The organism is Arthrobacter sp. G119Y2 (assembly GCF_038069765.1).
In the GTDB taxonomy this organism is placed as follows: Bacteria; Actinomycetota; Actinomycetes; order Actinomycetales; family Micrococcaceae; genus Arthrobacter_B.
Genome location: NZ_JBBPFS010000010.1, coordinates 1 through 100,721 on the forward strand (window position 1 = coordinate 1; position 100,721 = coordinate 100,721).

The 100,721-nt window shown below is 65.4% G+C and carries 83 protein-coding genes; 47 read left to right on the forward strand and 36 right to left on the reverse strand.

The genetic code is table 11. From position 1 onward, the window contains the following. The 4 genes from WKB88_RS17030 to WKB88_RS17045 form a co-directional block, all read right to left on the reverse strand. Nucleotides 1-408, reverse strand: a 408-nt coding sequence (locus WKB88_RS17030) for a hypothetical protein (protein ID WP_341395754.1), incomplete at its 3' end; no start/stop codon positions are given. A gap of 599 nt (nucleotides 409-1,007) precedes the next feature. Beyond that, nucleotides 1,008-1,319: a putative quinol monooxygenase gene (locus WKB88_RS17035; RefSeq protein ID WP_341395755.1), complete on the reverse strand. Its 312-nt coding sequence runs from the start codon at nucleotides 1,317-1,319 to the stop codon at nucleotides 1,008-1,010. After that, complete coding sequence (locus tag WKB88_RS17040; RefSeq protein ID WP_341395756.1) at nucleotides 1,316-1,981, reverse strand: SDR family oxidoreductase; 666 nt, start codon at nucleotides 1,979-1,981, stop codon at nucleotides 1,316-1,318. Before WKB88_RS17040 ends, WKB88_RS17035 begins: the two co-directional genes overlap by 4 nt. A 268-nt stretch (nucleotides 1,982-2,249) precedes the next feature. Further along, nucleotides 2,250-3,143, reverse strand: a complete 894-nt coding sequence (locus tag WKB88_RS17045) for an arginase family protein (RefSeq protein WP_341395757.1) — start codon at nucleotides 3,141-3,143, stop codon at nucleotides 2,250-2,252. 314 nt (nucleotides 3,144-3,457) lie between these two features. Between WKB88_RS17045 and WKB88_RS17050 the strand changes: the two genes are divergently transcribed. The 6 genes from WKB88_RS17050 to WKB88_RS17075 all read left to right on the forward strand — a co-directional run bounded on the left by WKB88_RS17050 (nucleotide 3,458) and on the right by WKB88_RS17075 (nucleotide 11,972). Further along, nucleotides 3,458-5,095 (forward strand): ABC-F family ATP-binding cassette domain-containing protein, encoded by a 1,638-nt coding sequence (locus WKB88_RS17050; protein WP_341395758.1) that lies wholly within the window; start codon nucleotides 3,458-3,460, stop codon nucleotides 5,093-5,095. A 161-nt stretch (nucleotides 5,096-5,256) separates the two neighbouring features. After that, nucleotides 5,257-5,484 carry a hypothetical protein gene (locus WKB88_RS17055; protein ID WP_341395759.1) on the forward strand — a complete coding sequence of 76 codons (228 nt, stop codon included), beginning with the start codon at nucleotides 5,257-5,259 and terminating at the stop codon, nucleotides 5,482-5,484. Nucleotides 5,485-5,575: 91 nt separating this feature from the next. Beyond that, the gene (locus WKB88_RS17060) at nucleotides 5,576-6,745 is read left to right on the forward strand and encodes a N(5)-(carboxyethyl)ornithine synthase (protein WP_341395760.1); all 1,170 of its coding nucleotides are present in this window, start codon (nucleotides 5,576-5,578) and stop codon (nucleotides 6,743-6,745) included. A 220-nt stretch (nucleotides 6,746-6,965) separates the two neighbouring features. Continuing rightward, nucleotides 6,966-8,483, forward strand: coding sequence for a carboxylesterase/lipase family protein (locus WKB88_RS17065; protein WP_341395761.1), 1,518 nt, complete (start codon nucleotides 6,966-6,968; stop codon nucleotides 8,481-8,483). Between the two features lie 114 nt (nucleotides 8,484-8,597). Beyond that, entirely contained in the window at nucleotides 8,598-9,998 is a 1,401-nt protein-coding gene (lpdA, locus tag WKB88_RS17070) for a dihydrolipoyl dehydrogenase (protein WP_341395762.1), read from the forward strand. Between the two features lie 147 nt (nucleotides 9,999-10,145). Beyond that, nucleotides 10,146-11,972, forward strand: coding sequence for a DUF4389 domain-containing protein (locus tag WKB88_RS17075; RefSeq protein WP_341395763.1), 1,827 nt, complete (start codon nucleotides 10,146-10,148; stop codon nucleotides 11,970-11,972). Between the two features lie 58 nt (nucleotides 11,973-12,030). On the opposite strand, the gene WKB88_RS17080 is transcribed toward WKB88_RS17075, so the two are convergent. After that, nucleotides 12,031-12,411, reverse strand: a complete 381-nt coding sequence (locus WKB88_RS17080) for a VOC family protein (RefSeq protein WP_341395764.1) — start codon at nucleotides 12,409-12,411, stop codon at nucleotides 12,031-12,033. 152 nt (nucleotides 12,412-12,563) lie between these two features. Here WKB88_RS17080 and WKB88_RS17085 point away from each other — a divergent pair, with 152 nt between their 5' ends. From WKB88_RS17085 to WKB88_RS17100, 4 genes are all read left to right on the forward strand, one after another. Continuing rightward, nucleotides 12,564-14,021, forward strand: a complete 1,458-nt coding sequence (locus WKB88_RS17085) for an MFS transporter (protein WP_341395765.1) — start codon at nucleotides 12,564-12,566, stop codon at nucleotides 14,019-14,021. Beyond that, entirely contained in the window at nucleotides 14,018-14,233 is a 216-nt protein-coding gene (locus WKB88_RS17090) for a hypothetical protein (protein ID WP_341395766.1), read from the forward strand. The genes WKB88_RS17085 and WKB88_RS17090 overlap by 4 nt, the downstream gene beginning before the upstream one ends. A gap of 165 nt (nucleotides 14,234-14,398) precedes the next feature. Beyond that, nucleotides 14,399-14,833 carry an acyl-CoA thioesterase gene (locus WKB88_RS17095; protein ID WP_341395767.1) on the forward strand — a complete coding sequence of 145 codons (435 nt, stop codon included), beginning with the start codon at nucleotides 14,399-14,401 and terminating at the stop codon, nucleotides 14,831-14,833. A 255-nt stretch (nucleotides 14,834-15,088) separates the two neighbouring features. Then, nucleotides 15,089-16,141 carry an SDR family NAD(P)-dependent oxidoreductase gene (locus WKB88_RS17100; protein WP_341395768.1) on the forward strand — a complete coding sequence of 351 codons (1,053 nt, stop codon included), beginning with the start codon at nucleotides 15,089-15,091 and terminating at the stop codon, nucleotides 16,139-16,141. Between the two features lie 27 nt (nucleotides 16,142-16,168). On the opposite strand, the gene WKB88_RS17105 is transcribed toward WKB88_RS17100, so the two are convergent. Next, the gene (locus WKB88_RS17105) at nucleotides 16,169-18,535 is read right to left on the reverse strand and encodes a glycoside hydrolase family 3 C-terminal domain-containing protein (protein ID WP_341395769.1); all 2,367 of its coding nucleotides are present in this window, start codon (nucleotides 18,533-18,535) and stop codon (nucleotides 16,169-16,171) included. A gap of 149 nt (nucleotides 18,536-18,684) precedes the next feature. On the opposite strand from WKB88_RS17105, the gene WKB88_RS17110 reads away from it, so the two are divergent. Both WKB88_RS17110 and WKB88_RS17115 read left to right on the forward strand, forming a co-directional pair. Then, complete coding sequence (locus WKB88_RS17110) at nucleotides 18,685-20,346, forward strand: ABC1 kinase family protein (protein WP_341395770.1); 1,662 nt, start codon at nucleotides 18,685-18,687, stop codon at nucleotides 20,344-20,346. After that, nucleotides 20,346-21,107: an SDR family NAD(P)-dependent oxidoreductase gene (locus tag WKB88_RS17115; RefSeq protein ID WP_341395771.1), complete on the forward strand. Its 762-nt coding sequence runs from the start codon at nucleotides 20,346-20,348 to the stop codon at nucleotides 21,105-21,107. Before WKB88_RS17110 ends, WKB88_RS17115 begins: the two co-directional genes overlap by 1 nt. 175 nt (nucleotides 21,108-21,282) lie before the next feature. Here WKB88_RS17115 and glsA read toward each other — a convergent pair whose 3' ends face one another. From glsA to WKB88_RS17130, 3 genes are read right to left on the reverse strand one after another with little or no spacing between them, the layout of a single operon-like run. After that, nucleotides 21,283-22,176: a glutaminase A gene (gene glsA, locus WKB88_RS17120; RefSeq protein ID WP_341395772.1), complete on the reverse strand. Its 894-nt coding sequence runs from the start codon at nucleotides 22,174-22,176 to the stop codon at nucleotides 21,283-21,285. A gap of 53 nt (nucleotides 22,177-22,229) precedes the next feature. Continuing rightward, on the reverse strand, nucleotides 22,230-23,984 hold the full coding sequence (gene gadC, locus WKB88_RS17125; protein WP_341395773.1) for a putative glutamine/gamma-aminobutyrate antiporter GadC: 1,755 nt from the start codon (nucleotides 23,982-23,984) through the stop codon (nucleotides 22,230-22,232). 18 nt (nucleotides 23,985-24,002) lie between these two features. Further along, nucleotides 24,003-25,388 carry a glutamate decarboxylase gene (locus WKB88_RS17130; RefSeq protein ID WP_341395774.1) on the reverse strand — a complete coding sequence of 462 codons (1,386 nt, stop codon included), beginning with the start codon at nucleotides 25,386-25,388 and terminating at the stop codon, nucleotides 24,003-24,005. A 326-nt stretch (nucleotides 25,389-25,714) separates the two neighbouring features. Between WKB88_RS17130 and WKB88_RS17135 the strand changes: the two genes are divergently transcribed. From WKB88_RS17135 to WKB88_RS17155, 5 genes are all read left to right on the forward strand, one after another. Then, the gene (locus WKB88_RS17135) at nucleotides 25,715-26,125 is read left to right on the forward strand and encodes an Hsp20/alpha crystallin family protein (RefSeq protein WP_341395775.1); all 411 of its coding nucleotides are present in this window, start codon (nucleotides 25,715-25,717) and stop codon (nucleotides 26,123-26,125) included. Nucleotides 26,126-26,246: 121 nt separating this feature from the next. Next, on the forward strand, nucleotides 26,247-28,310 hold the full coding sequence (locus WKB88_RS17140) for an MFS transporter (protein WP_341395776.1): 2,064 nt from the start codon (nucleotides 26,247-26,249) through the stop codon (nucleotides 28,308-28,310). A gap of 260 nt (nucleotides 28,311-28,570) precedes the next feature. Next, nucleotides 28,571-29,797: an inorganic phosphate transporter gene (locus WKB88_RS17145; RefSeq protein ID WP_341395830.1), complete on the forward strand. Its 1,227-nt coding sequence runs from the start codon at nucleotides 28,571-28,573 to the stop codon at nucleotides 29,795-29,797. Continuing rightward, nucleotides 29,794-30,036, forward strand: coding sequence for a hypothetical protein (locus WKB88_RS17150; RefSeq protein ID WP_341395777.1), 243 nt, complete (start codon nucleotides 29,794-29,796; stop codon nucleotides 30,034-30,036). The genes WKB88_RS17145 and WKB88_RS17150 overlap by 4 nt, the downstream gene beginning before the upstream one ends. Before the next feature lie 51 nt (nucleotides 30,037-30,087). Beyond that, the gene (locus tag WKB88_RS17155; RefSeq protein ID WP_341395778.1) at nucleotides 30,088-30,906 is read left to right on the forward strand and encodes a histidine phosphatase family protein; all 819 of its coding nucleotides are present in this window, start codon (nucleotides 30,088-30,090) and stop codon (nucleotides 30,904-30,906) included. Between the two features lie 154 nt (nucleotides 30,907-31,060). On the opposite strand, the gene WKB88_RS17160 is transcribed toward WKB88_RS17155, so the two are convergent. Then, nucleotides 31,061-32,140, reverse strand: a complete 1,080-nt coding sequence (locus WKB88_RS17160; RefSeq protein ID WP_341395779.1) for an alkene reductase — start codon at nucleotides 32,138-32,140, stop codon at nucleotides 31,061-31,063. 376 nt (nucleotides 32,141-32,516) lie between these two features. On the opposite strand from WKB88_RS17160, the gene WKB88_RS17165 reads away from it, so the two are divergent. Continuing rightward, nucleotides 32,517-32,930 carry a dihydrofolate reductase family protein gene (locus tag WKB88_RS17165; RefSeq protein ID WP_341395780.1) on the forward strand — a complete coding sequence of 138 codons (414 nt, stop codon included), beginning with the start codon at nucleotides 32,517-32,519 and terminating at the stop codon, nucleotides 32,928-32,930. Here the strand turns inward: WKB88_RS17165 and WKB88_RS17170 are convergent. Continuing rightward, nucleotides 32,927-33,415, reverse strand: a complete 489-nt coding sequence (locus WKB88_RS17170) for a hotdog fold thioesterase (protein WP_341395781.1) — start codon at nucleotides 33,413-33,415, stop codon at nucleotides 32,927-32,929. The genes WKB88_RS17165 and WKB88_RS17170 overlap by 4 nt on opposite strands. Nucleotides 33,416-33,581: 166 nt before the next feature. Here WKB88_RS17170 and polA point away from each other — a divergent pair, with 166 nt between their 5' ends. The 3 genes from polA to rpsA all read left to right on the forward strand — a co-directional run bounded on the left by polA (nucleotide 33,582) and on the right by rpsA (nucleotide 39,323). Next, nucleotides 33,582-36,215 carry a DNA polymerase I gene (gene polA / locus WKB88_RS17175; RefSeq protein WP_445818951.1) on the forward strand — a complete coding sequence of 878 codons (2,634 nt, stop codon included), beginning with the start codon at nucleotides 33,582-33,584 and terminating at the stop codon, nucleotides 36,213-36,215. Nucleotides 36,216-36,307: 92 nt separating this feature from the next. Then, a complete protein-coding gene (locus WKB88_RS17180; protein ID WP_341395783.1) occupies nucleotides 36,308-37,642 on the forward strand; it encodes a GNAT family N-acetyltransferase in 1,335 nt (444 codons plus the stop codon). A 208-nt stretch (nucleotides 37,643-37,850) separates the two neighbouring features. Beyond that, on the forward strand, nucleotides 37,851-39,323 hold the full coding sequence (rpsA, locus tag WKB88_RS17185) for a 30S ribosomal protein S1 (protein WP_152218096.1): 1,473 nt from the start codon (nucleotides 37,851-37,853) through the stop codon (nucleotides 39,321-39,323). Between the two features lie 242 nt (nucleotides 39,324-39,565). Here the strand turns inward: rpsA and WKB88_RS17190 are convergent, their stop codons facing one another. The 8 genes from WKB88_RS17190 to WKB88_RS17225 all read right to left on the reverse strand — a co-directional run bounded on the left by WKB88_RS17190 (nucleotide 39,566) and on the right by WKB88_RS17225 (nucleotide 48,178). After that, nucleotides 39,566-40,654 carry a Gfo/Idh/MocA family protein gene (locus tag WKB88_RS17190; protein WP_341395784.1) on the reverse strand — a complete coding sequence of 363 codons (1,089 nt, stop codon included), beginning with the start codon at nucleotides 40,652-40,654 and terminating at the stop codon, nucleotides 39,566-39,568. Between the two features lie 47 nt (nucleotides 40,655-40,701). Then, nucleotides 40,702-41,676: a LacI family DNA-binding transcriptional regulator gene (locus WKB88_RS17195; RefSeq protein ID WP_445818952.1), complete on the reverse strand. Its 975-nt coding sequence runs from the start codon at nucleotides 41,674-41,676 to the stop codon at nucleotides 40,702-40,704. A 106-nt stretch (nucleotides 41,677-41,782) separates the two neighbouring features. Then, a complete protein-coding gene (locus tag WKB88_RS17200) occupies nucleotides 41,783-43,210 on the reverse strand; it encodes a GH1 family beta-glucosidase (protein ID WP_341395786.1) in 1,428 nt (475 codons plus the stop codon). After that, nucleotides 43,210-44,112, reverse strand: a complete 903-nt coding sequence (locus WKB88_RS17205; protein WP_341395787.1) for a carbohydrate ABC transporter permease — start codon at nucleotides 44,110-44,112, stop codon at nucleotides 43,210-43,212. The genes WKB88_RS17200 and WKB88_RS17205 overlap by 1 nt, the downstream gene beginning before the upstream one ends. Then, nucleotides 44,109-45,116 (reverse strand): carbohydrate ABC transporter permease, encoded by a 1,008-nt coding sequence (locus WKB88_RS17210; protein WP_341395788.1) that lies wholly within the window; start codon nucleotides 45,114-45,116, stop codon nucleotides 44,109-44,111. The genes WKB88_RS17205 and WKB88_RS17210 overlap by 4 nt, the downstream gene beginning before the upstream one ends. Before the next feature lie 64 nt (nucleotides 45,117-45,180). After that, the gene (locus WKB88_RS17215; RefSeq protein WP_341395789.1) at nucleotides 45,181-46,494 is read right to left on the reverse strand and encodes an ABC transporter substrate-binding protein; all 1,314 of its coding nucleotides are present in this window, start codon (nucleotides 46,492-46,494) and stop codon (nucleotides 45,181-45,183) included. 329 nt (nucleotides 46,495-46,823) lie between these two features. Further along, on the reverse strand, nucleotides 46,824-47,438 hold the full coding sequence (locus tag WKB88_RS17220; protein WP_341395790.1) for a hypothetical protein: 615 nt from the start codon (nucleotides 47,436-47,438) through the stop codon (nucleotides 46,824-46,826). A 104-nt stretch (nucleotides 47,439-47,542) separates the two neighbouring features. Continuing rightward, nucleotides 47,543-48,178 carry a hypothetical protein gene (locus WKB88_RS17225; RefSeq protein ID WP_341395791.1) on the reverse strand — a complete coding sequence of 212 codons (636 nt, stop codon included), beginning with the start codon at nucleotides 48,176-48,178 and terminating at the stop codon, nucleotides 47,543-47,545. 497 nt (nucleotides 48,179-48,675) lie between these two features. Here WKB88_RS17225 and WKB88_RS17230 point away from each other — a divergent pair, with 497 nt between their 5' ends. Then, the gene (locus WKB88_RS17230) at nucleotides 48,676-49,581 is read left to right on the forward strand and encodes a GNAT family N-acetyltransferase (protein WP_341395792.1); all 906 of its coding nucleotides are present in this window, start codon (nucleotides 48,676-48,678) and stop codon (nucleotides 49,579-49,581) included. 10 nt (nucleotides 49,582-49,591) lie between these two features. On the opposite strand, the gene WKB88_RS17235 is transcribed toward WKB88_RS17230, so the two are convergent. Both WKB88_RS17235 and WKB88_RS17240 read right to left on the reverse strand, forming a co-directional pair. Then, nucleotides 49,592-50,779 carry a class I SAM-dependent methyltransferase gene (locus tag WKB88_RS17235; RefSeq protein WP_341395793.1) on the reverse strand — a complete coding sequence of 396 codons (1,188 nt, stop codon included), beginning with the start codon at nucleotides 50,777-50,779 and terminating at the stop codon, nucleotides 49,592-49,594. After that, nucleotides 50,772-51,449: an IMPACT family protein gene (locus tag WKB88_RS17240; protein WP_341395794.1), complete on the reverse strand. Its 678-nt coding sequence runs from the start codon at nucleotides 51,447-51,449 to the stop codon at nucleotides 50,772-50,774. The genes WKB88_RS17235 and WKB88_RS17240 overlap by 8 nt, the downstream gene beginning before the upstream one ends. 99 nt (nucleotides 51,450-51,548) lie before the next feature. Between WKB88_RS17240 and coaE the strand changes: the two genes are divergently transcribed. The 5 genes from coaE (at nucleotide 51,549) to WKB88_RS17265 (ending at nucleotide 57,894) form a co-directional block, all read left to right on the forward strand. Further along, nucleotides 51,549-52,169 carry a dephospho-CoA kinase gene (gene coaE, locus WKB88_RS17245; RefSeq protein ID WP_341395795.1) on the forward strand — a complete coding sequence of 207 codons (621 nt, stop codon included), beginning with the start codon at nucleotides 51,549-51,551 and terminating at the stop codon, nucleotides 52,167-52,169. Nucleotides 52,170-52,251: 82 nt separating this feature from the next. Beyond that, the gene (gene uvrB / locus WKB88_RS17250; protein ID WP_341395796.1) at nucleotides 52,252-54,342 is read left to right on the forward strand and encodes an excinuclease ABC subunit UvrB; all 2,091 of its coding nucleotides are present in this window, start codon (nucleotides 52,252-52,254) and stop codon (nucleotides 54,340-54,342) included. 194 nt (nucleotides 54,343-54,536) lie between these two features. Then, nucleotides 54,537-55,889: a hypothetical protein gene (locus WKB88_RS17255; protein WP_341395797.1), complete on the forward strand. Its 1,353-nt coding sequence runs from the start codon at nucleotides 54,537-54,539 to the stop codon at nucleotides 55,887-55,889. A gap of 110 nt (nucleotides 55,890-55,999) precedes the next feature. After that, nucleotides 56,000-56,443, forward strand: coding sequence for an NUDIX hydrolase (locus WKB88_RS17260; RefSeq protein ID WP_341395798.1), 444 nt, complete (start codon nucleotides 56,000-56,002; stop codon nucleotides 56,441-56,443). A 230-nt stretch (nucleotides 56,444-56,673) separates the two neighbouring features. Next, nucleotides 56,674-57,894: a TerC family protein gene (locus tag WKB88_RS17265; RefSeq protein ID WP_445818950.1), complete on the forward strand. Its 1,221-nt coding sequence runs from the start codon at nucleotides 56,674-56,676 to the stop codon at nucleotides 57,892-57,894. A 103-nt stretch (nucleotides 57,895-57,997) separates the two neighbouring features. Here WKB88_RS17265 and WKB88_RS17270 read toward each other — a convergent pair whose 3' ends face one another. From WKB88_RS17270 to WKB88_RS17285, 4 genes are all read right to left on the reverse strand, one after another. Next, nucleotides 57,998-59,311 carry an alpha/beta fold hydrolase gene (locus WKB88_RS17270; protein WP_341395799.1) on the reverse strand — a complete coding sequence of 438 codons (1,314 nt, stop codon included), beginning with the start codon at nucleotides 59,309-59,311 and terminating at the stop codon, nucleotides 57,998-58,000. Beyond that, nucleotides 59,308-59,817 (reverse strand): GNAT family N-acetyltransferase, encoded by a 510-nt coding sequence (locus WKB88_RS17275; RefSeq protein WP_341395800.1) that lies wholly within the window; start codon nucleotides 59,815-59,817, stop codon nucleotides 59,308-59,310. Before WKB88_RS17275 ends, WKB88_RS17270 begins: the two co-directional genes overlap by 4 nt. Nucleotides 59,818-59,826: 9 nt before the next feature. Further along, nucleotides 59,827-62,367, reverse strand: coding sequence for a DEAD/DEAH box helicase (locus WKB88_RS17280; RefSeq protein ID WP_341395801.1), 2,541 nt, complete (start codon nucleotides 62,365-62,367; stop codon nucleotides 59,827-59,829). A gap of 175 nt (nucleotides 62,368-62,542) precedes the next feature. Further along, complete coding sequence (locus tag WKB88_RS17285) at nucleotides 62,543-63,316, reverse strand: hypothetical protein (RefSeq protein WP_341395802.1); 774 nt, start codon at nucleotides 63,314-63,316, stop codon at nucleotides 62,543-62,545. 396 nt (nucleotides 63,317-63,712) lie between these two features. Between WKB88_RS17285 and WKB88_RS17290 the strand changes: the two genes are divergently transcribed. Beyond that, the gene (locus tag WKB88_RS17290; protein WP_341395803.1) at nucleotides 63,713-64,492 is read left to right on the forward strand and encodes a trans-aconitate 2-methyltransferase; all 780 of its coding nucleotides are present in this window, start codon (nucleotides 63,713-63,715) and stop codon (nucleotides 64,490-64,492) included. 35 nt (nucleotides 64,493-64,527) lie between these two features. Here WKB88_RS17290 and WKB88_RS17295 read toward each other — a convergent pair whose 3' ends face one another. Next, on the reverse strand, nucleotides 64,528-65,931 hold the full coding sequence (locus tag WKB88_RS17295) for an APC family permease (protein WP_341395804.1): 1,404 nt from the start codon (nucleotides 65,929-65,931) through the stop codon (nucleotides 64,528-64,530). 92 nt (nucleotides 65,932-66,023) lie between these two features. Beyond that, nucleotides 66,024-66,662, reverse strand: coding sequence for an MBL fold metallo-hydrolase (locus WKB88_RS17300; RefSeq protein WP_341395805.1), 639 nt, complete (start codon nucleotides 66,660-66,662; stop codon nucleotides 66,024-66,026). Nucleotides 66,663-67,137: 475 nt separating this feature from the next. Between WKB88_RS17300 and WKB88_RS17305 the strand changes: the two genes are divergently transcribed. From WKB88_RS17305 to secG, 15 genes are all read left to right on the forward strand, one after another. Next, nucleotides 67,138-68,871, forward strand: a complete 1,734-nt coding sequence (locus tag WKB88_RS17305; protein WP_341395806.1) for an ABC transporter ATP-binding protein — start codon at nucleotides 67,138-67,140, stop codon at nucleotides 68,869-68,871. A gap of 32 nt (nucleotides 68,872-68,903) precedes the next feature. Continuing rightward, the gene (locus WKB88_RS17310; protein ID WP_341395831.1) at nucleotides 68,904-70,880 is read left to right on the forward strand and encodes an ABC transporter ATP-binding protein; all 1,977 of its coding nucleotides are present in this window, start codon (nucleotides 68,904-68,906) and stop codon (nucleotides 70,878-70,880) included. 126 nt (nucleotides 70,881-71,006) lie between these two features. Next, nucleotides 71,007-71,384 (forward strand): GntR family transcriptional regulator, encoded by a 378-nt coding sequence (locus WKB88_RS17315; protein WP_341395807.1) that lies wholly within the window; start codon nucleotides 71,007-71,009, stop codon nucleotides 71,382-71,384. A 75-nt stretch (nucleotides 71,385-71,459) separates the two neighbouring features. Beyond that, nucleotides 71,460-74,357 carry an excinuclease ABC subunit UvrA gene (gene uvrA, locus WKB88_RS17320; protein WP_341395832.1) on the forward strand — a complete coding sequence of 966 codons (2,898 nt, stop codon included), beginning with the start codon at nucleotides 71,460-71,462 and terminating at the stop codon, nucleotides 74,355-74,357. A gap of 110 nt (nucleotides 74,358-74,467) precedes the next feature. Continuing rightward, nucleotides 74,468-75,172 (forward strand): HAD hydrolase-like protein, encoded by a 705-nt coding sequence (locus tag WKB88_RS17325; protein ID WP_341395808.1) that lies wholly within the window; start codon nucleotides 74,468-74,470, stop codon nucleotides 75,170-75,172. Continuing rightward, entirely contained in the window at nucleotides 75,159-75,827 is a 669-nt protein-coding gene (locus WKB88_RS17330) for a lysophospholipid acyltransferase family protein (protein ID WP_341395809.1), read from the forward strand. The genes WKB88_RS17325 and WKB88_RS17330 overlap by 14 nt, the downstream gene beginning before the upstream one ends. A gap of 82 nt (nucleotides 75,828-75,909) precedes the next feature. After that, nucleotides 75,910-77,925, forward strand: coding sequence for an excinuclease ABC subunit UvrC (gene uvrC, locus WKB88_RS17335; RefSeq protein ID WP_341395810.1), 2,016 nt, complete (start codon nucleotides 75,910-75,912; stop codon nucleotides 77,923-77,925). A gap of 145 nt (nucleotides 77,926-78,070) precedes the next feature. Continuing rightward, complete coding sequence (gene rapZ, locus WKB88_RS17340) at nucleotides 78,071-78,970, forward strand: RNase adapter RapZ (protein ID WP_341395811.1); 900 nt, start codon at nucleotides 78,071-78,073, stop codon at nucleotides 78,968-78,970. Continuing rightward, complete coding sequence (locus WKB88_RS17345) at nucleotides 78,971-79,999, forward strand: gluconeogenesis factor YvcK family protein (RefSeq protein ID WP_341395812.1); 1,029 nt, start codon at nucleotides 78,971-78,973, stop codon at nucleotides 79,997-79,999. It abuts the gene before it with no gap. A 10-nt stretch (nucleotides 80,000-80,009) separates the two neighbouring features. Next, nucleotides 80,010-80,990, forward strand: a complete 981-nt coding sequence (whiA, locus tag WKB88_RS17350) for a DNA-binding protein WhiA (RefSeq protein ID WP_341395813.1) — start codon at nucleotides 80,010-80,012, stop codon at nucleotides 80,988-80,990. A 119-nt stretch (nucleotides 80,991-81,109) separates the two neighbouring features. After that, nucleotides 81,110-81,736, forward strand: coding sequence for a superoxide dismutase (locus WKB88_RS17355; protein ID WP_341395814.1), 627 nt, complete (start codon nucleotides 81,110-81,112; stop codon nucleotides 81,734-81,736). Between the two features lie 243 nt (nucleotides 81,737-81,979). After that, on the forward strand, nucleotides 81,980-82,984 hold the full coding sequence (gap, locus tag WKB88_RS17360) for a type I glyceraldehyde-3-phosphate dehydrogenase (protein ID WP_341395815.1): 1,005 nt from the start codon (nucleotides 81,980-81,982) through the stop codon (nucleotides 82,982-82,984). A gap of 88 nt (nucleotides 82,985-83,072) precedes the next feature. Then, on the forward strand, nucleotides 83,073-84,299 hold the full coding sequence (locus WKB88_RS17365; RefSeq protein ID WP_341395816.1) for a phosphoglycerate kinase: 1,227 nt from the start codon (nucleotides 83,073-83,075) through the stop codon (nucleotides 84,297-84,299). Between the two features lie 113 nt (nucleotides 84,300-84,412). Next, nucleotides 84,413-85,228: a triose-phosphate isomerase gene (tpiA, locus tag WKB88_RS17370; protein ID WP_341395833.1), complete on the forward strand. Its 816-nt coding sequence runs from the start codon at nucleotides 84,413-84,415 to the stop codon at nucleotides 85,226-85,228. A gap of 64 nt (nucleotides 85,229-85,292) precedes the next feature. Next, a complete protein-coding gene (gene secG, locus WKB88_RS17375) occupies nucleotides 85,293-85,544 on the forward strand; it encodes a preprotein translocase subunit SecG (RefSeq protein ID WP_341395817.1) in 252 nt (83 codons plus the stop codon). 153 nt (nucleotides 85,545-85,697) lie between these two features. On the opposite strand, the gene pgl is transcribed toward secG, so the two are convergent. The 6 genes from pgl to tkt are packed head-to-tail and all read right to left on the reverse strand — an operon-like array spanning nucleotide 85,698 to nucleotide 93,958. Then, nucleotides 85,698-86,522 (reverse strand): 6-phosphogluconolactonase, encoded by an 825-nt coding sequence (gene pgl / locus WKB88_RS17380; RefSeq protein WP_341395818.1) that lies wholly within the window; start codon nucleotides 86,520-86,522, stop codon nucleotides 85,698-85,700. Then, on the reverse strand, nucleotides 86,519-87,454 hold the full coding sequence (locus WKB88_RS17385; protein ID WP_341395819.1) for a glucose-6-phosphate dehydrogenase assembly protein OpcA: 936 nt from the start codon (nucleotides 87,452-87,454) through the stop codon (nucleotides 86,519-86,521). The genes pgl and WKB88_RS17385 overlap by 4 nt, the downstream gene beginning before the upstream one ends. After that, nucleotides 87,451-88,995 carry a glucose-6-phosphate dehydrogenase gene (zwf, locus tag WKB88_RS17390; RefSeq protein ID WP_341395820.1) on the reverse strand — a complete coding sequence of 515 codons (1,545 nt, stop codon included), beginning with the start codon at nucleotides 88,993-88,995 and terminating at the stop codon, nucleotides 87,451-87,453. Before zwf ends, WKB88_RS17385 begins: the two co-directional genes overlap by 4 nt. Beyond that, complete coding sequence (locus tag WKB88_RS17395) at nucleotides 88,996-90,624, reverse strand: glucose-6-phosphate isomerase (RefSeq protein ID WP_341395821.1); 1,629 nt, start codon at nucleotides 90,622-90,624, stop codon at nucleotides 88,996-88,998. It lies immediately after the preceding gene. A gap of 5 nt (nucleotides 90,625-90,629) precedes the next feature. Next, nucleotides 90,630-91,745: a transaldolase gene (gene tal / locus WKB88_RS17400; RefSeq protein ID WP_341395822.1), complete on the reverse strand. Its 1,116-nt coding sequence runs from the start codon at nucleotides 91,743-91,745 to the stop codon at nucleotides 90,630-90,632. 23 nt (nucleotides 91,746-91,768) lie between these two features. After that, nucleotides 91,769-93,958, reverse strand: a complete 2,190-nt coding sequence (tkt, locus tag WKB88_RS17405) for a transketolase (protein ID WP_341395823.1) — start codon at nucleotides 93,956-93,958, stop codon at nucleotides 91,769-91,771. A gap of 497 nt (nucleotides 93,959-94,455) precedes the next feature. Here tkt and WKB88_RS17410 point away from each other — a divergent pair, with 497 nt between their 5' ends. Then, a complete protein-coding gene (locus WKB88_RS17410; RefSeq protein ID WP_341395834.1) occupies nucleotides 94,456-95,352 on the forward strand; it encodes a heme o synthase in 897 nt (298 codons plus the stop codon). Nucleotides 95,353-95,493: 141 nt separating this feature from the next. Here the strand turns inward: WKB88_RS17410 and WKB88_RS17415 are convergent, their stop codons facing one another. Then, a complete protein-coding gene (locus WKB88_RS17415; RefSeq protein ID WP_341395824.1) occupies nucleotides 95,494-95,724 on the reverse strand; it encodes a hypothetical protein in 231 nt (76 codons plus the stop codon). Between the two features lie 106 nt (nucleotides 95,725-95,830). Between WKB88_RS17415 and WKB88_RS17420 the strand changes: the two genes are divergently transcribed. The 3 genes from WKB88_RS17420 to WKB88_RS17430 all read left to right on the forward strand — a co-directional run bounded on the left by WKB88_RS17420 (nucleotide 95,831) and on the right by WKB88_RS17430 (nucleotide 98,628). Next, entirely contained in the window at nucleotides 95,831-96,115 is a 285-nt protein-coding gene (locus WKB88_RS17420; RefSeq protein ID WP_341395825.1) for a hypothetical protein, read from the forward strand. A gap of 442 nt (nucleotides 96,116-96,557) precedes the next feature. Beyond that, a complete protein-coding gene (locus WKB88_RS17425; protein ID WP_341395826.1) occupies nucleotides 96,558-97,016 on the forward strand; it encodes a hypothetical protein in 459 nt (152 codons plus the stop codon). Between the two features lie 493 nt (nucleotides 97,017-97,509). Continuing rightward, entirely contained in the window at nucleotides 97,510-98,628 is a 1,119-nt protein-coding gene (locus WKB88_RS17430) for a GNAT family N-acetyltransferase (RefSeq protein WP_341395827.1), read from the forward strand. Between the two features lie 210 nt (nucleotides 98,629-98,838). Here the strand turns inward: WKB88_RS17430 and zapE are convergent, their stop codons facing one another. Continuing rightward, nucleotides 98,839-100,137, reverse strand: coding sequence for a cell division protein ZapE (gene zapE, locus WKB88_RS17435; protein WP_341395828.1), 1,299 nt, complete (start codon nucleotides 100,135-100,137; stop codon nucleotides 98,839-98,841). Nucleotides 100,138-100,281: 144 nt separating this feature from the next. Then, the coding region (locus tag WKB88_RS17440; RefSeq protein WP_341395829.1) for a transposase at nucleotides 100,282-100,721 on the reverse strand (440 nt) is incomplete at its 5' end.

The window sequence follows — 100,721 nt, forward strand, 5'->3', positions numbered from 1 at the left end:
GCTGAAGGCCATCGCGGGGTCCAGAGTGGCGGTGCCCTGGTGGTATTCGGTGCGGAACTGGGTGTGGATGCGGGTGAGGGTCTTGGCTTGCTGGGCCTGGGCCCAGCGGATGAGGTGATCGAGGCGGGAGAGGACGGTGGCGGCTTCGTCCTGGTTCAGGGACTGCAGGTTTTGCAGGGCCAGGGATCCGGTGAGCCCGTTTTGGGGCACGGGGCCGGAGCATTCAGGAGCGGTCGGGGCTGGAACGGTACCGGGAGCGGCAGCTCGAATTCTCTGGACAGCCGCCGTTGTGGAAGCGGGATCCGTACCGGGAGCGGCAGCGTAAACCGACAGGGTGCACTCTGCAGCGTTGCCGCTGACGTTGCCGTTGCCGGCAGTCTCACCGGGGGAAGATCCGTTCTGATCCATGTCTTCAGGCTTTCACCCGCCACTGACATTTCCGGCCCCAAAAGAGGGCAAAAAGGCCTTCAAAAGGCCCTTTTCAGGTACTCCAAATACCCGACTTTTTCATCCGACTACCTGCGAATAAGCCCGGCTACCTAGTGATGAGCCAAAAGCCGTCGGGAGCGGCAAGAAAGGCCGGAGAAAGGGGAGGGAGGCCGGTGGGAGGGGGAAGGGCGGGGGCCGGGGGGGAAGGAAGAAGGGAGGCAACCGGAGTGAAAGGAGAGAGCAGGGTGAAGGGGAGCGGGAGCGAAAAGGAATGAGTCAGGTTAAGGCAGGGCGGGGACAGCTAACGCCGCCAAGACACCGACTCGTCAAGCGTCCAGGGGCTGCCGGAAGGCTCCTGCTTGAACCAGGACTCCTGCTTGAACCAGTATTCCGGGGCCGCCGCCGTCGTCCGCGCAGACTGAAGGGCACGAGCCGTGACGTACTCATGGCTCGTGCCCTTCAGGCCGCGGCAGGGTAGCCGGGGCTGTCGACAGATTGTCGCAACTCGCCGCCGGGAGACCGCTTTACCAAGAGCCCCGGCTATGCAAGCTTGCAGCGGATCAGATAGCCGCCGCCAGTCAGACCTGTCCCTGCTGTGCAGTGCCGGCCGCATGGGGCTGCAGGACCTGAACATCCATTTCGGCGGACATCTTTCCATCCAGAGCTGCAGTCAGGGCTTGGAAGGCCGGGCTGACGGAGTGCGCCTGCAGGTCTTCGGGACTGGCCCACTTCTCAATCATGACAAGACGGTCACGGCCTTCATTGAGGCTGTACAACTCGCAGCCGGCATCTTCGGCGTGGACCCGCCCGATCACCTCTTCGAGAGTTGCAATGACCTCATCCCTGTACTCGGGCTTGGGAAACATGGTGGCTACGATGACAAGGCTCATGCGTTCTGCCCCTTCAGTGCCTCAAGGGCATCCTGAACGGGGACTGAACCGTTGTTGAATTCGATCGTCTGCCCGATCGTCTCCGGGCGGTCCAGCACTGCAGCAGCCACCAGAGCCACGTCTTCGCGCGAAACCTGGGTGCCTTCAATGCCGGGACCGGTTTCGATCTTGCCGGTACCGGGATCAAGAGTGAGCGCACTGGGGCCGAGAATGGTCCAGTCGAGGCCGCTGCGGCGCAGGTGTTCGTCAGCGGCAGCCTTGGCCTCGGCATAAGCGAAGAAGCCGTTGTCTTCAGGAACGCCGTGATCGGGACCTGCACCAAAGTACGAAACCATGACGTAGCGGCGTGCGCCCGCTTCCTTGGCGGCATCAATGGAACGGATTGCTGCATCACGATCCACGGAATAGGTGCGTTCGGGCGCACCGCCACCGGCTCCGGCAGACCAGACCACGGCATCCTGCCCGGCAAGCTTCTCGGCAATTTCTTCCGTGGACAGGTTTTCGACGTCGGCGACGACGGCGGCCGCTCCCGTGGCTTCGACGTCGGCGGTGTGTTCCGGGTTGCGGAACAGCGACGTGACCTGATGGCCGTTTGCGGTCAGGTCCTTGGCCAAGTGCAGGGCAACTTTACCGTGGCCGCCGATAATGGCTACGCGTGACATGGTGAGTCCTTTCGATGGGGATCAGTGTCCCTGCCACCCTAAGCACGCTGATGGTTCCTGTGCCTACTTGTTCCGCTGATGGCAGACCCCCGCACTTTTGTCTCTGCAGCGGGAATAAACCGGCAGGCCTTTGGGCGGCACGCCGGGGAGGGCCAGCGGGCGGCAGGCCTAAGGACGGCGCACCGGAGTGGGCGAGCCAAGGCAGAGCCCGGGCAGAGCGGTGGGGGACTCACCGGGGCGCGGAGGCGGGAGGAGCTGGCAGAGGAGTTCAGACTGGCAGGTCGTGCAGCATCCGGGAGAGTCGCATGAGCTCCAGTGGAAGGTGCTCGGTCAGGCTCAGGCCGACGATTTCCGCCGCGGCGGACAGGTCGCCGACGAGGGCCACCAGATCGGACACCCGCATCCCGTCCGACTGCCTTCCGGTGGAATTACTGAAGTCACGGGAATCAAGGACGTCCAGGTCAATGTGCACGGCCAGCCGCGTGGCCCCTGAGGCTTCGACCCAATCCAGTACCTTCCTGCTGTCTTCCGCCGTGTCCGTTATGCCCACACTTTGAATGCCCAGGCGTTCCTTTACCGCGATTCCCTCGTCATCCCAGTGGCGCAGCCCCACCTGCAGGATTTTCAACGGGGGCACAAGAGCCGGGAGCTCGGAGATGATGCCTGCGTCGCCTTCCCCGGCGAGCGTGGCCAGGGCCATGGAACGGAAGCCGGTATAAGACTGCCCCGGCACTCCGGTGTCCGGATGGGCGTCGATCCACAGAACAGCGAGATCGTCCCCGTAACGGTTGGCCAGGTAGCTGAAGGGCGCCACACTGACCGAACATTCCCCTCCAAAGGTGACCACCGAATCCGGTGCCGCGTCTTCCAGAATCCGCAGGGCTTCCGTGAGCTGACGGAGCACGGCTTCACGGGCATAGATCCCGTTGACGGTGGTCAGTGCCTCGTCTGCGGTGTCGGTGCTGACCGGAACGTAGGCGGTGGGTCCGTCGTGGTCCGGAGACATCAGGCCCAGCAGCGCCGGACCCAAATGATAGGAGAGCTGGCTGTCGTGGGCGTTCACACCCGGCAGCAGCTGGTGGGTTTGCGGACCGGCAGCCCCCTGCCACTGCGGAAAGAACAGGCGGAGTGCGCCGGGACCGGAGGGGTGAATCTGGCTCATGAGGCCAATTTACGCCGGGGCGCCGGCGCGGATAAGGGTACGGGCCCGGCGCCCGGGGCTGGATGGCAAAAAGGGCTGGACGGCAAAAAGGGGGAGAAGCCGGACGGCAGGAAGGCGAGACACAGCGGCCGACCCAGCAAATCCCGGGGATGAAACGTCCGCGCCCCGGCAACCCAACCTCCCGCGCCAGGCAACCGCGCCTGCCCCACGGACCCGCCCCACGGACCCGCCCCCCGGATCCGCCCCGCGCAGCGCCCACGCCCCATCCCAGTGCAAAGGACGAAAGCCGCACGCGCACAAAATAGGATGGAGGCATGACTGCAACACTCGTCGCCCGGGATCTTTCCGGCGGCTACGCCCACCGCACCCTTTTCTCCCATCTGAACCTGACTGTCGCCCCCGGCGACGTGGTGGGGGTCGTCGGCTCCAACGGGGCCGGAAAGTCGACTCTGCTGCGCCTGCTGGCAGGTGCGGACGAGCCGCTGGCCGGCTCCGTCTCCACAGCCCCGGCAGATGCGTTCATCGGTTGGCTGCCGCAGGAACACGAGCGGATTGACGGGGAAACGGTGGCGGCCTACATCGCCCGCCGCACCGGCGCAGCCGAGGCAACCGTGGCGATGGAAGCCACGGCCGAAGCACTGGGATCCGGAGCGAAAGGCGCCGACGACGCCTACGCCGTCGCGCTGGATCACTGGCTCGCGTGCGGCGCCGCGGACCTGGAGGACCGGGTTCCGGCCGTGCTGGCCGAACTGGGCCTGGATGTGGGTGCTGATGCCTTGATGACGTCGCTTTCCGGCGGCCAGGCAGCACGGGTGGCGCTGGCAGCCCTCCTGCTGAGCCGCTTTGACATTGTGCTGCTGGACGAGCCCACCAATGACCTGGACCTGGCCGGCCTGGCCCGGCTGGAGGAGTTTGTGCAGGGGTTGCGCGGCGGCGTCGTCCTGGTTTCCCACGACCGCGAGTTCCTCGCCCGCTGCGTCACCACTGTGGTGGAACTGGATCTGGCGCAGAACAAGGTGGCAGTGTACGACGGCGGTTACGATGCCTTCCTGGAGGAGCGCGACGTCGCACGCCGGCATGCGCGGGAGGCATACGAGGAGTTCTCGGACAAGAAGGCCGACCTGGTGTCCCGGGCGCGGACCACACGGGAATGGAGTTCGCAGGGCGTCCGGAATGCCATGAAGAAGGCTCCGGACAATGACAAGATCCGCCGCCGGGCCTCGATGGAATCTTCGGAGAAGCAGGCGCAGAAGGTGCGCCAGATGGAATCCCGGATCGCACGCCTGGACGAGGTGGAAGAGCCGCGCAAGGAGTGGCAGCTGCAGTTCACGATCGGATCCGCTCCGCGCTCGAGCTCCGTCGTGGCCACCCTGAACTCTGCGGTGGCCAGGCGGGGTTCCTTCACGCTCGGCCCCGTCTCGGTGCAGATCAATGCCGGCGAGCGGATCGGCATCACCGGCCCGAACGGCGCCGGGAAGTCCACTCTGCTGGCTCTTCTCCTGGGCCGCCTCGAACCCGCCGACGGAACCGCGTCCCTGGGATCCTCCGTGGCGGTGGGGGAAATCGACCAGGCCCGCGGCCAGCTGGATCCTGACCTGCCGCTGGGTGAGGCCTTCGAAGCGGCGGTGCCGGAAATGAACAGCGCCGAAGTCCGCACCCTTCTGGCCAAGTTCGGGCTGAAGGCGGACCAGGTGAACAGCCCGGTCCGGGCGCTTTCGCCCGGTGAGCGCACCCGGGCCTCCCTGGCGCTGCTGCAGGCACGGGGCGTGAACCTGCTGGTGCTCGATGAGCCCACCAACCACCTGGACCTGCCCGCCATCGAACAGCTGGAAGAGGCGCTGGAGAGCTACGACGGGGCACTGCTGCTGGTCTCCCACGACCGGCGGATGCTGGAGAACGTTCAGCTGGACGCGCGCTGGGACGTTACCGGCGGCGTCGTCACCGTTTCCTGATGCCCGCCTAAGTACCGCAGGCAGGTCCGGATGTGGTAGAAGTTACGGACGGTCTGTGCTGGAACAGCCGGAGCGCAGGCGCAGGAGTCGCACGCGCAGGGTCTCGGTCTCTCGGGGGGAGTAGTCATCATGTCTTCACAGTTGCCTGCAAGGACCGGACCGTGAAGGGCCTGCGCGCGGACGCGCCGGTCCTGTTGACTGTCTGGGTCCTCTGCGTCACCACGGACTGGTCCACTGGGACAAAAATCGCGCTGAACATCGCTGCCGTCGCCGGTCTGTGCCTGAAGGAGTATCTGGTGCACCGGAACCTTCAGCACGCTCAGCGCACCTCGCGCCGTGCCGCCGAGGCGGCGGGAGCGGCCCGCAGCCGAGTCTTCGCCGCAGCCTGAGCCGGCCGTTCCCGCGGCGTAAAGCCCCGCCGCGGCGGGGGAGTAGTCTCGGTATCCCGGCGCAACGCCGGTATATAACACGGGGGTACGCATGAGCGGCACGGCTACGGATGGCACTTTGATGACGCTTGGCGTGATCGGAACCTCAAGGAAAACCGATGAGCGGCGCCTGCCGCTGCACCCGCGGCACTTGGAACGGATTGACGCGGACCTGCGGCAGCGGATCATCCTGGAGCAGGGGTACGGCGAGCGCTTCGGCTTCTCCGACGCCCAGCTGTCCCCCCTGGTGGCCGGGATGGCCCCGCGGAACGAGGTGCTCGCAGCCTCGGACGTGGTGCTGCTTCCCAAGCCGCAGGCCCGGGATCTCAGCGACCTCCCCGACGGAAAGGTCCTCTGGGGCTGGCCGCACTGTGTCCAGGATGCGGTCATCACCCAGCTTGCCGTCGATAAGTCCCTGACGCTGATCGCCTTTGAAGCCATGAACCACTGGACCTCCGACGGTGGTTTCGGGCTTCACGTGTTCCACAAGAACAATGAGCTCGCCGGATACAGTTCCGTGCTGCACGCCCTGGAGCTCGCCGGCTCCACCGGCGACTACGGACGCAGGCTCAGCGCCGTCGTCATCGGTTTCGGTGCCACCGCCCGCGGTGCGGTCACGGCACTGAAAGCGCTGGGCATCCACGACGTCGAGGTGCTCACCAACCGGGAAACCGCCGCCGTTGGCTCACCCATCCACTCCGCCCGCATCTTGCGCTTTGAGCGCGACGCCGACCAGCCGCACCTCAGCCACGTGATCACTGATGACGGCACGCAGCCGCTGGCGCCCTACCTCGCCGGTTTTGACCTGGTGGTCAACTGCACCCTCCAGGATCCCAATGCCCCGCTGACCTATCTTCAGGAAGCGGATCTGGCGGCCTTCGCACCCGGCAGCCTGATCATCGACGTGTCCTGCGACGAAGGAATGGGTTTCTCCTGGGCCAAGCCGACATCCTTTGCCGAGCCCGCATTCGCCGTCGGGGACGGCATCCTCTACTACGCGGTGGACCACAGTCCGTCGCACCTGTGGGACTCCGCCACCTGGGAAATCAGTGAAGCCCTCCTGCCGTTCCTGCGTACGGTGATGTCCGGTCCTGCCGCCTGGGACGCGGAACCCAGCGTAGCCCGGGCCATCGAAATCCGTGCGGGGCACATCCTGAACCCCGCCGTCCTGGCCTTCCAGGACCGCTCCGCGGACTATCCGCACCCGGTGGCACACGCCTGACGCGACCGCTGAACGGCTGCGGGCGGGCCGGTGTAATCGATTCGGTGGGGCGGCCCCGCCAAACGCGCCGGGAGGCTAGGACGCCGCAGCTGGCGGAGCCTATGGTTTTAACGCCCCACCGTGTTTGATGCCGCTCCGTGTTTGATGCCGCTCCGTGGTTTTCAGGCCCGACGGCGGTGTTCGGCCCCCGCCGTGACCGCTGACAGGAATCGAGCAGCCCATGAGAACCGACATGACACCCCTGCTCATTCCCACCGCCGGCGGCCAGGTCCGGGGGATCGTGGCCGACGGGGTCCGCACCTGGCGCGGCATCCCCTACGCTGCTCCGCCGGTGGGGGATCTGCGGCTGCGGGCGCCCCGGAAGCCGGAACCGTGGAGCGGTGTCCTGGACGGGTCTTCCTTTGGAGCGGCACCGCCGCAGTCCCGGAACCCGTCCCTGACCGGCTCCCGGCGGCGAGCGCCCATGAAAGAGGACTGCCTGACGCTGAATGTGTCGGCGCCGCTGGATCCGGCGTCCGACCGGCTGCCGGTGCTCGTGTACTTTTACGGCGGTGCGTTCAGTTCCGGATCGTCCACCGTCAAGACCTACCGCGGGTCCAATCTGGTGCGGACCGGGGAGGCAGCGTACGTATCCCTGAACTACCGGATAGGTGCCCTGGGATTCACCGACTTCACCTCGTTCTCCACTCCGGGCCGGACCTTCGAGTCCAACCTCGGCCTGCGCGACCAGGTGGCAGCCCTGGAATGGGTGCGGGACAATATTGCCGCCTTTGGCGGGGACCCGGACAACGTGACCATTTTCGGAGAATCCGCCGGAGGCATTTCCGTCACCTCGCTGATGTGCATCCCCGCAGCGAGGGGGCTTTTCCACCGCGCCTACGCCCAGAGCGCGGCGCCTTCCAGCGCTTATTCGCTTGAGCTGCATGCGGCCTGGGCGCGGGACCTGCTGCAGATCCTGAACGTTCCCGTATCGGAGGCGGCGGAAGCCCTTACCACCCTGCCGGCGGAAACGCTGGTCCGCGCCACCAACCGGCTGACCTCCAAGATCGGGCCGGCGGACAGGCCGGGATCGCTGAGCGTTTCCCCCGTCATCGACGGGGAGTTCCTGCCCGATTACCCGATCGACATCTTCCGGCAGGGCAAGGCGGCGCCGGTGCCGCTGGTGCTGGGAACCATGGCGAGGGAAGGGGCGCTGTTCGCGAAAATCGTCGATATCCTTCCCTCCACGCCGGACCGGATCGAGAAGATGTTTGCCGGCACCGACCCGGAGGCCCAGGACCGCGTGCTTGCCGCCTATCCCGGCTATCCGTCCAAGGAGCGGTCGGTGGAAATCAGCGGCGACCTGGTGTTTTGGTATCCCTCCACCATGGTGGCCGAATCGCATTCGCTGGTGGCACCCACCTGGTCCTACCGCTATGACTTCGCCACGCCCCTGATGAACCTGCTGGGGTTCGGCGCGACTCACGCCATGGACGTCCCCGTAATGTTCGGGGAAACCGGGGAGCCGATCACGCGGGCACTGTCCCTGTTCGGAGGCGGCGGCGCCCTGAAGGATCTGTCCGCCCGTTTCCAGGGCAGCCTGCTGAACCTGGCCCGGACCGGCAGCCCCGGGGAGGACTGGCCGCCGTATGATCCGGTGGAGCGCCGAACCAGGATTTTCGACCGGGAGGACCGGATCGAGTCGGACCCGTTCCCGGAGCGGCGCAGGGCCTGGGCCGGCTACCGCGGGTATCCGTAATGCTTCCTACTCTGTGATGGAGTCCGCAGACGGGCCGTGAGAGGGTTGACCCAGCTTGTGAGTTTCCGTATTGCTTGAACCCTTACCGCACTGCGCAAAGGAGAGTTGGCCAGCATGAGTGAACATTACGACGTCGTGGTCCTGGGAGCCGGTCCGGGCGGCTACGTGGCGGCCATCAGGGCGGCGCAGCTGGGGCTGCGTGTGGCGGTGGTGGAGGAGAAGTACTGGGGCGGAGTCTGCCTGAACGTTGGCTGTATTCCCTCCAAGGCCCTGCTGCGCAATGCCGAGCTGGCACAGATCTTCACCAATCAGGCGAAAACCTTCGGGATGAGCGGAGATGTCAGCTTCGACTTCGGTGCTGCCTTCGACCGCAGCCGCCAGGTGGCCGACGGCCGCGTCAAGGGCGTGCACTTCCTCATGAAGAAGAACAAGATCACCGAATATGACGGCCACGGGGTGTTTACCGACGACCACACCCTGGAGGTCAGCCTCTCGAAGGGCGGCACGGAAACGGTCACCTTCGACAACGCCATCCTTGCCACCGGAACCTATGTGCGCCTTCTGCCCGGGGTGGAACTTTCCGACAACGTGGTGACCTATGAAGCGCAGATCATGGACCGGGACCTGCCCAAAAAAATCGTCATTGTGGGAGCCGGGGCCATCGGCATGGAGTTCGCGTACGTGCACCGGAGCTACGGGGTGGACGTGACCATCATCGAGTTCCTTGACCGTGCCCTGCCGAATGAAGATGCGGACGTCTCGAAGGAAATCACCAAGCAGTACAAGAAGATGGGCGTGCCGATCCTGACCTCCACCAAGGTGGAAACAGTCACGGACAACGGTTCGTCAGTGACCGTGACCTACACGGACAAGAATGGCAAGGAAGGCTCCATTGAGGCTGACCGGGTCATGCTCTCGATCGGTTTTGCGCCCCGGACCGAGGGCTACGGCCTGGACAAGACCGGTGTTGAGCTCACCGACCGCGGTGCCATCGCCATTGACGACTACATGCGGACCAACGTTCCGCACATTTACGCCATTGGTGATGTGACCGCCAAGCTGCAGCTCGCCCACGTGGCCGAAGCCATGGGCGTGGTGGCGGCCGAAACCATCGCAAAGGCCGAAACCATGACGCTGGGCGACTATCGGATGATGCCCCGGGCCACCTTCTGCCAGCCGCAGATTGCCAGTTTCGGGCTCACCGAGCAGCAGGCCCGGGACGAAGGCCGCGACGTCGTGGTGAGCACTTTCCCGTTTACCGCCAACGGCAAGGCGCACGGCCTGGGTGAGCCCGTGGGTTTTGTGAAGCTGGTGGCAGACAAGGAACACCTGGAGCTCCTGGGCGGGCACCTGATCGGACCGGACGTGTCGGAACTGCTTCCGGAGCTCACACTGGCCCAGAAATGGGACCTTACGGCATACGAACTGGCACGCAACGTGCACACCCACCCCACGCTCAGCGAGGCACTCCAGGAAGCGTTCCACGGCCTGACCGGGCACATGATCAATTTCTGAGGCCCGCATGCTGAGGCCCGGGCCTCGGTAAGGGGGCGGCACCGGAGAGTCCGGGTGCCGCCCCCCGGCGCTGGGCCTGTGAATCTTGACACTCACGGTGCAGGAGCGAACCCTGAGAACAGGGGTGGTTCGGGGTAGGGCTGTGCCGTGAGAACAAGCAGAATCATCATGCTCGTCATTGGAAGCCTGCTGATCCTGACGGGGCTGGGCCTGGCTGCGGGGGCGGCAACGGTGGGAGTGCTGAACGCCCGGCAGAACGATGACAGGTTCCTGTCCCTGCCCGAGGGCGTCTACGAAGTGGACACCTACGCGCTCATCACTCCGGAGATAGAGGTGGGCCCGGGCGTCCAGTCGGAGGAAGCCCTCGGAACGCTGCAGGTTGAAGGCCGGGCCGAGGACGCCGGGAAGGAGCTGTTCATCGGGATCGGTCCCGAAGAAGAGGTCGAGCGGTATCTTCTGGACGTGCAGCACAGCGAGCTGCAGGAGGTCACCTTCGACCCGTTCCGCGCCTCTTATGAGGAGCGGCAGGGGGGTGCTCCCAACGGACTCCCCGGAGATCAGGATTTCTGGGCGGCCAGCACCAGCGGCAGCGGTGAGCAGTCCCTGGAATGGAACCTGGGCGACGGCAGCTGGAACGTCGTGGTGATGAACGCCGACGGCAGCAGGCCGGTGTCGGCCGAGCTTCAGATTGGCGCCCGCACTGAGCTGCTGGGGCCGTTGACCTGGATACTGCTGATCAGCAGCATCGTCTTCCTTGTCGCCGGCATTGGCCTGGCCGTTGCCGGTGCGGCAGGACTGCGGCGGAGGTCGTCGGGAGCAGGCGGTCCCTACGGCAGCTACTCGTCGGCAGGTTTGCCCGGCCAGCCGGGAGGACCGGATCAGGTCGGCTCGGGGCAAGTGCCTTCCGGCCAGGCGCGACCGGGCCACACAGGATCGGGCCAGACAGGATCGGGCCAGGCAGGTTCGCGCGGCCAGGCGGGCCAGAGCCCGCCGACGGGACCACCCCAGACCTATGGACAGATGCAGGACCGCTACGGACGCGAACAACGGGCGACGGCGGGGGACAGCACCGGTTTGAGCGGCCGCGTTGGTGCCGCCGCTGCAGGGGCAGGCGCAGCCGGGGCCTCTGCAGCCAGTGCTTCGGCAGCCGCCGTCGGCGTCCGTGATCCGGGACTGGCGGGCCCACGCTACCCGGCACGGCTGTACGGGGAGCTGGACCCCGGCGTGTCCCGCTGGATGTGGCTCGTGAAATGGTTCCTCGCCATTCCGCACTACATTGTGCTCTTTTTCCTGTGGATCGCGTTCTTTGTCTCTACGGTGATTGCCGGGATCGTCATCCTGTTCACGGGACGTTACCCGCGCGGCCTGTTCGACTTCAACGTGGGCGTGGTGCGCTGGAGCTGGCGGGTGACGTTCTATGCGACCCGGGTGCTGGGCACCGACAGGTACCCGCCGTTCACCTTGGAACGCACCGACTACCCCGCCGACTTCAGCGTCGACTATCCGCGCGAGCTCTCCCGCTGGCTGGTCCTGGTGAAGTGGTGGCTGCTGGTGATTCCGCAGGCGCTGGTGGTCAGTGCCATCACTGAAGCAACGGTTGTGGTCAACCGGTTCTGGAGCGCGGGCAGTCCCGACGACCTGCTCGACGGAGGCTGGACCCGGTGGGGCGGAAGCATGTGGCAGGACGGCTGGGACGAGGGGTGGACCGACGGCGTCTACACCACCGTGAGCAGGCAGGGTCTTTCCCTGCTGGGCCTGCTGGTCCTCATCGCCGCCGTCATCCTGCTCTGCACCGGACGGTATCCGCGGCAGCTGTTCAACCTGGTCATGGGACTGAACCGCTGGACCTACCGGGTCCTCGCCTACGGGGCCCTCATGCGTGATGAGTATCCGCCGTTCCGGCTCGATCAGGGTCCTGCGGACCGCAGGGATGAGGCCGCAGGCCTGGGGCGTCCCGGCCCGGACAAAGGCTAGGAGCCGGCCCAGGCTCCGGACAGACGTGAGCCCCGACAGGGGCCCGCCCGGACAGCGGTTAGGAGCCGGCCGCGCCGGAATCAGGTGCGGACGCGAGGATGCAGAATTCGTTACCCTCGGGATCGGCCAGCACAACCCAGGGAACCTCAGTGCCCTGCCCGACGTCGGCCCGTACCGCGCCCAGCGCGAGCAGGCGTTCAACTTCCTCCTCCTGGGTGCAGCCCACCGCGTGCAGATCCAGGTGCAGCCGGTTCTTCACGGACTTTGGCTCCGGCACCGGCAGGATATAGATCGGCAGGCCGAAGCCGTCAGGGGAGGCGAGTCTGATGAAGCTGTCCTCCTCCTCCGCGATCCGGTAATTCAGGGCCCGGGTCCAAAACTCCGCCAACCGGCGGGAGTCCACGGCATCAAAGGAAAGGGAGGAGAACGCGCTGGTCATGGCTAAGGCTCCTGGGGCAAAGGATGGAAAGTCCGCCAAAGCTAGCACCGGGCCGGAGCCGGGTCAAAGGTGCGGCACGCCGCCGATGCGGCAGCCGGAACCCGATGTGCCTCCGGGATGCGAGACTGCTTGCACCGAGGGGGAGGGGAACTATGGGCGCGGTAGGGGGAGAGCCGTCTGCTGCCGGTGTCCGATTGCGGCAGAATCCCGGGTTTGTGCGGTTCTGGCTGGCTTCGACCGTGTCCGATTTTGGCACCTACATCACCACCCTTGCGGTATCCGTCCTGATTCTGGTGACCATGGACGGCACGGCCCTGGACCAGGGCCTGGTCAATGCCGCGCGCTGGGCGCCGTATCTGCTCTTTGGCCTTGCGGCAGGGATATGGGTGGACCGGTTTTCCCGCCGAACCGTGCTGATAGCCGGGGACCTGGGCAGAGGACTGATCCTCACCGGGATCTGCGCCGCCGCAGCCGCGGGATTCCTCACCGCGCCGTGGCTGATGATCCTCATGTTCGCCTTTGGAACACTTGCCCTGACCAGCGATGCCGCCTATCAAAGCTTCCTGCCGCGCCTGGTGCCCCGGCCGCTTCTCACACGGGCGAATGCCAGGCTCCAGCAGAGCGATACAGTCGCCCAGACCACCGGAAGCGCAGCCGCGGGAGGCCTGGTGGCACTGGTGAGCGCACCGTTCGCGCTGTTGGTGGACGCGGCGTCGTATCTGTTCTCGGCAGTGGTGCTGCTGACGCTTAAACCGGAAGCAAAGCAGAAACCGGAGGCGAAGCATAAGCCGGGATCGGAACTGGAGCCGGAAGCGAAGCAGAAACCGGAGGCGAGGCATAAGCCGGGATCGGAACAGGAGCCGGACGCCGGCCCGGGAATCGGTCCGGACACTCAAGAGGGCTTTTTCCCGCGGATCGCCGAAGGGCTGCGGTGGGTTTACGGCCACCCGTTTCTGGCGCCCCTGGCCTTGAGCAGCCATGTGTGGTTCATCGGCTCCGCAGTTCTGGGCGCCGTCCTGCCCACTGTGGTCCTGAAGGACCTCGGAATGGGTCCGGCGGGGCTGGGGCTCGTCCTTGGCTGCGCCGGAGTTGGAGCAGTGATCGGCACAACTGTCTCCACCGGCCTGGGCCTGCGGTGGGGAACGGGCCGGACCATCATTGCCGCGCGGACCATCCAGCCGGCGGCGATTGCCCTGGTGGCCCTGGCCCCGCTGGCCGCCGGCGGGACGGGGCAGGGCTCCTCCCTGCCGGACTGGCCGGCCGGAACCTGGTGGGCCCTGGCGCTGGCGGGCGGCGGGCAGCTGTTGTTCGGGATGGCGATGGGCCTCGAGGGTCCGCTGGAAATGGGCTACCGGCAGGCTGTAACACCAGACCGGCTGCTGGCAAGGATGAGCGCCACCCTGCGGTCCGCGAACCGGGGGATGATCGTGGTGGGCGCACCGCTGGGCGGAATCATCGCTGCCGCTGCGGGCACTGGTGCGGCGCTGTGGACGTCCTGCGGCCTGCTGCTGCTGTCCGCCGTCGTGCTGGTGTTCTCCCGGTTCAGGGACGCCGGGGAAGGCCAGCACCTGACGGCCGACGAAAGCCCTGGCGCATACTGGAGGACATGAAAGGTCTGACTCTGCTGGGCATATTTCTCATGGTCGCGGGGCTGGTGGGCTGCGGCTTCTGCTTCATTTTCTGGGCCAGTACCCCTGACCTGCAGCCGCCGCCGGGAACACGCCTGCTGTACGGCATCGCATCGGTGGGGTCGGTTTTGTGCATCGCCGCTTCCCTGCTGATCCGCAGGCGCATCGGGCCGGGAAACGGCGCCCGCAACTAGCAGGCCGGCCAGAGGTTCCGGCGGGTGTTTTCCCTCACGCATAAGCGTGCGAAAGGCGTTGCTGCACGGAAGAAAACGATGGAAGGTGTCTTGAGTGTGACCCCGGTCCGTCTGATCGGTCACAACCGGCCCATTCCGCCCGCCGCAGCTGGATAGTCTTGAATTATGGACCTCGAAAACATTAATTTTCACACCCGAAAGTGGGTCCGTCCCGAAGATCTCAACGCCAACGGCACCCTGTTTGGCGGCAGTCTTCTGCGATGGATCGATGAAGAAGCAACCATCTACGCCATCCTCCAGATGGGCAACGGCCGCGTGGTCACCAAGTTCATGTCGGAGATCAACTTCGTCAGCTCCGCCCAGCAGGGCGACATGATCGAAATGGGCCTGCGCGCCACAAAGTTCGGCCGGACCTCGCTGACCATGCGCGCCGAAGTCCGCAACATGATCACCCGCCGCAGCATCCTGACCATTGACCGGATCGTCTTTGTCAGCCTTGACGGGCACGGCCACCCGATGCCCCACGGCTTCACGGAAATTACCTATGACCGTGACCGGCTGCCCGACCACCACATTCCTCCGGTGACGTTCGACGCCTAGCAGGCAGCCGGCAGCAGGTAGCCGGCCCTCCGGGCTGACTTCCGTCCAACCGCCCGCGCGGCCTGCTTTCCCCTCCCAGGGGTCTTCTTTTTTCGACGCCGGGGCGCCCACAGCGGGCCGCAGGGAGGTGAGGGGAAGGGCCGGTATGGGACACTCAAGGCAGCAACGCCCATGACGGAAGCCCGGTGACGACGGCGGTCCGGCACCGCGCAACGGAGCGGGCCGCCCGGAGATCCGGGTTGGAACGGAGCCTGCATGCCGGAACCCGCGCAGCATCTTGGAGTCGAATCGCTGATCGGCGAGTGGCTGGACCATCCCACCGGACGAACCGTCCTCATCGACGTGCTGGCGCGCCGCAGTCCCGATGCCCGGGCACTCTATGCCATGAGGATGCTGCCGCTTTCCGCCCTGGTGACCCTCAGCAACGGGGTGGTGACCCCGGAATACCTGAACCTCATGGCGCAGGCCGCCAACAAGCTGATCGACCTCCCAACGGTCCGCCCGGGAACGGCCCATCTCTTTCCGTCCGCCCCGCCCCCGGCGCCCAACGACTGGGAGGAGCCCCTCGTTGAGGGCCGGTTCCACGGCAAGACGGTGGTGGTCTCGGGGGCTGCATCGGGGATCGGCCGGGCCGTCGCGCTGCGCGTGGCCCGGGAAGGCGGCCACGTCCTTGCCATCGATCTCAGCACCCTGCGGATGGAAGCGCTTCTGGAGAAGAACCCGGATCTGGACATTACCGGCGTGGTGGCCGACATTTCCAGCCAGGAGGACGTCAACAAGATTGCGGTCCAGGCCCGGGGACGGGTGGACGGACTCGCCGTCGTCGCCGGGATTGCCGATGACATGGTTGCCCTTCACGAGGTGGAAGACGAGCTCTGGGAGAGCGTCTTCCGGATCAACGTCGACGGGCCGTTCCGTCTCTCCCGCGCCATCATTCCGCTGATGCTTGCCCGCGGCACCGGATCGATTGTGAATGTCTCCTCGCAGGCGGGCCTCCGCGGGTCCATCGCCGGCGCCGCGTACACCGCATCCAAGCATGCCGTGATCGGCCTGACCCGCAGCGCGGCCTTCATTTACAGTCCGCGCGGCCTCCGCGTCAACGCCGTCATTCCGCGGCCCACCCGCTCGGCCCTGGAATCTAACTACGGGTCGCTCGGCGGCGCCGGGCCGCTGCCGGCCCCAACCTTCACCGCTCCGGAGATTGAGTCGGCGCAGATCGCCTCGCCCATGGCCTACCTGCTCAGCGACGACGCCGCCAACGTCACCGGAGCCATCCTGCCCGCCGATGAGGGCTGGGGCGTGGCCTGAGGCGGCCAACGCCGCGTCGGGCCGCGGCTACCTTCCGTGCCGTGCCCTCAGATCCTCTTCAAGCTGCTTCAGCAGCGCGGGCGTGACCGGGCTGCCGGGGAACCGAGCCAGCCGGTTCAGCGGCATACTGCCCACCAGTGCCAAAGACGCCGCGAGCTGAGCAGTGTCCGGCGCCGCACCGGCGTCTGGATCCGGCACCTCGGCGGAGTCCGGGTTCCCGCCGCCCGCGGCTGCGCCGCTTCCTGTCCCGCCGCTTCCCGCCCCGGAACCGGTCATCGCGGCAACCAGGGCGGCCGCGGCCTCCGGATCGGCCAGCCACTCTTCGAGGGACGATCCGATGCCCAGCGCCGGAGGGGGAACCGTGCCGTCCAGTGCAGCAACTCCCGCCAGACGGATATCCCGGGACGACGCACCCACCTCAAGGCGGTATTCCCCGGCGTCCGCCACCCAGCTTCCGGTGGTGGGCTCGTACCGCGACAGGGCACGGACGTCCAGTTGGAATTCCACCCGCCGAGCCTCACCCGGCTCCAGCCGCACCTTCTCGAAGCCCCGCAGTTCACGCCGCGGGCGCAGCGGGCGCTGGGGGCCGCCGTCGTCCTCTCCGGGTGCCCCGGAATACAGCTGCACCACCTCGCTGCCGCTGCGGCCGCCCGTATTGGTCAAGGTGAGCGCTGCCTGGACGTACTGGTCCGCTCCGGCGCCGACAGCGCGGATTTCCAGGTCCGAGTACTCGAAGGTGGTGTAGGAGTATCCGTGCCCAAACGGATACGCCACTTCCATGCCGCGGGTGTCATACCAGCGGTATCCCACCAGGAGCCGCTCCCCGTAGCGCACGGTGCCGCCTTCGCCGGGATAGTTGCCGTAAGCGGGGGTGTCCGACAACCGCAGCGGCACGGTTTCGGCCAGCCGGCCGCCGGGTTCCTCGCGGCCCAGCAGCACGTCGGCAAGAGCACTTCCGCCGGCCTCGCCCGGTAGCCAGGCCTCCAGGACCGCCGGGACCGCAGCCGCCCATCCCGTGGTCACGACCCCGCCGTTGGAAAGCACCACGACGGTCCGCGGATTCGCTTCGGTGACCGCGGTGAGCAGCTCCAGCTGGGAATCCGGCAGATCGAGGGTGGTCCGGTCAAAGCCCTCCGATTCCGCAGCGTCCGGCAGGCCCAGGAAGACGACGGCGGTGTCAGCTGCGGCCGCAGCTGCAGCTGCCGTTTCGACCAGGTCTTCCCCGGCCCAGGGCGATTCCGGGGAGAGGGCATAACCGGGTTCGAACAGCAGCCCGGGTACCTGCTCCTGCAGTGCATCCAGAGGTGTGACCAGCTGCACGGGATTCACCCGGGAGGATCCGCTGCCCTGGTACCGGGGTGTGCGGGCCAGTTCGCCGATCACCGCCAGGGTGCCCGCGGGGGACAGGGGGAGAATGCCGCCGTCATTCTGCAGCAGCACCATGGAGGCTGCCGCGGCCCGGCGGGCCAGCTCGTGGTGCGCGGCGTAATCCGCCGCCTCGCCGCCGGCGCCTGCGGAAGTGCCGGGCTGCACCGACGCACGGCGAACCAGCGCCAGGATCCGTTCCACGGACTGGTTGATCTGGTCCTCCGTTACCGTGCCCGCATCCAGCCCGGCGGCCAGCTCCTGCGTGCCCAGGCCTCCGCTGGAGGGCATTTCCAGATCAAGGCCGGCGGTGAGCGCGGCCGCCCGGTCGGTCACCGCCCCCCAGTCCGAAACGACGACGCCTTCGTAGCCCCAGGTGTCGCGCAGCACCGTTCCCAGCAGCCAGGGGTTCTCCGCGGCATGCAGCCCGTTCACCTTGTTGTAGGCGGCCATGACCGTCCACGGACCCGCGGTGCGGACCACCGTCTCGAAGGCGCGCAGGTAAATTTCATGCAGGGTCCGCTGATCCACCACGGCATCCACCCGCATCCGGTCCGCTTCCTGGTTGTTCGCCGCGAAGTGCTTGGGGCTGGCACCGACGCCTTCCGCCTGGACCGCAGCCGTCCACGCCGCACCGAGTTCGCCCGCGAGCAGCGGGTCTTCCGAGAAGTATTCGAAATTGCGTCCGCACAGCGGGGTGCGCTTGATGTTCAGGCCCGGCCCCAGCAGGATGTCGACGCCCTGGGCGCGGGCCTCCTGCGCGACGGCGGTGCCCAGTTCCGAGAGCAGGCTGCGGTCCCAGGAACACGCCGTCGCGCATTCCGCCGGAAAACAGGTGGCGGGTACCGAATCGCCCAGCCCCGTCCCTCCGCCGTCGCCGGCCGGCCGCCGGACGCCGTGCGGCCCGTCGGCGAGGACCAGGGAGCGGATTCCGTGCGGGGGAAGGGACACTGTTTCCCAGAATCCGGCCCCCGACAACAGGCTGAGCTTCTCGTCCAGGCTTAGGTCCGGCAGGGCTGGGATCTCCACGTGCGCCTCCTCGTATGCGGGCTCCGAGTCTAAGCCGCCGCCGGGACCGGCGAAAGGGTGTCCGCCCCCTGTTCCCGCGTTCCCGGGGGCCGTAGGGTTCAGGTACGGCGGCAGTTGTTCACGGCCTGCCGCCGGGACGGGAGCCACGTGTGAAGAGCCACCTTGACCGCTACAAGCAGATGGCGGAAATCCTGTACCGCAACGGACTGGGGTACCTGGTAGCCGCCTCCGGCCTGGAAGCCCGGATTCCTTTCCGGCGGAAGGCCCAGCCGGGAGACCGCCCCGAACAGCGGGCAAGCAGCCCCGAATACCTGCGCCGGGCACTGGAAGAACTGGGACCCACCTTCGTGAAACTGGGCCAGCTGCTCTCGACCCGGCAGGACCTGCTGCCGCCGAAGTACCAGCAGGAACTGGCCAAGCTGCAGGACCATGCCGAACCGGTGCCCTGGGAACAGATTCAGCGGGTGCTCCGGGAAGCACTGGGGGAGCAGGTACTCTCACGTTTCACCAGCTTCGACACCACGCCTCTGGCCAGCGCCTCCATCGGCCAGGTTTACGGGGCCAGGCTGCCGGGCAACAGGGACGTGGTAGTGAAAATCCGCAGACCCGGGATCGATGAGGAAGTGAATGAGGACCTGGACATCCTGCAGGGGCTGGCCGGGTATGCGGGCAGGCACTGGGAGGCCGCCCGGGACTATGACGTTCCCGGCTTGATGGACGAGTTCGCCGAGACGCTGCGGTCCGAACTGGACTACACGCAGGAGGCGCGCAACGCCCGCCGGTTTGCCCTGAATTTCGAAGACAACCCCGCCGTCCGGATTCCCGCCGTCTTCGATGACTTCAGCACGTCAACGGTCCTGACCCAGGAACGGCTGTACGGGCTGAAAGTCACCGACACCGCTGCCCTGGACGCGGCCGGGATCGACCGCAAGGCGCTCGCAGTGACGGCGGCGGACGCGGAAATGAAAATGGTTTTTGACGACGGCTTTTTCCATGCCGACCCGCACCCGGGAAATATCTTCGTGGAGCCCGGCGGGCTGATCGGGCTGATCGATTTCGGCATGGTGGGGGAGATCGACGACAAGTTCCGGACCCAGCTCTCGGCGCTGTTCGTCGCGGTCATCCGCAAGGACCCGGACCGGATGGCTTCTGCCCTGGTCCGCATGTGTGCCAGGACGCGCCGGGTCGACCGCCTCAAGCTGCGTCTTGACCTGCAGCAGCTCATCCGGCTGTATGAGGGGCGGACCCTGGGAAACGCGCCGGTGGGCCGCATCATCAACGGGGCGCTGGGCATCATCCGCAGCCATCATCTGCAGCTGCCGCGGGAGATGGCACTGCTGCTGCGGATGCTGATCATGACCGAAGGCATGGGAGAGGTGCTGGATCCGGATTTCAGCATGGGCAGCACGCTGGCTCCCTACGCACGGCGGATGGCGGTGCACCAGTTGAATCCGGTGGCGGTTGCCCGGCGGCTCGGACAGGTGGGAGCCGAAACGCTGGAGCTGGGAGCTGAGCTGCCGGACCAGTTGCGCCGGCTGCTGAACACGCTGGACTTTGAGGGGCTGGAGGTGCACCTGCGGGCCGAGGAACTCGCACCCCTGGTGGAGCGGCTGGAAAGGGTGGGCAACCGCATGGTGGCAGCCATCTTCGCGGCCGCCTTCATCCGCGGTGTCGGCGAGCTCACGCTGGGCGACACCGACCGCTGGAAGGGCTGGCAGGCCCCGCTGATGACCGCCGGGCTTGCCTCGACCGGTGCCCTGGGCGGGTATCTGGCCTGGACCGCGCGCCGGCAGCGCATCAGGGACTACTGATGGAGCTGTCGCTGGCCGGCCTGACAGTCCTGGTGGCAGGCGGCACCACGGGAATCGGCCGTGCCGTCGTGGAGGAATTCGCCCGCGAACGCGCCAACGTCTCCTTTTGTTCAGACAAGCCCTATGACGTGGGAGTTCTGGAGGAACAGCTGGCGGGATCCGTGGGGCGGGTCGAGGGATCCGTGGTGGACCCTGCCCACCCGGGTGCGCTGGCCCGGTGGGTCAGCGAAACAGCCGTGATTTTCGGCGGTGTCGACATAGTGGTTTCCGCAGCCAGCGCCCTGGCCCTGGATGACACGGACGAAAACTGGGAGGCATCCCTCGCTGTGGACCTGATGGGAAGCGTCCGGCTGGTCAAAGCCGCGCTTCCACACCTGGAACTGAGTACCGCACCGAGCATTGTTGTGGTGTCCAGCACCTCGGGGCGGGAGGTTGATTTTGCGGCCGGACCCTACGCCACGGCTAAGACGGCAGTGGCCGGCTACGTCGCGGGCCTCGCCTTCCGGCTTGCCGGCCGGGGCATCCGGGCCAATACGGTCAGCGCGGGCAACACCTACTACCCCGGCAGCTACTGGGCGTTGCTGGAGGAACACGACCCGGTCACGTTCGAGGCGGCAGTGGCGAGGAACCCCACCGGACGGATGGGTACGCCCGCGGAAGTGGCCGACGTCGTCGCCTTCATCGCCAGTCCGCACGCCTCACGGGTTACCGGAGCAAACATACTGGTTGACGGCGGACTTTCCCGGGCCGTCCAGCTGTGAGCGCGGACGCAGCGGGGCCCTAGAAGACCACAGCATGCAGGACCGGACGGACCGCGGCGGGTGCCGCGATCCGTCCGGTCCTGCTGCTAAGCCAAATTTGACTGGTGCATTTTGCTGTCTTTACTGCTCTTACAGCTGCCTGCTGCTCTCACACTCCCTGCTGCTCTCACACTCCCTACTGCGCGAAGTCGGTGGAGTTGTAGATGTTCAGGTTCAGTGCCGCCGCCACCTGGGCCACGGCGTGCTGCGCCCGGACACTGTTGCCCACCGGATCCAGCGGAGGAGAGAAGGCCGCGATGGCCAGCGTCCCCGGCATGATGGCAAGCACCCCGCCGCCCACGCCGCTCTTGGCGGGCAGGCCCACCTTGTAGGCCCAGTCACCGGACGCGGTGTACATGCCCTCCATAGTCATTTCCGCGAGGATCGGAGGAACCAGGGAAGCATCAAACACCTGCTTGCCCGTCACCGGATTCCGCCCGCGCGCAGCCACCGTTGCACCCATCGTGGCCAGGTCCCTGGTGGTGACCAGGGTTGAACACTGCCGGGTGTACACCTCGCAGGCTTCCATGGGGTCCGAATACATTGTCCCGCCCGAGTACAACAGCCAGGCAATGGCACGGTTATGGAAGTTGGTGGACTGCTCGGAGTCGTTGACGGCGTCGCTGATCCTGATCTCCCGTCCGGCAAAGGCGCTCTGCATGTCCAGAATCTTCTTCCAGCGCTCATCCGGAGAATCAGCCGGAATCAGCGACACCGTGGACATGGCGCCTGCGTTCACCAGGGGCGACACCGGTTTGTCTCCGTGCAGGGCCACGGCGATGACGGAGTTGAACGGCTCCCCGGTTGGATCCGCCCCCACCTTGTCGTGGAATTCCGGCAGGCCCACACTCTGCATGGCCAGCGTCATCGAGAAGACCTTGGAAATGGACTCCAGGGCAAACTCGAAGCCCGCATCTCCGGCCTCGTAGATGTCGCCGTCCGCCGTCACGACACAAACACCGAACAGCGAGGGATCAACGGACGCCAGATACGGGATGTAGCTGGCATTCGCGCCGCCGGAGTCATTCACATGATCGGCGTGAGCCGTTTGAACAGCTTGGGTTATGGCCGATTTGTCGGGCATCATAGGGCTGCACTCCCGCCTACTGCAGGCCGGGGCCGCAGGTTTGATTTATCGGTGTCCCCTGTCGGAGAGGACTCACCGGCAGGGGCGCCGCCCGGTTCGGATTCCCCGGAACCTTCTCCGGAACCGGCACCTGATCCAACGGCTCCGGAGGCCAGCGCCTGCTCGGTAAGGACCGCAGTGGGTACCGAGGACTGGGTTTGGACGCCGGGATGGCTGTGCTCCAGCTGCCAGGTAAAGGGTACGAAGCTGCTGGACGGATCCCGCCAGTGCGGTTTGCGCACTGCGTAGATCACCAGGGGAAGGATGAAGAATACCGCTGCTCCGCCTGCCAGGATGCCCACGTACAGCTCCGGGGACCCAACGGCAATCTGGTCCGGAGGAATGAAGCTGAAGACAAAGGCCATCAGCGAACCGAGGAATCCGAGGCCGCCCACCAGCCACATGCCGATTTCTCCGCCGGGCACCCGGTACGGCCGGGGCCGGTTGGGCTGGGCGTACCGCAGATAGATGGCGGCGCCGAACATCAGCATGTACATGATCAGGTACAGGATGACGGTGAGCTGGCTCAGGATCTGGTACGCGGCCTGCACTGACGGCAGCACCACGTAGACCAGTCCCAGGGCCGTGACCACAAGCGCCTGGAAGAGCATGATGTGCGTTCCCATGCCGTGCTTGTTGGTGCGCTGCCAGAACCGGGGCAGATAGCCTGCCTTGGCTACGGCCAGCAGACCGCTGGAGGGGCCTGCCACCCAGGTCACCACGCCGGCGAGGACCCCGATCAGCAGCATGGCCGCGATGATCGGGCCCGCCCAGCCGATGCCCGCCCACTCGAACATGTCGTTGTAGGAGGTCAGCAGGGACTGGGTGAGGTTGATGTCCGCCTGCGGCACCACAAAGGCAATGGCCAGGGTGCCCAGAACAAAAATCACCACGGTGCCCAGTGCCGCGATCAGCACCGCGATCGGATAATCACGGGTGGGGTTCTTCACTTCCTTGACGTGGATGGCGTTCATTTCCATGCCGGCGTAAAACAGGAAGATGCTCGCGGCCAGCACCACGTTGGAGAAGTTGGAGAAGTCCGGAACGAGTTCGCCCCAGCCCATCTGGATCTGCGGGGTGTTTCCGGCGAAGTAGTAGGAGAACCCCAGCACGATCAGGACGGCGGCCGGAATGATGGTGCCAACAATGCCGCCCCACTGGGCCACCTTGGAGAAGGCGGCGGCGCCCCGGAAGGCAATGAAGGTGGCCAGCCAGTAGACCACCAGCACCACCGCCAGGACAAAGGCCTTGTTGCCCGAGAGCTGCGCATCCAGGTTTTGGTCGGTTCCGGTGTACGCCAGGGACACCGCCCCGAAGGTTAGGACCGTCGGAAACCAGATGCTGACTTCGATGAAAAGCATGAACATCGCAACAAAGGCCCAGCGCGGGCCGAACGCTTCACCCACCCAGCGGAACACGCCGCCCTGCTCCGGCCAGCCCGTGGCCAGTTCCGCAGCAACGAGCGACACCGGAATCAGGAAAACAACAGCGGCGAGCACGTAGTAAAAGATGGAGCTGAGGCCGTATTCGGCCTCGGCCGGCAAACCGCGGAGACTTACCACGGCCACGATGTTCATGACGGCCAGTGCGCCGATGGTGATTTTGGCTGTCTGCTTAGCCTTGGCCCGTGCCGCGTCCGAACCCGGTGCGGACGAACCCGACGACGAGCCGGTTGATGCGGACGAGCCGGTTGATGCAGTGGAATCACTCATCCCACTCACCTCCTCGAGTTAGTGGTGGAAACCGGGATGTGCTGCCTCCTGCGGCATGGGGGACTCAAGCCGGTTGAGGTAATCGGTTTCGGTCCGGATGTCGTTGAGGAGGCTGTCGGCCAGGTCCATGCTGAGCCCGTTGCGGACGACAATCCGTTCGACGGTCATGTTTTCCAGATTGCTGGGCATGGGATAGGCGGGCACAAGCCAGCCTTTGGACCGCAGCCGTTCGGCGAGGTCGTACAGGCTCCACTTATCGGTGTGGCCTTCCTTGAGGCGCCAGGCAAACACCGGGATGTCCGATCCGTCGTTCCACAGCTCGAAGGGCCCCATCTCGCTGATGCCGGAGGACAGGTAGAGTGCAACGTCCTGGCACGCCTGCTGGACCTTGGCATAACCGGAGCGGCCAAGGCGGAGGAACAAGTAGAACTGCAGAACGACCTGGGCCCCGGGACGGGAAAAGTTCAGCGCGAAGGTCGGCATGTCGCCGCCGAGGTAACTCACATAGAAGATGAGGTCCTCGGGCAGCCACTGGCGCTCGCGCCAGACGACCCACCCCAGGCCGGGATAGACCAGACCGTACTTGTGGCCCGAGGTGCTGATGGAGTGCACCCGGGGGATCGAGAAGTCCCACTCAAGGTCCGGCTGGATGAACGGGGCGATCATGGCGCCCGAGGCCCCGTCCACGTGGATGGCGATGTCCAGTCCGGTGGAGGCCTGGATTTCGTCAAGCTTGTCTGCGATCTGCTTGACCGGTTCGTACATTCCCGTGTAGGTCACGCCCATGATGGCGACAACGCCGATCGTGTTTTCGTCAACGTACTTTTCCAGTTCGAAGCCGTCCAGGCACTTGTGCTCCTCGCTGATGGGAACCAGCCGGGCTTCGATGTCGAAATAGTTGCAGAACTTCTCCCAGCAGACCTGCACCGCGGAACTCATGACAAGGTTGGGCTTGTCTGTTGGTTTGCCGTCCGCCCTCCGGGAATGCTGCCACAGGCGTTTCAGGGCCAGGCCGCCGAGCATGCAGGCTTCGGAGGAACCAACCGTCGAGGTGCCGATGGTGCCGCCGGGATCGGGGGAGTGCCACAGATCGGCAAGGATTTTCCAGCAGTTCTGCTCAATCTGGGCAGTCTGCGGGTACTCGTCCTTGTCAATCATGTTCTTGTCATACGTCTCGGCATACAGCTTGTTGGCGTGGTCGTCCATCCATGTGCTGACGAACGTGGCCAGGTTCAGACGGGCGTTCCCGTCCAGCATGGTCTCGTCATGAACGATCTGATAGGCCGTTTCCGGGAGCATCTCGCCGTCCGCCAGCTTGGTCTTGGAGGCAACGGTGTCTTCGCCCGGGCGGGCGAACAACGGATTTACGCTCAGTGAGTCTTTATCGCGTTCCTGCGGCATCATCTGGACCTTTCAGTAAGGGTGTGAACTGCACCGGACCGGTGTGATCGCCGGTCGTGAATCCTCATGAGGCTGCGCGCATCAAAAACTCTACGCGGGGCCAAAAACAGTGGCTAGGGTCACCGACCCCGGCAGCGCCGGGGCACCGGTATTGGTGCCGGTTCGGCTTCCCGGGCTGCCGGATGGGGCCTGGACCGTTGAGGCAGGGACTGCCCGCGCGTACTGTGAAACGCAAATCGAGTGAGGCCGCTGATCATCTGAAACCACTGATCAGGCGGATCCACTGATCGTCTGAAACCACTGAGGGAACATCTGCGAGGAGGCATTCCATGGCGGGACTGGCGCGGCGTGATCGGTTCGAACTGCCCGAACCCGTACGCAAATTCTTTGAAGGCGACTGGGAGGTCCCGGCGTTCCCGGTCGAGGAGTACCGGGATGGTGCCACGATGGTGGTGAAGGCCGAGCTTCCCAACATTGATCCCGACAAGGACCTGGACGTTTCCGTGAGCGACGGCATCCTGCACATCAAGGGTGAGCGCCGCGAGGGCAGCGAGCACAAGGACAAGAACGGCTACCGGAGCGAGTTCCGCTACGGCTCGTTCACCCGCGACATACCGCTGCCCGCCGGTTCCAGCCAGGACAACGTGAGCGCGTCCTACAACGACGGCGTCCTTGAAGTCCGCGTTCCGGTGCCCGAGGCAGGCTCCTCCTCCACCAAGGTGCCCATCTCCAGGGGCTGATTTTCCACGGGGTGATTCCAAAGGGCTGATTACGCTCCAAGGGGCTAGGTCCGGTTCCAAGGGGCTGAGCCCGAGGGGGCGACAACCCGGGCCGCGGGAAACGCTGCGGCAAGGAGGTTCGATGAGCAGCCATGCTTCCGGCGTGCCCAAAAGTGGAGGCGGCCCTAAAAGCGGAACCGGCGGTTCCGCTTCCACGGACCGGCCGGCCCGCAGGTACCCCGACTGGGTTGTCATCGCCACTCTGGCCAGCGGCGGCGTCGTCGTGTCCCTGGAGAAAACAGCGGTGGTTCCGCTGTTGCCCGAGTACCCCGGGATCTTCGGCGTCACGTCCGACGACGTGTCCTGGATGGTGACGGTCACGCTGCTGAGCGCGGCAGTGGCGACGCCGATCGTCTCCCGTCTGGCGGATATGTTCGGCAAGCGGCGGATGCTGCTGGTGGCCATGACCATGATGGTGGCGGGAGCCTTCACCGCGTCCATTGGCGGCACCTTCTTCTGGGCGCTTGTGGGACGGGCACTGCAGGGATTTGCCGGAGCAGTGATCCCGGTGGGCATCAGCATTCTGCGCGATACCCTGCCGCAGCGGAAAATCGCCGGCGCGGTTTCGCTGATGAGCGCCAGTTTCGGCATCGGAAGTGCCCTCGGACTGCCGATGGCGGGGCTGATCTATGAACGGCTGGGCTGGAGGGCCACCTTCTGGGTGGTCGGGGTCATTGCCGCCGTACTGATCGTTGCCGTCATCGTGTTCGTTCCCGAGTCCCGGGTACGCACGCCCGGCCGGTTCGACTACGAGGGCGCCCTGGTCCTTTCAGCCGCCATGACCGCCCTTCTCCTGGCCATCAGTAAAGGAGGGGTCTGGGGGTGGACCAGCGATCCGATCCTGGGCCTGTTCGCCGCCGCCGTCGTGCTCCTCGCTGTGTGGTTCCCGCTGGAGCTGCGCAAGGGCCAGCCGCTGGTGGACCTGCGCACCTCGGCGCGGCGCCCGGTGCTCCTGACCAATGCCGCCACCGTCCTGGTGGGATTCTCCATGTATGCCAACATGCTGGTCACCACGCAGCAGCTGCAGCTGTCCAGGGAATCCGGGTACGGGTTCGGACTGAGCGTCCTGGTTGCAGGCCTGACCATGATCCCCGCCGGCCTGGCCATGGTTGCCGCGGCCCCGCTGTCGGCCCGCATCACCAACACCTTCGGTGCGAAGGCAACCATGGTGGTCGGCTGCGCAGTGATGGCCGGCGGCTACCTATCGCGGGTCATGCTGGTCAACACGGTGACCGGCATCATCATCGGCGCCGTCATCGTGTCCGTCGGTACCGCGATCGCCATGGCAGCCATGCCCACGCTCATCATGAGCAACGTTCCCCTCACCGACACGGCTGCCGCCAACGGCGTCAACACGCTGCTGCGCTCGGTCGGCACGTCCACCTGCAGTGCGGCCGTCGCCAGCATCCTGGCTTCCATCACTGTCAGAGTCGGGGGAGAGACCTTCCCCGGGGTGGCCGCCTTCCGTGCGATCTTCGCCCTGGCCTGTTTCGCAGCCCTGGCTGCGACCGGCATTTCCTGCCTCATTCCCAGGGCTCCGCGGCGCGAAGCCACCCACCCGGCGCTCCACGCCCGGCCCGGGCAGCGCCGGCCTCCTCCCGCGGACGCCAAGCGCGAGATCATGGTCACCGGCACCATGCTCGCCGCGGACAACAGCACGCCGGTGCCCGGCGGCGTGGTCACCGTGCTGGACCAGGACGGCGACCCCGTGGACTGGGACCGCGCCGACGACGGCGGGCGCTACGCCGTCGTACTCCCCGGCGACGGCCGCTACGTCCTGGTGGCTACCCAGCACCAGTGGCGTCCGGTGTCCGAGGTGTTCGCCTTCCCGGCGGTGCCCAGCAGCCATGACATCCGCTTCCGCGAGCGGCTGACCCTGACCGGCCTGGTTACCCACAACCGCCGTCCGGTGGCCGGAGCCCTGGTGATCCTGGTTCAGCCTGCGGGGGAGAACCGGGCCGCAGCGCGCTCGGACACCGCCGGCCGCTACGTGCTGCCGCTGCCGCGTCCGGGAACGTACATCCTCACCGTCGTGGAACCGGACGGCACCACCACCCACACCCGGCGGGTTGCCCTGCCGGCGCCGAACACGGTGATAGACGTGGAACTCGGCGGGGAGCCGCCCACAACGGGCCTGCGGATCTAGGGACGGCCGAAGGCCGAGACCAAGCGCACACTTCTGCCTTTGGTGCCTGATTGGTTCAGCGCATAGGATCAATCTGGCGTAAATGGGGCGCGGTCCCTCCGGGACCCGCTGGACTGGTGTTTTCACTCCCCGGATCCGCCGCTCCCTTTGCAACATTTCCGATGAACCGGAAAGCACCCTGCTGCCCCCCCGCCGGCTTCTGTCCGCGGGAGCTCCCGTGTGCCGACGGAACTCCTTTTGTCTTTAAGTTAGGGTACGTGGTGGATCTCACCCTCATGGTGGCGCTGGTGATCGCGCTCGCATTATTCTTCGACTTCACCAACGGCTTTCACGACACAGCCAACGCAATGGCAACTCCCATTGCCACAGGTGCAATCAAGCCGAAGAACGCTGTAGCCCTGGCTGCAGTCCTGAACCTGGTGGGCGCTTTCCTGTCCACTGAAGTTGCTAAGACCATTTCCGGCGGCATCATCAGGGAGGGCGAAGGCGGGATCCAGATCACCCCCGTCATGATTTTCGCCGGCCTGCTTGGCGCCGTGATCTGGAACCTGATTACCTGGCTGCTCGGCCTGCCCAGCAGTTCCTCGCACGCCCTGTTCGGCGGCCTGATCGGTGCCGCGATCGTGGGCGCCGGCTTTGGTTCCGTGGATTACTCCGTCCTCATGTCCAAGGTGATCCTGCCGGCCTTCATCGCACCTGCCATCGCCCTTTCCGTGGCTTTCCTGGCCACCCGGCTGGCGTACTCCATTACCCGCCGGCATGACCAGGAATCCGGAGACAAGCTGCCCCGCAAGCGCGGCGGCTTCCGGTATGCGCAGATCTTCTCCTCTTCGCTCGTGGCCCTGGCGCACGGCACCAATGACGCGCAGAAGACCATGGGTGTCATCACCCTGGTGCTGATCTCCGGCGGTTTCCAGATGGTTGGAACCGGTCCGGTCTTTTGGGTTGTCGCAGCCTGTGCAGTGGCGATCGCCGCGGGCACCTACGCCGGCGGCTGGCGCATTATCCGCACCATGGGCACCGGCCTGACCGACGTCAAGCCTGCCCAGGGATTCGCCGCCGAGACCAGCACCGCGGCAGCCATCCTGACCTCTACGCATCTCGGCATGGCACTGTCCACCACACAGGTTGCCTCGGGATCGGTCATTGGCTCCGGCCTGGGCCGCAAGGGAGCAGAGGTCCGCTGGGGAACCGCACGCCGGATCGCCGGAGGCTGGCTGCTGACCCTTCCCGCCGCCGCCGTCATGGGTGCCGCTGCCGCCTTCGTTGCAGGCACCGGCCCGATCGGCGTGACGATTGACGGCGTCCTGGGACTGGCAATCATCCTGTTCATCTTCTTCTGGTCCCGCCGCAACCGCGTCGGCCACGACAACGCAGTCAGCAACATCGACAACGCCGGGGGAGCCGTCAAGATCAACAAGCGCAAGGCCCGCTCCCAGGGCCGTGCCTCCGCCCGCACCACCAAGGTCAAGGAAACATCCAAATGAGCATCAACTGGGTCGCGTACCTCATAGTTGCCGGAATCACCCTGCTGGCCACGCTCGTCGTCGTCGGCCTGTATTCCACGGGTGTCCGCCTCTACGCCGTCGCTTCGGACCGCAACCCCGGTCCGGAAGCCAGGAGCCGGCTCCTGCTGGTCAAGGCCGGAGCCTATGCCTGCTTTGCGGTCTGCGCTGCAGCGGTACTGTTCGGGATCTACCTGATCGTGCCCGCCCTGCACGGCTAGAACCGGTACCTCTGAATCCTGACAGCCATATCCAAGGAGACACCGATGGTCATGCCCCGGAACCTTTTCCTTGTCCGTCACGGGCAAAGCGAAGCGAACGTCATGCAGCGCGCTTCCAGAGCCGGTGACCCGAGCCTGTACACCGAAGAGACCATGACCGTCCCTGACCGTTCCTGGCGCCTCACCGAGCTCGGGGTGGAGCAGGCCAAGGTTGCGGGAGCATGGATCGCAGGGCAGAACATCCACTTCGACCGCGCCATGGTCTCCATTTACACCCGGACGCGCGAGACCGCAGCGCACCTCGGACTCGACGTGCGCTGGGAGGAGAACCGAGTCATCCGCGAACGCTCCTGGGGTGAGATCGGCTCCATGTCGAAGCAGGACTTCGCGCGGAAGTACTCGCAGAATGCGGCCTACCGCGACAGCGATCCGCTGTACTGGGCTCCGCCGGCCGGTGAATCCATTGCAAACGTCGCCGAGAACCGGGTCCGGAACATCCTGAGCACTCTGCACCGCGAAAACGCCCGGGAGAATGTCCTGATGGTGACCCACGGCGAATTCATGTGGGCAACGCGTCTGGTGCTGGAGCGCTGGAGCGACGAAGAGTTCCTTGAACGGGATGCGGACAAGGAGCAGATGATTCACAACTGCACCGTCCTGCAGTACTCCAGCACCGATCCGAATGACCGGAACAACGTCCGCGACAAGCTCAGCTGGGTCCGCCGCTGCTGGCCCGTGCAGGTGGACGGCGAGTGGACCATGTTTGTCGGTGAGTGGGAAGAGTTTGACCGGAAATACTTCACCGGAGAGGAACTCCTGGAGCGGGCCGAGGCAAACCGGCATTTCCTGCAGGGGTCGTTCGGCAGCTGAGCCGTTCGGCATGCTGAACGTGCGGGGCTAGCTGAAGTGCTGCGCACGACGCACAAAAGCCCGGCGGCGGGAGCCTGTTTTGGCTCCTGCCGCCGGGCTTATACGTGCCGCGGGGCACCGGCTTCCGCTGAGCGGCCTGCCGGGCCTGGCTGGACTAGGAAGCTTCGGCGTACTCTGGGTAGTCCGTGTAGCCGGCAGCGCCGTAGGAGTAGAAGGTGGAGGGATCCGGCGTGTTCAGCGGGAGGTCTTCCTCCCAGCGGCGGACCAGGTCGGGGTTGGCGATCACGGGCCGGCCGACGACGACGCCGTCACCGAGTTCGTCCTCCATGAACTGGATGGCTTCTTCACGCGTGGTGAGGATGCCGAAGCCGGAGTTCAGCAGCACCGGCCCGCCGAAGGTCTTCCGCAGTTCCTGCACGAGGATGTCCGAGGGGTCCCGGTGCAGGATGCTGAGGAAGGCCGGCTTCAGCGGTGCGATGCCGGCCACAAGCGCGGTGTACGTCGCCAGGACGTCGGCCGGGTTGGTTTCCAAGACACCCTGGATGTTGTTCTCCGGAGAGATCCGAAGGCCGGTCCGGTCCGCGCCGATGGCCTCGGCCACTGCGCGGTAGACCTCGGTGACAAAGCGGGCCCGGTTCTCGGGCGAACCGCCGTACATGTCGGTGCGCTTGTTGGAATCAGGGGAGAGGAATTCGTGCAGCAGGTAACCGTTGGCGCTGTGCAGCTCAACGCCGTCGAACCCTGCCTTCATTGCTGCGCGTGAGGCGGCAACAAACTCGGCAATAATGACGGGCAGCTCAGCGGTGGTGAGTGCATGCGGAACCGGGTAGGGCTGCTTGCCCTCGTAGGTGTGGGTCAGACCGTCGATAGCCAGGGCGCTGGGGGCCACGACCCTGCGGCCGCCGTTGATTGCGGGGGAGGTCACCCGTCCGGCGTTCATCACCTGGGCCACGATCCGGCCGCCGGCGGCGTGGACGGCGTCGGTCACCTTTTTCCAGCCGGCGATCTGCTCCTCGGTAACCAGCCCCGGCTGCCAGGTGAAGCCCTGTCCTTCGTAGGACGTGTAGGTACCCTCGCTGACGATCAGGCCCATCGAGGCGCGCTGCGCATAGTGCTCCGCCATGAGTTCGGTGGGAATCCCGTTGCGGCCGCTGCGGGTGCGGGTCAGCGGTGCCATGACCAGGCGGTTGGGCAATTCAAGGGAGCCGAGGGTAAGCGGTGAAAAGAGATTCAAGGGGAGGAAGTACTTTCTGTAGGGCCCGTCCGGTGCGGTTCTGCCGGCGCAGGTGGAAATGCTGTCTAATCCGGCCAACCGGGAATACGCCTGCAGTATTCCAAGGCGTGGGATACATCACCGCGGCGGCGCCGGTGCTTTTACCCGGCCCCCGGGCTAGCATGGCGGCATGGTGGTCAGGACTGTCTACTGGGTGGCGGCGTCGCTGGACGGCTTCGTGGTCGGCGGGCCGGCACCCTTTGGGCCTCGCAGTCCGGGTGAGCCGTCTAGCCCGGGTGAGCCGCTGAGACCGGGGGCTCCGGCGGGAAGGTCCGGAGACCCGTGGCCGGAGGATCCGTCTGATCAGGAGTTTCTGAGCGGGGTTGGGGCCGTGGCAATGGGGGCCGGGACATACCGGACCCTGCTGGCCGTCCCGGAATCATGGCCGTACGGCAAAATCCCGGTCTGGGTTTTTACCCGCCATGAATTCCCGGGCATATCGGGTGCAGACATAACTTTTGTCCGCGGCGACGTCGAGGAATTCCATCCGGACATTGTGTACGACGCCGGTGAAAAGAATGTCCTCTTGGCTGGCGGCGCAAACCTCGCCGGCCAGTTCATGGACTGCGGACTTATCGATGAAATGTTCGTCACCGTTGTTCCTGTAGCCCTCGGCGCCGGCCGGCCCATGCTTCCGGTTGCGCGTGCTACCCAACCGGGCGCGCTGCTGGAAACCCGTTCCGAGGACACGGGGCTGGTGCAGCTGCACTACGGGTTCGGGGATGCCCGGGGGCGTCAGGCGCCTGCTTAGCGGGCGTCGCGGATCATGTTGGTCATCCGGGCCGTGCTGAGGCGGCGTCCCTGCTCGTCCGTCATGACGATCTCATGCGTCACCAGCGTCTTACCGCGGTGGATGGCCGTGGCGGTTCCGGTCACGGTGCCGGAGGAAACCGACCGGTGATGAGTTGCGCCTATTTCGATGCCCAGGGCCTGCCGCCCGGGACCGGCATGAATTGCGGCACCAAAGGAACCCAGCGTCTCGGCCAGGACAAGATGGGCACCGCCGTGCAGGATTCCGGCCACCTGTTCGTTGCCCTCCACGGGCATGGTCGCGACCATCCGCTCGGCCGTCATCTCGGTGAAACGGATGCCCAGCTTCTCCACGAGCCGCCCGACACCGTTGGCGCTAAGCCAGCCGTGCATCTCCTCAGGGACGCCCGCTTCGGTCAGCTGGTCAGTGAAGGGGTTGGGTGCCTCGGACCGGGCGCCGTTGTCCGGCGTGAAATTGTCGCTCATGCCAACTAGGCTTACATCTGTGAGTGAATCTACCAAACTGGCCGATATTCAAGCAGAAATCCCTGCCGAGACCGTACTTGAGGGGGTCGTGGAACCCGCACCCGAGGCACTCGGGACCGCTACGGCGGGAGGGCACAACCGGCTGCTGGTGATCGACGGCCATTCCATGGCATTCCGTGCTTTCTACGCGCTGCCGGCCGAGAACTTTTCCACGGACACCGGCCAGCACACCAACGCCGTGTACGGATTCACTTCCATGCTGATCAACCTCATCAAGGAGGAGAAGCCAACCCACCTCGCGGTTGCCTTTGACCTTGACACCCCGACCTTCCGCTCCGAGGAATATACGGAGTACAAAGGCGGCCGCAACAAGACGCCCGAGGAATTCCACGGCCAGGTGGACCTCATCATCAAGGTGATGGAAGCCATGCGCATCCCCACCCTGTCCATGGACGGCTACGAGGCCGACGACATCCTGGCAACGCTGGCGGAGAAGGCGTCCGCCAGGAACTGGGACGTCATGATCGTCTCGGGGGACCGGGATGCCTTCCAGCTCGTGGATGACCGCGTCACCGTCTTCTATCCCAAGAAGGGCGTCTCCGACCTGCCGCGCATGGACGCCGCCGCCGTCGAGGCGAAGTACCTGGTGCCGCCGGACAAGTATTCCGACCTGGCGGCCCTGGTCGGCGAGTCCGCAGACAACCTTCCGGGCGTGCCCGGCGTCGGCCCCAAAACGGCGGCCAAGTGGATCAAGCAGTACGGCGGCCTTGAGGGCATCCTGGAGAACCTGGACAGCATCAAGGGAAAGGTTGGGGATTCGCTCCGCGCCAACATCGAGGACGTCAAGCGCAACCGCCGCCTGAACCGGCTCCTGCGGGACCTGGACCTGCCGGTGGACCTGGAGGCCATGTCCGCGCGGCGCCCCGACCGTGAGGCCATTGAAGAGCTTTTCGATGCCCTGCAGTTCAATGCGCTGCGCAAGCGGCTGTTCGATATTTACGGCGAAGAGGAAACCGCCTCCGCGGGCGAGGAGCTCACACCTCCGGAGCATGTGCTGATCGGCGGCGCGGGGGCGCTGAAGGACTGGATTGCGTCCACCAACCAGGCCAAGACAGCGGTTCAGCTGGTCACCGAGGGTGCGGCGGCGGGGCGCGACGTCGTCGGGCTGGCTTTGGTCACCAACACGGTGGCCGCCTATGTGCCGCTCACCGAGATCGACGCCGAAACGGAGCAGGTGCTCGCCGGCTGGCTGTCCGACCTTGATGCGCCGAAGGTGGTGCATGACTTCAAGGAGGCTTACAAGGCCCTGGCCGGACGGGGACTGCACCTGGCCGGGGTGGTGGATGACACCACCGTTTCGGGGTACCTGATCCAGCCGGACCGCCGCAGCTATGACCTCGCGGACCTGAGCCAGCACCATCTGCGGATGTCTCTGGCTCCGGCGGCTGCGGGGAGTAACCAGCTGCAGCTTCAGCTTGAAGAAGTGGATGTGGCCACGCCGGCCGTCATGGAAGCCTTCGCCGCGCTGCAGCTCAGCGACCACTTTGCCGGACAGCTGGTGGAGCGCGGGGCCAACCAGCTCCTCGGCGGGCTCGAACTGCCGCTGGCCGAGGTCCTGGCTGAAATGGAACTGGCCGGCATCGCCGTTGACACCGAAAAGCTGGACCGGCTGCTGGATGATTTCAGCGCCACGATTGCCCGGGCCAGCAGCGAAGCCTTCGCCATTATCGGCAAGGAAATCAACCTCGGTTCGCCCAAGCAGCTGCAGGTGGTCCTCTTCGATGAACTTGGCCTGCCCAAGACCAAGAAGATCAAGACCGGCTACTCCACCGACGCCGATGCCCTGGCGGACCTGATGGTCAAGACGGGAGGGCATCCGTTCCTCGCGAACCTGATGGCCTACCGTGACGCCACCAAGCTGCGCCAGACGGTGGAGGGGCTGCGCAAAGCAGTGTCCGACGACGGCCGCGTGCACACCACATATGTCCAGACAGCCGCGGCCACCGGACGGCTCTCCTCCACCAACCCGAACCTGCAGAACATTCCGATCCGCTCCGAAGAGGGCCGGCGCATCCGCGAAGTCTTCACCGTGGGCGAGGGTTACGAGACGCTGCTGACGGCCGACTACTCGCAGGTGGAAATGCGCATCATGGCCCACCTGTCCGGCGACGAGGGCCTCATCCAGGCGTTCCGCGACGGCGAGGACCTGCACCGGTTTGTCGGCGCGCACATCTTCGGTGTCCCGCCGGAGGAAGTCACCAGCGCCATGCGCTCCAAGGTCAAGGCCATGTCCTACGGCCTGGTTTACGGGCTAAGTTCCTTTGGCCTGTCCAAGCAGCTGGCCATTCCGGTGGACGAGGCCCGGACGCTGATGCGCGATTACTTTGACCGTTTCGGTGCCGTGCGGGACTACCTGCGCGGCGTCGTCGAGCAGGCCCGCAAGGACGGATTCACCTCCACCATCGAAGGCCGCCGCCGCTACCTTCCGGATTTGTCCAGCGACAACCGGCAGCTGCGCGAGATGGCCGAACGCGCTGCCCTGAACGCCCCCATCCAGGGTTCCGCCGCGGACATCATCAAGAAGGCCATGCTTGGCGTGGACGCGGAGCTGAAGGCACAGGGCCTGAAATCCCGCATGCTGCTGCAGGTCCATGATGAACTGGTGCTCGAAGTCGCCCCCGGGGAGCGGGACGCGGTGGAGAAGCTGGTCCGTGAACAGATGGGCGCAGCAGCGGACCTGTCCGTTCCGTTGGACGTCTCCGTGGGAATCGGTGTGAGCTGGCACGAGGCCGGGCACTAACACCGGAGCCCGCAACGGGCAGTACCTCAGCAACTCAGGACCTCAGCAACTCGGGACCTCAGCAACTCAGTAACTCAAACACTAGGGGGATCATGCAGACGGATACAGGACTGCGGCTGGAGTCATTCTCGCCGGGGTACGACGACGACGCTGATCCCCCTGCCGCTGATGCCAGGACCGCCAATTGGTTCGAAGCGGTGCGGCTCGGTTTCCACGAACCGCGTGCCGACGCGGCCCTCCTGCCCGCCATGGTGGACGCCTACCGGCGGGACGGGCGCGTCCTGACCGCCGTGTACGACGACGAGGCGCCGGACTTCGCGTGGGACCCGGCGATTCCCGTGGCCACCTACGCCACCATGGTCAATACCCTGAACGTCGGTGCCGGGCAGCTGCTGCCGGCCCACCTGGTGACCTGCGTGACGGTGCGTCCCACGCACCGCCGGCGCGGCATCCTGCGCCGGATGATCACCGCGGATCTCACCGGGGCCAAGGAGTCCGGCCTGGCAGTGGCGGCACTGACGGCGTCGGAAGCCACCATCTACGGCCGTTTCGGCTTCGGTGCGGCCACTGCCACGGCGGAGGTGGCTGTCGACACCCGCGGCGGACTCGCCTTCCGGTCTCCTTCCGCGGGGACCGCGGTGGTTGCCGACAACGCCAAGCTGCAGGAGCTGGCGCCGCAGATCTTCCGCGCACACCTGGAGCGGACCCCGGGCGCGCTCGGCCGGCAGTACGCGTACGCGCTGCGTGCCTCGGGGACCTGGAGCGAACACACCAGCGAACCCGACAAGGCGCTGCGTGCGGTTGTCCACTACGATGCCGCCGGCATCCCCGACGGCTATGCCACCTACAAGTTCAAGGGCTGGGATACGCAGCCGGAGACCATCAAGATCACGGACCTCATTGCGGCAAGCGACGAGGCCTACCGGGAACTGTGGCGCTTCCTCGGCTCGATCGACCTCGTGGACCGCCTCACCTACGGTGCGGCACCCCTGGCCGACCCGCTGCCCTGGATGCTCGCCGACCGGCGCCGGCACGAGGTATCCGGAGTCGAAGACGTGCTGTGGCTGCGGATCCTGGACACCCCGGCGGCCCTTGAGGCCCGGCACTACACGGGCAGCGGCGCCGTCGTTCTTACCGTGGCCGACCCGCTGGGCCTTGCCGACGGCGTCTTCCATGTCAGTGCCGACGGCGGCCGCGGAACCGTGACGCGCCTTGACGGCAGCGCGGCTCCGGCCGGTAATGCCGTGCCGCCGGGCGTTCCCGCCGCAGAGGTCGACGCCGATGCCCTGGGATCGCTGTATCTGGGCGGCGTCAGGGCACTGACGCTGGCCGCCGCCGGGGGAATACGCGGCAGCCGGGAGGCGTTGGACACCCTTGATGCACTTTTTACCGCGGGTACTGCACCCTACTGCAACACGCATTTCTGATTACCCGCGTCAAAGTACTCCCGGTGCTTTGACCTGAGTTGCGCGCTGCGGCTAGACTGATCTGGCGCGTAATTGCGCAGTACGTAACCAATTCTGTCCATCTCCGGACAAACAAGCACTGTCTTGAGGCAGGCCCGAACGGCTGCTCTGAGTTCGGTGGGAGCGCATCCGGAATACAAAACAACTTCCACATCGGAGTCCCAACTACATGACCATCACCACCACCGAGAAGTCCGGTACCCCGCAGGTCGCTATCAACGACATCGGTACTGCCGAGGACTTCCTCGCCGCCATTGACGCAACGATCAAGTACTTCAACGACGGCGATCTCGTCGAAGGTACCGTCGTCAAGGTTGACCGCGACGAGGTCCTGCTCGACATCGGTTACAAGACCGAGGGTGTCATCCCTTCCCGTGAGCTTTCCATCAAGCACGACGTTGATCCCGGAGACGTAGTTTCCGTCGGCGATCTGGTCGAAGCTTTGGTTCTCACCAAGGAAGACAAAGAAGGCCGCCTGATTCTCTCCAAGAAGCGCGCACAGTACGAGCGCGCCTGGGGCGACATCGAGAAGGTCAAGGAAGAAGACGGCGTCGTTACCGGTACCGTCATCGAGGTTGTCAAGGGTGGCCTCATCCTGGACATCGGCCTGCGCGGCTTCCTGCCGGCCTCCCTCGTCGAGATGCGTCGTGTCCGCGACCTGGCTCCGTACATCGGCCAGCAGATCGAAGCCAAGATCATCGAACTGGACAAGAACCGCAACAACGTTGTTCTGTCCCGCCGTGCATGGCTCGAGCAGACGCAGTCCGAGGTTCGCTCCACGTTCCTCAACAAGCTGGAAAAGGGCCAGGTTCGTCCGGGCGTTGTTTCCTCCATCGTCAACTTCGGTGCATTCGTGGACCTGGGCGGCGTAGACGGTCTCGTCCACGTTTCCGAGCTGTCCTGGAAGCACATCGACCACCCCTCCGAGGTTGTTGAAGTTGGCCAGGAAGTCACCGTTGAGGTTCTGGAAGTTGACCTCGACCGCGAGCGTGTCTCCCTGTCGCTGAAGGCTACGCAGGAAGATCCGTGGCAGACCTTCGCCCGCACCCACGCCCTGGGCCAGGTTGTGCCGGGTAAGGTCACCAAGCTGGTTCCGTTCGGTGCGTTCGTTCGCGTCGAAGACGGCATCGAAGGCCTGGTCCACATCTCCGAGCTGGCAGTCCGCCACGTAGAGCTGGCCGAGCAGGTTGTCTCCGTTGGAGATGAACTGTTCGTCAAGGTCATCGACATCGACCTCGAGCGTCGCCGGATCTCCCTGTCGCTGAAGCAGGCCAACGAGGGTGTAGACCCCGAGGGCACCGAGTTCGACCCGGCTCTGTACGGCATGGCCGCAGAGTACGACGAAGCCGGCAACTACAAGTACCCGGAGGGCTTCGACCCCGAGTCCAACGAATGGCTCGAAGGCTACGAGACCCAGCGTGCAGCTTGGGAGCAGCAGTACGCTGACGCCCAGGCCCGCTGGGAAGCCCACAAGAAGCAGGTTGCACAGCACGCTTCCGAGGACATCGCAGCTGCTTCGGACACGTCCGAATCCGGCACCACCAGCTACTCCTCCGAGCCGGCCGTTGCTGAGACGGGTGCCGGCACGCTGGCTTCCGACGAAGCACTTGCCGCTCTGCGCGAGAAGCTCACGGGCAACTAATTTCCTTCGGTTGAACTAACCGGTTGAAATAGCCAAAAAAGCAGGCCCCCACTTCGGTGGGGGCCTGCTTTTTGTATGGGTTCTTCTTTAGGCGGCCGGGCCCGGGCGGCTGACGCGCGCGGCGAGGGGACGGGCCTGATCCGGCTCCACGGGTGGGAACCCACGGACCCGTCATCGCCGCCGCGCGCCGACCCTTACTTTGACACTTTTCACACCCGGGAACATTGAGCCCCGGCCCGCTGTCAGGCCCGCGCGTCGTTGGCGTAGCGCAGGCCGAGCTGGGCCCGGGCGCCGTCGAGCAGTTCCATGGTCCGCAGAGTATCCGCGAGGGGCATGGTTGGGCTCTTTGTGAGGCCCTGCTGGATGCAGCGGGTCACTTCCCGCAGCTGGTAGGTGTAGCCCGCACCGGCGGGGTCGAAGGTCTCGACCCGCGCTCCGCCCGGGCCGTGCACGTGCAGTTCGGTGGGATTGGGGATCTGGCCGCCGCCGGTCCGCAGCCAGCCGCGGCTGCAGGCAATGGTGGCACTGCCCGGTCCCGACGCAGAGATCGACGACGAGAGCTGGGCGTGCCGGCCGTCGTCGTACCGCAGGGTCAGCGCGTTCTGGGTGTCAACACCGCTTTCATTGAGCACGCCTGATGCAGTGACGCTGTCCGGAAAACCCAGGGCGCCGAAGGCCCATGTCAGCGTATAGACGGAGAGATCCAGCAGGGCACCGCCGCCGGCGGCCGGATCCCACATTCGGCTGGTCGGATCCACAGGAGCGGCGAAACCGAGGTCGGCCTGCACCCAGGAAGGGATGCCGAGCTCGCCGGAGGCCAGGATGTCCCAGGCCCGGTTGGTGCTGGGCAGGAAGCGGGTCCACAGCGCTTCCATCAGGAACAGGTTCCGGCTGCGCGCCAGCTCGATGAGTTCCGCTGCTTCTGCCGCATTCACCGTGAACGGCTTCTCGCACAGGACGTGCTTGCCGTGCTCCAGGGCGCTCTTGGCGACGTCGTAGTGCTGGGCGTGCGGAGTAGTGATGTAGACAACGTCCACGGCAGGGTCCGCGAACATGGCCTCAAACCCGGACAGCCCGGACGTGTCGGAATACGTGGCCGCGAAACCGAAACGCTCGGCAAAGTCCGCCGCTTTGGCGGCACTGCGGGAGCTGACCGCATAGAGCACGGCGTCCTCGAGCAGGGCAATGTCGGCGGTGACTTTCCCGGCGATGCCGCCGGTGGCAACCACGCCCCAGTTCAACGGGCGGCCGGTCGCGGCCAGGGGAGAGGGAGCGCCTTCTTCGGCGCAGGGCGGACGGACAAAGTGTCGTTGCTCGGTGGTGCGGGTCATGCGGACGTAGCTCCTCTGCGGATGATGTGGACCAGGGGGGTGAAAGTCTAGGCGGATTCCCGGACGACGAGGGACGTGGGCAGCCGGTGGACCCGTTCAGCCGGGCGGCCTTCGATCAGCTCCACCAGCAGCTCGGCCATTTTCTCGCCCAGTGCAGCAATCGGATGGTGGATGGTGGTGAGCGCGGGGCTGAGGCTGGTGGCGTAGTAGTCGTCGTCGAAGCCGACGACGGCGATATCCTCCGGGATGCGCAGTCCGCGTTCCTTGATCACCGAGTAGGCGCCGGCAGCCATCTGGTCATTCGCAGCAAAAAGTCCGTCCAGCGGCTTGCCGCGGTCCAGCAGCCGGCGCATGGCGGCAGCGCCCGACGTCACGGTGAAGTCCCCCGTTTCCACGAGGGCATCATCGAGGCCGGCCGCACGCAGGGACGACCTCCAGCCGGCGAGGCGGTCCACGCCCGGCGGCATGTCCTGCGGGCCGGCAATGGTGGCGATATGGCGGCGTCCGTCCTCGATGAGCCTGGTTGTGGCATCGAAGGCGCCCTCTTCGTTGTCCACCTCCACGAAGTAGCTGTCGGCCACCCCCATCAGGGGACGGCCGGCAAAAACGAGCGGAAGGGAGCCGTTTAGGTGCGCCCAGGAGTGGTCCCCGCTGTGGTGGGACACCACGAGGACGCCGTCCACGTTGCCGCCCAGCAGGTACCGGCGGGTTTTCTCCGGGTTCGCTTCCGAGGAGGTAACCATGTTCAGCATGTAATCAGTGGTGTTCAAATACCGGGCGACGCCCTCCACGACGGTGGCGAAAAACGGATCCGCGAAAACCTTGGACGTGGATTCCGGGACCAACAGCGTCACCGTATAGGTCCGCCGGCTGGCCAGGGTGCGTGCCGCCCGGTTCGGGACGTAGTTCAGCGTACGGACTGCCTGCTCCACGGAACGGGCCAGATGCGGGTCAACGGACGGGGCGCCGTTGACCACGCGCGAGACTGTTGCCCGGGAGACCCCTGCCAGGGCCGCCACCATTTCGAGCGTGGGGGCGGGCCTGGCAGAGCCGGATTCGGTGCTCACTGTGTTCTCCCTGCACTGTCGGTCCGGGGGTGGGGCTGGCTTTCCACTGTACCGGCGGGCTTCACACAGCCGGCGCCGCGGCGCGGCTGGCAGCAATCATACGGCTGTAGGCCCGGCCGCTGTCCTTCACGGTGCGCTGCTGGGTATCGTAGTCAACCCGGACAATCCCGAAGCGCCTGCTGTAACCCCAGGACCATTCGAAGTTGTCCAGCAGCGACCAGACGAAGTAGCCGCGGACGTCGGCTCCGGCATGGATGGCCCGGCCGACCGCATCGATGTGGTCGAGGATATACTGCGTGCGCTCTGGGTCGGGCACGGTCCCGTCCGCGCTGACGGCGTCGTCGTACGCCGCACCGTTTTCGGTGACGTAGAGCGGCGGGAGGGACGGGTACTCCTCGCCGAGCCGCACCAGGAGCTTGCGCAGGCCGTCGGGGTTCACTTCCCAGTCCATGGCCGTGCGGGGCAGGCCGCGGCTGGGGAAGGTGATGTGTTCGGCGCCGATCCAGCACGAGGCGGCTTCCTTGCCGGCGCCCCCGCCATGGCCGTCAGCTCCGGTGGTGTCCGGATGGCCGCTGATCATGTCGTCGTGGTAGTGGTTCACGCCGAGGAAGTCGATGGGCGCTCCGATGACGTCCAGGTCTCCGGGCCGGATGACCTCGCCAAGTCCAAACCGTTCCAGGTCCGCCAGCGTGTCCTCCGGGTAGCTGGCCAGCAGGATCGGGTCGAGGAAAATGCGGTTCTGGAGGGAATCAAAGAGCCGGGCTGCTTCCAGGTCCACGGGATCATTCGGATCGCGGGGGATCGAATTGCTCAGGTTGAGGGTGATGCCCAGGTTCTGTGCACCGCGGTTCCTCAGTTCGGTTACTGCGAGGCCATGGGCCAGATGCTGGTGATGGACTGCCGCAACGGCAGCCCGGGGCTCCTGGCGGCCCGGAGCATGGACCCCGGACCCGTAGCCCAGCAGCGAGGAGCAGAAGGGCTCGTTAAACGTGGTCCAGTGCTGCACCCGGTCGCCCAGGGCGGAGTAGACGTCGTTGGCGTAGTCCACGAACCGGTAGGCCGTGTCCCGGTTGGCCCAGCCGCCCTTTTCTTCCAGCGCCTGCGGAAGGTCCCAGTGGTAGAGGGTGAGCCAGGGCAGGATGCCGGCCCCGAGGAGTTCATCCACCAGTCGGGAGTAGAAGTCCAGGCCCTTGGCATTGGCGCTGCGGCCGCCGGGCCGCACGCGGGCCCAGCTGGTGGAAAAACGGTAGGAGTCCAGTCCCAGGTCCTTCATGAGGGCCACGTCGGCGGGCATCCGGTGGTAGTGGTCTACGGCAACTGCGGGGGTGTCTCCGTTGAGGATGTTTCCGGGAGCGGCGGCAAAGGCGTCCCAGACGGAGTCCTCCTTGCCGTCTTCGCGTGCCGCTCCCTCAACCTGGGCCGCGGCGGTTGCCGATCCCCAGATGAAACCGTCCGGCCAGGTGTTCTCCACCGGGATGTTGATTGTCATTAGCCCTTCACTGCTCCCTGCATAATTCCGGATATAAGTTGTTTGCCTGCCAGTACAAAGAGAACGAGCAGGGGGATGGTTGCCAGCACTGCGCCGGTCAGGACCACCGAGTAGTCCACATAGCGGGCGGACGACAGCTGGCTGAGCGCGGTTTGAAGCGTGGGATTGCCCGCATCAAGGACCAGCAGCGGCCAGAGGAAGTCGGTCCAGGCCATCATGAACGTGAACAGGCTCAGGATGGCCATGGCCGGCTTGGCCGCCGGCAGTGCCACATGCCAGAAGGTCCTGATCATGTTGGCGCCGTCCATGCGGGCGGATTCGATCAGCTCATCGGGGATGACGTCCACCAGGTACTGGCGCATGAAGAACACGCCGAACGCCGTGACGAGGCTCGGGATGATTACGGCCCCGATTTCACCCGTCCAGCCGAAGGTCCGCATCACCATGAAGAGCGGAATGATGCCCAGCTGGGTGGGGATGGCCATCGTGGCCACCACCGCCACCATCAGGGCGCCGCTTCCGCGGAACTTGAGCTTGGCGAAGGCGTAGCCTGCCAGCGTGGAGAACGTCACCACCGAAACCGTGATGATCGTGGAGATGAGAATGCTGTTCCAGAGGGCGGTCCAGAACGGAATGGTGCCAAAAACCTCCGCGACGTTGGTCCAGAAGTTTCCGCCCGGAAGCAGCGGGGGCCACTCCAGCCCCAGTGCTTCATTTGTCCGGCTGCCGACGACAAAGGACCACCACAGCGGATAGGAGGAGCCCAGGAAGAAGGCCAGGAGCAGTCCGTAGGTCAGGTAGCCGGGCTTCAGTCCGTTGCCGAAGATCCGCTGGTGAAGCGGCCTGCCGGTGCGGGCGGGCGCGGAGGTTCTCCGCGCCGTGTTTTTTTCCAGGAGGCTCATTTGCGTTTCCCTTCGGCGCGGCGCTGTGCCCGGTTTCCCGGCTTCTTTGCATCGGCGGACGCAATCCGTTTGGAGATGGAGAAGTTGACGATGCCGATAATCACGATGAGCAGGAACAGCAGCCAGGCAATGGCGGAAGCCTTGCCGAAGTTCTGCCGCTGGAAGCCCATCTCCCACAGATAGAGCACGGTGGTTTGGAACTGGCGCTGGGCGCCGCCGGCGTCCGTGGGATCGAAGAGGCGCGGTTCGGCGAAGATCTGCAAACCGCCGATGGTGGAGGTGATGATGACAAAGATCATGGTGGGCCGGATGCTCGGCAGCGTGATGCTGAAGAAGCGTCGGAAAGCTCCGGCTCCGTCGATCGCCGCCGACTCATAGATGTCGCGGGGAACCGCCTGCATGGCGGCGAGGAGGATCAGCGCGTTGTAGCCGGTCCACCGCCAGTTGACCATCGTGGCGATCGCTATGTGGCTCGGCAGGGTGTCGGTCCGCCACATGATCGGATCAATGCCGAAGTTGCCCAGCAGGTTGTTGATCAGCCCCTGGTCCTCGCCGAACATGTTGGTGAAGATCATGGCGACCGCCACCGGGGTAACGACGTAGGGCAGGAGCACGCTCATCCGCCAGAACGTCTTGGCCCTCAGGTTCTGGTCCAGGACCGCGGCGATGAACAGGGCGGCGACGAGCTGCGGGATCGCGGAGAGCAGGAAGATGCTCATCGTGTTTCCCAGTGAGTTCCAGAAGAACCGGTCCTGCAGCACCTCGGTGAAGTTGGACAGCCCGACGAACTCGCCCTGCCCCTTGAGGAGGTGCCAGTCGTGCAGCGAGACGAAGAAGGTGTAGACCAGCGGAAAGAGGCCCACCAGCGCGAAGAGCAGGAAGAAAGGGGAGATGTACAGGTACGGGGAGTATTTGAGGTCCCAGCCGCTGAGGCGGTATTTGAACGGGGACTTGGTCTTGGGTGGCGCCGCAGCGGGTGCGGGGCGTTTCACGGTTACGGTCATGGCGATTCTCGCAGTCCATCCGGGGGCCTCCGGCACTGCCGGAGGCCCCGCGCTCGACGATTTGCTAGTTGTTGACTACGAGCTCGTTCAGGAGCTTCATGGCCTCATTCCAGGAGGCTTCACCGTCAGCAGCGCCTGCATCAAGTTGACCCAGTGCGGCGCTGAACACCTTGTCCTGGATGATCGAGTCCTGGGGACCCTTGAACTGCGCCTTCACGCCTTCCGCCCGAGAAGCGAGGATGGAACCGGTGGGGGCGTTGTTGAACAGCTCGTTCGGGGCGGCTTCTGAAGCAAGCTGCTCCTGGGCCTCGACAGTGCTGGGGAAGTTGTTGGCCGCTGCACTCTGCTTGACCTGCTGCTCCGGTGCGGTCAGCCAGGCTGCCAGCTTGGCGGCTTCTTCCTTGTGCTCCGAAGTCTCCGGTACGGAGAGGAAAGCGCCGCCCCAGTTGGAGGCACCGCCGGGGAATACATCGGCGAAGTCCCAGCCGGCTTCCGCGCCGGCTCCGGCGGATTCGAGCTGGGTCTGGATGGTGCCCAGCATCCAGCCCGGGCAGACGAAGGTTGCGAAGGATCCGTCGGTGAAGGCTTTGCCCTTGCCCCAGTCCCACTTCTTCTCGTTGGCCGACAGGCCTGCCTCGGTGCTCGAAGCCAGCTGCATGAACTGTTCCTTCATCGCGGCATTGTCCTCGATGTTCAGTTCACCGTCGGCGGTGTAGTATCCCTCGTCCATCTGGTTCACCATGGAGTTCCAGACAAAGCCTGACTGGTCGTACCAGGCCAGGCCGGTCTTGTCGTGGTACTGCTGGCCGATCTCGAAGTACTTGTCCCAGGTGGCGTCGTCTCCGCCGAAGAGTTCAGCCACCGCTTCACGGTCACTGGGCAGCCCTGCGGCTTCGAAGAGCTTGCCGTTGTAGCAGAGGCCCTGCGGGCCGATGTCGGTTCCGTAGCCAATGACCCGGCCCTCGGAATCGGTGCCCTGCTCGTACTTCCAGTCGACCCAGTTGTCCTTGATGTCCTCCGCGCCGTATTCGTTGAGGTCAACGAACTGGTCGGACACTTCCATGATGGAACCGAGCCAGCCTTCTTCAATGGCTACAACGTCGCTGAGTCCGGACCCCGCCGACAGCTTGGTGAAGGCGTCGGTCCGGGCATTTTCGCCGCGGTCAATGTTGTTGTCATTGATTTCGATGCCGGGGTTGGCGTCTTCGTACTCGTCGTACAGATCCTCGTACCCGAAGGTTCCGAAGGTCGTGACGCTGAGTTCGATGGGGTTCTCGGCACTGGCGGCTTCCTGGTCGCCGCCGCCGCAGCCGGCGGCGAGCAGTGCCACTGCGGCAGCACCTGCAATCGCCGCTGCGGGGTATCGGAAATTCTTCACGGTCACTCCTTTGTGTGTGGGTAGAGCAGTAGATATCCCGGGCAGTGGACCGTGCTTCGTGGTTCTGGTGAGGCGTGATCAACGGAAGCGGGAAGGGAGGGGAAAGCTGGTACAGAGTCCTACGCTCCCGCGGAACCTGACGGTGCCGGGCCCCAGTGTCAGAGAGCGCTCTCTTGACTTTCCCTTCACCCTAGGAGTGATGAGCGTCACTGTCAAGAGAGCGCTCTCTCGGATTTCAAAAAGGTCTCCATGGGGGATGTCAGCGGGTGCGCTGGACAGGGGAGACCCTGTATCCGGTTCCCTGCTCGGAGCGGTGCCGGAGTTTCTCCCTACCCTTCGATTCCCGTGAGGACGCCCTTCAGGATGGACAGAACGTCGGCGTCCAGGCCCGGAAGCACGAAACCGGCAGTGGCAGGGTAGGACGTTGCCCCTTGCCAGTCTGACTTCACCGGCACTCCGTCGACGCACCAAAACGTATTCCCCCTCGCGACCGTCGACCTCCAGGACAACCTTGAGGGCGTCCCGCGGGCCCCGCGGGTCTGAATAGTATCGGGTCCGCGGCGCACGAAAGAGGCAGAAACCGCCGTCGAAGGATCGTCTTCGTGGAATTGGCGGAACTCCCGTTGGGGAGCTGCGGAGGCCAGAAATTCTCTCAGCACCAGATGCGCGGCATAGCTGGGAATCGGGGTGCGGGCGTCTCGTTCCCCAAACTGTTCCGCAGCCCGGACTTGGACCTTGATGTTTTGGAGATGATCAACGTACCTGTAGGCGCTCCAGCCGAACACATTGGCGGCGAAGCGGGTTTCCTGAAACAGGTGGACGACAGGTCCGCTTGGGATCCTGAAGGCAAGCGTTGTCTGGATCCGGTCTTCAGACAAATGGCGAATCAAACCGCCGATCTTGGCGCCGCCTTCATGAAAGGAGTTGATTTCCGTCGTTGTCATGAGTGCAACGTAGCGCAACGGCGTTGCGCTGAGACTCAGGCGCGAACGCCGGGCGGTGCAGGGGAGTGCTGATCGGAGCGCTGCTCCGGTCATGGCCTGATCTCTTACGCGACCAGGAAAAAGTAAAAGGAAAGATGGAGGGCGAGATTCAGATGAAGAGTCTTCAACCCCAGGCGTAGTGATGCCAGGACGAATCCGAGAGCAAGGATCGACAGGCTCGGCAGGACGTGAACGGGTGCGAAGCTTTGCGGAAGGAACACTGCGTGGCCGAGCCAGAACATGACCGCACTGGCAGCGAGCACACCCCATGGTGGAAGCCGCTCTCGCAGGTAGCTCTGCAGCAGCCCGAAGGTGAGGTAGTTCTGCCAGAACACGGAGACAGTCATCCAGAACATGTACAACGCCACGGGTGCCTCCAGTTCGTAGCGAAACGGCACCGTGAAGGCCAGCACGAGCGGCAGCGCGTACAACCAGCTCGACCACGAGCGGGCAAAGAGGACCCGGTTGTAGCGAGGATGTGCGAGCAGAAGGACGATGACAATGATGAACGCCATGATCGTCTCGATAAGTATCGACACGTCAGCATCACTGGTGAAGAATTTTCCGGCACCGTTGGCTAGAAGTCCCGGCGTAAGATACCACAGGCCGAGCCATGTTAAAGCCGCCAGTCCGAGCATCGTCCATGAAAGACGAGTCCGGGTGCCGGGGATCGTTGTACCCGTTTTGGGTGGCATAGTCACGACGGAAACCTGGAAGTCATGGGGTCACACTACCGACGTGAACGCCTGCTCGCTGCGTACAGGCGGCAATCCGATAAATCAGCCACAACCGGGTGGGCGGGTAATGCAGGGAGGTGTCCTGAGGGTAGCTGCCGAGGCCACCCTGCCTGGCATGTCGGACCGCGAAGCCGATCAGATCATGGCGCTCGACCAGGGGCGGGGGATCCGGCATCCCTTCACCTGCGATCTGATAAGACAGCGAGTCCTGTCCGAGATTCGCGGCGATCCGGCAGTTCGGCGCTGACGCCGTCGTCGTAGGCTCTAACCCGATCATGTTCCTCTCTGCCCGGGTTCCTCTCTGCCCGGATTTCCGGTGTACCGTTTTCTACTCTTCGAAACCGAGCCCAGAAACTCGCAGAGCGAAGGCGCGAGCTCGATGGCCCTGCCCGGGCCGTGGACGCGATGGAACAGCACTTGGCTTGTGAGCGGCAGGACCGGCAGAAAGGAAGACGGGGATCATGGATCTTGTCCTGCGAACACCAGGAGTAGACGAGCTCGGCGGGATCTGCAGCGTTTTGGGGGAATGGCAACACGACAGGGGACCACTGCAGCTGCATCCGGGCGATCTGGGCTGGTACTCCCTGCGGGGGCCGGCCGCCACTGCCGCCGCGACGCGCGTATGGTCCCGGGGCGACACGATCCTTGCTGTCGCCCTTCTCGACGGTCCGGAACTGTTGCGGTTCGCCGTCGCTCCGGCGCGGCGCCGAGACACAGCCCTTGCCCATCGCATCGTTGTTGACGTCAGCACTCCGAGGACAGGAATCCTCAGTGCAGGAGCAGCAACTGTCGAGGCGCGCGGTGCGGTTGCCCTGATCGAGCAGCTCGCGCAGAACGACTGGCGGCCCGATGACCCGTGGACTCCGCTCCACCACGATATGGCAGCATCGCCGAAGGCATTGGGCTCTTCGAAGGCATCCGGCTTCCGGATCGAGGTCGTGGAACCAAGTGACACCGCTGAGTGGGCGGCCGTCCACTGGTCGGCCTTTCGCGGCACCGAGGTGCCGGAGGAGCGCATCCAGCGTGTCGTGGACGGATGGCGCCTGGCTGCGGAAAGCCCCTTTCTCGGCCTGGCGCGCATCCTGTCCCTGCGGAGCCGGCACGGTCGCGTCGTCGCTGTCGCCGCGGTGTGGTCCGCGGGCGGCGGGCGGCCCGGGCTCATCGAACCGCTCGCTGTGCATCAGGAACACCGGGGTTGCGGATACGGCACCGTGATGACTCATGCGGCAGTGGACGCGCTCCGGCACATGGGGTCCTCGAGCGCCATTGTCTGCGCGGAGACCTCCAATGCGGGAGCCCTTGCCACCTACCGGGCGGCAGGATTCACAGCGCACCCGAAAGTTCCCGACTGGCATCGAAGTGCCTGACGCGTAAAACTCAGCGGCGGATGCTGACGGTGACCGTGAACTTCGGGTTCCGGGCGACTTCCCGGGTGGGCCCCACCAGCCGGTTCAGTGCCGGCTTGTATTTGAGGTGGCTGTTCCAGACGGTCCACAGTTCGCCGCCGGGCCGCAGTACCCGGCCGGCATCGGCAAAGAGCTTCAGGGCAATCCCGGCATGCACGCTCGCCCCGATGTGGAACGGAGGATTCAGCACCACGAGGTCCTCGGACGCGTCCGGAAGCCCGGCCAGGGCATCGTCGCGGCGCACCTGGACCCGGTCGGCGACACCGTTCGCAGCGGCGGTCAGCGCCGCGGACGACACTGCTGCAGCCGACTGATCCGAAGCAATAACCTGCAGCTGCGGGCGGGTCAGGGCCAGATACGCGGCGATGGCTCCGGTGCCGCAGCCCAGGTCAACGGCCCGTTCCGCGGGCCGAGCCTCCGCCAGACGGGGCAGCAGGAAGCGGGTGCCGATGTCCAGGGCGGGGCCTGCGAAAGCAGCCCCGTGGGCCCGCAGCTCCAGCGGCGCTGCCAGGCCGACGTCGTGCCGCCCGGACAATGGAAAGCGAGCCTCCGGCCGCGCCTCGGGAGGCAGGGGAAAGCCGGCCGTCAGGATCCGTGATTTCTGCCGCGCCAGTCCTGCCATCACCGATCCGAAATACCGCCCGAGGACCTCGTTCATGGCCGTGGACATGTGCTTGACCCGGCCGCCCGCATAAACCCGGACCCCGGGAGCAGCGTGCGCGGCGATCAACGCGGCAATCTCCTCCAGTGCGTCGAGGGACCGGGGCAGGCGCAGCAGCACCACCCGGGCACCTTCCACCAGAGCCGGTTCCAGGCCGTGGTGGCCGTACGCGCCCTCCAGTCCCAGCAGCGAGGCATTCCGGTTCAGCGCCTGCTCGCCGCTCAGCGGATCCTGATGGACCCGGATATGGCTGATGCCGCGGTTGGCAGCCGCTCCCAGCGTCAGCGCACCGTAGGAATCACCGACGACGACGACGGCGCCGTCACCGCCGTCCGGGCCGGACGCCGCAGCAGCCAGATCGGCGGCAGCGGTGTCCAGCAGGAGTAAATCGGCGGCGTCCCACGCCTGCAGGTTGTCGGCTTCCACATCCGGCCACCGGCCCAGACGGGAGAAGTCGAAGGCTGCGGGGACGGCGGAATCCGCGCGGGAGTCAGTCAAGGTCAATCCATTTCGTTCCAAGGGGGACCGGGTCGGAGGCTCCGGCGGTCAGGGCGGCCAGCCGGGCATGGAAGGAGTCCAGTGCGTCAGGCGTGTCCGGGAGGGCGACGTGAAGCAGTGCGCCGGCGGCGGTGTAATCGGTGCCCAGGACGCTGACACCGGCTGTGCGCAGGTCATTTTCCAGCCGGCCTGCGGCGGAATGTCCCGCGGGAATGCCGTAAAGCTGCATTCTGCGCCGTCTGATCAGCCGGGCGCCGGCCACCGCGGAGGATACCGATTCGGAATAGGCGCGCACCAGCCCGCCCGCACCGAGCAGGATGCCGCCGAAATAGCGCACGGTCACCGCAGCGACATCACTCAGGTCCGCTGCGCCGTCGAACGTTTCGCGTTTCGTCAGGGCTTCGAGCATCGGCAGCCCGGCAGTGCCGGAGGGTTCGCCGTCGTCGCTTGAGCGCTGCACGCTCCGGTCCGGGCCCAGGACAAAAGCGCTGCAGTGGTGCCGGGCGTCGTGGAACTCGCGGCGCAGGCCAGCCACCAGGGCGCGGGCGGAGTCCTCGCTCTCAACCCGCCGCAGGACGGTGATGAAGCGTGAACGTTTGATCTCCAGCTCGTGCCGGTGTTCGCCGGCAACGGTGGTGTACCGTCCCTTGGTTCCGACCTGTTCATCCACCTGTCCAGTTTAGGTGCTGGGCGCCGGCGTTCCTTCCTCCGGGTCCGCGTCGGTCGGCGCCGGTGCGCAGGCCGCAGTGGCAGGCGGTAGCCTTGGCGCATGCTGAGAGTAGGACTGACCGGTGGAATCGCCGCGGGAAAATCGCTGGCCGCACGCACGCTGCAGGAGCTGGGGGCGCTCGTCATTGACAGTGATGCCCTGGCCCGGGAGGTGGTGGAGCCGGGAACCGACGGGCTGGCCGCCGTCGTCGAAGCCTTTGGCTCCGGCATGCTCGACGGCGAGGGCCGGTTGGACCGCCCGGCCCTGGCCGCCGTCGTCTTCAGTGACGCGGACAAGCGGAACACCCTGAACTCGATCGTCCACCCGCGGGTGCGGGCGCGGGCGGCGGAACTGGAGCAGCAGGCTCCGGCGGGCACAGTTGTGGTCCATGACATTCCGCTGCTCGTGGAGACCGGACAGCACCGGAATTTCGACTTTGTGCTGGTGATCGATGCCCCGGAAGAGGAACGGATCCGTCGCATGGCGGCCGACCGGGGCATGAGCGAAGAGGCGGCCAGGGCCCGCATCGCCGCGCAGGCCGGAACCGCTGAACGCGCAGCGGCGGCCGACGTCGTCCTCGTTAATGACGGTACGGCGGAGCAGCTGGTGGCGGCCGTGCGCCAACTGTGGCAAAACCGTCTGGTGCCGTTGAACGAGGACCTGCTGCGGACCGGGAGGTGACGCCCTTTTCAGGGGTTCAGCCCTCAGCTAACCGGGGGCACTGCGGACGTGTACTGACCGCAGTGCGGAGTAGCGTTTAAGCATGAGTCTTGCGCAGGACATCAAGAGAGTTGTCGCCCCCTTCGAAGTAATCAGCGATTACTCGCCCGCGGGCGACCAGCCCACCGCCATCAAGGAACTCGCCGAACGCATCAGGGCCGGCGAAAAGGACGTGGTCCTGCTCGGCGCCACCGGTACCGGTAAGAGTGCGACGGCGGCATGGCTGGTGGAGCAGGTGCAGCGTCCCACGCTGGTGATGGTGCAGAACAAGACCCTCGCCGCGCAGCTGGCCAACGAATTCCGCGAACTGCTGCCGAACAACGCCGTCGAGTACTTCGTCTCGTACTACGACTACTACCAGCCCGAGGCCTACGTGCCGCAGACGGACACCTTTATCGAGAAGGACTCCTCCGTCAACGAGGAAGTGGAACGGCTGCGGCACTCCGCCACCAACGCACTGCTGACCCGGCGCGATGTCATCGTGGTGGCCACCGTGTCCTGCATCTACGGCTTGGGAACGCCGGAAGAGTACATCGAGCAGATGGTGACTCTGCGCCGGGGACAGCAAATGAACCGCGATGACCTGCTGCGCCGGTTCGTGGCGATGCAGTACGCCCGCAACGACATGGACTTCCACCGCGGGACCTTCCGGGTCCGCGGGGACACCGTGGAGATCATCCCGATGTACGAGGAAAACGCGATCCGGATCGAGTTCTTCGGTGACGAGATCGAGAACATCTACACCCTGCACCCTCTGACCGGTGACGTGATCCGCGAGGAAGAGGAAATGTACGTCTTCCCGGCTTCCCACTATGTGGCGGGCGAGGACCGGATGCAGCGGGCCATCAAGCAGATTGAAGATGAGCTGCAGGTCCGGCTGGCCGAGCTGGAGTCCCAGAACAAGCTGGTCGAGGCGCAGCGGCTGCGGATGCGCACCACCTATGACCTGGAAATGATGCAGCAGATGGGCTTCTGCAACGGCATCGAGAACTACTCCCGGCACATCGACGGCCGCGGACCGGGCACCGCCCCGCACTGCCTGCTGGACTATTTCCCCGACGACTTCCTGCTGGTGGTGGACGAATCCCACGTCACCATTCCCCAGATCGGGGCCATGTACGAGGGCGACATGTCCCGCAAGCGCACCCTGGTGGACCACGGCTTCCGGCTGCCCTCGGCCATGGACAACCGGCCGCTGAAATGGGATGAGTTCCTGGAACGGATCGGCCAGACGGTTTACATGTCCGCCACGCCGGGCAAGTACGAGCTGTCCAAGTCGGACGGCTACGTGGAACAGATCATCCGGCCCACCGGCCTGGTGGACCCGGAGGTCATCGTCAAGCCGAGCAAGGGCCAGATTGATGACCTGCTGGGGGAGATCCGCACCCGCACCGAGCGCAATGAACGCGTGCTGGTCACCACCCTGACCAAGCGGATGGCCGAAGACCTGACGGGGTACCTGCTGGAGCACGGGGTCAAGGTGGAGTACCTGCACTCCGACGTCGACACCCTTCGCCGCGTGGAACTGCTGCGCGAGCTGCGGATGGGCACCTTCGACGTGCTGGTGGGCATCAACCTGCTCCGTGAAGGTTTGGACCTTCCCGAGGTGTCCCTCGTGTCGATTCTCGACGCCGACAAGGAAGGATTCCTCCGTTCCTCCACCTCGCTGATCCAGACCATCGGCCGTGCCGCGCGCAACGTCTCCGGCGAGGTGCACATGTACGCGGACCGGATCACCGACTCGATGGCGAAAGCCATTGACGAAACCAACCGGCGGCGCGCCATCCAGGTGGCGTACAACAAGGACCACGGCGTGGATCCGCAGCCGCTGCGCAAGAAGATCGCCGACATCACCGATTCCCTGGCCCGGGAAGATGCAGACACTAAGGCGCTGCTGGCCCAAGCGGCGGAGAAAAAGAACCGCAAGACCGCAGGCAAGGGCAAGGGCGGCATCCGCAAGGACGGTCTCGCTGCTGCTCCGGCCGAGGATTTGGCCGGGCTGATCGCGTCCATGACGGAGCAGATGCACGCTGCAGCCGCCGAGCTGCAGTTCGAGCTGGCTGCCCGGCTGCGCGACGAGGTGGGGGACCTGAAGAAGGAACTGCGCCAGATGCAGAACGCCGGGCACGCCTAAGGGGCGCTTCCCTCCGCCCGGCGGAAGCCGTCCGCGTAATGCGGAACCCATGAAGTGCGGCGCCGCCTCTGCGGTGCGGGGGCTGCCGCCGGTTCCGGCTAGAGTAAAGCCGGGCCGGGGAGCGCTTCGCTTCAGACCAATTCAAGGGGGCAGGCGGGGTGGGTCGGGACGGTCGTGCGGCGCGGGGGCTGCAGATGCAGCAGACACTGGTTTTCGACTTCGACACGCTCGAACAAAAGAACGCGTTTCCGAATCTTGTTCCCGATGAAGAGCTCTTCTGCGACCGGCGTTCGGAAAACGGTCCCGAACAACAGGTTTCGTTTCCCGGCATACTCCGAGCTGCGGACCTCCTGAGCCGTGAAATCCTGCTTCTGGATGTGCAGCTGCTGGACGGCGCGTTTTTCCTCAGCAGCGGACCAGCCGCAGTCAGGGCCATCCTGGCCAGGACCGCCTCGTTCGACCGGACGTTCGCTGTCGTCGCCCGAAAGCCGTCGCTGGAAGAGAGCCTGCGGTCGCTCCTCTTGGGGAGCGGTCCCCCCAGCCAGGTTCTGGCGGAGTTCGACTTCTCTTCGCTTTCGATGCACTGGGCCGTTCCGCGCGTCCTCGGGCAAGTGCTGCATACCAGGAACAGCGAAAGGCTCCGTAGCTGCAAGAAGTCCGAGGTTGCCCGGACAGTGGCAGCGGAGCTGCAGGCAGCGTGGGAGTCTGCGAACCCTGAGCACCATGTCGACAGACCCACTGGGCCGTTCGCCCGGATGGCTAACGCCTGGCAGGAATGGTTTGAGGAAGCTGCCGCCGGCCATATCAGCGTACGGACGTGGAGCCCCGAAGGCTTTAACCTCAAGGATGCTTTGAATCGTCGACCGTATACGGATCCTGTCTCCGGAGACGTCCCGGAGGTTGGTGAAGCTGCCGCCGCTCTCGGACGGATCGACCGCAGGACGGTTGCGCTTTCCTACCTTGAGGAGCACGCCCCGCAGCTGGCCGGACGTGAAGGGTCTCTGGAGGACTGGTGGATGGGCGCATACTTTGATGCCCTCGCGAAACAGCACGGAACTAACTGGCTGCGGTTCAGCGCCGATAAATCACAGCCGGAAACCGTACGGAGGGTTTGGTACCGGCGCCGTCGCGCTCCCCACGATGGAGCAACCATTCAGTTTCAGGGCAGTCTTGTGGCCACCTTGCATGACATGCCGCCCCAAGCGTATGCGGTCATGCGTCATCAGGCCCGTCAGGCCATCCAGGAATGGCAGGCTAGTCCGAGCCAGAAAACCTCCGACGGCCTTGCCTACGCCGTTGCGCAGTCGAACGTAGCGGTAAGCCTGTCCGAAGACCGCAAGGCAATGTGGAGGAGGATTGGATTCACAGTTTTCCCCGCCGCAATAGGCACGCTGACCGGCGGATTGCTCTCCAACCTTATTGCCGGCATTGGTTCTGCCATTGCTACCGTGGTACTTGGAGTTCCGTTGGTGGAATTCGCTGAACTGCATGCAACACGAAAGAAAAAGATGAGAGCCCATATCCACTTTCCCGCGGCGCCGCAGTAATGGCGGACGAGTCCCGGCAGTTGGTTTATTCCTGGGAAGGACCGCCAAAACTTCAGTTGTGGACGGAGGAGGTTTTCCGCAACGGAAGGTCCTGGCGGCAGCACCGGCTTGTGGCCGAAGACGGAGCCCCCGGCGTGGTGGTGGTGGGTGTGGCAGACGGACACTTCGCCATGGTTGAGCACTGGCGCCCGGCAACCGGACGGGGGTTTCTTGAGTTTCCCCGGGGCTTCGGCACGCCGGGAATCCCGGACTCTGCGGACGAGGCGGCCATCAGCGACGCGGGGCGGGAACTGACGGAGGAAACGGGCCTGCAGGGGAGGCAGTTCCACGTCCTCGGATCCGTGTGGGCTGACAGTTCCCTCCTGCAAGGCCACGCGACCGTGGTTTCCGCAACATTGGACCTCACGGCCCCTGATGCTCTGAATGACCACGAAATCGATGCGTTCCGCTGGGTCCCCGTAGACCAGGTGCCCGTGCTGATGAGGACCGGTGCTATCGCTGACGGGTTGACCTTGTCGGCCTATGCCTTGTGGCTGGCCCGCCAGAACCGGTAAGGGGCGCTTCCCTCCGCCGGCGGAAGCCCTCCGCGTAATGCGGAACCCGTGAAGTGCGGCGCCGCCTGCGATAGACTTCTTGGCGGCGCAGGGGAGTATCCGCCCGCGCTGTATCCGTCAGCACGCGGGGCATCGTCGTCCCGCCGGGTGCAGCGGGTACCCGCAGACCGCTGGGTCTACGGGTGCCGGAGAGACCTGCGCTCACTGTCGCGCCCGAAAGGTCCATTTACATGCCCGAATTACCCGTGGTCTTTGAGGTCGGCACCTTTGTCGTCCTCGGGATCGTCCTGCTCTTCGACCTGCTCCTCGTCGTCAAACGTCCGCATGAGCCGTCGATGAAAGAGGCCGGCCTGTGGGTTGGCTTCTATGTCGGGCTCGCGCTGGCATTTGCCGGTGCCATGTTTGTATTCACCGGACCGGAATACGGCAGCCAGTTCGTTGCCGGCTGGGTCACCGAATACAGCCTGAGCATCGACAACCTGTTTGTCTTCATCATCATCATGGCCCGCTTCTCGGTACCGCGTAAGTACCAGCAGGAAGTGCTGATGTTCGGCATCATCATCGCGCTGATCCTGCGCGGCATCTTCATCATCATCGGTGCAGCCGTCATCGAAAACTTCAGCTGGGTGTTCTTCATCTTCGGCGCCTTCCTGCTCTGGACCGCCTACAAGCAGGCGACCGACAACGGCGAGGACGAAGAAGAAGGCAGCGACAACAAGCTGATCGGCAAGCTGCGCCGCGTCCTTCCCATGACGGACAAGTACGATCAGGGCAAGATCCGCACCGTGGTGGACGGCAAGAAGGTCTTCACCCCGATGCTGATCGTCTTCATCACCATCGGCGTCACCGACCTGATGTTCGCCGTGGACTCCATCCCGGCCATCTTCGGCCTGACGCAGAGTGCCTTCATTGTCTTCACCGCCAACATCTTCGCCCTGATGGGCCTGCGCCAGCTGTACTTCCTACTGGGCGGCCTGATGGACCGGCTCATCTACCTCAAGCACGGCCTGTCCGTCATCCTGGCGTTCATCGGCGTGAAGCTGATCCTGCACGCGCTGCACGTCAACGAGCTGCCGTTCATCAACGGCGGCGAGCATGTTGCCTGGGCTCCCGAAATCCCCACCTTCGTATCGCTGGCCGTGATTCTCGGCACCATCGTCATTGCCACGGTGGCATCGCTGCTCAGCCCCAAGGCGAAGGCCGTCCAGGCCGTTGCCACTCTGGAGAATGCGCTGAAGGTGTACCGCAACCTCGGGGAAGACGCCCCGCACGAGGAGCGGGTGGAAGCCTACGACAAGGTCGCTGAAAGCTACCGCACCGCATCCACGGTTGCCAAGGACCGCAACGACGTCGAAATGCCGGAAATCTCGGACCAGGCCAAGGAGGAGTTCCGGGCCAGCAACCCGCGCCTGCAGAACCCTGCGCCGGTGAAGGACCAGACCGAGCAGTAGCAGCACCGCACCACAATAAACCGCACCACAGTAAACGCAGTACAAACAGCAAGCGCCGCCCTCCCGAAGGAGGGCGGCGCTTTGTGGTTACGGCTCCGGCTGTTTACGGCTGCGGCTCGTCCCGGACCATCCCGAGCAGGCGGTTAAAGATGCCCTCGCCGTCGTCGGCGATCCCGTCGTGGTGGAAGTCGGCGCTTTCCCAGACCTGCAGGCCGCGCACTGCTGCGGCCGTTTCCAGCGACAGGTCGCGGTCCACGTAAATGTCGTCGGTGTAAACGGCCGCTGCCACGGGAACACTGTTCCGGGCGAGCTGTTCGGGGTCGTACAGCGCCGGCCAGTCCCGGCGTACCGCCAGCAGCTCGGCCGTCTCCTTCAGCGGAGCCAGCGCCGGGTCCTCGTCAAAGTACCAGGGATAGACCATCTCGCCGGTGTACAGCGGTTCCCCGGCACCGGGCTTGAACTCCGGAAACTCCTCCAGCACACGCGCGGCAGCCCAGTTGGTGGCGGCCCCCTGGCCGTAGATGGATTCGTGCATCACCGCGTACAGCGGGTTGGACGCCCGGCTCACCAGCCCGTGGACCGCTTCCAGGAAAGTGTCGGACAGCGGTTCGCCGTCCGGGGTGGGCACAAACGCCTCCTGCAGCAGGTAGTGCAGCCCGTCCATGCGGGTGTTGCCGCCCAGGAAGGACCCGGCCATCTGGAAGCGCTGCACGGTCAGGCGCTCTCCGGAGGGCAGGAACTCCGGTGTCTCGCTCAGATGCCGGGCAATCCGGGTGGTCAGCACGCGGTCCTGCGGATACTTGGCGAAGTACTCGGCGTTGCGGGCAGCAACCCGCCGGAACGTCGCACGGTAGACGCGTTCCGCAGGTCCGGTGAGCGGCGCCAGCCCGCCGGTGATGAGGGATTCCCGGAGTCCGTGCGGAGCAAAGGATAAATAGGTCAGGGTGCAGAATCCGCCGTAGCTTTGACCGTAGGTGGTCCACGGACCTGAGCCCAGGGCTGCCCGGATCAGTTCTGCGTCAGCCACGATCGAGTCGGCCCGGAAACGGGCCAGATAATCAGCCTGCGCTGCGGCGTCTCCACGCAGCGGCAGGGTTTGCCGGTTTGCCGGGGTGGACAGCCCCGTGCCGCGCTGGTCGAGCATGAGGATGCGGAAGTGCTTGGCCGCAGCCTTGGTCCAGCCGCCGAACTGCAGGAGCCGGTTGCCCTTCCCGCCGGGACCGCCCTGCAGGTACAGGAGCCAGGGCAGTTCCTCCGCCTCGGGCTGCGGCATCGCCGCGTCCGAGTATTCCCGGGCGAATACCGTGATGGTCTCGCCGCCGGGCCGGGCGTGATCCAGCGGAACGGTGAAGCGGTGGTCGGTGACCCGCATTCCGCGGATGGTGTACGGTGCCGAGGCGGTGTGCGGAACGCTCATGCCGGCTGTTCCGATGCCGCTTCCGCAGGGGCCGCAGCGCCGCCGAAGGACTCCAGGGCGGGGCCGGTGAGGCGGTACGTGGTCCACTCGTCCTGCGGACGGGCCCCCAGCGAGTTATAAAAACGGATGGACGGCTCGTTCCAGTTCAGCACGCACCATTCCACCCGGGCATACCCGCGCTCGACGGCGATTTCCGCCAGCGTGAGCAGCAGCGCCTTCCCGGCGCCCTTGCCCCGGGCCGCCGGGCGGACGTACAGGTCCTCCAGGTAGATGCCGTGCACGCCCTCCCAGGTGGAGTAGTTCAGGAACCAGAGTGCAAAACCCTGCACTTCTCCGGCTTCCTCGGCAACGTGGGCAAAGATGGCCGGATGCTCCCCGAACAGGTTCTTCTCCAGATCCTGCACCGTGTTCTTGACGGCATGCGGTTCTTTTTCGTAAATCGCCAGGTCGTGGATGAGTTCAAGGATGACAGGGACGTCTTCGGGGCGTGCGGGGCGGATCTGCATGGCTTCAGCCTAATCGAGGCGGCCCGCGTGGATCACCTTGATGACGGGAGCTCCGGCGTCGTCCGACGCCGCGAGGTCAACCTCGGCATTGATGCCCCAGTCCAAGTGGTTGGCCGGATCCTTGAAGATCTGCCGCACCTCCCATTTGCCCGGAAGCTCCTTGATGATCAACAGGTTCGGCCCGCGCCCGTCGGGGCCGTCGTCGATGTCCTCATGTTCCTCGAAGTAGGCATCGAGCACGTCGGCCCAGCGGTCGGCGTCCCAGCCGGCGTCGCCGTCGAGCTCGCCCAGGGCGCGGTCGTCCTCATCGGCGAAGAGCTTCACCCGCTGGAACATTTCGTTGCGGACCATGACCCGGAAGGCCCGCACATTGGCGGTGAGGCGATCCGGCACCGGAGGCAGGACCGGTTCAGCCGAGGCGTCCGGGTTGATGCCGTTGGTGAGCTCCTCCCATTCGTCCAGCAGGGAGGAGTCGGTCTGCCGGACCAGCTCGCCCAGCCACTCGATGATGTCTTCCAGGTCTTCACGGAGCCGCTCCGGCGGCACTGTGTGCAGCAGCGCCTTGTAGGTGTCCGAGAGGTAGCGCAGCAGCACCCCTTCGGAGCGGGCCAGGGAGTAGAACTGCACGTACTCGCCGAAGCTCATGGCGCGTTCGTACATGTCCCGGACGATGGACTTGGGGCTCAGCTCGAACTCCCCGAGCCACGGGGCACCCGAGCGGTATACCTCGAAGGACTGCTCCAGCAGCTCCGCCAGCGGCTGCGGATAGGTGACTTCCTCCAGCAGGGCCATCCGCTCGTCGTATTCGATGCCCTGGGACTTCATGGCGGCGATCGCCTCGCCGCGGGCCTTCTTCTCCTGAGCGGAGAGGACCTGCCGGGGCTTTTCCATGATCGCTTCGATCACGGACACCACGTCCAGGGCGTAGGACGGACTGTCCGGGTCCAGGATCTCCAGGGAGGCCATCGCAAAGGGGGACAGCGGCTGGTTCAGGGCGAAGTTCGGCTGCAGATGCACCTTCAGGCGGACGGTGCGGCCGTCGGCGTCGGGCTCGGGCAGCACCTCCACAATGCCGGCGGTCTTCAGCTCGCGGTAGATGCTCAGCGCTTTTTTCATCAGCGCCAGCTGCGAGGACCGGGTCTCGTGGTTGTTGGTGAGCAGCTTCTTGGCAGCCGTGAACGGATCGCCAGGACGTTCCAGCAGGTTCAGCAGCATGGAGTGGGTGATGTTGAAGCTGGAGGTCAGCGGCTCCGGGGTCCCGTCCACCAGCTTCTCGAAGGTGGGCTTGCCCCAGGACACAAAGCCGGCCTGCGGCTTCTTCTTCACCACCTGGCGCAGTTTCTTCTGGTCGTCGCCGAACTTGGCGTGCGCCTTGGCCATCGCCTTCACGTTTTCAATGACGTGTTCCGGTGCCTGCACGACGACGGTGCCCGCCGTGTCGTAGCCGGCCCGCCCGGCGCGGCCCGCGATCTGGTGGAACTCGCGGACCTTCAGCGGCCGGGTCCGGGTGCCGTCGTACTTGGACAGCGCGGTGATCAGCACGGTGCGGATGGGTACATTGATGCCGACGCCGAGGGTGTCGGTGCCGCAGATGACCTTCAGCAGCCCGGCCTGGGCCAGCTGCTCCACCAGACGGCGGTACTTGGGCAGCATGCCGGCGTGGTGCACGCCGATGCCGTGCCGGACCAGCCTGTTCAGGGTCTTCCCGAATCCCGGGGCAAACCGGAACCCGGCAATCAGCTCGGCAATCTTGTCCTTTTCCTCGCGGGTGCAGACGTTGATGCTCATCAGGGCCTGGGCCCGGTCAATGGCTTCGATCTGGGAGAAGTGCACCACGTAGACCGGAACCTGCTTGGTGGCCAGCAGCTCCTCCAGGGACTCCTGCACCGGGGTTTCCACGTAGTAGTAGTGCAGCGGGATGGGGCGCTGCACCGAGGAGACCGTGACCGTGTCCCGGTTGGTGAGCTCGCTGAGTTCGTTCGCGATCCGGGTCATGTCGCCCAGGGTGGCGGACATCAGCAGGAACTGGGCCTGCGGCAGCTCCAGCAGCGGAACCTGCCAGGCCCAGCCGCGCTGCGGGTCGGAATAGAAATGGAATTCGTCCATGATCACGGTGCCGAGGTCCGCGTCGGGGCCTTCGCGCAGGGCAATGTTGGCCAGGATCTCCGCGGTGCAGCAGATGATCGGGGCGTCCTTGTTCACGGAGGAGTCGCCGGTGACCATCCCGACGTTCTCGGCACCGAAGATCTCGCACAGTGCGAAGAACTTCTCCGACACCAGGGCCTTGATGGGCGCGGTGTAGTAGCTGCGCTCGTCGTGCGCCATGGCGTGGAAGTGTGCCGCGATGGCCACCATGGACTTGCCCGAGCCGGTGGGGGTGGCCAGGATGACGTTGTTGCCCGTCACCAGCTCCATCACCGCTTCATCCTGCGCCGGGTACAGCGACATGCCCCGGCTCTCGACCCATTCCAGGAAGGACGTGTACGTCTCGTCGGGGTCGATGGTGCGGGTACTGGACGGGCCGGAGGCAAGCTGTTCAAGAAGTTTCATGTCCATACCAGACTATCGGGCGCGGCAGCGCACTGCAGACCGCCGGCAGGCAGCGGCTCGAGGAACTGCCGCACCTGACTCCATCCGGGGCGGGATTGAAACCTGGAATGCTTCCTTAGTTTGTGATTCAGGGATAGACGAGGACGACTGCGCGACCGCGCTCCAGTAAACGGCCCTACGAAGCTCCGGACCACAGGAGGAAACCGCTCAGATCACTGAGCGGGGACATAGCGCCATAAGGTGAACCGTCATCGGCCGGCTTCACCTTCCAATCTCCGTCCATCCACCGCATGGACATGGATATCCGGGCGAGAACTCCTTTGCCGGTTTCGAAGGCAAGATCCAGGTTGGCTTCTGAGGGGGTATACGACTTCACGACGAAGCCACGCACCTGGATCGGCGAGCTGTCTCCCGAGGTCACACCTTTAGCTGCATCTTTCACGGCGGCGTCCCGCCCGGTGCCGGGGACAAGCAGTTTGTCCGACGCTTTCGCCACCACCTCGGGAGAACCGGAGGAGCCAAGGGCCGCAACGTTCATCGCTGCGTACAGTGCACCGGCCGGGGAGTTGGCGAAGCACGAGCGGAAGCCGTCCTCCTCAGTTATTCCTGGGCCGAAGGTCCTCGGGTCAGTCGGTGCTGCCATTGCGTCCACCAACTCCCAGTTCGATGTCGGAGCTGTAGCCAGCGCCAGCTCATCGGTCAGCGGCAAACCACAGATACTCTCCCTGCTGACGTTGTTGTCATCGCTTGAGCTGGAAGGGGGAGCCCCTGAATCGGAGCTGCTGCCCGAGGTTGGGGGTGGAGCAGACTGCGCTGTGTCTTCACCTTTGGGGAGCAGGAGAATGACTACTAGGGCGGCAATGAGTGCGGCCACCAGGGCGGCTGAAATGATGAAACCCGGCTTGGTGAAAGGGTTGGTTTCGGCGGTGCCGTCTGGCGACTGACTCATTGTGAACCTTTCGCTACTAGTGCTGGGGTTTGGCCGAAGGCGCGGACGGTGCCCGCGGGCCCGGTGATGATGATGCAGCCGAGAAGAACCCGGCGGAATCCGCTGCTGCGCTGAACCGGGATGCGCCGCCCATGGTCCATCACTGCCAAAAGACTTCGGCCGGATCCGGCTCTGCGGCGGAATCCCTGCGCTTGAAAAGATTCATATCTTCCTTTCCCGGAAATCCCCTATGCCGCCCGCCCCGAACCTACCAGCGGACAGACGCGCGGATCTGCGCCGACGCGCTGTGGCCGCCCGGGCCCGGTTGGTCAGCGGTTGCCGGCCTGCCCCCAGCAGGCGTGACCCCGGATGAAGGCCGGCAGCTGCCGGGCCCGTCCCTTTGCTAGGCTCGGCGGCATGAAATGGGATCCCCGGAAGTACACACAGTTCTCCTCGCACCGCGACCGGCCGTTTTTCGACCTCACGGCCCGCATTGCCGCCGACAACCCGCGCAGGGTTGTTGACCTGGGCTGCGGTCCTGGGCCGTTGACGGCGGCGCTCGCCTCCCGCTGGCCCGGCGCACGGGTCACGGGCGTCGACTCCTCGCAGGACATGGTGGAGCAGGCCCGTGCACTGGAGCAGGCCCCGGACAATCTGGACTTTGTACAGGCGGGCATCGAGGACTGGGATCCGGAGCCCGGAACGGACGTGGTGGTCTCCAACGCCGCCCTGCAGTGGGTGCCGGGGCACCAGGATTTGATCCGCCGCTGGGCCAAGCAGCTCGACGGCGGTGCCTGGCTGGCGGTGCAGGTGCCGGGAAACTTTGGAGCTCCTTCCCACGCCCTGATGCGGGAGCTGGCAGCGGGCGCCGAGTGGGCGGACAAGCTGGACGGAGTCCTTCGCCACGCGGATGCCGTGGATGAGCCGGAAGACTACCTCGGGCTGCTGACGGAGGCCGGCTTTGAGGCCGATGTGTGGGAGACGAGCTACTCGCAGGTCCTGCAGGGCAGGGACCCGGTGCTGGAGTGGGTCCGCGGAACCGCCCTGCGTCCCGTCATCGCTGCTTTGGACCCGCAGGATTTCTCCCGCTTCGAAGAGCAGTATGCAGCGCTGCTGCGGAAGGCGTATCCCGAACGTTCATGGGGCACGGTCTTTCCGTTCCGCCGCATCTTCATGGTGGGGCACAAGAGAGGCTGAACGGGTCAACCCCGGTACTCCCAGCACCGGCGGGGCTAGGAGTACCGGCGGGAGCCGTGGCTGCGCCCCACCGGGGGACGGGAGCGTGCGGCTTTCATCAACGGAGTGTTCAGGGCGTCAATCTGCTCATTGGCGTGGTCCCGGCTGCCGGCACCTCCGCGGTCCCAGTGCCGGGCCAGATACAGCGCGCCGCCCAAGCCGGTGAGCAGTAACCCGGTAAGCAGCGCCGCCGGGCTTAGGGAGGGCAGCTGGCTTGCCGCCGCCAGCACCGCAAGGACGGGTATGACCGGGCCGAGAGGGAGCCTTGCTCCCTCACCGGGCCACTTGCGGAATCCGAGCACGGCGGCCGCAACGCTCACCACGATCATGGCCAGGATGGCGGCGACATTGGCGATGGAGACCACAAAGGTGGTGTCGTTGAGCAATACCAGCAGGACCGTGATGGCGGCCAGCAGCAGAACACTGACATAGGGGTGGCCGCTGCGGCTGTGCCGCCCCAGCGCAGGGGGCACATCGCCGCGCGCCACCATGCGCAGGATAATTTCGGAGGCGCCCAGCACGTTGGCGTTGGCGCCGGAGAGCGTGGACAGGCAGGCGGCGAAAGCCACCAGGAGCCCGCCCCACGACCCCATGACGATTTCCGCAGCCTGTGACACTCCGGTGGCGGTAAAGACGGTAAGTCCGCTGGCCATCATGGCCAGCACTGTTCCCAGATAGATCAGGCCCGACACCAGCAGCGTCAGCAGGATGGCGCGCGGAACGGTTTTGCGGGGGTTCTTCACCGACCCGGCCATGTTTGTAATGACGTTGAAGCCGGTGTAGGCGGTGAACAGGAGGGCGGCGGCGGAGAACACCCCGCCGGTGCCCTGCGGCAGCGGGCGGTCTACTGCATCCGGCCGCAGCTCGGTCAGGCCCCAGACGGCAAACAGGACGAGCAGGGCAAGCTTGATGCCCACGATCCACGTTTCAGCTTTGGCAACCAGCGCCGTCGGGCCCAGGTTCAGGGCCGTTACCAGTGCGGTGGCGGCGAGCGCGAGCGCCAGCGTCCCGATCGCCGGGAGGAAGTACTCGTGCAGATAGTCCCCGAAGGAATCCACCAGGTAGGCAACGATCGTGGCGCCGTTGAGATAGAAGGCCCACATCACAATGAACCGCCAGAAGGGGCTCAGAATGGTGCCGACCGGGCCGTATCCTGATTCGCCGTCCGCGGCCCGGGTGGAAACCACGATGAAGGACAGTGCACACAGGACCATCACAACGCCCGCAATGATGTAACTCAGGACTGCGCCCGGCCCGGCAAGGTTCACTGCCGTTCCGGAAAGCGTGAAGACCCCGCCGCCCACAGTGGTGCCGACACCGAAGGCCACGCAGGCCAGCAGCCCGATCTGAGGTGTCGCGGCACCGGCCGGCCCGGACGTCGATGACTGTGAATTTGCCACGGGGCCACGCTCTCATCCGGTCCGAAGGGGTCCCTCTGGAGCGTAAGGCCGTCAAACAGCGGGGGTCAACGGAGCATCCGGCAAACGGGCTGCTACCAGCCGCGTTGCTTCCATTCCTGCAGGTGGGGGCGCTCCGCACCGAGGGTGGTGCCGGCCCCGTGCCCGGGGTGGACGACGGTGTTGTCCGGCAGGTATTCGAACACGCGTTCGAATACATCTGCGTAGAGGGACGCAAACCGCTCCGGATCCTTCTGCGTGTTGCCCAGGCCGCCGGGGAACAGGGAATCTCCGGTGAAGAGATGGGCCGGTCCGCTCGGGTCGCGGTACAGCAGTGCCACCGATCCGGGAGTATGCCCGCGCAGCTTGATCGCTTCCAGTTCGAAGCCGTTGAAGGCCCTGACGTCCCCGTGCTCCAGCGGCACGTCGGTGGGCACCTCGATGTCCGGGATGTCCTCGCTGCCGGCGGCGGTTCGCGCGCCGGTGGCAGCAGCGGCTTCGGCGAGGGCACGGACATGGTCCCAGTGGCTGTGCGTGGTGATGATCAGCTGCACTTCGGCGGGTGCGGCGGCATCTCCGGCGGCTTCGGCCAGGAGTTCCCGGATCGCGGCGAAATCATCGGCGGCGTCAATGAGCACCTGGGCTCCGGTGTCCTTGGCGGTAATGACGTAGACGTTGTTGTCCATGCTGCCCACGGACCGGCTGCGGATGGTGACTTTCTCCAAATCAATCATGCCGGTAAGTCTAGTTGCGGGCGGCGGCTCGCACAGGGCAAGGGCGTCCGCGCTCGCCGATGCCCCGGCGCCGCACCCGGTGCGCTCGCCGATGCAGACGGGCCGGCCCGACTCACGATGGGCGTCCTCCCGCCGCCTGCCCCGCACGCGTTCCCACTGCGTGTGGCTCTTGAGACAGCTGGGGCCACACCAGTCCCGTGAGGTAACAAAGAGTGGGAACCAGTGCGGGAGCCACTGCCGCGCCCCGTCCGGAGGCACAGGCGCTCGGAGGCACAGGCGTCCGGAGGCACAGGCGTCCGGAGGCACAGGCGCTCGCAGGTGCGGCCCGGCCCGGCCCGGCCCGTCGGCGCCCGCTGCCAGCCCTGCCGGGGAACATCCGCCTTAGCGCGCCGGCAGCCGGGTATTGCCTGCCCGGGTGCGGCGGCGTACGTTCGGATGGTGCCGGTGCTGGAACCGGCCGGTCCGGGAGGAAAGCGTGCTCGTACGGCTTATCCGGCAGAACCTGGCTCCCTACAAGGGTGCGGTGGCCGCCGTCGTTATCCTGCAGTTTTTGCAGACCGCGGCAACGCTGTACCTGCCCACCCTGAATGCCGACATCATTGACCGCGGCGTCGTCGTGGCGGACACGGGCGTCATCCTGGGGCTGGGCGGCTGGATGCTGGCCATTACCGCCGGGCAGGTCCTCTGTGCGGTCACCGCCACGTACTTTGCCGCCCGGGTGGCCATGAGCGTGGGCCGAAACATCCGCGACAACCTGTTCACCACGGTGGAATCCTTTTCCTCCCGGGAAGTAGGCGTCTTCGGCGCTCCGTCCCTGATCACCCGCACCACCAATGACGTGCAGCAGGTGCAGATGGCCCTGCTGATGACATTCACCGTGATGGTTTCCGCGCCGATCATGGGGATCGGCGGGGTGGTGCTGGCACTGAACCAGGATGTGCCGCTGTCCGGGATCCTGCTGCTGATCCTGCCGGTCCTTTTTGCGGTGATCGGGCTGGTGCTGCGCCGCCTGATTCCGCTGTTCCGCCGTGCCCAGAAGCAGATCGACCGGGTGAACTCGGTGCTGCGCGAACAGATCATGGGCATTGCGGTGATCCGGGCCTTTGTCCGGGAGCGCACCGAAGAGGCCCGCTTCGACACCGCCAACGCGGACCTGACCGGCACCCAGCTGCGGACGGCGCAGTACATGGCGCTGCTCTTCCCCGCCGCGATGCTCGTGGCGAACCTGGCTTCCGTTGCGGTGGTGTGGCTGGGCGCCTACCGCATTGACGCCGGCCAGATGCAGATCGGCGCGCTCACGGCATTCATTGCCTACATCATGCAGATCCTGATGGCCGTGATGATGTCCATGTTCATGATCATGATGCTCCCGCGCGCGGCCGTCTGTGCCGAACGCATTTACGAGGTCCTGGATACCGAGAGCACGGTCCATGATGCCCCGGCGGCCGTGCCGCTGGTGTTCGACGGCGGAACCCTGGTGTTCGACGGCGTCGGCTACACCTACCCGGGGGCGGAGGCGCCGGTGCTGCACGGGATCTCCTTCACTGCGGAGTCAGGCAGGACCACAGCGATCATCGGATCCACGGGGGCCGGCAAGTCCACACTGCTGAACCTGGTGCCCCGGCTGCTGGACGCCACGTCGGGGGGAATCAGCATCGACGGCCAGGACATCGAGGAAGTCACGCTGCACTCGCTGCGCAGCGGCATCGGCCTGGTGCCGCAGAAGGCCTACCTGTTTTCCGGAACCATCGGCTCCAACCTGCGCTTCGGCAAACCGGACGCCACCGACGCCGAACTCTGGGAAGCCCTCGAGATCGCCCAGGCGGCCGATTTTGTCCGTGCGTCCGAGGGGGCGCTGGAACACCGGGTGGAGCAGGGCGGCGGCAATTTCTCCGGAGGCCAGCGGCAGCGCCTGGCCATCGCCCGGGCGCTGGTGGTCCGGCCCTCCGTCTACCTGTTCGACGACAGCTTCTCCGCGCTGGACTTCGCGACGGACGCCCGGCTCCGGGCCGCACTCAAACAGCGCACCCGCAACTCCACCGTGCTGATCGTCGCCCAGCGGGTCAACACGATCACCGACGCCGGACGGATAGTCGTACTGGAGGAAGGGCGGATTGCCGGGCAGGGGACGCACGCCGAGCTGATGGATTCCTCGCCCACCTACCGGGAAATCGTCGAATCACAGCTCACGGCGGAGGAAGTGCAGTGAGCGCCCCGGCACGCGGCGGCCCCCGCCCGGTAATGCGCGGGCCCGGGGGAGGGCATGGGGGAGGACACGGCGGAGGGCATGCTCCGGCGGCCAAACCGCTGAACTTCCGGGCCAGCGTGAAACGGATTCTGTCCCTGATGGCCCCGGACCGGCTCCGGCTGGCACTGGTGCTGGTTGCCGCCGTCGTCTCCGTGGCGCTCGCGGTCACCGCTCCGCGGATCCTGGGGGAAGCCACCAACGTCATCTTCGACGGCGTGATCGGCGCCGGGCTTGAGCCGGGAACCAGCAAGGACGAGCAGGTCCGGGAGCTGCGCAGCGCCGGGGAGAACCAGCTGGCGGACATGCTCGCCGCCATGGACGTGGTGCCCGGGGCAGGGGTGGACTTCGGCAGGCTGCGGGTACTGGTGCTGGGGGTGCTGGGCATCTATATTGCTGCGTTCTTCTTCGGCTGGCTGCAGGCACGCGTTACGGCGCGGGTGGTGCAGAACGCCATGTACCGGCTGCGGAAGGACGTGGACGGCAAGCTGTTCCGGCTGCCCATGTCCCACTTCCAGCGCGAATCCCGCGGGGACGTGCTCAGCCGGGTCACCAACGACATCGACAACCTGGCCCAGACGCTCTCCCAGACCCTGACCCAGATCATTACGTCAGTGCTGACCATCGTGGGGGTGCTGGGCATGATGCTGTGGCTGTCTCCGCTGCTGGCACTGATCGCCGTGGTCACGGTGCCGGTCTCCGCCGTCGTCACCGTGCTGATTGCCAAGCGCTCGCAGGTGCAGTTCATGCAGCAGTGGAAGTCCACGGGGGAGGTGAACGGGTACATCGAGGAAATGTTCAGCGCCCAGGACGTGGTGAAGGCCTTCGGACAGCAGGAACGGGTCGTGGCAGGCTTCCGCCCGGCCAACGAGGCCCTCTACCGCTCTTCCTTCAAGGCACAGTTCGTTTCCGGCGTCATCATGCCCACCATGCAGTTCATCTCGAACCTTAACTATGTGGCGGTTGCCGTGGTGGGCGGCATCCTGGTGGCCAACGGGCGGCTCTCAATCGGCGGCGTGCAGGCCTTCGTCCAGTACAGCCGCCAGTTCTCCCAGCCGCTGGGACAGATTGGCTCTCTGATCAACATGCTGCAGTCAGGCGTAGCCTCAGCCGAACGTGTGTTCGAACTTTTGGACGACCGGGAGCAGGAGCCCGATCCGGTAGATCCGCTGACCCTGCCCGCCGTCCGGGGCCGCGTGGCCTTTGAGCACGTGGATTTCAGCTACTCGCCCGACGCCCCGCTAATCCGGGACCTGTCCTTCGTGGCGGAACCCGGGCAGACGGTGGCCATTGTCGGTCCCACGGGGGCGGGGAAGACCACCCTGGTGAACCTGCTCATGCGTTTTTATGACATCGACGCCGGGCGGATCACGATAGACGGCGTCGACACGGCCCGGATGCGGCGGGACGATGTGCGGAAGAACATCGGCATGGTGCTCCAGGACGCCTGGCTCTTCGAAGGAACAATCCGGGAGAACCTTGCCTACGGCGCCCCCGGCGTCACGGACGAGCAGATAGTCCGGGCCGCCAGGGCAACCCACGTGGACCACTTTGTGCGCTCGCTGCCCGAGGGGTATGACACCGTCCTGGGGAACGACGGCGGCTCGCTGAGCCAGGGGCAGCGGCAGCTGATCACCATAGCCCGGGCCTGGCTGGCGAACCCGTCCATCCTGGTCCTGGACGAGGCCACCAGCTCGGTGGACACGCGGACGGAGATCTCCATCCGGCTGGCCATGAACGCCTTGCGGGAAGCCCGCACCAGCTTCGTCATCGCCCACCGGCTCTCCACCATCCGCGACGCGGACGTGATCCTGGTGGTGAGGAACGGTGAGATTGTCGAGCAGGGAACCCACGGGGCGCTGCTGGACGCCGAGGGATTCTACGCACAGCTGTACCGCTCCCAGTTCGCGGAGCCTGCGGATGCCGGTGATGCGGATGCCGGCACGGGGGAGGGGACAGGCTCCCCGCCGTGACCTGCCTCCCGGCGGAACAGGCACCGGCGTGGCAAAATGGAACTGCAGCAAGCGAGAACCCGCTGCACCAGACCTGCCGCCGTCATCCTCGAGGCGGCTCCAGCTCCCGAACATGAAGGCGGTCCCATGAGCGACGACGTCCTGTCCTGGGTCCGCATCGACGGCACAAGCACCGTTCCCCCCTTCGAACAGCTGCGGGTCCAGATCCTGGATGCTGCCAATGAGGGACGCCTCGCCGTCGGAACCCGTCTTCCGCCCGTGCGCGCGCTCGCCGCCCGGCTCGGCCTGGCGGTCAACACGGTCGCCCGTGCCTACCGCGAACTGGAACAGGCCGAAGTGGTCACCACGCGCTCGCGGGCAGGCACCGTCATTGCAGCAGCGGGGGACAACGGACGGCGCCGGGTGGCCGAGGCAGCGGCCGTCTTTGCTGACTCCGTCCGCGCCAACGGTCTCGATCCGCAGGAAGCCATGACCTATGTCGAGACGGCTCTTCGCCTGCGGTGAACACTGCGGCGTCGAATACATCTTCGAACCAAACGGTGAACTACAGTGGAAATTGTGTCTACAGCTACCTCTTTGATGGCCGATAGTGCCAACGAGCCGCACCGCGGCAATGATCTTTCCCGCCTGGTCGTCAAGGGCGCCCGGGAACACAACCTGCGCAACGTGGATCTGGATTTGCCGCGCGACGCGATGATTGTCTTCACCGGCCTGTCCGGGTCCGGAAAGTCCTCCCTGGCCTTCGACACGATCTTCGCCGAAGGACAGCGCCGTTACGTCGAGTCGCTCTCCTCCTATGCGCGCATGTTCCTCGGGCAGGTGGACAAGCCGGATGTGGACTTCATTGAAGGCCTCTCCCCGGCGGTGTCCATCGACCAGAAGTCCACCTCCAAGAACCCGCGCTCCACCGTTGGCACCATTACCGAGATCTACGACTACATGCGCCTGCTCTGGGCGCGCGTCGGGACCCCGTTCTGCCCAGTGTGCGGCGAGCCGGTCTCGCGCCAGACTCCGCAGCAGATTGTCGACCAGCTGCTCGAACTTCCCGAAGGCACCCGGTTCCAGATCCTGGCCCCGGTGGTGCGCGGCCGCAAGGGCGAATTCGTTGACCTCTTCCAGGAGCTCGCTGCCAAGGGCTACTCCCGCGCCAAAGTTGACGGCAAGCAGGTCCAGCTCTCCGACCCGCCGAAGCTGGGCAAGCAGTACAAGCACACCATCGAGGTGGTGGTGGACCGGCTCGTGGCCAAGGACGGTATCCGGCAGCGGCTGACCGACTCGGTGGAAACCGCGCTCGGCCTGGCCGAGGGACGCATCCTGGCCGACTTCGTGGATGTCGACGAAAAGAGCGAGGACAGGATTCGGGCGTTCTCCGAACACCTGGCCTGCCCGAACGAGCACCCGCTGGCGATCGACGAAATCGAACCCCGGTCCTTCTCCTTCAACAACCCCTTTGGTGCCTGCCCGGTCTGCACCGGCATCGGCAGCCGGCTGGAGGTTGACGAGGAACTGGTGATCCCCAACCCCAACCTGAGCCTGGCCGCCGGGGCCGTGGCTCCCTGGGCCCTGGGCAACGCAACGCTGGAGTACTGGAACCGGCTGCTGGCCGGCCTGGCCAAGGAGATGGACTTCTCCATGGACGTGCCGTGGAAGAAGCTGCCGGCGAAGGCCCGCGAAGCGATCCTCAACGGCAAGGACCACAAGGTGGTGGTCCAGTACAAGAACCGCTTCGGCCGGGAGCGCAAGTACAGCACCGGCTTTGAAGGCGTCATCTCCTACATCCACCGCAAGCACCTGGAAACCGAATCCGACAGCGCCCGCGACCGGTACGAGGAGTACATGCGGGAAACCCCGTGCCCCGAGTGCGGCGGAGCGCGGCTGAACCCGGCGTCACTGTCCGTGCTGATCAACGGGAAGAACATCGCCCAGGTGGCAGCCCTGCCGCTGCGCGAGGCGGCGGAGTTCCTCGGCGGACTGGACCTCACCGCCCGTGAAGCCCGCATCGGTGACCAGGTGCTGAAGGAAATCCTGGCGCGCCTGACCTTCCTGCTCGACGTCGGGCTGGAGTACCTGAGCCTGGAGCGGGCAGCCGCCACGCTCTCCGGCGGCGAGGCGCAGCGGATCCGGCTGGCCACCCAGATCGGTTCCGGACTCGTGGGGGTGCTGTATGTCCTCGACGAGCCGTCCATCGGCCTGCACCAGAAGGACAACCGGCGGCTGATCGAAACTCTGGCCCGGCTGCGGAACCTCGGCAACACCCTGATTGTCGTGGAGCATGACGAAGACACCATTCACGAAGCCGACTGGGTTGTGGACATCGGACCGGGCGCCGGTGAACGCGGCGGCGAAGTGGTGCACTCGGGTTCCCTGGCGGACCTGCTCACCAACGAGCGGTCCCTGACCGGCGCGTACCTGTCCGGGCGCCGCAAAATCGAGATTCCGGCCAAGCGCCGCAAGGTGGACAAGTCACGCCAGCTGAAGATTGTCGGGGCGCGGGAGAACAACCTGCGCAACATCGATGTCTCCATTCCGCTGGGTGTTTTCACCGCGGTGACGGGGGTCAGCGGATCGGGTAAATCCACCCTGATCAACGACATCCTCTACAAGACGCTGGCCGCCAAGCTCAACGGCGCCAAGCACGTGGCAGGCCGGCACCTGCGCATCGACGGCCTGGAGAACCTCGACAAGGTCATCCATGTGGACCAGAGCCCCATCGGGCGCACGCCGCGGTCCAACCCGGCCACGTACACCGGCGTCTGGGACCACATCCGCAAGCTGTTCGCGGAGACCAACGAGTCCAAGGTCCGCGGCTACCTCCCGGGCCGGTTCTCCTTCAACGTCAAGGGCGGGCGCTGCGAAGCGTGCCACGGCGACGGAACGCTGAAGATCGAGATGAACTTCCTGCCGGACGTCTATGTGCCCTGCGAGGTGTGCCACGGCGGGCGGTTCAACCGCGAAACCCTCGAGGTGCACTACAAGGGCAAAAACATCGCCGAGGTCCTGGGCATGTCCATCGAGGAGGCAGCTGAGTTCTTTGCCGCGTTCTCGCCGATCGCCCGGCACCTGAACACGCTGGTTGACGTTGGCCTGGGCTACGTCCGGCTCGGGCAGCCGGCCACCACCCTCTCGGGCGGCGAGGCGCAGCGCGTGAAGCTTGCCGCCGAGCTGCAGAAGCGGTCCAACGGGCGCAGCGTGTACGTGCTGGATGAACCCACCACCGGACTGCATTTCGAAGACGTCCGCAAGCTGCTGCTGGTCCTGCAGGGACTTGTGGACAAGGGCAACACGGTGATCACCATCGAGCACAACCTTGACGTCATCAAGAGCGCCGACTGGATCATCGACATGGGTCCCGAAGGCGGAAACGGCGGCGGACAGGTGATTGCCACCGGAACACCGGAAAAGGTGGCTGCCTCCGAGGTCAGCCACACCGGCCGGTTCCTGGCTGAATTGTTCGAAAAGCAAAAGGGAGCGGCATAAACCCCGCACGCCCTATCAACCGGTAAATTTGCCGGACATTACGGAAAAAGGTATTCCCCGCCGGGAATGCCTTTTTCCGTACCCGGCCGCAGGTGTGGGAAACTGTCCCGGTGAAAGAATCCCGGCTCCTAGTACTCTTTGACCTGGACGGAACCCTTGTGGATCCGGCAGGCAGCATCACCGGCGGCATCAGCGCCGCCCTCGAAGCGTGCGGCCTGCCCGTACCCCCGGCGGCGGAACTGCAGCGGATGGTCGGGCCCGCGCTCGTCACGTCGCTGCGGGAGATTGCCGGCGTTCCCGAGGGGCTTGTCGACGACGTCGTTGCGCGCTACCGGGCCGGTTACCGGGAGACCGGAATGGCGCAGAGCCGCCCCTACCCCGGCATCGCCGAAGCTGTCGAAGCGCTGCGTGCCCGGGGCACCGCAGTGGCCGTTGCCACCCAGAAACCGGAGCCGCTGGCCCATGAGCTGCTCCGGGTGCAGGGACTTTCCGGGCTGTTCGACTCCGTGCACGGCTCGCCCGCCGACGAGCAGGCCGCCGCGGCCCTGGACGGCAAAGCCGCCATCATCCGCGCCGCGCTGGAACGGCAGTCCGGCCGCTACGACCGCGCCGTGATGGTGGGCGACCGCCGGCATGATGTCCACGGCGCGGCGGCCAACGGCCTGGAATGCATCGGGGTTTCCTGGGGCTTTGCCGCCGACGGCGAGCTTGCCGCGGCAGGCGCCGCCGCCGTCGTCGGATCGGCCGAAGAACTGCTGGCGGAGCTCGAGGGCTTCCGCCTGCAGGAAGGGGACATCGCGCATGGGCGTGTATGACCTGACCCGGGCCTCAACCCGGGGACTGATCGCCGGCCTGTGCCGGCCCACCGTCATCGGACTGGAGAACGTGCCCGCCGACGGAGCGTTCATCGTCGCCGCCAACCACCTCTCTTTCCTGGACAGCGTGCTTACGCAGGCGCTGATGCCCCGGCCGGTTGCGTTCTTCGCCAAGGCGGAATACTTCACCGGCACCGGCGTCAAGGGCGCGGCCATGCGGACCTTTTTCGAGGGCGTAGGGTCCATCCCCGTGGAACGCGGCCAGCAGGCCGCCTCCGTGGCAGCCCTGAAAACCCTCCTGGACCGGCTGGAAGAAGGAAGCGGCATCGGCATCTACCCGGAGGGGACCCGTTCCCGCGACGGCCTGCTGTACCGCGGCCGCACCGGCGTCGGCTGGCTGGCCCTCACCTCCGGCGCGCCGGTCGTTCCGGTGGGACTCATCGGCACCGAGAACCTGCAGCCTGCGGGCAGGAAATGGATCAAACCGCAGCACTTCACGATGAAGGTGGGCCGGCCGCTCTACTTCCAGAAAACCGGACCGGACCACGCGCTGCCGGCCCGCCGGCAGGCCACCGACCGGGTCATGGACGCCATCGCCGAGCTCTCCGGGCAGGAGCGCTCCGGCAGCTACAACCAGAGCAAGCCCGAAGGGTAAGCCCGGGGCAACCGGTTCAGCGTCCCGCGAAAGCGGCGCCGGCCTGCGCAGAGGCGTCCGGCGGCGACCGTAGGATGGAACAGTGGCAGATCCAGCAACATACCGGCCGAAGACGGGGGAGATCCCCACCGCTCCCGGCGTTTACCGTTTCCGAGACGAGCACGGCCGGGTCATCTACGTCGGCAAGGCCAAGAACCTCCGTTCCCGCCTGAACTCCTACTTCGCCAACCCCCGGGGCCTGCTGCCCAAGACCCGCGCCATGGTGCACACCGCCGCCAGCGTGGAATGGACAGTGGTCGGCACCGAGCTGGAAGCACTGCAGCTGGAGTACACCTGGATCAAGGAGTTCAATCCCCGGTTCAACATCATGTTCCGGGACGACAAGTCCTACCCCTACCTGGCGGTGACCATGGGGGAGAAGTACCCCCGGGCCCAGGTGATGCGCGGCGACCGGCGCAAGGACACCCGCTACTTCGGCCCGTTCTACCCCGCCAAGGCCATCCGCGAAACCCTGGACACCCTGCTGCGCGTCTTCCCGGTCCGCACCTGCAGCTCCGGGGTCTTCAAGCGCGCCGAACGCACCGGCCGGCCCTGCCTGCTGGGCTACATCGACAAATGCTCCGCTCCGTGCGTGGGCCGGATCAGCCCGGAAGACCACCGCAAGCTGGCCGCCGAACTCTGCGACTTCATGTCCGGGGAAGGCAAGCGCTTCATCGGTACCCTGGAAAAGGAAATGCAGGCTGCCGTGGCCGAGCTGGACTACGAAACCGCAGCCCGGCTGCGCGACGACATCGCGGCCCTGCGCAAGGTTTTTGAACGCAACAACGTGGTGCTCAGCGAAGACACCGATGCTGACATCTTTGCCCTCGAGGAAGACGAACTCGAAGCCTCGGCCCAGGTGTTCCATGTCCGCGCCGGCCGGATCCGCGGGCAGCGCGGCTGGGTGGTGGAAAAGGTCGAAGACACGGACACCGCGGACCTGGTGGAACACCTCATCCAGCAGGTTTACGGCGAGGCTGCCTCGACCGACCGCATTCCCCGCCAGGTGCTGGTTCCGGTGCTGCCGTCCAACGCGGATGAGCTGGGACAGTGGCTCTCCGGGCTGCGCGGCGCCCGCGTGGACATCCGGGTTCCGCAGCGCGGGGACAAGAAGGCGCTGATGGAGACCGTGGCACGCAATGCCTCCGACGCCCTGCGGCTGCACAAGAGCCGCCGGGCCGGGGACATCACCACCCGCTCCGCGGCCCTCCAGGAGCTGCAGGAAGCCCTGGACCTGCCCGTGGCACTGCTGCGGATCGAGTGCTACGACATCTCGCACGTCTCCGGCACCAACGTGGTGGCCTCCATGGTGGTGGCGGAGGACGGCCTGCCGAAAAAATCGGACTACCGCAAGTTCTCCATCACCGGCGACGCCGCCCGCGACGACACCTCGGCCATGTACGACGTGATCTCCCGGCGCTTCCGCAACTACCTCGCCGAGAATGCCGACCCGGCTGCCGACCCGCCGGCTGATCCCGCTGCGGGGCAGCTGCCGGCCGAACGCACCGGCACCGACGTCCAGCCGCTGACGGACACGCTGACCGCGGCTCCGCGGACCAAGTTCGCCTATCCGCCCAACCTGGTGGTGGTCGACGGCGGCCAGCCCCAGGTCGCCGCGGCCTCCCGCGCCCTGGCGGACCTGGGCATCACCGACATCTACGTTGTCGGCCTGGCCAAGCGCCTGGAGGAAGTATGGGTTCCGGACAGTGATTTCCCGGTGATCCTGCCGCGCGCCTCCGAAGCACTGTTCCTGCTCCAGCGAATTCGCGACGAGGCACACCGCTTCGCCATCACCTTCCACCGCCAGAAGCGGGCGAAGTCCATGACCGCCTCCCTGCTGGACGAAATTTCCGGCCTCGGTCCCGCCAAGCGGGCCGCCCTGCTCAAGGAATTCGGATCCGTCAAGAAGCTGCGGAAGGCGTCGGTCGAGGAACTGCAGCGCGTCCCGGGCATCGGCCCGGCCCTGGCTGCCTCTGTCCACGCCCAGCTCGCCGCAAAGGGCGGGCAGGCATCCGCTCCGGCCGTAAACATGACCACCGGCGAAATCGTGGAAACTTAGCTAGGCTGGGTAATCGGCTTCTTTCCCTGCAGCAGTTGACGTGCGGAGCCGGCCCGTCACCGCTGCGCAGGAACCACGGCAGAACAAACCAGTGCGGGACGCAGTGCCCTGCGCCGGACAAGATCTCAAGGATGGGACGACGGACATGAAGGAACAGGACGCGCTGACCCCGGTCAAGCCCGCCGAGTCTGAGCTGCTGGTGGTCACCGGCATGTCCGGCGCCGGACGCAGCACGGCCGCCAATGCCCTCGAGGACCACGGCTGGTACGTGGTGGAGAACCTGCCGCCGCTGATGCTCGGAACCCTGACCGAGCTGGTGTCCCGGATGCCGCATTCCATTCCCAAACTGGCGGTGGTCATCGACGTCCGCAGCAAGGAGCTCTTCCAAGACATCCGGGAGGCGCTCAGCGGACTCCGGGCTGCCGGGGTTTCCTACCGCCTGCTCTTCCTGGACGCCGAGGACGAAACCCTGGTGCGCCGCTTCGAACAGGGCCGGCGTCCGCACCCGCTGCAGGAAGACGGCAGCATCCTGGACGGCATCGCGGCCGAGCGGGATGTCCTGAAGGAGCTGCGCGAGTCCTCCGACGTCGTCGTGGATACCTCCAAGCTGAACGTGCATGCCCTGGCCACCACCATTACCGAGCTCTTCACCGAGTCCGGGCCCATCGTGCTCCGGCTGAACGTCATGAGCTTCGGCTTCAAATACGGGCTGCCGGTGGACGCCAACTATGTCGCCGATGTCCGCTTCATCCCCAACCCGCACTGGGTCCCGCAGCTGCGCCCGCACACCGGCCTGGACGAGGACGTGCGGGAATACGTCCTTGATGCCCACGGCACCCGGGATTTCCTGGACCGGTACGTTGATGCACTGGAGCCGGTGATTGACGGGTACCGGCGCGAGAACAAGCATTACGCCACCATCGCCGTCGGCTGCACCGGCGGCAAGCACCGCTCGGTGGCGGTCACCGAGGAACTGGCCAAGCGCCTGGCGCAGCTGCCGCATGTGACGGTCAGCGCGCACCACCGCGACCTTGGACGCGAATAGATGGCGTTTTTGACCGGCCCGCTCCCGATGATTCCGCAGACCGGAACGGCCCGCGAATCCGGGGGCAGCGACGGCTCGCCGGCCGTGGTGGCACTGGGCGGCGGGCACGGACTGTCCGCCTCGCTCTCCGCCCTCCGGCTGCTGACCACGGACCTGACCGCGGTTGTCACGGTCGCCGACGACGGCGGTTCCTCCGGACGCCTGCGCCACGAGCTGGATGTGCTTCCGCCCGGTGACCTGCGCATGGCGCTGGCGGCCCTGTGCGATGACACCGATTGGGGGCGGACGTGGCGCGATGTCATGCAGCACCGTTTCCAGTCCCGTCCCGGAGTCCGGGGTTCGCTGGACAACCATGCCCTGGGCAACCTGCTGATCGTCACCCTCTGGGAGCTGCTGGGCGACCCCGTTGCGGGGCTGCAGTGGGCCGGAGCGCTGCTCGGTGCCCGCGGCCAGGTCCTGCCCATGTCCACCCAGCCGCTGACCATCGAGGGCGACCTGCTGCGGCAGACGCCCGCCGGTGAGCACCTGGAACTGGTCACCGGCCAGGCCCGGCTGGCGACGGCCGGAGCGCGGGGCAAGGTTGCCGAAGTCCGGTTGACGCCCGCTGATGCCCCGGCCTGCCCGGAAGCCGTCACGGCAATTGAGCGGGCCGACTGGGTCATCCTCGGCCCCGGGTCCTGGTACACGTCCGTATTGCCGCACCTGATGCTGCCGGAGCTGCGTTCCGCCCTCTGCCGGACCAAGGCCAAGCGATGCCTGACGATGAACCTGAGTAATGAAACCAAGGAAACTACCGGAATGTCGGCACTGGACCATCTGGCCGAGGTGAGGCGGTACGCACCCGGGCTTCGGGTGGATGCCGTGCTTGCGGATCCGGCCGTCATCGAAGACCGGGACGCTTTCAGCGCCGCGGTGGCCGCGATGGGCGGGCGGCCCGTCTTCGGTAAGGTGGGGGCAGCGACCGGGCGGCCGATCCATGATCCGCTGCGCCTGGCCACCGCCTATCACGATATGTTTGGGGAGAACTAGGAGTGTATTTGTGGCGTTGACCGCAGCAGTAAAAGAGGAACTTTCACGGCTTGATGTGAAAAAGTCCTCCGTCCGCAAAGCGGAAGTATCGGCCTTGCTGCGATTTGCCGGAGGACTGCACATCATTTCCGGCCGCATTGTGATTGAAGCTGAAGTGGACCTGGCGTCCACGGCGAGGCGGTTGCGCGCCGCAATCGCCGAAGTGTACGGCCACGCCTCGGACATCGTTGTGGTGTCCGGCGGAGGCCTGCGGCGAGGCAACCGGTACGTGGTGCGCGTCGTCAAGGACGGCGAATCCCTGGCCCGCCAGACCGGGCTGCTGGATGCCCGCGGGCGGCCGGTCCGCGGACTGCCCTCCGTGGTGGTCAACGGCTCCGCCGCCGACGCCGAGGCCGTCTGGCGCGGTGCCTTCCTGGCCCACGGCTCACTGACCGAGCCGGGCCGGTCCTCCTCGCTGGAAGTGACCTGCCCCGGGCCCGAAGCAGCCCTGGCCCTGGTGGGTGCGGCCCGCCGGATCGGCATTGCCGCCAAGGCCCGCGAAGTCCGCGGCATCGACCGGGTGGTGATCCGCGACGGCGACACCATCGCCGCCCTGCTGACGCGCATGGGCGCCCATGACGCACTGATGGTCTGGGAGGAACGGCGCATGCGCAAGGAAGTCCGCGCCACCGCCAACCGGCTGGCCAACTTTGACGACGCCAATCTTCGCCGCTCGGCCCAGGCCGCGGTGGCAGCCGGCGCCCGGGTGGACAGGGCGCTGGACATCCTCGGCGACGACGTGCCCGAACACCTGCGCTACGCCGGCGAGCTGCGCGTGGCGCACAAGCAGGCCAGCCTTGACGAGCTCGGCCACCTTGCCGAACCGCCCATGACCAAGGACGCCATCGCCGGCCGCATCCGCCGCCTCCTGGCCATGGCCGACAAGCGCGCGGCCGAGCTGGGCATCCCCGGCACTGAGGCCAATGTGACTCCTGAGATGCTTGACGAGTAGCGTGGAAGCATAGGATGGACTAAGCATGCTGCCGTTTTCGGCAGCACCGGTGTTTCCGGATGGAAACACCGCCCGGATCACCGATCCGACCTATTTTCCGACTCTTACAGGAGGATTTTGTGAACGAATACACTCTGCCGGAACTGCCGTACGACTACGCGGCACTGGAGCCGAACATTTCAGCCCGCATCATGGAGCTGCACCACGACAAGCACCACGCAACGTACGTTGCCGGAGCCAACACCGCGCTGGCACAGATGGCCGAAGCCCGCGAAAAGGGTGACTTCGCAACCATCCCGAAGCTGTCCAAGGACCTGGCGTTCCACCTGGGCGGACACGTCAACCACAGCATCTTCTGGAACAACCTGTCTCCCGAAGGCGGCGACAAGCCCGTAGGCGAGCTCGCTGCAGCCATCGATGACTTCTTCGGATCCTTCGATGCGTTCCGCGGCCAGTTCACTGCTGCAGCCACCTCGCTGCAGGGTTCGGGCTGGGCGCTGCTGGCCTACGAGCCGCTGGGCCAGAACCTGGTCATCGAGCAGCTGTACGACCAGCAGGGCAACGTCCCCGTGGGCACCATTCCGCTGCTGATGCTGGACATGTGGGAGCACGCCTTCTACCTGGACTACGTCAACGTGAAGGCCGACTACGTCAAGGCTTTCTGGAACATCGTCAACTGGGCCGATGTGGCCACGCGCTTCGAGTCCGCCCGCACCGGCGCCCACACCCTGGTGCTCCCGGCCTAATCAGGCCTGCGGGCCCCAAAACGGGCCCCTACCGGTACCCGGGACAGGCCCGACGCGTAAGATGATTGCGAGGGTCCCCGCCGCGCCTCACGGCACGGCGGGGCCTCCCGGCGGGCTGCCGGCCCTGTTGTTGGCCGGCCCCGCCGGGAGGCATCCCGGCCCGCACCAAACCCTGTCAGACCAGTGGCCTGATCTCACACAAGGTCACGTTTTCGGTACACCCGCAATCAAGGAGACAGAAAAGTGACTACTCGTGTTGGAATCAACGGCTTTGGACGCATCGGACGAAACTACTTCCGCGCAGCACTGGAGCAGAACGCCGACCTCGACATTGTGGCCGTCAACGACCTCACCAGCCCTGAAACCCTTGCCCACCTCCTGAAGTACGATTCCGTGACCGGCCGCATCGGCGCTGACGTGGAAGTACGCGGCGGCGACCTGATTGTCGGCGGGAAGACCATCAAGGTCCTCGCCGAACGGGATCCCGCCAACCTGCCCTGGAAGGACCTCGGCGTAGACGTCGTCATTGAGTCCACCGGGTTCTTCACGAAAGCCGAAGACGCCAAGAAGCACCTCGACGCCGGCGCAAAGAAAGTCCTCATCTCGGCTCCGGGCAAGGGCGCCGACCGCACCATCGTCATGGGCGTCAACGACGGCGAGTACAACCCGGAGACCGACAACATTGTCTCCAACGCATCCTGCACCACCAACTGCCTGGGTCCGCTGGCCAAGGTTATCCATGAGGCGTTCGGCATCGAGCGCGGCCTGATGACCACCGTCCACGCCTACACCGCCGACCAGAACCTGCAGGACGGCCCGCACCGGGACCTCCGCCGGGCCCGTGCCGCAGCCCTGAACATTGTGCCCACCTCCACCGGTGCCGCCAAAGCCATCGGCCTGGTCCTTCCTGAACTGGACGGCAAGCTGGACGGTTTCGCCCTGCGCGTGCCCGTGCCCACAGGATCGATCACGGACCTCACCGTCACACTCAGCCGGGAAGCAACGGTCGAGGAAATCAACGACGCCTACAAGGCCGCATCGGACGGACCGCTGAACGGAATCCTGCGCTACACGGATGAGCCGCTTGTCTCCTCCGATATCGTCACCGATCCGGCGTCGTGCATCTTCGACTCGGGCCTGACCCGGGCCATGGGCACCGAGGTGAAGGTAGTGGGCTGGTACGACAACGAATGGGGCTACTCCTGCCGCCTGGTGGACCTGACCACACTGGTTGGCTCCAGCCTGTAGCAGCCGGGAATCCGGCACACCATCCACCCCGGGCTCCAAGCCCCAAACACCAAGCCCCCAATGCCCGAAAGGGACGCAAAGGTAAGACATGACAGTCAAGACTCTCGAGGAACTCATCAGCGACGGCGTTGACGGTCGGTATGTGCTGGTCCGGTCGGACCTGAATGTGCCGCTGGACAACGGCCAGGTGGCCGACGACGGACGCATCCGCGCGTCGATCCCCACCATCGGAAAACTGGTGGAGCACGGCGCCAAGGTGATCGTCATGGCGCACCTGGGGCGGCCCAAGGGCACCCCCGATGACAAGTACTCCCTGCAGCCCGCTGCGGACCGGCTGGACGAGCTCGCGCCGTTTGCGGTCGAGTTCGCCTCCGACGTGGTGGGGGAAAGTGCACACGAACTGGCATCGTCGCTGGCCTCCGGCTCTGTCCTGGTGCTGCAGAACATTCGCTTTGATCCGCGGGAGACGTCCAAGAACGACGACGAGCGCCTGGCCCTTGCACGCGAACTTGCCGGACTGACCGGGGAGAACGGCGCGTACGTGGACGATGCGTTCGGTGCCGTCCACCGCAGGCACGCCAGCGTGTACGACATCGCCGAGGTGCTGCCGGCGTACCAGGGCGACCTGGTGCACACCGAGGTGGAGGTACTGAAGCGGCTGACGGAAAACCCCGAGCAGCCGTATGTGGTGGTGCTGGGCGGTTCAAAGGTTTCCGACAAGCTGGCCGTCATCGAGAACCTCATGGACCGTGCCGACTACCTGCTGGTGGGCGGCGGCATGGTGTTCACCTTCCTTGCCGCGCAGGGATATAACGTGGGCGCTTCCCTGCTGGAGGCGGACCAGATCGAGAACGTCAAGGGCTACCTTAGCCGGGCGAAGGAGGTTGGCTGCGAGTTCGTGCTGCCCACCGACATCGTGGTTGCCGACGCGTTCTCCGCCGATGCCGACGTGGACGTGGTTCCCGCGGACGCCATGGAGAGCAGCCGCTTCGGCGCCTCGGGCATCGGCCTGGACATCGGACCGGATTCCGCTGCCGCCTTCGCCGAGAAGATCCGCGCGGGGAAGACCATTTTCTGGAACGGCCCCATGGGCGTGTTCGAGTTTGATGCCTTCGCCAACGGAACCCGCACCATTGCGCAGGCGCTGAAGGACTCGAGCGGGTTCTCCGTGGTTGGCGGCGGCGATTCCGCCGCTGCCGTCCGGAAGCTCGGGTTCAGTGACAGTGACTTCGGGCATATCTCCACCGGCGGCGGCGCTTCCCTGGAATACCTCGAAGGCAAGAAACTCCCGGGACTGACCGTCCTGGACCAGTAGCACCGGGGTGCGGGCCTGCTGCCGGAAGGCGGCGGGCCCGCACTTCCATGTCCGCTCTTCCCCGCCCGGACACCCGTAACCATCCCTATAATCCCTAAGAAACCGGAGCGATGATGACCACCTCGACCAACGGCAAGTTTGACCGGACACCGCTGATCGCGGGCAACTGGAAGATGAACATGGACCACGTCCAGGGCATCACCCTTCTGCAGAAGCTGGCCTGGACCCTCAAGGACGCCCAGCATGACTACAACCGCGTGGAGGTTGCCGTCTTCCCGCCGTTTACGGACCTGCGCAGCGTGCAGACCCTGGTTCGCGGAGACAAGCTTGACCTGGAATACGGCGCACAGGATCTGTCCCCGAAGGACTCCGGCGCCTACACGGGCGACATCTCCGGCGCTTTCCTGTCCAAGCTTGGCTGCAAGTATGTCCTGGTCGGCCACAGCGAACGCCGCACCGTGCACGGCGAAACCGATGAACTGCTGAACGAGAAGCTCAAGGCCGCTTACCGCAACGGCCTGGTGCCGGTGCTTTGCGTGGGCGAGGGCCTGGAGGTCCGCTCCTCCGGCAAGCACGTGGAGCACACCCTGGAGCAGGTCCGCCGGGACCTCGACGGCCTCGACGCCGAGCAGGTCTCCTCCCTCGTTATCGCTTACGAGCCGATTTGGGCCATTGGCACCGGTGAGGTTGCCGGCCCCGAAGATGCCCAGGAAATGTGCGCAGCGATCCGCAGCGAGATTGCGGATCTGTACGACGACGCCGTGGCTGCCAAGACCCGGCTGCTCTACGGAGGATCGGTGAAGGCAGCGAATGCTGCGAGCATTCTGAAGCAGCGCGACGTCGACGGCGTGCTGGTGGGCGGTGCCAGTTTGGATGTGGCCGAGTTTGCTAATATTGTCAGGTTCGAACAACACCTGGTGACCGACTGATTTGCAGCTGACCTGCACCGCAGTGCACGTCTCCAATCCATGAGTCACCCCCGAAAGGCCGTAAGTGGAAATTCTGAAGATTATCCTGCTGGTTCTTCTTGCCATCACCAGCCTGTTGCTGACGCTGCTCATCCTGCTCCATAAGGGACGCGGCGGCGGCATGTCGGACATGTTCGGCGGCGGGATGACCAGCAGCATGGGTTCCTCCGGGGTTGCCGAAAAGAACCTGAACCGCTTCACCGTGATGCTCGGAATCTCCTGGGGCGCCGTGATTATTGCCCTGGGCCTGATCCAGCGTTTCTCCGGCGAAGCCTAGCCACGGCAGCAGAGGCCCGGCCTTCGGCGCAGTAAACCCGGACGCGGCAGCAGGAACCGCGCACAGCTCACGGCAAAGCCCCGGAGATCCGCAAGGATCTCCGGGGCTTTCGCGTGTCCGCCGGATGCGGCGGGCGTGCCGGCACGGGAAGGGTTAGTCCTCGGCGCCGGCTCCGGTTCCCTCCGGGTCCAGAAGGCGTTCCGGCAGCTGGGAGGCCGCCGCCTGGTCAACCAGCCAGCGTGTCTTGGTCCGCCCGTGCGCACCGGCCGCGGGGACTTGAACCGGGCCGGCTCCGGCCAGGGCCAGGCCCACGGCGCCTGCTTTGTCTTCACCGGCCACGGTCAGCCAGACCTCCTCGGCGGTATTGATCGCTTCAAGGGTCAGGGACACCCGCTCCGGCGGAGGCTTGGGCGCGTTAAGGACGGAGACTACTGTCTTGCCCGTGGTGCGGATGCCCGCCATCTCCGGGAACAGGGAGGCGATGTGGGCGTCCGGGCCTACCCCCAGGAGCAGAAGATCAAAGCGGGGGAGCCGGGAGTCGCGGGACTCGAAACCCGGCGGCAGTTTCTCTTCGGCCGCGGCTGTGGCCAGGGCGAGGGCGTAGCCGGCAGCAGCTTCCTCCACGGAGGCGGCATCATCCGACGACGGCACGGGGTGCACCCGCGCGGGATCCACCGGAAGCCGGGACAAGAGGGCCTGCCGGGCCTGCACCGCGTTGCGGTCGGGGGAGCCGGCGGCCAGGAACCGCTCGTCGCCCCACCAGAAATTCACCTTCGACCAATCCACCGCGACGCGTGCCGGTGCCGTGGCGACGGCGTCGAGCACGGCTATTCCCACGGTTCCCCCGGTCAGCACCACGGTGGCAACGCCCCGGCGGCTCTGAACGTCCACCAGCTTGGTGATCAGCCGTGCGGCGGTCGCCGTCGTCAGGGCCTCCACGCTCGGGTGGATGCTGACTCCATTGGGTGAATAACTCATGCGTTGGCCCCTTCCCGGGACAGACAGGCTGCGAGGCCCTGGGTCAGTACTTCTCCGTACACCTCGTCCGGATCCAGCCGGCGGAGTTCCTCGGCCAGGCAGTCGCGCAGATTCCGGCGCGGCAGCGAGATCTGCTGCTCCGGCTGTCCGGGCTGGGTCAGGTGTGCGGTGATCTGGTCCGGACGCAGCAGTTCCACGTTACCGGCAGCACGTTCGAAAACCACCTGGTGGATGCCGGTTCCGGGCTCCCCTTCGATGATCTTCACGGGCACCTGCAGGGCATGCTTCAACCAGGCGGCCAGCAGGAACGTGCTGGCCGAGTCGGAAGCTCCGGCCACCGTGACGGAGTCGACGGGTTCCGCGCCTGCGCCGTCCAGCACCGCCGCCAGCTGGATCCTCCAGTTGGTCAGCCGGGTCCAGCTCAGGTCGGTGTCGCCGTCGGCGTAGTCCTCGGCCAGGGCAAGCAGCGTCTTTTTGGGATCGGCGCCGGTGGCGGCGTCGGTAATCCGGCGGTGGGCAATGCAGCCCAGCGGAGTCTGCGAAGGGTTCTCCGGAACACCGTGCGGCCACCAGACCACAATCGGTGCGTCCGGCAGAAGCAGGGCCGAGACCAGCGAGACGCTTTCGCCGGCGAGCTCACCGTGTCCGGACAGGACGATCACCTCGGAGGCGCCGGCGTCACCGCCTACGCGGATCTCGGCGTCGAGCCGTGTTTCGTCCTCCCGGGAGCCTTCGGCGAGCACGATGATGCGGCAGGGGTGTTCCCTGCTGGCTTCGTTGGCGGCGGCAATGGCCTCTTCCACAAAATCGGGCTGCGTATCGACGACCAGGGTCAGTACACGGCCCAGGGTCACCACCCCGCCCTTTTCCCGCATGGCGACAATTTCCTTGGATACCTTGGACGTTGTTGTGTCCGGCAGTTCTACAATCACGGCCTTCTCCAGGTCCTTCCGTCTTGGGCGAGCAGTTCATCGGCGGACTCCGGACCCCAGCTGCCCGGGGCGTACGGTTCCGGCTGGGTGCCCAGGGACGCCCAGTACTCTTCGAACGGATCGACGATCTTCCAGGACAGCTCCACTTCCTGGTGGCGGGGGAACAGCGGCGGCTCGCCCAGCAGCACATCGAGGATCAGGCGTTCGTACGCTTCCGGACTGGACTCCGTGAAGGAGTGGCCGTAGCCGAAGTCCATGGAGACGTCGCGGACCTCCATCTGGGTTCCCGGGACCTTGGACCCGAAGCGGATGGTGGCGCCTTCGTCCGGCTGGACCCTGATGACCACGGCGTTCTGGCCGAAGTCGTGGTCATTGTGGTCCCGGAAGAGCAGGTTCGGGGCGCGCTTGAACACCACCGCAATTTCCGTGACCCGGCGGCCCAGCCGCTTGCCGGCCCGGAGGTAGAAGGGAACTCCGGCCCAGCGGCGCGTGTTGATGTCCAGGCGGACGGCGGCGAAGGTTTCCGTGGTGGAATCGGGGTTGAAGCCTTCTTCCTCCAAGAAACCGGTCACCTTTTCCCCGCCCTGCCAGCCGCCGGTGTACTGGCCGCGCGCCGAGTGCTTGGAGAGGTCCCGGGGCAGCCGGACAGCGGCGAGGACCTTTTCCTTTTCGGCGCGCAGGTGGTCGGCGTCGAAGGAAATGGGCTCCTCCATGGCCGTCAGCGCCAGCAGCTGCAGGAGATGGTTCTGGATGACGTCGCGGGCCGCGCCCACGCCGTCGTAGTAGCCGGCGCGCCCGCCGATGCCGATGTCCTCGGCCATGGTGATCTGGACGTGGTCCACGAAGTTCGCGTTCCAGATCGGTTCGAACATCTGGTTGGCAAAGCGCAGGGCCAGAATGTTCTGGACCGTTTCCTTGCCGAGGTAATGGTCAATCCGAAACACTGAATCGGCCGGGAACACGGACTCCACCACGTTGTTGAGTTCCCGGGCGGACTGCAGGTCGTGGCCGAAGGGCTTCTCGATGACCACCCGGCGCCATTTTCCTTCAGACGTTTGGGCGAGGCCGTGCCGGGAGAGCTGCTGGCAGACCTGCTCGAAGGACTTCGGGGGAACGGACAGGTAGAAGGCATGGTTGCCGCGGGTGCCGCGTTCGGAGTCCAGGGACTCGAGCGTCTCCTTGAGCTTGCCGAAGGCCTCGTCGCTGTCGAAGCCGCCCTCAACAAACCGGATGCCCTGTGCGAGCTGCTTCCAGACGTTCTCGTCGAAGTCGGTGCGGGCGAACGCCTGCACCGATTCCAGGACCTGGGCAGCGAAGTCCTCGTTGCTCCAGGGCCGGCGGCCGAAGCCGACCAGCGAAAAGCTTGGCGGCAGCAGGCCGCGGTTGGCAAGGTCGTACACGGCCGGAATGAGCTTCTTCCGGGCCAGGTCTCCGGTGACGCCGAAGATGACCAGCGATGACGGTCCTGCGATGCGGCTGAGCCGCCGGTCCCGGGGATCCCGCAGCGGGTTGGCGGATCCCTGCTTGTCCTCTGCCGCCATCTAGTTGCTGCCGCCTTCGGCGCCGAGTGAACGTACTGCCTCTTCGATCTCGCGGACGCCCTGTTCGCGGTTGAGCAGGTGCAGGCGCAGGACCGGGCGGCCCTGGTCGGCGAGGACCTGTGCGTCGCCGGCGGCCTGGGCACTGATCAGTTCACCGAAGGTGAAGGGCCGTCCCGGGACGGGAAGGTCTTCCTGCGGCGCGCCGGTGATCTGCAGATAGACGCCCTGCGCCGGGCCGCCCTTGTGGAACTGGCCGGTGGAGTGCAGGAAGCGCGGTCCCCAGCCGAAGGTCACCGGGCGTCCGGTGGCCGCGGCGAGCCCGGGACGGATCCCGGCGAGCTCGGCCTGTCCGAACCGGTCCAGGTAGGCGTGGATGCTCAGGTACCCGTCGCCGCCAAGCTCCGCGGTGAGTGCACTGAGCGCCTCGGCCAGCGTTCCGGCACTGCCCAGCAGCGCGGACGGGCCGCGGACCTCCACGGACCCGTCCGTGAAGGCGGGATCGGTGGGTTCCGGACGCGCATCGAGCATGCCCCGTGCTGCCTTCTTGGCGGCCTCAACGTCCGGCTGGTCAAAGGGGTTGATGCCCAGGAGCCGGCCCGCGACGGCGGTGGCCACCTCCCACAGCATCATGGAGCCGCCGAGGGAGCCGGCAACAACTGCCTGGTCGCCCTCCGGTGCGGCGTCGGAGTCAACGGCGACCAGGCGCACCGTCAGGACGTCAGGGGCGCCCGAAGAGATTTCCGGTGCTCCGGGCTCGACGGCGACCGGCAGCAGACCGGTGCCGAGCTTGCCGGTGGATTCGGCAATAAGCTGTTCGGCCCAGTCGGGGAAACCGACCAGACCGGAGCCCTCATCGACAATGACCACCTTGTTGCGCAGCGGGTCGGTGCCGCCCAGCGCGGCACCTAGCTGCAGCCCGATGTTGTCGGCATCGTTGTCGCTGAGGATTTCGAGTGCATCTTCCGCATCGTCCAGGAGCGCCTCGATGTCGGCCCCGGCGAGGCCGGAGGGGACGAGTCCGAAGGCAGTCAGCGCGGAATAGCGTCCGCCGACGTTGGGATCAGCGTTGAAGACGGCGCGGTAGCCTGCTTCGCGGGCGGCACCGTCCAGCGGGGAGCCGGGGTCGGTGACAACCACAATGCGGGACTTGGCGTCGATTCCCGCATCTGTGAACGCCTGCTCAAAGGTGCGGCGCTGGGAATCGGTTTCCACCGTGGAGCCGGACTTGGAGGAGACCACAATAACGGTCTCCTCCAGCCGGTTCTCCAGAGCTGCCCGGACGGCATCCGGGTCGGTGGAGTCAAGCACCGTCAGCTCAACGCCGGCGGTGCGGGTAATGACCTCCGGGGCCAGGGAAGAACCGCCCATGCCGGCGAGGACCACGCGGGTCACTCCCTCGGCGGCCAGTTCTTCCCGGAGCCCGCGAATCTGTCCAACGAGCGGCCGGGAGGCCGCTGAAGGATTCAACCATCCCAGGCGGATGGAAGCTTCCGCTTCGGCGTCGGGACCCCACAGGGTGGGATCCTGGGCAAGGAGGCGGGCGGCGACGTCGTTCCGAACGAGTGAAGGTACGTTCTTTTCGACGGCGGCCAGCGCGGCTCCGGCTGCTTCGAAGGACAGTGTGGTCATTTTTTCTATGCCTCTTTTGCGTTGTCCAGTGCGGTCTTCACGGTCTCCAGGAGTTCTCCCCAGCTGACCACAAACTTGTCCAGGCCTTCAGTTTCCAGCTGCTCGACGACGTCGGAGTAGGAAACGCCCAGGGCCTCCAGCTTGTCCAGGAGTTCACCGGAGGCGGCGTAGGTGCCGCTGACGGTGTCTCCGGTGATGACGCCGTGGTCGGCCGTGGCGTCCAGGGTCTTCTCAGGCATGGTGTTCACGACGTTCGGAGCGACAAGTTCCGTGACGTACAGGGTGTCCGGCAGCGCCGGATCCTTCACGCCGGTGGAAGCCCACAGCGGGCGCTGCGCGTTGGCGCCGGCGGCAGCCAGCACCTGCCAGCGTTCGGTGGCGAACTGCTCTTCGAAGACCTGGTAGGCCAGGCGGGCGTTGGCCAGGCCGGCCTTGCCCTTGAGTGCCTTGGCTTCGTCGGTTCCGACGGCCTCGAGCCGCTTGTCGATTTCGCTGTCCACGCGGGAGACGAAGAAGGACGCCACGGAGTGGATCTTGGACAGGTCGTGTCCGTTTTCCTTCGCCTGCTCGATTCCCACCATGTAGGCGTTGATGACCTCGCGGTAGCGCTCCAGCGAGAAGATCAGCGTGACGTTGACGCTGATCCCGGCCGCCAGAGTGGCGGAGATGGCCGGCAGGCCCTCCTTGGTGGCGGGAATCTTGATCAGCACGTTGTAGCGGCCGACCTTGTCGAACAGCTCGCGGGCTTCCTTGATGGTGCCCTCGGTGTCGCGGGAGAGCCGGGGGTCAACCTCGATGGAAACGCGGCCGTCGACGCCGTTCGTGGCTTCGGCAACCGGAGCGAAGACGTCGCAGGCCTGGATGACGTCGTCGGTGGTGATTTCGAAGACGGCCTTGTCGACGTCGGCGCCGGAGCGGGCGAGCTGCTGCACCTGGGCCGCGTAGGACTCGCCGTTGGCCAGGGCCGCGGCGAAAATGCTCGGGTTGGTGGTCACGCCAACCACGTTCTTGTTGTCAATGAGGTCCTTAAGGGAACCGGAGACGATGCGTTCGCGGGACAGATCGTCCAGCCAGATGGAGACGCCGGCTTCGGAAAGCTGCGCCGTAGGGGTGGAAGTCATGAATTATCTCCTTGTTGCTGGAATTACTTCTGGTCGCCGGTTTCGGTGGACTGTTCACCCGAGGGTGCGGCAGTGGTGCCGGCGGGCGGGGTGTCCGAACCGTTGGCTGCTGCCAGGGAATCCCGGGCTGCTTCGGCAACGGCCTCGGCGGTGATGCCGAATTCGCGGTACAGGGTCTTGTAATCGGCGGAGGCACCGAAGTGCTCCAGCGAGACGCTGCGGCCGGCGTCGCCGACCATCTCGCGCCAGCCCTGGGCAATCCCGGCTTCAACCGAAACTCGGGCCTTGATGTCCTTGGGCAGGACGGCCTCGCGGTACTGCGCGTCCTGCTTGTTGAACCACTCGACGCTGGGCATCGAGACGACGCGGGCGGCGATTCCCTCGGCGGCCAGGGCTTCGCGGGCCGCAACGGCAAGCTGAACTTCCGAGCCGGTGCCGATGAGGATGACGTCGGGGGTCACCACGGAGCCGTCGCGGACGGCTTCGGCCAGCACGTAGCCGCCGCGGGAGACGCCGTCGGCCGATGCGAAGGATTCAGCCGTGGCTGCGCCGTCGCCGCGCTCGTACGTGGGGATGTTCTGGCGGGTCAGGACAATTCCGGCCGGGTTCTCGGTGTTCTCGAGGATTGCCTTCCACGCGGCTGCCACTTCGTTCGCATCGCCGGGGCGGACAACGTCCAGTCCCGGAATGGCGCGCAGCGAAGCCAGCTGCTCCACCGGCTGGTGGGTGGGTCCGTCTTCGCCCAGGCCAATGGAGTCATGGGTCCAGACGTAGATGGACGGAACACCCATCAGCGCGCCGAGGCGGATGGCGGGCCGCTGGTAATCGCTGAAGATCAGGAACGTGCCGGAGAACGCGCGGGTGCCGCTGTGCATGGTGATGCCGTTGACGATCGCAGCGGCAGCGTGCTCGCGGATACCGAAGTGCAGCACCCGGCCGTACGGGCCGCCGGACCAGGCGCTGGTCTGCCGGGACTCGGGGATGAAGGAGGGGGAGCCCTCGATGGTGGTGTTGTTGGACTCGGCCAGGTCGGCGGAACCGCCCCACAGCTCGGGAAGTACCGGGCCGATGGCGGAGAGGACCTTGCCGGAGGCGGCGCGGGTGGACATGTCCTTGCCGGAGTCGAACTCGGGCAGGTTCTTTTCCCACCCGGCGGGCAGCGTACCGGTGCTGATGCGTTCCAGCAGGGCGGCGCCGTCGGGGTTCGAAGCCTTCCAGGCCTCGAAGCGCTCGTCCCATTCGCGGTGGGCCTCGGACCCGCGGGCCACAACCTGGCGGGCGTGTTCCAGCACAGCGGCGTCGACGTCGAAGGACTTCTCCGGGTCGAAGCCCAGTGCTTCCTTCAGCGCGGCGACTTCGTCCTTGCCCAGGGCGGAGCCGTGGATCTTGCCGGTGTTCTGCTTGTTCGGCGCCGGGTATCCGATGATGGTGCGCAGCGAGATGATGGACGGCTTGGACGTCTCTGCCTTGGCGGCGAGCAGTGCGTTGTACAGTTCGGCAACGTCTTCGACGTATTCGCCGGTCTTGGTCCAGTCCACGCGCTGGGTGTGCCAGCCGTAGGCTTCGTAGCGTTTCAGGACATCTTCGGTGAAGGAGATGTCGGTGTCGTCCTCGATGGAGATGTGGTTCTCGTCGTAGATGACGACGAGGTTGCCGAGTTCCTGGTGGCCGGCCAGCGACGATGCTTCGGACGTGACGCCCTCCTGCATGTCGCCGTCGGACGCGATGACCCAGGTGGTGTGGTCGAACGGGCTCTCACCCTGCGGTGCGTCGGCGTCGAGCAGGCCGCGGAGGCGGCGCTGGGCGAACGCGAAGCCAACGGAGGAGGCAAGGCCCTGGCCCAGCGGTCCGGTGGTGATTTCGACGCCGGCGGTGTGGCGGTACTCGGGGTGGCCGGGGGTCTTGGAGCCCCAGGTGCGCAGTGCCTCGAGGTCACCGATCTCCAGTCCGTAGCCGGAAAGGAAGAGCTGGATGTAGAGCGTCAGCGAGGTATGTCCGGGGGAGAGGATAAAACGGTCCCTGCCGGTCCACTGAGGATCCGACGGATCATGGCGCATCAGCTTCTGGAACAGCAGGTACGCTGCAGGTGCCAGGCTCATGGCGGTTCCCGGGTGTCCGTTGCCGACCTTCTCGACGGCGTCGGCGGCCAGCACGCGGGCAGTGTCCACGGCTTTCCGGTCCAGGTCTGTCCAGATCAGTTCTTGCTCTTCCATATGTGGCACGTTTACCGGGCCCCTCTCTACTACAGATGACCGGCGCGTAGAACGCCGGAGACTCCCGAACACACCGGCTCTTTTCCGGTGCATCCGGTTCCTTAACCACCACAACAGCCGAAGCCGGAGAATCCATACCGGAATGCGGCATCTTCCATCCTGCCCGGTGCTGCCCAGCGGCAATTTACCCGCCGCGGGAAAGGTCCGCTCCAACCTTATCCCGTAGGCGGGGCCAATGGGCGTATCGTTTCCCTGACCGGGACCGCCGCGGCGCGCCGAGGTTATTCCGGGTGTCGTGCCGATGGCCGTGCCGAGGTTATTCCGGCGTCCGGCCGGTTATCCGGATGCACCGGGCGGGCACGGCAGCTGAGGGCTTCGTTTTCTACAGCCGATAGAGGCTATGATGATGGTGGACTTTTCCGGCCCAGATTGGATGATGTGATCGCCCCGTGACAACGCAGCAAGCCCCCGCCGACCTTCCGGTGTTTACCGGCAAGATGACGGCAGGCCGTAAGCTCCGGGCTTATGTGGCTCTCACCAAGCCGCGCGTCATCGAACTGCTGCTGGTGACAACGCTGCCGACCATGATCTTTGCGGAGCGCGGACTGCCCGGCCTGTGGCTGGTGGTGGCAACCATGGTGGGCGGTGCCCTCGCCGCCGGCAGCGCCGGCGCCTTCAACTGCTACATCGACCGCGACATGGACAAGCTGATGAAGCGGACCAAGAACCGGCCGCTGGTTACCGGCGAGGTGTCTCCGCGCGAAGCACTGGTGTTTGCCTGGGTGCTGGGCATCGTCTCCATCGCCCTGCTCTGGTTCGGCGCCAACCCGCTCACCGGCCTGCTGGGCGTGGGTGCCATCCTGCTGTACGTCGTCTTCTACACGCTGATCCTCAAGCGCCGCACCACCCAGAACATTGTCTGGGGCGGCGCCGCCGGCTGCATGCCGGTGCTCATCGCCTGGGCCGCCGTCACGAACCGGGTGGAATGGCCGGCCTTCATCCTCTTCATGATCATCTTCCTCTGGACGCCGCCGCACTACTGGCCGCTGTCCATGAAGTACGGCGAGGACTACCGCAACGCTTCCGTGCCGATGCTGGGAGCCGTTGCCGGAGCCAAGCTCGTCTCTGTCCAGGTTGTCCTGTATGCGTACGCGACGGTTGCCTGCTCGCTGCTGCTGGTTCCCGTGGGCGGCGCCGGCTGGGTGTACACCCTGGCCGCCGTCCTGAGCGGAGTCTGGTTCCTTGCCGAGACGCACCGCCTGCACAACCGGGCGCAGCACGGCAACGTCACGGACAAGACCGCCATGAAGGTCTTCCACGGCTCAATCAGCTACCTGACGGTGCTGTTCCTGGCGCTGGCCATCGATCCGTTCGTGGGCGGCCCGCTGCTCTAGCGGCGAACAGCTCTTGAAGGACTAGCGGCACCCCTGAAGGACCGGAGGAAGCTCCGGTCCTTCAGTGTTTCCAGGGTCAGGGGCTTTGCCTGGATCTATCGTTGTGAGTTGCAACGATAAGCGGCACGGTTTTCCCGGAGTTTAGTGGCCGATGAGGAGGGCTTCTCGGGCTGCGTCGACGAGCTCGGGTGTGAGGGTTTCGAGGTTGTTGAGGCCCTGAATGCGTGCGATCTGGGTGAGGAGTCGGTCGACGAGACGGAAGTTGCCGCCGGTGATGCGGACGATGGCCGCGACCGCGGTGGCGTGAGCGATTCCGTCAGCCGCTGTGTTCGCTGCGGTGGGGTGTTGATGGGTGAGGCACAGGGCATACATCAGTGCCCGCAGGCCGATCCCCGGAACGGACGCCAGAGCGTCCGAGGATTCACAGGCTTACAGGCACGCTACCGCGCGATATTTTGTCTGGCGGTACTGTCGATGAATGCGAGCAGAGCTGATTGACCCACGGGACCAAACCCAGCAGATCGATGCTCCCTCCTACCGGGTGTACTTCTGGACCGAAGACGGAGCCAAAGAAGAGTGGGAGCTTTCAGGCGCGGACCTTTACGAGGTGCTCGAATGGACACGTTCCACGGCCGGCGGCCGGTCGTACAGCCTTTGGGTCACTACACGGTCTCCGGGCAATGTCTGCCTTGTCCGTCTCCAGGGGATTGATTTGGACGCAGATGCTGAATCCTGGCCAGCCTGGGCCGAAACGACCTATTAGATACGGCACCGTTGAGTTCAGCTGGTTTTCCCTGGCCTGTAGCAGCCGGCCCGTGCGGAGGTAGTGCCGTTGGCGTTCGACCCATACGGCCAAGACTTTCTCTAAAGGATCGACTTGCGGGACGGCTGGGCGCACCTGCCGATGGTGCTGATCGAGGTGGTGCTCATTACCGCCGTCAGGCTATGTCAGGTGGGTATGCCATCATCTCCCGCGAATCGGTGATAACCGGGTCGATCATCCTCAATGCAGCCATCGGGTGCTGTCCCTGTTCGTCGGGGGCATCAGGCGCGGCGACCTGCGCCATAACTGCACCGGTGGACACCTACCCTGCTGGCCGAAAGTTGAAGTGTCGGGCAACCAAAGAGATGTCGCGAATAGACCGAACAGCGGGTTCATGCAGCTGCTTTTTCGCTTGCTTTCAAGTGGCATGGCACCATGAGGCATGGGGCCATTTCAACGATTTCATGCAGGCTACGTGGGGCGGACAGGTGTACCCGTCGGCGTGTTCGTCGCGGTTGATCATCTTCGTCGAACCGGGAGACTGAGCCAAGAAGAGATAGTTCTCTATGCCCTCATCGATGACTGGTTTCAGGAGAACCTTCCCAATCCTCCGTTCTACGATGATGGGAACTCCATAGGTGCAGTCACCTGGTTTCGGGAGGGCACCGAAGGGATGACGAATCGCCTGCAGCCGCTCCTGTCGATTCTTAAGTTGAAAGGCGTTGCATGGGAGCGCACGGTTTCGCATGATCCCGGCCGGGTTGTTTATGAAGATCAATGGCAGGTCGGTGTCATCCCGTCGTCACGACTTGCCATGACACCTTTACCGTATCCGGGCAGCTTGGGGCCGAGCGATTGGTTTGCGGTACGGCAAGAGATCCTTTCTAATCATCAGCCGTGAGTTTACGATCAACAATCCGCAGGACTTCTTCCGCGCCGCATCTATCCGTCGCCGGCCTGTGACCGTTACTGCTGCACTGACACCGACACAGGTAGGACACTTTCAAGCTAGCTTCGCCGCCCGCGGAAACGAGCCACATCGCCGTGGAGCCCACCTGTCTTGGTCCCAACCACCGGCACCCCCTTTATGCCGGGCGGCGCGATAACAGTCTGTACGACAACGAGTGAGCGACCGGTGCTTAGGGTTGTTGCTCCAGATCTGAAAGGCTCCGGGCACAATGACGCCCAGCCCTATGAGCATTGCGTACCACGGACCACCGTTCACCCACATATAGACAGACGGTTGCGAGGAAGACTATGGCTCCGATAACTGCCTGCGACCAGGCCCATATCCGGCCACGCTCATAGTTGGTCCGTCTTGGAATACTATTTCCCTGCATCAGTTTCTCTCCTAGCATTTGTGCTCGATTTCTGCGATATCTCCGAGTACACCTATGAATTCTGTTCAGATCGGCAGAGCCGCCCACAGAAGAAGGTCCTGCTTAGGAGTCAGGCCGCAGGGGCCCCTGGGACAGGGGTACCTCTACCTCGGTGTCATCGGTACCGCCCCGGCCTGCACCCTCTGGTTCCGCGGGATACACCTTGTACCAGCATCAACCACGGCAATCCTGGGTCTTCTCAGCCCACTCGTCGCCACCCTCGCAGGATGGACATTCCTCAGCCAAACCCCTGACCCCCGGTCAACTTATCGGGGCGACTATCATCCTCGGCACCCCCGCCCTGAGCACGCTCCGACCAGCACCGAACACGACGGCCGGCCCATATCCCGCTTCCCTCCAAACCACTCCGGGAACAGAAAACGCACGGTGAACGATCCCTCACCGGGCCGTGCACTTAGGAGGACGGATTTCGAACCTGATCAACGTCACAACGTCTGGTTAGGATTAGGGGTGACCAGCCCAGCCACCTTGTGGCCACCCTTCGGATTAGTTCTCTCCACTCCACGTTTGGTTCTGCGACCGATCCAAGATGCAGACTTGCCCGCTGCCGTGGAAGCCGCGGAGGCTGGCATACATCCCCCAGGGCAGATGCCTTTTTCCCACCCGTGGACGGAGGCACGTCCTGAAGATCTTCCCGCAAACACTGCACGACGAATTTGGCGGGCACGTGCAGAATCGACACCGCAGAAGTGGGCACTCCACTTCGGAGTCTGGAGAGGCAACGACTTTGTCGGGTGTCAGGACTTGAGCGCCGAAGGGTTTGGCACGCTCAAGACCGTGTCAACGGGCTCCTGGCTCCGCCAAGATGCTCAGGGCCAAGGCCTCGGCAAGGAGATGCGAACAGCAGTCATCCTCTACGCATTCTATTGGTTGAAGGCGACCACCGCTGTCTCCGAGGCAGCAGTCTGGAACTCCGCATCTCTAGGTGTGTCAAAATCTCTGGGTTACGAGCCCAATGGGATTTTCAGGGAATCGTGGAAACCTGCGGAAGTAACAGAGGTTCAGTACCTGCGCCTTAGTTCGGAAAGGTTTATACGGCCCGCCTGGAACCTCGACGTCAGAGGACACATACGTTCCGCAGACTATCTTGGGATTCTTCTTAGCGACGGCTAGGTTCGGCCGCTGGGATTTTTTGAGAAACCACCCACACTCACAAGGCGATCCAAGTGCCCATAAGCCGGTCGGTAAGTTGGACGTTGAGCCACCCACTTACGGGCGCTCAGGGGACAATGCCGTCCTCTACAGTCTGATCGTGAATCGTCATGTCACTGGGGGACCGGCTCCGCCTACGAATTAGCTACCGTACGATTTCAAGAAGGACCATTAGACAGCCTCTTCAGGTGGCCAGGGTTGAGACTGGTGCTGTGTTTGTAGTAGCTGTAATCGGCTCATCATTCTGAAGGCGTCGGGTCGGTTCTGCGTAGTGGCCCGGAACTCCTCGAGAGTAAGGGGGGACCGTATGGTTGTTCGCACATCGGCGTCGCAGAGAACGTCGATGACGTTGATAAGCCTCTGTTGCGCCTCCGGGTCAGTGTCGGCAAATGAGGGCAGATCCAATAGCACCCAGTGATTGAACTGCTGCGCCCAGCGCAGATACTCCACGGACGAAGTCTGTGCCCCGCATAACTGCTCGAAGGTGATCCACAGTTCGGTGCCACGATGTGCGACCACAGGGAATCGCCTGCTGCCCACTATCAACTCAACAGTGTCGGATGCTTGAGGGTCCTGCGGGGTGCGGCAGTCCTGCTGAACGCTGGGGTCCGGGCTGATCCATCGCCCACTCCTGAATCCAGTGACCGATGATTGCGGCCTGGCTCTATAGTCTTCCGTTCCCTGGAGCTTGATGATGTCCATGTTGGTCTGGATCAATTCGATGCCTGGTTCGAACAGGTGATGCCAGATCGGATTGGGCAGCAAGGACGCGGGGGCGTAGTTAGAGCTTGCAAGGAGGACGACGTTCGTGGCGAAGAGTTGTCTCAGGAGCCGTGTTAAAAGCGCGGCGTCTCCAGAGTCATGGACATGAAACTCGTCAAAGTACAGGAGTTTCACACCGTCGGTGAGCTCACGGGCAGCACTCTCGACGGCGCTGGTTTCTCCTTGGTGTTCATGGATGCGGCGATGAAGTTGATCAAAGAATCCGTGGAAGTGGACTCGCCGTTTCGACTGGATTGGGAGCGCACGGAAGTAGGCGTCGAGCAGCCAGGATTTACCGCAGCCGGCATCACCCCACACATAGAGACCCCGGAGCTGGGCCCGTCTCCACCGGGACGCGAGCAGATCCCCACTGAGTCCGAGAAGCCTGTCCCGAACGAGGACTTGCGCATTGTCTAACCGAAAACCAGCGCTGGCAGCAGACTCCTCGATAGCTGCTGCCCAGTCAGTTCTTATGCTTTTGCTCCTCGCCACAGGGTTGATTATGCCCTTCAGCCACCTGAAACGTGGCCGGGGTGATTGGTCCCGGGATCTGCACACAGATGCAGCCACCGCTGCGGGGCTCGGGGACAAAATGACCTCCGCCGCCTGCGCCTGGAGCTGGACACAGGCCCGGATCAGACCATTGGGCCCGCCCGTCCGGGTGCGGCCGCAGCTCCTCGCCCCGCGTCCGGCAGGACGCCATGCCATCGACCTCCTGTCCGGATCGGCCCGCGCCACACCTAAGCACTCCTGTATTGCGCCCTGTTCATCAACGACGCGGCCGGCGGGAAAGCGGGCCGTTCACTTTGGCCGGCAGATAAAGAGCCGGGGGGGGTGCCTCTATGGTTTTCGTCAAGCAGCTGAGGGCAGGTTTCTGGGCGCCGGGTCTGCGTATAGAGTTCCGTCGCGGAGCATGGCGAAGAGGACATCAGAACGACGCCGAGCCAGGGCAATAATCGCTTGGTTATGGCGTTTGCCTTCAGCGCGTTTGCGGTCGTAGTACGCCCTCGATGGTGGATGATGCAGCGCGGCAAAGGCCGAGAGGAACAGTGCGCGCTTGAGTTTCTTATTGCCCCGCCGGCTCGGATGCTCACCCCGGATGGAAGTCCCAGACCGGCGGGTGACCGGTGCGATCCCGGCGTAGGAGGCCAGATGGGCCGCGGAGGCGAAGTGCTTGCCGGTGACTTCGGTGAGGATTCGTGCGCAGGTCCTGACGCCGATGCCGGGCATCGAGGTCAGGACCTCGTAAAGAGGGTGGGCCTCCACGAGTGCTTCGACCTGGGAAGCGATTT

Bases quoted from the DNA above. Each gene is read 5' to 3' on its own strand.
- WKB88_RS17035 (WP_341395755.1), bottom strand. From the start codon at position 1,319: ATGAGCCTTGTCATCGTAGCCACCATGTTTCCCAAGCCCGAGTACAGG.
- WKB88_RS17040 (WP_341395756.1), bottom strand. From the start codon at position 1,981: ATGTCACGCGTAGCCATTATCGGCGGCCACGGTAAAGTTGCCCTGCAC.
- WKB88_RS17045 (WP_341395757.1), bottom strand. From the start codon at position 3,143: ATGAGCCAGATTCACCCCTCCGGTCCCGGCGCACTCCGCCTGTTCTTT.
- WKB88_RS17050 (WP_341395758.1), top strand. From the start codon at position 3,458: ATGACTGCAACACTCGTCGCCCGGGATCTTTCCGGCGGCTACGCCCAC.
- WKB88_RS17060 (WP_341395760.1), top strand. From the start codon at position 5,576: ATGAGCGGCACGGCTACGGATGGCACTTTGATGACGCTTGGCGTGATC.
- WKB88_RS17065 (WP_341395761.1), top strand. From the start codon at position 6,966: ATGAGAACCGACATGACACCCCTGCTCATTCCCACCGCCGGCGGCCAG.
- lpdA (WP_341395762.1), top strand. From the start codon at position 8,598: ATGAGTGAACATTACGACGTCGTGGTCCTGGGAGCCGGTCCGGGCGGC.
- WKB88_RS17080 (WP_341395764.1), bottom strand. From the start codon at position 12,411: ATGACCAGCGCGTTCTCCTCCCTTTCCTTTGATGCCGTGGACTCCCGC.
- WKB88_RS17085 (WP_341395765.1), top strand. From the start codon at position 12,564: ATGGGCGCGGTAGGGGGAGAGCCGTCTGCTGCCGGTGTCCGATTGCGG.
- WKB88_RS17090 (WP_341395766.1), top strand. From the start codon at position 14,018: ATGAAAGGTCTGACTCTGCTGGGCATATTTCTCATGGTCGCGGGGCTG.
- WKB88_RS17095 (WP_341395767.1), top strand. From the start codon at position 14,399: ATGGACCTCGAAAACATTAATTTTCACACCCGAAAGTGGGTCCGTCCC.
- WKB88_RS17100 (WP_341395768.1), top strand. From the start codon at position 15,089: ATGCCGGAACCCGCGCAGCATCTTGGAGTCGAATCGCTGATCGGCGAG.
- WKB88_RS17115 (WP_341395771.1), top strand. From the start codon at position 20,346: ATGGAGCTGTCGCTGGCCGGCCTGACAGTCCTGGTGGCAGGCGGCACC.
- gadC (WP_341395773.1), bottom strand. From the start codon at position 23,984: ATGAGTGATTCCACTGCATCAACCGGCTCGTCCGCATCAACCGGCTCG.
- WKB88_RS17130 (WP_341395774.1), bottom strand. From the start codon at position 25,388: ATGATGCCGCAGGAACGCGATAAAGACTCACTGAGCGTAAATCCGTTG.
- WKB88_RS17135 (WP_341395775.1), top strand. From the start codon at position 25,715: ATGGCGGGACTGGCGCGGCGTGATCGGTTCGAACTGCCCGAACCCGTA.
- WKB88_RS17140 (WP_341395776.1), top strand. From the start codon at position 26,247: ATGAGCAGCCATGCTTCCGGCGTGCCCAAAAGTGGAGGCGGCCCTAAA.
- WKB88_RS17150 (WP_341395777.1), top strand. From the start codon at position 29,794: ATGAGCATCAACTGGGTCGCGTACCTCATAGTTGCCGGAATCACCCTG.
- WKB88_RS17155 (WP_341395778.1), top strand. From the start codon at position 30,088: ATGCCCCGGAACCTTTTCCTTGTCCGTCACGGGCAAAGCGAAGCGAAC.
- WKB88_RS17165 (WP_341395780.1), top strand. From the start codon at position 32,517: ATGGGGGCCGGGACATACCGGACCCTGCTGGCCGTCCCGGAATCATGG.
- WKB88_RS17170 (WP_341395781.1), bottom strand. From the start codon at position 33,415: ATGAGCGACAATTTCACGCCGGACAACGGCGCCCGGTCCGAGGCACCC.
- polA (WP_445818951.1), top strand. From the start codon at position 33,582: ATGGCATTCCGTGCTTTCTACGCGCTGCCGGCCGAGAACTTTTCCACG.
- WKB88_RS17180 (WP_341395783.1), top strand. From the start codon at position 36,308: ATGCAGACGGATACAGGACTGCGGCTGGAGTCATTCTCGCCGGGGTAC.
- rpsA (WP_152218096.1), top strand. From the start codon at position 37,851: ATGACCATCACCACCACCGAGAAGTCCGGTACCCCGCAGGTCGCTATC.
- WKB88_RS17190 (WP_341395784.1), bottom strand. From the start codon at position 40,654: ATGACCCGCACCACCGAGCAACGACACTTTGTCCGTCCGCCCTGCGCC.
- WKB88_RS17195 (WP_445818952.1), bottom strand. From the start codon at position 41,676: ATGGTGGCGGCCCTGGCAGGGGTCTCCCGGGCAACAGTCTCGCGCGTG.
- WKB88_RS17200 (WP_341395786.1), bottom strand. From the start codon at position 43,210: ATGACAATCAACATCCCGGTGGAGAACACCTGGCCGGACGGTTTCATC.
- WKB88_RS17205 (WP_341395787.1), bottom strand. From the start codon at position 44,112: ATGAGCCTCCTGGAAAAAAACACGGCGCGGAGAACCTCCGCGCCCGCC.
- WKB88_RS17210 (WP_341395788.1), bottom strand. From the start codon at position 45,116: ATGACCGTAACCGTGAAACGCCCCGCACCCGCTGCGGCGCCACCCAAG.
- WKB88_RS17220 (WP_341395790.1), bottom strand. From the start codon at position 47,438: ATGACAACGACGGAAATCAACTCCTTTCATGAAGGCGGCGCCAAGATC.
- WKB88_RS17230 (WP_341395792.1), top strand. From the start codon at position 48,676: ATGGATCTTGTCCTGCGAACACCAGGAGTAGACGAGCTCGGCGGGATC.
- coaE (WP_341395795.1), top strand. From the start codon at position 51,549: ATGCTGAGAGTAGGACTGACCGGTGGAATCGCCGCGGGAAAATCGCTG.
- uvrB (WP_341395796.1), top strand. From the start codon at position 52,252: ATGAGTCTTGCGCAGGACATCAAGAGAGTTGTCGCCCCCTTCGAAGTA.
- WKB88_RS17255 (WP_341395797.1), top strand. From the start codon at position 54,537: ATGCAGCAGACACTGGTTTTCGACTTCGACACGCTCGAACAAAAGAAC.
- WKB88_RS17265 (WP_445818950.1), top strand. From the start codon at position 56,674: ATGCCCGAATTACCCGTGGTCTTTGAGGTCGGCACCTTTGTCGTCCTC.
- WKB88_RS17270 (WP_341395799.1), bottom strand. From the start codon at position 59,311: ATGAGCGTTCCGCACACCGCCTCGGCACCGTACACCATCCGCGGAATG.
- WKB88_RS17275 (WP_341395800.1), bottom strand. From the start codon at position 59,817: ATGCAGATCCGCCCCGCACGCCCCGAAGACGTCCCTGTCATCCTTGAA.
- WKB88_RS17280 (WP_341395801.1), bottom strand. From the start codon at position 62,367: ATGAAACTTCTTGAACAGCTTGCCTCCGGCCCGTCCAGTACCCGCACC.
- WKB88_RS17285 (WP_341395802.1), bottom strand. From the start codon at position 63,316: ATGAGTCAGTCGCCAGACGGCACCGCCGAAACCAACCCTTTCACCAAG.
- WKB88_RS17290 (WP_341395803.1), top strand. From the start codon at position 63,713: ATGAAATGGGATCCCCGGAAGTACACACAGTTCTCCTCGCACCGCGAC.
- WKB88_RS17300 (WP_341395805.1), bottom strand. From the start codon at position 66,662: ATGATTGATTTGGAGAAAGTCACCATCCGCAGCCGGTCCGTGGGCAGC.
- WKB88_RS17310 (WP_341395831.1), top strand. From the start codon at position 68,904: ATGCGCGGGCCCGGGGGAGGGCATGGGGGAGGACACGGCGGAGGGCAT.
- WKB88_RS17315 (WP_341395807.1), top strand. From the start codon at position 71,007: ATGAGCGACGACGTCCTGTCCTGGGTCCGCATCGACGGCACAAGCACC.
- uvrA (WP_341395832.1), top strand. From the start codon at position 71,460: ATGGCCGATAGTGCCAACGAGCCGCACCGCGGCAATGATCTTTCCCGC.
- WKB88_RS17330 (WP_341395809.1), top strand. From the start codon at position 75,159: ATGGGCGTGTATGACCTGACCCGGGCCTCAACCCGGGGACTGATCGCC.
- rapZ (WP_341395811.1), top strand. From the start codon at position 78,071: ATGAAGGAACAGGACGCGCTGACCCCGGTCAAGCCCGCCGAGTCTGAG.
- WKB88_RS17345 (WP_341395812.1), top strand. From the start codon at position 78,971: ATGGCGTTTTTGACCGGCCCGCTCCCGATGATTCCGCAGACCGGAACG.
- WKB88_RS17365 (WP_341395816.1), top strand. From the start codon at position 83,073: ATGACAGTCAAGACTCTCGAGGAACTCATCAGCGACGGCGTTGACGGT.
- tpiA (WP_341395833.1), top strand. From the start codon at position 84,413: ATGACCACCTCGACCAACGGCAAGTTTGACCGGACACCGCTGATCGCG.
- pgl (WP_341395818.1), bottom strand. From the start codon at position 86,522: ATGAGTTATTCACCCAATGGAGTCAGCATCCACCCGAGCGTGGAGGCC.
- zwf (WP_341395820.1), bottom strand. From the start codon at position 88,995: ATGGCGGCAGAGGACAAGCAGGGATCCGCCAACCCGCTGCGGGATCCC.
- WKB88_RS17395 (WP_341395821.1), bottom strand. From the start codon at position 90,624: ATGACCACACTGTCCTTCGAAGCAGCCGGAGCCGCGCTGGCCGCCGTC.
- tal (WP_341395822.1), bottom strand. From the start codon at position 91,745: ATGACTTCCACCCCTACGGCGCAGCTTTCCGAAGCCGGCGTCTCCATC.
- tkt (WP_341395823.1), bottom strand. From the start codon at position 93,958: ATGGAAGAGCAAGAACTGATCTGGACAGACCTGGACCGGAAAGCCGTG.
- WKB88_RS17410 (WP_341395834.1), top strand. From the start codon at position 94,456: ATGACGGCAGGCCGTAAGCTCCGGGCTTATGTGGCTCTCACCAAGCCG.
- WKB88_RS17415 (WP_341395824.1), bottom strand. From the start codon at position 95,724: ATGTATGCCCTGTGCCTCACCCATCAACACCCCACCGCAGCGAACACA.
- WKB88_RS17420 (WP_341395825.1), top strand. From the start codon at position 95,831: ATGCGAGCAGAGCTGATTGACCCACGGGACCAAACCCAGCAGATCGAT.
- WKB88_RS17425 (WP_341395826.1), top strand. From the start codon at position 96,558: ATGGGGCCATTTCAACGATTTCATGCAGGCTACGTGGGGCGGACAGGT.
- WKB88_RS17430 (WP_341395827.1), top strand. From the start codon at position 97,510: ATGAATTCTGTTCAGATCGGCAGAGCCGCCCACAGAAGAAGGTCCTGC.
- zapE (WP_341395828.1), bottom strand. From the start codon at position 100,137: ATGGCATGGCGTCCTGCCGGACGCGGGGCGAGGAGCTGCGGCCGCACC.